The sequence below is a fragment of the Lentibacillus halodurans genome (assembly GCF_900112045.1).
Taxonomy (GTDB): domain Bacteria; phylum Bacillota; class Bacilli; order Bacillales; family Amphibacillaceae; genus Lentibacillus; species Lentibacillus halodurans.
In genome coordinates, this window is the sequence record NZ_FOJW01000004.1 from 57,672 (window position 1) to 173,014 (window position 115,343).

Annotated in this window: 115 protein-coding genes, 2 pseudogenes and 2 riboswitches (2 of these 119 cut by a window edge); of the genes and pseudogenes, 82 read left to right on the forward strand and 35 right to left on the reverse strand. The window is 43.7% G+C overall.

Annotation, left to right across the window (positions count from 1 at the left end; all coding sequences use genetic code 11):
- The 4 genes from BM195_RS05975 to BM195_RS05990 all read right to left on the reverse strand — a co-directional run.
- Positions 1-204 carry the start of a dicarboxylate/amino acid:cation symporter gene (locus BM195_RS05975; protein WP_090235130.1) on the reverse strand. 1,035 nt of this gene lie to the left of the window's left edge, so the window shows 204 of its 1,239 coding nt (coding positions 1-204); it begins with the start codon at positions 202-204; the stop codon falls past the left edge of the window.
- A 167-nt stretch (positions 205-371) separates the two neighbouring features.
- The gene (locus tag BM195_RS18490) at positions 372-1,211 is read right to left on the reverse strand and encodes a CAP domain-containing protein (RefSeq protein WP_244535681.1); all 840 of its coding nucleotides are present in this window, start codon (positions 1,209-1,211) and stop codon (positions 372-374) included.
- A gap of 87 nt (positions 1,212-1,298) precedes the next feature.
- Positions 1,299-1,478, reverse strand: a complete 180-nt coding sequence (locus BM195_RS05985; protein ID WP_090235133.1) for an H-type small acid-soluble spore protein — start codon at positions 1,476-1,478, stop codon at positions 1,299-1,301.
- Between the two features lie 170 nt (positions 1,479-1,648).
- Complete coding sequence (locus BM195_RS05990; protein ID WP_090235137.1) at positions 1,649-1,834, reverse strand: H-type small acid-soluble spore protein; 186 nt, start codon at positions 1,832-1,834, stop codon at positions 1,649-1,651.
- Positions 1,835-2,125: 291 nt separating this feature from the next.
- Between BM195_RS05990 and BM195_RS05995 the strand changes: the two genes are divergently transcribed.
- The 4 genes from BM195_RS05995 (at position 2,126) to BM195_RS06005 (ending at position 5,978) form a co-directional block, all read left to right on the forward strand.
- Positions 2,126-3,406, forward strand: coding sequence for an MFS transporter (locus tag BM195_RS05995; protein WP_090235141.1), 1,281 nt, complete (start codon positions 2,126-2,128; stop codon positions 3,404-3,406).
- Between the two features lie 20 nt (positions 3,407-3,426).
- Positions 3,427-3,672, forward strand: a complete 246-nt coding sequence (locus tag BM195_RS18960) for a class I SAM-dependent methyltransferase (RefSeq protein WP_342028016.1) — start codon at positions 3,427-3,429, stop codon at positions 3,670-3,672.
- An 18-nt stretch (positions 3,673-3,690) separates the two neighbouring features.
- Positions 3,691-4,041 (forward strand): class I SAM-dependent methyltransferase, encoded by a 351-nt coding sequence (locus tag BM195_RS18965; protein ID WP_342028017.1) that lies wholly within the window; start codon positions 3,691-3,693, stop codon positions 4,039-4,041.
- Positions 4,042-4,319: 278 nt separating this feature from the next.
- Positions 4,320-5,978 carry an FAD-binding dehydrogenase gene (locus BM195_RS06005; protein ID WP_090235144.1) on the forward strand — a complete coding sequence of 553 codons (1,659 nt, stop codon included), beginning with the start codon at positions 4,320-4,322 and terminating at the stop codon, positions 5,976-5,978.
- Between the two features lie 62 nt (positions 5,979-6,040).
- On the opposite strand, the gene BM195_RS06010 is transcribed toward BM195_RS06005, so the two are convergent.
- Positions 6,041-6,925 (reverse strand): LysR family transcriptional regulator, encoded by an 885-nt coding sequence (locus BM195_RS06010; protein ID WP_090235147.1) that lies wholly within the window; start codon positions 6,923-6,925, stop codon positions 6,041-6,043.
- A gap of 136 nt (positions 6,926-7,061) precedes the next feature.
- On the opposite strand from BM195_RS06010, the gene BM195_RS06015 reads away from it, so the two are divergent.
- Positions 7,062-8,078 carry a YeiH family protein gene (locus tag BM195_RS06015; protein ID WP_244535682.1) on the forward strand — a complete coding sequence of 339 codons (1,017 nt, stop codon included), beginning with the start codon at positions 7,062-7,064 and terminating at the stop codon, positions 8,076-8,078.
- A 115-nt stretch (positions 8,079-8,193) separates the two neighbouring features.
- Here the strand turns inward: BM195_RS06015 and BM195_RS06020 are convergent, their stop codons facing one another.
- The gene (locus BM195_RS06020) at positions 8,194-9,771 is read right to left on the reverse strand and encodes a cation:proton antiporter (RefSeq protein WP_090235153.1); all 1,578 of its coding nucleotides are present in this window, start codon (positions 9,769-9,771) and stop codon (positions 8,194-8,196) included.
- A 170-nt stretch (positions 9,772-9,941) separates the two neighbouring features.
- On the opposite strand from BM195_RS06020, the gene BM195_RS06025 reads away from it, so the two are divergent.
- The 4 genes from BM195_RS06025 to BM195_RS06035 all read left to right on the forward strand — a co-directional run bounded on the left by BM195_RS06025 (position 9,942) and on the right by BM195_RS06035 (position 12,576).
- Positions 9,942-10,790 carry a DUF1028 domain-containing protein gene (locus tag BM195_RS06025; RefSeq protein WP_090235155.1) on the forward strand — a complete coding sequence of 283 codons (849 nt, stop codon included), beginning with the start codon at positions 9,942-9,944 and terminating at the stop codon, positions 10,788-10,790.
- Positions 10,791-10,857: 67 nt separating this feature from the next.
- The gene (locus BM195_RS18255; RefSeq protein ID WP_170848165.1) at positions 10,858-10,998 is read left to right on the forward strand and encodes a hypothetical protein; all 141 of its coding nucleotides are present in this window, start codon (positions 10,858-10,860) and stop codon (positions 10,996-10,998) included.
- A gap of 225 nt (positions 10,999-11,223) precedes the next feature.
- Entirely contained in the window at positions 11,224-11,754 is a 531-nt protein-coding gene (locus BM195_RS06030; protein ID WP_090235157.1) for a D-glycero-alpha-D-manno-heptose-1,7-bisphosphate 7-phosphatase, read from the forward strand.
- Between the two features lie 72 nt (positions 11,755-11,826).
- The gene (locus tag BM195_RS06035) at positions 11,827-12,576 is read left to right on the forward strand and encodes a hypothetical protein (RefSeq protein WP_090235159.1); all 750 of its coding nucleotides are present in this window, start codon (positions 11,827-11,829) and stop codon (positions 12,574-12,576) included.
- A gap of 79 nt (positions 12,577-12,655) precedes the next feature.
- Here BM195_RS06035 and BM195_RS06040 read toward each other — a convergent pair whose 3' ends face one another.
- A complete protein-coding gene (locus BM195_RS06040) occupies positions 12,656-13,663 on the reverse strand; it encodes a DUF3231 family protein (protein WP_090235160.1) in 1,008 nt (335 codons plus the stop codon).
- Positions 13,664-13,797: 134 nt separating this feature from the next.
- Here BM195_RS06040 and BM195_RS06045 point away from each other — a divergent pair, with 134 nt between their 5' ends.
- The gene (locus BM195_RS06045; protein WP_170848166.1) at positions 13,798-14,001 is read left to right on the forward strand and encodes a CDGSH iron-sulfur domain-containing protein; all 204 of its coding nucleotides are present in this window, start codon (positions 13,798-13,800) and stop codon (positions 13,999-14,001) included.
- 285 nt (positions 14,002-14,286) lie between these two features.
- Positions 14,287-14,934 (forward strand): SDR family oxidoreductase, encoded by a 648-nt coding sequence (locus tag BM195_RS06050; RefSeq protein WP_090235162.1) that lies wholly within the window; start codon positions 14,287-14,289, stop codon positions 14,932-14,934.
- Positions 14,935-15,277: 343 nt separating this feature from the next.
- On the opposite strand, the gene BM195_RS06055 is transcribed toward BM195_RS06050, so the two are convergent.
- From BM195_RS06055 to BM195_RS06065, 3 genes are all read right to left on the reverse strand, one after another.
- Positions 15,278-16,318, reverse strand: coding sequence for a C45 family autoproteolytic acyltransferase/hydrolase (locus BM195_RS06055; protein ID WP_090235168.1), 1,041 nt, complete (start codon positions 16,316-16,318; stop codon positions 15,278-15,280).
- Positions 16,319-16,515: 197 nt separating this feature from the next.
- Positions 16,516-16,875, reverse strand: coding sequence for a Rieske (2Fe-2S) protein (locus tag BM195_RS06060; protein WP_090235171.1), 360 nt, complete (start codon positions 16,873-16,875; stop codon positions 16,516-16,518).
- A gap of 1 nt (position 16,876) precedes the next feature.
- On the reverse strand, positions 16,877-17,947 hold the full coding sequence (locus tag BM195_RS06065; protein WP_090235176.1) for an amidohydrolase family protein: 1,071 nt from the start codon (positions 17,945-17,947) through the stop codon (positions 16,877-16,879).
- A gap of 465 nt (positions 17,948-18,412) precedes the next feature.
- Here BM195_RS06065 and BM195_RS06070 point away from each other — a divergent pair, with 465 nt between their 5' ends.
- From BM195_RS06070 to BM195_RS06105, 8 genes are all read left to right on the forward strand, one after another.
- A complete protein-coding gene (locus BM195_RS06070) occupies positions 18,413-19,438 on the forward strand; it encodes a C45 family autoproteolytic acyltransferase/hydrolase (protein ID WP_090235180.1) in 1,026 nt (341 codons plus the stop codon).
- A 130-nt stretch (positions 19,439-19,568) separates the two neighbouring features.
- Positions 19,569-19,925 carry a DUF4181 domain-containing protein gene (locus tag BM195_RS19090; protein ID WP_425283894.1) on the forward strand — a complete coding sequence of 119 codons (357 nt, stop codon included), beginning with the start codon at positions 19,569-19,571 and terminating at the stop codon, positions 19,923-19,925.
- 67 nt (positions 19,926-19,992) lie between these two features.
- A complete protein-coding gene (gene coaW / locus BM195_RS06080; RefSeq protein ID WP_170848168.1) occupies positions 19,993-20,811 on the forward strand; it encodes a type II pantothenate kinase in 819 nt (272 codons plus the stop codon).
- Positions 20,812-20,997: 186 nt separating this feature from the next.
- Complete coding sequence (locus BM195_RS06085) at positions 20,998-21,351, forward strand: hypothetical protein (protein ID WP_090235188.1); 354 nt, start codon at positions 20,998-21,000, stop codon at positions 21,349-21,351.
- A gap of 432 nt (positions 21,352-21,783) precedes the next feature.
- Positions 21,784-23,154 carry a family 10 glycosylhydrolase gene (locus tag BM195_RS06090; protein WP_090235193.1) on the forward strand — a complete coding sequence of 457 codons (1,371 nt, stop codon included), beginning with the start codon at positions 21,784-21,786 and terminating at the stop codon, positions 23,152-23,154.
- A gap of 150 nt (positions 23,155-23,304) precedes the next feature.
- Positions 23,305-23,733 carry an ester cyclase gene (locus BM195_RS06095; RefSeq protein ID WP_090235196.1) on the forward strand — a complete coding sequence of 143 codons (429 nt, stop codon included), beginning with the start codon at positions 23,305-23,307 and terminating at the stop codon, positions 23,731-23,733.
- Between the two features lie 47 nt (positions 23,734-23,780).
- On the forward strand, positions 23,781-24,335 hold the full coding sequence (locus BM195_RS06100) for an HD domain-containing protein (protein WP_090235198.1): 555 nt from the start codon (positions 23,781-23,783) through the stop codon (positions 24,333-24,335).
- A gap of 330 nt (positions 24,336-24,665) precedes the next feature.
- Positions 24,666-25,598 carry an aldo/keto reductase gene (locus BM195_RS06105; protein WP_090235200.1) on the forward strand — a complete coding sequence of 311 codons (933 nt, stop codon included), beginning with the start codon at positions 24,666-24,668 and terminating at the stop codon, positions 25,596-25,598.
- A gap of 119 nt (positions 25,599-25,717) precedes the next feature.
- Here BM195_RS06105 and BM195_RS06110 read toward each other — a convergent pair whose 3' ends face one another.
- Entirely contained in the window at positions 25,718-27,139 is a 1,422-nt protein-coding gene (locus BM195_RS06110; RefSeq protein ID WP_090235203.1) for a M28 family peptidase, read from the reverse strand.
- A 540-nt stretch (positions 27,140-27,679) separates the two neighbouring features.
- Here BM195_RS06110 and BM195_RS06115 point away from each other — a divergent pair.
- The 12 genes from BM195_RS06115 to crcB (BM195_RS06160) all read left to right on the forward strand — a co-directional run bounded on the left by BM195_RS06115 (position 27,680) and on the right by crcB (BM195_RS06160) (position 34,638).
- On the forward strand, positions 27,680-28,180 hold the full coding sequence (locus BM195_RS06115; protein ID WP_244535683.1) for a GNAT family N-acetyltransferase: 501 nt from the start codon (positions 27,680-27,682) through the stop codon (positions 28,178-28,180).
- Positions 28,181-28,285: 105 nt separating this feature from the next.
- Positions 28,286-28,909, forward strand: coding sequence for a protease complex subunit PrcB family protein (locus tag BM195_RS06120; protein WP_090235206.1), 624 nt, complete (start codon positions 28,286-28,288; stop codon positions 28,907-28,909).
- A 39-nt stretch (positions 28,910-28,948) separates the two neighbouring features.
- Positions 28,949-29,443 (forward strand): GNAT family N-acetyltransferase, encoded by a 495-nt coding sequence (locus BM195_RS06125; RefSeq protein ID WP_090235208.1) that lies wholly within the window; start codon positions 28,949-28,951, stop codon positions 29,441-29,443.
- Between the two features lie 224 nt (positions 29,444-29,667).
- Positions 29,668-30,177, forward strand: coding sequence for a hypothetical protein (locus BM195_RS06130; RefSeq protein WP_090235210.1), 510 nt, complete (start codon positions 29,668-29,670; stop codon positions 30,175-30,177).
- A 126-nt stretch (positions 30,178-30,303) separates the two neighbouring features.
- Complete coding sequence (locus tag BM195_RS06135; RefSeq protein WP_244535684.1) at positions 30,304-30,747, forward strand: nucleoside/nucleotide kinase family protein; 444 nt, start codon at positions 30,304-30,306, stop codon at positions 30,745-30,747.
- Complete coding sequence (locus tag BM195_RS06140; protein WP_090235213.1) at positions 30,737-31,204, forward strand: helix-hairpin-helix domain-containing protein; 468 nt, start codon at positions 30,737-30,739, stop codon at positions 31,202-31,204. Before BM195_RS06135 ends, BM195_RS06140 begins: the two co-directional genes overlap by 11 nt.
- A 309-nt stretch (positions 31,205-31,513) precedes the next feature.
- A complete protein-coding gene (locus BM195_RS19095) occupies positions 31,514-31,591 on the forward strand; it encodes a putative holin-like toxin (protein WP_425283895.1) in 78 nt (25 codons plus the stop codon).
- Positions 31,592-31,923: 332 nt separating this feature from the next.
- On the forward strand, positions 31,924-32,037 hold the full coding sequence (locus BM195_RS19100) for an NUDIX hydrolase N-terminal domain-containing protein (RefSeq protein WP_425283893.1): 114 nt from the start codon (positions 31,924-31,926) through the stop codon (positions 32,035-32,037).
- Positions 32,038-32,269: 232 nt separating this feature from the next.
- A complete protein-coding gene (locus BM195_RS18805) occupies positions 32,270-32,392 on the forward strand; it encodes a hypothetical protein (RefSeq protein ID WP_280141242.1) in 123 nt (40 codons plus the stop codon).
- A 183-nt stretch (positions 32,393-32,575) separates the two neighbouring features.
- A complete protein-coding gene (locus BM195_RS06150) occupies positions 32,576-33,829 on the forward strand; it encodes a CynX/NimT family MFS transporter (RefSeq protein WP_090235218.1) in 1,254 nt (417 codons plus the stop codon).
- 78 nt (positions 33,830-33,907) lie between these two features.
- Positions 33,908-34,291, forward strand: a complete 384-nt coding sequence (gene crcB, locus BM195_RS06155) for a fluoride efflux transporter CrcB (protein ID WP_090235222.1) — start codon at positions 33,908-33,910, stop codon at positions 34,289-34,291.
- Complete coding sequence (gene crcB / locus BM195_RS06160; protein WP_090235226.1) at positions 34,288-34,638, forward strand: fluoride efflux transporter CrcB; 351 nt, start codon at positions 34,288-34,290, stop codon at positions 34,636-34,638. Before crcB (BM195_RS06155) ends, crcB (BM195_RS06160) begins: the two co-directional genes overlap by 4 nt.
- Before the next feature lie 274 nt (positions 34,639-34,912).
- On the opposite strand, the gene BM195_RS06165 is transcribed toward crcB (BM195_RS06160), so the two are convergent.
- The 6 genes from BM195_RS06165 to BM195_RS06185 all read right to left on the reverse strand — a co-directional run bounded on the left by BM195_RS06165 (position 34,913) and on the right by BM195_RS06185 (position 41,083).
- The gene (locus tag BM195_RS06165; protein WP_090235229.1) at positions 34,913-36,451 is read right to left on the reverse strand and encodes a solute symporter family protein; all 1,539 of its coding nucleotides are present in this window, start codon (positions 36,449-36,451) and stop codon (positions 34,913-34,915) included.
- Complete coding sequence (locus BM195_RS06170) at positions 36,448-36,804, reverse strand: DUF485 domain-containing protein (protein ID WP_090235232.1); 357 nt, start codon at positions 36,802-36,804, stop codon at positions 36,448-36,450. The genes BM195_RS06165 and BM195_RS06170 overlap by 4 nt, the downstream gene beginning before the upstream one ends.
- A gap of 218 nt (positions 36,805-37,022) precedes the next feature.
- Positions 37,023-37,163 carry a LytTR family DNA-binding domain-containing protein gene (locus tag BM195_RS18970; RefSeq protein ID WP_342028020.1) on the reverse strand — a complete coding sequence of 47 codons (141 nt, stop codon included), beginning with the start codon at positions 37,161-37,163 and terminating at the stop codon, positions 37,023-37,025.
- Positions 37,138-37,782: a LytR/AlgR family response regulator transcription factor gene (locus BM195_RS06175; protein ID WP_342028018.1), complete on the reverse strand. Its 645-nt coding sequence runs from the start codon at positions 37,780-37,782 to the stop codon at positions 37,138-37,140. The genes BM195_RS18970 and BM195_RS06175 overlap by 26 nt, the downstream gene beginning before the upstream one ends.
- 17 nt (positions 37,783-37,799) lie before the next feature.
- Positions 37,800-39,542: a LytS/YhcK type 5TM receptor domain-containing protein gene (locus BM195_RS06180; RefSeq protein WP_090235236.1), complete on the reverse strand. Its 1,743-nt coding sequence runs from the start codon at positions 39,540-39,542 to the stop codon at positions 37,800-37,802.
- Complete coding sequence (locus tag BM195_RS06185; RefSeq protein WP_090235241.1) at positions 39,539-41,083, reverse strand: solute symporter family protein; 1,545 nt, start codon at positions 41,081-41,083, stop codon at positions 39,539-39,541. Before BM195_RS06185 ends, BM195_RS06180 begins: the two co-directional genes overlap by 4 nt.
- 349 nt (positions 41,084-41,432) lie before the next feature.
- On the opposite strand from BM195_RS06185, the gene BM195_RS06190 reads away from it, so the two are divergent.
- Both BM195_RS06190 and BM195_RS06195 read left to right on the forward strand, forming a co-directional pair.
- Positions 41,433-42,569, forward strand: a complete 1,137-nt coding sequence (locus tag BM195_RS06190; RefSeq protein WP_090235244.1) for an MFS transporter — start codon at positions 41,433-41,435, stop codon at positions 42,567-42,569.
- A 67-nt stretch (positions 42,570-42,636) separates the two neighbouring features.
- Entirely contained in the window at positions 42,637-43,026 is a 390-nt protein-coding gene (locus BM195_RS06195; protein WP_090235258.1) for a reverse transcriptase-like protein, read from the forward strand.
- Between the two features lie 52 nt (positions 43,027-43,078).
- On the opposite strand, the gene BM195_RS06200 is transcribed toward BM195_RS06195, so the two are convergent.
- Entirely contained in the window at positions 43,079-43,705 is a 627-nt protein-coding gene (locus tag BM195_RS06200) for a metal-dependent hydrolase (protein ID WP_090235265.1), read from the reverse strand.
- 363 nt (positions 43,706-44,068) lie between these two features.
- On the opposite strand from BM195_RS06200, the gene BM195_RS06205 reads away from it, so the two are divergent.
- Positions 44,069-45,070 (forward strand): superoxide dismutase, encoded by a 1,002-nt coding sequence (locus BM195_RS06205; protein WP_090235267.1) that lies wholly within the window; start codon positions 44,069-44,071, stop codon positions 45,068-45,070.
- 53 nt (positions 45,071-45,123) lie between these two features.
- Here BM195_RS06205 and BM195_RS06210 read toward each other — a convergent pair whose 3' ends face one another.
- Complete coding sequence (locus BM195_RS06210) at positions 45,124-46,350, reverse strand: DUF819 family protein (protein ID WP_170848179.1); 1,227 nt, start codon at positions 46,348-46,350, stop codon at positions 45,124-45,126.
- A gap of 110 nt (positions 46,351-46,460) precedes the next feature.
- On the opposite strand from BM195_RS06210, the gene BM195_RS06215 reads away from it, so the two are divergent.
- Both BM195_RS06215 and BM195_RS06220 read left to right on the forward strand, forming a co-directional pair.
- Positions 46,461-46,943: a DinB family protein gene (locus BM195_RS06215; RefSeq protein WP_090235274.1), complete on the forward strand. Its 483-nt coding sequence runs from the start codon at positions 46,461-46,463 to the stop codon at positions 46,941-46,943.
- 136 nt (positions 46,944-47,079) lie between these two features.
- Positions 47,080-47,615, forward strand: a pseudogene (locus tag BM195_RS06220) (DJ-1/PfpI family protein).
- A gap of 364 nt (positions 47,616-47,979) precedes the next feature.
- Here the strand turns inward: BM195_RS06220 and BM195_RS06225 are convergent.
- Both BM195_RS06225 and BM195_RS06230 read right to left on the reverse strand, forming a co-directional pair.
- Positions 47,980-48,648, reverse strand: coding sequence for a hypothetical protein (locus BM195_RS06225; protein ID WP_090235276.1), 669 nt, complete (start codon positions 48,646-48,648; stop codon positions 47,980-47,982).
- Positions 48,649-48,829: 181 nt separating this feature from the next.
- Positions 48,830-49,747 (reverse strand): SDR family oxidoreductase, encoded by a 918-nt coding sequence (locus BM195_RS06230; protein WP_090235279.1) that lies wholly within the window; start codon positions 49,745-49,747, stop codon positions 48,830-48,832.
- Positions 49,748-49,903: 156 nt separating this feature from the next.
- On the opposite strand from BM195_RS06230, the gene BM195_RS18260 reads away from it, so the two are divergent.
- On the forward strand, positions 49,904-50,077 hold the full coding sequence (locus BM195_RS18260) for a hypothetical protein (protein WP_170848169.1): 174 nt from the start codon (positions 49,904-49,906) through the stop codon (positions 50,075-50,077).
- Between the two features lie 91 nt (positions 50,078-50,168).
- A complete protein-coding gene (locus BM195_RS06235) occupies positions 50,169-51,668 on the forward strand; it encodes a potassium/proton antiporter (protein ID WP_090235281.1) in 1,500 nt (499 codons plus the stop codon).
- Positions 51,669-51,822: 154 nt separating this feature from the next.
- On the opposite strand, the gene BM195_RS06240 is transcribed toward BM195_RS06235, so the two are convergent.
- The 4 genes from BM195_RS06240 to BM195_RS06255 all read right to left on the reverse strand — a co-directional run bounded on the left by BM195_RS06240 (position 51,823) and on the right by BM195_RS06255 (position 54,921).
- Complete coding sequence (locus tag BM195_RS06240) at positions 51,823-52,194, reverse strand: hypothetical protein (RefSeq protein ID WP_090235284.1); 372 nt, start codon at positions 52,192-52,194, stop codon at positions 51,823-51,825.
- A gap of 11 nt (positions 52,195-52,205) precedes the next feature.
- Positions 52,206-52,721 (reverse strand): acyl-CoA thioesterase, encoded by a 516-nt coding sequence (locus tag BM195_RS06245; RefSeq protein ID WP_090235287.1) that lies wholly within the window; start codon positions 52,719-52,721, stop codon positions 52,206-52,208.
- Between the two features lie 152 nt (positions 52,722-52,873).
- Entirely contained in the window at positions 52,874-53,767 is an 894-nt protein-coding gene (locus tag BM195_RS06250) for a LysR family transcriptional regulator (RefSeq protein ID WP_090235291.1), read from the reverse strand.
- Positions 53,768-54,459: 692 nt separating this feature from the next.
- Positions 54,460-54,921 (reverse strand): DinB family protein, encoded by a 462-nt coding sequence (locus BM195_RS06255; protein WP_090235295.1) that lies wholly within the window; start codon positions 54,919-54,921, stop codon positions 54,460-54,462.
- A 208-nt stretch (positions 54,922-55,129) separates the two neighbouring features.
- Between BM195_RS06255 and BM195_RS06260 the strand changes: the two genes are divergently transcribed.
- The 10 genes and pseudogenes from BM195_RS06260 (at position 55,130) to BM195_RS06315 (ending at position 64,286) form a co-directional block, all read left to right on the forward strand.
- The gene (locus BM195_RS06260; protein WP_090235299.1) at positions 55,130-56,083 is read left to right on the forward strand and encodes a nucleoside hydrolase; all 954 of its coding nucleotides are present in this window, start codon (positions 55,130-55,132) and stop codon (positions 56,081-56,083) included.
- A gap of 517 nt (positions 56,084-56,600) precedes the next feature.
- The gene (locus tag BM195_RS06265) at positions 56,601-57,491 is read left to right on the forward strand and encodes an alpha/beta fold hydrolase (protein ID WP_090235305.1); all 891 of its coding nucleotides are present in this window, start codon (positions 56,601-56,603) and stop codon (positions 57,489-57,491) included.
- Positions 57,492-57,889: 398 nt separating this feature from the next.
- Positions 57,890-58,033, forward strand: a pseudogene (locus BM195_RS06270) (helix-turn-helix transcriptional regulator); the annotation flags it as partial.
- A gap of 290 nt (positions 58,034-58,323) precedes the next feature.
- A complete protein-coding gene (locus BM195_RS06275; RefSeq protein WP_090235311.1) occupies positions 58,324-58,503 on the forward strand; it encodes a hypothetical protein in 180 nt (59 codons plus the stop codon).
- Between the two features lie 501 nt (positions 58,504-59,004).
- Positions 59,005-59,517, forward strand: coding sequence for a hypothetical protein (locus BM195_RS06285; protein ID WP_090235317.1), 513 nt, complete (start codon positions 59,005-59,007; stop codon positions 59,515-59,517).
- 433 nt (positions 59,518-59,950) lie between these two features.
- Positions 59,951-61,447 (forward strand): flotillin family protein, encoded by a 1,497-nt coding sequence (locus tag BM195_RS06290; RefSeq protein WP_090235320.1) that lies wholly within the window; start codon positions 59,951-59,953, stop codon positions 61,445-61,447.
- Between the two features lie 341 nt (positions 61,448-61,788).
- Positions 61,789-61,962 carry a hypothetical protein gene (locus tag BM195_RS18265; RefSeq protein WP_170848170.1) on the forward strand — a complete coding sequence of 58 codons (174 nt, stop codon included), beginning with the start codon at positions 61,789-61,791 and terminating at the stop codon, positions 61,960-61,962.
- Positions 61,963-63,142: 1,180 nt separating this feature from the next.
- The gene (locus BM195_RS06305) at positions 63,143-63,619 is read left to right on the forward strand and encodes a DUF2975 domain-containing protein (protein WP_090235327.1); all 477 of its coding nucleotides are present in this window, start codon (positions 63,143-63,145) and stop codon (positions 63,617-63,619) included.
- Positions 63,620-63,628: 9 nt separating this feature from the next.
- Positions 63,629-63,859, forward strand: coding sequence for a helix-turn-helix domain-containing protein (locus BM195_RS06310; protein WP_090235330.1), 231 nt, complete (start codon positions 63,629-63,631; stop codon positions 63,857-63,859).
- Positions 63,846-64,286, forward strand: a complete 441-nt coding sequence (locus BM195_RS06315) for a YhfM domain-containing protein (RefSeq protein WP_090235333.1) — start codon at positions 63,846-63,848, stop codon at positions 64,284-64,286. Before BM195_RS06310 ends, BM195_RS06315 begins: the two co-directional genes overlap by 14 nt.
- A 334-nt stretch (positions 64,287-64,620) precedes the next feature.
- Here the strand turns inward: BM195_RS06315 and BM195_RS06325 are convergent, their stop codons facing one another.
- Complete coding sequence (locus tag BM195_RS06325) at positions 64,621-65,265, reverse strand: pentapeptide repeat-containing protein (protein ID WP_090235335.1); 645 nt, start codon at positions 65,263-65,265, stop codon at positions 64,621-64,623.
- 358 nt (positions 65,266-65,623) lie between these two features.
- On the opposite strand from BM195_RS06325, the gene BM195_RS06330 reads away from it, so the two are divergent.
- The 6 genes from BM195_RS06330 to BM195_RS06355 all read left to right on the forward strand — a co-directional run bounded on the left by BM195_RS06330 (position 65,624) and on the right by BM195_RS06355 (position 68,940).
- Positions 65,624-65,884 carry a hypothetical protein gene (locus BM195_RS06330; protein WP_090235338.1) on the forward strand — a complete coding sequence of 87 codons (261 nt, stop codon included), beginning with the start codon at positions 65,624-65,626 and terminating at the stop codon, positions 65,882-65,884.
- 254 nt (positions 65,885-66,138) lie between these two features.
- Positions 66,139-66,525 (forward strand): hypothetical protein, encoded by a 387-nt coding sequence (locus tag BM195_RS06335; RefSeq protein ID WP_090235341.1) that lies wholly within the window; start codon positions 66,139-66,141, stop codon positions 66,523-66,525.
- A 35-nt stretch (positions 66,526-66,560) separates the two neighbouring features.
- Positions 66,561-66,791 carry a hypothetical protein gene (locus BM195_RS06340; RefSeq protein ID WP_139223978.1) on the forward strand — a complete coding sequence of 77 codons (231 nt, stop codon included), beginning with the start codon at positions 66,561-66,563 and terminating at the stop codon, positions 66,789-66,791.
- 49 nt (positions 66,792-66,840) lie between these two features.
- The gene (locus BM195_RS06345; protein WP_090235348.1) at positions 66,841-67,398 is read left to right on the forward strand and encodes a sugar O-acetyltransferase; all 558 of its coding nucleotides are present in this window, start codon (positions 66,841-66,843) and stop codon (positions 67,396-67,398) included.
- 200 nt (positions 67,399-67,598) lie between these two features.
- On the forward strand, positions 67,599-68,321 hold the full coding sequence (locus tag BM195_RS06350; protein ID WP_090235351.1) for a 3-ketoacyl-ACP reductase: 723 nt from the start codon (positions 67,599-67,601) through the stop codon (positions 68,319-68,321).
- Between the two features lie 82 nt (positions 68,322-68,403).
- The gene (locus tag BM195_RS06355; protein ID WP_090235354.1) at positions 68,404-68,940 is read left to right on the forward strand and encodes a DUF3267 domain-containing protein; all 537 of its coding nucleotides are present in this window, start codon (positions 68,404-68,406) and stop codon (positions 68,938-68,940) included.
- A gap of 397 nt (positions 68,941-69,337) precedes the next feature.
- Here the strand turns inward: BM195_RS06355 and sda are convergent, their stop codons facing one another.
- The 3 genes from sda to BM195_RS06370 form a co-directional block, all read right to left on the reverse strand.
- Positions 69,338-69,463: a sporulation histidine kinase inhibitor Sda gene (sda, locus tag BM195_RS06360; RefSeq protein ID WP_090235357.1), complete on the reverse strand. Its 126-nt coding sequence runs from the start codon at positions 69,461-69,463 to the stop codon at positions 69,338-69,340.
- A 186-nt stretch (positions 69,464-69,649) separates the two neighbouring features.
- Positions 69,650-70,447, reverse strand: a complete 798-nt coding sequence (locus BM195_RS06365; protein WP_090235359.1) for a DUF817 domain-containing protein — start codon at positions 70,445-70,447, stop codon at positions 69,650-69,652.
- 223 nt (positions 70,448-70,670) lie between these two features.
- Positions 70,671-71,552, reverse strand: coding sequence for a LysR family transcriptional regulator (locus BM195_RS06370; protein WP_090235362.1), 882 nt, complete (start codon positions 71,550-71,552; stop codon positions 70,671-70,673).
- Positions 71,553-71,667: 115 nt separating this feature from the next.
- On the opposite strand from BM195_RS06370, the gene hutG reads away from it, so the two are divergent.
- The 16 genes from hutG to BM195_RS06450 all read left to right on the forward strand — a co-directional run bounded on the left by hutG (position 71,668) and on the right by BM195_RS06450 (position 89,514).
- Entirely contained in the window at positions 71,668-72,624 is a 957-nt protein-coding gene (gene hutG / locus BM195_RS06375) for a formimidoylglutamase (protein ID WP_090235365.1), read from the forward strand.
- Between the two features lie 48 nt (positions 72,625-72,672).
- A complete protein-coding gene (hutU, locus tag BM195_RS06380; protein ID WP_090235373.1) occupies positions 72,673-74,349 on the forward strand; it encodes a urocanate hydratase in 1,677 nt (558 codons plus the stop codon).
- 221 nt (positions 74,350-74,570) lie between these two features.
- On the forward strand, positions 74,571-75,833 hold the full coding sequence (gene hutI / locus BM195_RS06385; RefSeq protein ID WP_090235377.1) for an imidazolonepropionase: 1,263 nt from the start codon (positions 74,571-74,573) through the stop codon (positions 75,831-75,833).
- A gap of 33 nt (positions 75,834-75,866) precedes the next feature.
- Complete coding sequence (locus tag BM195_RS06390; protein WP_090235380.1) at positions 75,867-77,201, forward strand: YjiH family protein; 1,335 nt, start codon at positions 75,867-75,869, stop codon at positions 77,199-77,201.
- Between the two features lie 98 nt (positions 77,202-77,299).
- Positions 77,300-78,817, forward strand: coding sequence for a histidine ammonia-lyase (gene hutH / locus BM195_RS06395; protein WP_090235382.1), 1,518 nt, complete (start codon positions 77,300-77,302; stop codon positions 78,815-78,817).
- 96 nt (positions 78,818-78,913) lie between these two features.
- A complete protein-coding gene (locus BM195_RS06400; RefSeq protein ID WP_090235384.1) occupies positions 78,914-80,230 on the forward strand; it encodes a Na+/H+ antiporter family protein in 1,317 nt (438 codons plus the stop codon).
- Positions 80,231-80,366: 136 nt separating this feature from the next.
- A complete protein-coding gene (locus BM195_RS06405; RefSeq protein WP_170848171.1) occupies positions 80,367-81,434 on the forward strand; it encodes an AbrB family transcriptional regulator in 1,068 nt (355 codons plus the stop codon).
- Positions 81,435-81,533: 99 nt separating this feature from the next.
- Positions 81,534-81,893 (forward strand): hypothetical protein, encoded by a 360-nt coding sequence (locus tag BM195_RS06410; RefSeq protein WP_090235390.1) that lies wholly within the window; start codon positions 81,534-81,536, stop codon positions 81,891-81,893.
- A gap of 106 nt (positions 81,894-81,999) precedes the next feature.
- Positions 82,000-82,491: a PaaI family thioesterase gene (locus tag BM195_RS06415; RefSeq protein WP_090235393.1), complete on the forward strand. Its 492-nt coding sequence runs from the start codon at positions 82,000-82,002 to the stop codon at positions 82,489-82,491.
- Positions 82,492-82,768: 277 nt separating this feature from the next.
- Positions 82,769-83,365, forward strand: coding sequence for a hypothetical protein (locus tag BM195_RS06420; protein ID WP_090235396.1), 597 nt, complete (start codon positions 82,769-82,771; stop codon positions 83,363-83,365).
- Positions 83,366-83,792: 427 nt separating this feature from the next.
- Entirely contained in the window at positions 83,793-84,641 is an 849-nt protein-coding gene (locus BM195_RS06425; protein ID WP_244535685.1) for an endonuclease/exonuclease/phosphatase family protein, read from the forward strand.
- 51 nt (positions 84,642-84,692) lie between these two features.
- Entirely contained in the window at positions 84,693-86,489 is a 1,797-nt protein-coding gene (locus tag BM195_RS06430; RefSeq protein ID WP_425283896.1) for a glycoside hydrolase family 3 protein, read from the forward strand.
- Between the two features lie 53 nt (positions 86,490-86,542).
- Positions 86,543-87,859, forward strand: coding sequence for an exo-beta-N-acetylmuramidase NamZ family protein (locus tag BM195_RS06435; protein ID WP_090235399.1), 1,317 nt, complete (start codon positions 86,543-86,545; stop codon positions 87,857-87,859).
- Positions 87,860-88,054: 195 nt separating this feature from the next.
- Entirely contained in the window at positions 88,055-88,627 is a 573-nt protein-coding gene (locus tag BM195_RS06440) for a TetR/AcrR family transcriptional regulator (protein WP_090235401.1), read from the forward strand.
- A 225-nt stretch (positions 88,628-88,852) separates the two neighbouring features.
- The gene (locus BM195_RS06445) at positions 88,853-89,200 is read left to right on the forward strand and encodes a DMT family transporter (protein ID WP_090235403.1); all 348 of its coding nucleotides are present in this window, start codon (positions 88,853-88,855) and stop codon (positions 89,198-89,200) included.
- Positions 89,200-89,514 carry a DMT family transporter gene (locus tag BM195_RS06450; RefSeq protein WP_090235406.1) on the forward strand — a complete coding sequence of 105 codons (315 nt, stop codon included), beginning with the start codon at positions 89,200-89,202 and terminating at the stop codon, positions 89,512-89,514. Before BM195_RS06445 ends, BM195_RS06450 begins: the two co-directional genes overlap by 1 nt.
- A gap of 158 nt (positions 89,515-89,672) precedes the next feature.
- On the opposite strand, the gene BM195_RS06455 is transcribed toward BM195_RS06450, so the two are convergent.
- Both BM195_RS06455 and BM195_RS06460 read right to left on the reverse strand, forming a co-directional pair.
- The gene (locus tag BM195_RS06455) at positions 89,673-90,734 is read right to left on the reverse strand and encodes an NAD(P)/FAD-dependent oxidoreductase (protein WP_090235408.1); all 1,062 of its coding nucleotides are present in this window, start codon (positions 90,732-90,734) and stop codon (positions 89,673-89,675) included.
- Positions 90,735-90,978: 244 nt separating this feature from the next.
- Complete coding sequence (locus BM195_RS06460; RefSeq protein WP_090235409.1) at positions 90,979-91,434, reverse strand: DinB family protein; 456 nt, start codon at positions 91,432-91,434, stop codon at positions 90,979-90,981.
- 117 nt (positions 91,435-91,551) lie between these two features.
- Here BM195_RS06460 and BM195_RS06465 point away from each other — a divergent pair, with 117 nt between their 5' ends.
- From BM195_RS06465 to wrbA, 4 genes are all read left to right on the forward strand, one after another.
- Positions 91,552-91,827: a hypothetical protein gene (locus tag BM195_RS06465; protein ID WP_090235411.1), complete on the forward strand. Its 276-nt coding sequence runs from the start codon at positions 91,552-91,554 to the stop codon at positions 91,825-91,827.
- Between the two features lie 184 nt (positions 91,828-92,011).
- Complete coding sequence (locus tag BM195_RS06470; protein WP_090235414.1) at positions 92,012-93,097, forward strand: carbohydrate kinase; 1,086 nt, start codon at positions 92,012-92,014, stop codon at positions 93,095-93,097.
- Positions 93,094-94,008, forward strand: coding sequence for a pseudouridine-5'-phosphate glycosidase (locus BM195_RS06475; RefSeq protein WP_090235417.1), 915 nt, complete (start codon positions 93,094-93,096; stop codon positions 94,006-94,008). Before BM195_RS06470 ends, BM195_RS06475 begins: the two co-directional genes overlap by 4 nt.
- Before the next feature lie 314 nt (positions 94,009-94,322).
- Complete coding sequence (wrbA, locus tag BM195_RS06480) at positions 94,323-94,985, forward strand: NAD(P)H:quinone oxidoreductase (RefSeq protein WP_090235420.1); 663 nt, start codon at positions 94,323-94,325, stop codon at positions 94,983-94,985.
- 190 nt (positions 94,986-95,175) lie between these two features.
- On the opposite strand, the gene BM195_RS06485 is transcribed toward wrbA, so the two are convergent.
- Positions 95,176-96,177 (reverse strand): LLM class flavin-dependent oxidoreductase, encoded by a 1,002-nt coding sequence (locus BM195_RS06485; protein WP_090235422.1) that lies wholly within the window; start codon positions 96,175-96,177, stop codon positions 95,176-95,178.
- Positions 96,178-96,597: 420 nt separating this feature from the next.
- On the opposite strand from BM195_RS06485, the gene gltB reads away from it, so the two are divergent.
- The 6 genes from gltB to BM195_RS06515 all read left to right on the forward strand — a co-directional run bounded on the left by gltB (position 96,598) and on the right by BM195_RS06515 (position 107,507).
- Complete coding sequence (gltB, locus tag BM195_RS06490) at positions 96,598-101,223, forward strand: glutamate synthase large subunit (RefSeq protein ID WP_090235425.1); 4,626 nt, start codon at positions 96,598-96,600, stop codon at positions 101,221-101,223.
- A 53-nt stretch (positions 101,224-101,276) separates the two neighbouring features.
- Positions 101,277-102,761, forward strand: coding sequence for a glutamate synthase subunit beta (locus tag BM195_RS06495; protein ID WP_090235428.1), 1,485 nt, complete (start codon positions 101,277-101,279; stop codon positions 102,759-102,761).
- 605 nt (positions 102,762-103,366) lie between these two features.
- Positions 103,367-104,434, forward strand: a complete 1,068-nt coding sequence (gene rlmN, locus BM195_RS06500) for a dual-specificity RNA methyltransferase RlmN (protein WP_090235431.1) — start codon at positions 103,367-103,369, stop codon at positions 104,432-104,434.
- A gap of 368 nt (positions 104,435-104,802) precedes the next feature.
- The gene (locus BM195_RS06505; RefSeq protein ID WP_090235434.1) at positions 104,803-105,975 is read left to right on the forward strand and encodes a ParM/StbA family protein; all 1,173 of its coding nucleotides are present in this window, start codon (positions 104,803-104,805) and stop codon (positions 105,973-105,975) included.
- Between the two features lie 9 nt (positions 105,976-105,984).
- The gene (locus BM195_RS06510) at positions 105,985-106,503 is read left to right on the forward strand and encodes a hypothetical protein (protein WP_090235438.1); all 519 of its coding nucleotides are present in this window, start codon (positions 105,985-105,987) and stop codon (positions 106,501-106,503) included.
- A gap of 350 nt (positions 106,504-106,853) precedes the next feature.
- Complete coding sequence (locus BM195_RS06515) at positions 106,854-107,507, forward strand: DUF421 domain-containing protein (RefSeq protein WP_090235441.1); 654 nt, start codon at positions 106,854-106,856, stop codon at positions 107,505-107,507.
- A 27-nt stretch (positions 107,508-107,534) separates the two neighbouring features.
- On the opposite strand, the gene BM195_RS06520 is transcribed toward BM195_RS06515, so the two are convergent.
- Together BM195_RS06520 and BM195_RS06525 are read right to left on the reverse strand one after the other, a co-directional pair.
- A complete protein-coding gene (locus BM195_RS06520) occupies positions 107,535-108,953 on the reverse strand; it encodes a Na+/H+ antiporter NhaC family protein (RefSeq protein ID WP_090235442.1) in 1,419 nt (472 codons plus the stop codon).
- 48 nt (positions 108,954-109,001) lie between these two features.
- Positions 109,002-110,639: a BCCT family transporter gene (locus BM195_RS06525; protein WP_090235729.1), complete on the reverse strand. Its 1,638-nt coding sequence runs from the start codon at positions 110,637-110,639 to the stop codon at positions 109,002-109,004.
- A 181-nt stretch (positions 110,640-110,820) separates the two neighbouring features.
- Between BM195_RS06525 and BM195_RS06530 the strand changes: the two genes are divergently transcribed.
- Positions 110,821-111,570 (forward strand): GNAT family N-acetyltransferase, encoded by a 750-nt coding sequence (locus tag BM195_RS06530; protein ID WP_090235443.1) that lies wholly within the window; start codon positions 110,821-110,823, stop codon positions 111,568-111,570.
- Positions 111,571-111,816: 246 nt separating this feature from the next.
- Here the strand turns inward: BM195_RS06530 and dapA are convergent, their stop codons facing one another.
- On the reverse strand, positions 111,817-112,734 hold the full coding sequence (gene dapA, locus BM195_RS06535; protein WP_090235444.1) for a 4-hydroxy-tetrahydrodipicolinate synthase: 918 nt from the start codon (positions 112,732-112,734) through the stop codon (positions 111,817-111,819).
- A gap of 112 nt (positions 112,735-112,846) precedes the next feature.
- A riboswitch (Lysine riboswitch) is annotated at positions 112,847-113,025 on the reverse strand.
- Between the two features lie 268 nt (positions 113,026-113,293).
- A riboswitch (cobalamin riboswitch) is annotated at positions 113,294-113,486 on the forward strand.
- Between the two features lie 128 nt (positions 113,487-113,614).
- Between dapA and BM195_RS06540 the strand changes: the two genes are divergently transcribed.
- On the forward strand, positions 113,615-115,343 hold the 5' portion of the coding sequence (locus BM195_RS06540) for a ribonucleoside-diphosphate reductase subunit alpha (protein WP_090235445.1). Its footprint extends 482 nt past the window's final position; the window shows 1,729 of its 2,211 coding nt (coding positions 1-1,729); it begins with the start codon at positions 113,615-113,617; its stop codon lies beyond the right edge, outside the window.

Below are 115,343 nucleotides of genomic sequence, written 5' to 3' on the forward strand. Positions count from 1 at the left end.
TGTCTGATTAACCCCAACGATTAGGGTGAATAAGATGAGCGGAACGATTAGGAATTGCAAAAGCCGAAGCAGAAGATCCCCAAACGGAGCCACTGCAGCTGTATCTTCGCCAAAAATCAGGCCGACAGTAATACCAAGAATAAGTGCGACTGTAATTTTTAAAATCAGAGATGCTTCAATATACGATCTCCAAATTGTCTTCATGAAAGATCCCCCATTACCATATTGTATATGATATCTATTCCGATATAATTAATCGGGTTTTATATGTAGACATTAGCTTTTTTATTGGGCTCTGTCAAAAGTACTGTTTTGTGTATACAGACATAGATAGCCATGCTGCAGTGAACATGGCTTTATCTTAGTATTCGTTATTTTTCAATGAACATCTGCGTCCAATAACGTCCATCTTCTGTATACCCGACACCGATATGGGTGAATGATTCATCGATAATATTTTTCCGATGCTCCTCACTTTCCATCCAGGCATCGACAACCTGTTGTGGAGAACGTTGTCCCCGGGCGATATTCTCCCCCGCTGACTGGAATGTAACATCGAATTCCTTCATCATATTAAATGGTGATCCATATGTTGGACTTGTATGCGAAAAGTAATTTTTATCATGCATATCCTCCGATTTGTTTCGGGCAACCCGGCTTAATGGTTTGCTTACTTTCAGGGATGATAACCCTTGTTCGCTTCTTTCTTCATTGGTTAAAGCAATCACTTTAGAGGCGTACTCACTCATGCCTTGCTGTGACTGATTCTGATCATTATCTTGATCGCCCGGCTGTTGAGGGGACTGATTTTGCTCCGTTTCATTCCCGTTTTCCGGCTGATCTTGCTCTGGTTGTAACGGGTCCTGTCTCTGCATGTTTCGTTCTTGCAGCTGCTGATCCTGATCTCTTCCGGGGTCACGGGCATTACCGCTGAGTGGCCCTTCATTACGTGTGTTTCCGTTAAATCCATCAAAGTTGTCATTTTGACTTATGAAGCCAGTTTGATTGTCTGTTCCTTCATCAAACCCGATTTGCTGGGTATCAGGTCCGGACTCATCACTGGATGAATCAGTTCGTATCGTTGAGATTGGAAGCTGATTCTCATCCACGTCAGTACGGGATTGATCATCTGCAGCATGCTCATTATTGCATGCTGCCAGCCCTATGATGAAAATAGCCATAAGCATCATAAAGCATCTGAATGGTTTCATATGAGCTCTCCTTTTACTTGTTTTAACTTAACTTACCACTTTCATGATGAAATATTGATGGAAATATACAGCAAAGCGCTCTCCCTTTTATTGATTTTCATTTAGTTTAGCTAGTTGTGCATCAAACTCGTTTTCAGGGTCATCAAGGGCAAAAATCCGAGCGGTATGCTGGTCGTTCACATGCTGGATATAAATTGGATGTCCGTTATAGGTAACATGCTTCATATCTGCTGATTGCGCAATTTCCAGCGCACGCTGTCTGTTCAATCAGGCCACCTCCCTTCCATGGAATGCTTTGATAAGCTGCTGTTATTTACCATTTGGTCATTTTTGGTTGATAAAGCTGAGGTTCGGTCTATAAAATTCGAATTTGGTTTATCAAGCCAAATTTTGGTTGATATCCTGATTCCGCTGATGTGTTTGAACTCAAAACTTGCTTAGGGACCTTCTTCAAACAAGCCATTTAATTCAACTTCCTGCTCGTGATTCATCTCATCAAGCGGAAAAATAGTTGCAGTCTCCTGTTCAGGATTTATTTCTTTTAAATATACGGGAAACCCGTGATATTTCACGTTTATCATGGCGATGGAATTTATGATTTCCTGTGCGCGGTCTTGATCCATCATAATCTCCTTTCTCAGGCCTCACGGTTATTTTTTGTTTGCTTAAAAGGGTATATTCGAGGATGAATTAACCATTTTAATGGGACCCTTACTCGTTATAAGACAGAGCAAATGCCAAGTTTTTCTAATAACGTCAGAAATTAAGAACGGTAGACCTGATAAATACAAAGACTTTCACTAGACATACTTGCTGAAAGCCTGGTTTTTTTATTGTTTCAGCTTTTCATTTGCAGTAAAATTTACGTTAGATTGTATTACAGCAGGAGTTTTGGCTTTAAGGGGGATGGATCGTTGACAGGCAGACAAAAGTTTTTTCAAACGTTTTACTATGGGTGGTTTATTGTATTTATCGGCGGTTTGGGTATTTTCTTTTCAGGACCAGGCCAGACGTATTCGAACTCAGCCTTTATTGATGAATATATCAATGACTTTGGCTGGTCGCGGACAGAGGTTTCCAGTTTATACTCGACTGCAACACTTATAGCCGGTCTGACCATGATGTTTGTGGGCCGTTTTATTGACCGGTTTGGACAGCGGTTTATGATGGTCGCAGTCGGTATCATATTTGCAATGGCTTGTTTTTTTAACAGTATGGTTACGAATATGTTCATGCTGGCGATCGGCTTCTTTTTAGTTCGTTTGCTTGGGCAGGGAACAATGTCATTGATTCCGAATACGCTTGTTGCCCAATGGTTTGTGAAGAAAAGAGGACGTGCATTCAGCTTCATGACCATGGGGAGTTTTATTAGTGCGATGCTGTTTCCGGTTGTGAATACCTGGCTTATCCAAACATGGGATTGGCAGATGGCATGGCGATTCTGGGGTGTTATGCTGCTCGTGGTATTTGTTCCATTTGCCTTGTTTGGTGTCCGCAATCGGCCGGAACAAATGGGACTCGAGCCAGACGGGCATAAAGTGCCACAGGATGCGGAAACAGAACCAGTGATGGGCACCACGTCCCTGCCTGAATCGGAAGAGGATTGGACGCTGAAAGAAGCGATGCGCACTTGGGCTTTTTGGGGCATTTTGATCAGTGTTGGCATACCGGCGATGATCAATACCGGGATTACCTTTCATATTATTTCCATTTTCGATACGAATGGTTTGTCACCTGGAGCAGCTGCAATGGTGTTAAGTTTAATGGCTTTTGCTGGAATGCCGATGTCGCTCATTTCCGGCTTTATTACGGAAAAAGTACCAACCAACTATTTGCTCGCCGGCGTCTTTGTGATTGAAATCATTTTTTTATTAATGCTTCTGATCACGAATAGTATGCTGATGGCAGTCATGTTTGGTATAGTATGGGGGATCGCCAATGGTTTGGAACGGATCGGCATGAATGTTATCTGGCCGGATTATTTTGGCAGGAAATATGTTGGCAGTATTAATGGGGTAGGCATGACGATGGTCGTGATCGGCTCATCGCTGGGTCCATTACCATTCGGCGCAGGGTTCGATATCTTTCATCAATACACACCGGTGTTGCTGACGTCACTCTTATTTCCAATCGCAGGTGTCATTTGTGCTGTATCAGCCCGCAGACCTCAAAAAGCCAAACTGAAAGAAACATAAAGAATAAGCGGTGAACTGAAGTGATAAAAGATACAGGGGAACATGTTATTCCCGAAAACATGAAAATAACCAATGAACTGCTGATTGAGCATGTGGCAAGATATCCTTTTGCCAGCGAATATGTTTATGGACTTGTGCTTGATTTTGCCAGTGGTACGGGGTATGGAACTCATATCCTTGCCAAGAAGGGGAAAGGTTGTGTTGATAAAGTTGTCGGGATTGATCTTGACTGGAAGGCGGTGAACTACGCCCGGGGTAATTATTAGCATCCAAACTCGACATTCATGGAGGGTGATGTAACGGATGCAGGTTTGCCGGAAAAACTCGGTCAGTTTGATTGCCTTGTCAGTTTTGAAACGATTGAGCACGTTGCGGAGGAGGAACGATTTCTGGCCAATGTTTATAATCTGCTGAAATCTGACGGAACACTTGTGTTATCAACGCCTTTTGGCAAAGGGCGCGGCAAGCCGTGCGGGTCCCCATTTCATGTTCATCAGCTGACGGCCGATGAGTTTCGGGATTTGTTTCCGGCATATGCAGCAAAAACATTTTACGTTCAGCGTGGTGGATTAATTAAGCCTGTCAATGGTCAGGATGAACATTATCCACTTGGAATAGCGGTCTGTCGAAAGTAGCATGGAAAAATCTGCTGCTGGCAACTTTTATGAGGTCACTTTGTTTGAATCAGGCGGTAGCTGATTCTATAACTGGTATCTTCAGGAATGAACCCCTGCTCTGGTGAACAGTTCTGGCAGGTTTTTTGTATTGGATATATCAATTTAGTCAAATACTGGTGTTGCGGCGGATTTGTCCGGGGACGAGACCTTTCTCCACTATGGGACAACCTACATTGACTTTTTGAAAAATTTTAAATAATGTTAGAGTTAACCCTATACATAGAAAGGGAGATAACATGACAAATCATGATGTAATCGTGGTTGGAGCCGGACTGGCTGGGTTGGTCGCAACGAAAGAGCTGGCGGATGCGGGTAAAAAAATACTGCTGCTTGATCAGGAACCTGAGGCCTCACTTGGCGGGCAGGCCTGGTGGTCATTCGGCGGTTTGTTTTTGGTCGATTCACCGGAACAGCGCCGGATGGGCGTGAAAGACTCGCAAGAATTGGCTTGGCAGGACTGGCTGGGGACAGCAGCGTTTGATCGGGAAAATGATGAAGATTACTGGGCACGAAAATGGGCAGAGGCGTATGTTGACTTTGCAGCTGGTGAAAAACGGGAGTGGCTCCGTCAGATGGGCGTAAAGTTTTTCCCGGTAGTCGGCTGGGCAGAGCGTGGGGGCTATGATGCAGCGGGACATGGCAACTCGGTGCCGCGCTTTCATATTACCTGGGGAACTGGCCCCGGACTTGTCAAACCATTTGAACAACGTGTGCGGAAGCATATGACAAACAAAACTGTCGACTATTTGCCGCGGCATCGTGTTGATGAACTATTGCTGGATAGAGGCGCAATTACCGGTGTACAGGGATCAGTCCTTGCACCAAGTTCAGTCGAACGAGGGGAGCCAAGTTCCAGAGAAGTCGTTGATACGTTTGAGTATCACGCACAAGCCGTTATGGTGACCAGCGGTGGCATTGGTGCCAATTTTGAGTTAATCCGGAGAAATTGGCCGAGCCGTCTGGGGTCGCCACCTGATCATATGATTTCCGGCGTTCCGGCACATGTTGATGGACAGATGCTTTCGATTACTGAACAAGCAGGCGGACGGATTGTCAACCGTGATCGGATGTGGCACTATACCGAGGGAATCAAAAATTGGCATCCGGTTTGGGCAAAACACGGCATACGGATTCTTCCCGGGCCGTCTTCACTGTGGTTCGATGCAGAAGGAAATCGGCTGCCAGCACCTAATTTTCCCGGTTTCGATACGCTTGGAACGCTTGAAGTAATCCAAAAGACGGGATACAGTTATTCATGGTTCATCCTGACACAGCGTATTATTGAGCGGGAATTTGCATTGTCGGGATCTGAACAAAACCCTGATTTAACTGAACAGGACGTCAAAAAGCTGTTAAGCAGAGTTCTGCCAGGTGCCCCCGATCAGGTTGAAGCGTTTAAGGCATACGGCGAGGATTTCGTGATTGCTGAGAACATTGAGAACTTGGTCGTCGGCATGAATAAGCTGACTGGTAAGAGGCTTTTGGATATTGACCATGTCAAACGCCAGGTACAGGCACGTGACCGGGAAATGGATAATAAATTCACGAAGGACCTGCAAATTACGGCCATTAGGGGGGCTCGTACATATCTTGGTGATAAGCTAATCCGGGTTGCAGCTCCGCATAAACTGCTCGACCGGAAAAATGGGCCGCTAATCGCAGTCAAATTGCATATTTTAAGCCGCAAAACTTTAGGTGGCCTGCAGACGGATTTGTCTGGCAGGGTGCTGAATGAACAAGGAGATTCGATCCCTGGTCTCTATGCTGCAGGTGAAGTGTCCGGTTTTGGCGGTGGCGGCTTGCATGGCTACCGAGCATTGGAAGGGACGTTTCTTGGTGGCTGCCTGTTTTCCGGTCGGCAAGCAGGACGTGCGCTTGCGGAGGAATTGGATTAAACATAGAGCTGTAAAAGTTGACTGACCACCCTGATGTAAAGGGTGGTTACTTTTGTACCATATCATATGCCCCATTCATTGACTATTTCCATAAATGTTTCCACATTCCTTTTCTTGGCCATAATAGGGGAACAGACATAAGAAAATCGCCGTTTAAATGAATGTCCTTTGATCGGAATCATCGCAAGGTCGTTATGTTTCATATTTCGTTCTACTACACTTTTTGATAAAAGGGACAGCCCCAGTCCGTGGATCACCGACTCTTTTACCCCCTGATTGCTGCTGATTGTAATCATCGACTTAACCTGAAGTCCGTTCGAGCGGATGACATGATCCAGATATTTTCGTGTACCAGAGCCTTCCTCCCGGGCAATCCATGTTTCGTGATGGAGATCGGTTATGTCTGCTTCATGCTTTCTGGCAAGCGGATGATCAGAAGGGGCCACAACAAACAGTTCATCCTCCATAAAAGGCTGAATCAGCAGCCCCGGATCATTGGACTGTCCTTCAATCAGACCAATATCGACGTTTAGCCGTCTTACCGACTGAACGATTTCTGCCGTATTGCCAATTTCCAGATCAAGGCCAAGATCGGGGAAATTTTCGCGTATCTTCATGAATAAAGAAGGCACAATATACTCACCAATTGTAAAACTGGCACCAACTTGGATCGCCCCTTTTACCGCATGATGATGTTCAAGGATGTCCTGCCGTGTCTGTTCATACATCGCAAGAATCTGTTTAGCACGGTCGTACAACATGTCCCCGGTTGGCGTGATTGTCAGCTTTTTCGGGTTTCGAACGAATAAAGCCGTCTGAAATTCTTCCTCAAGGTTTTTGACATGCAAGCTGACACTAGGCTGGGAGATTCGCAATTTCTTTGCCGCTTTCGTGAAGTTTTGTTTATCCGCAACCGTAACGAACGTCTTCAGTGCATCATAGTACATCCTTATCCCCGCCTAATGATTATAAATATTAATGACAATAATTATATATATGTATTTTACTAATCATAAAGTCACCGATAAAGTAAAAAGAGAGCATTTTTTATGGGAACAGTAAGTAAAAAGGATGTGTGCACCAATGAAACAGCTATTAACAAAATCCCCATCCATTTTATTTCTCAAGGGAATCATAATGACACTTGTCATTGCCCTGATCGCTCACTTTTTATCCCAATTTCCGTTTTTATCGATTATGGGTCAGCTTGTGATAGCCATATTGATTGGTATTGCCTGGCGGGCAGCAATCGGTGTTCGTGCAAATGTTATGCCAGGCGTGACGTTTTCGAGTAAAAAATTGCTGCGGCTTGGTATTATTCTGCTTGGGATGCGGCTGAATCTGGTGGAAATATACGAAGCCGGCTGGAGTGCGTTTACAATTGCTGCGCTTAATCTGACTTTTGCACTGGTCACTGTCTATCTGATTTCTAGCTGGATGGGCGTTGACAAAAAGCTGGGAATGCTTACAGCGAGCGGTACAGCTATATGCGGTGCGGCTGCCATTGTTGCGATTGCCCCGCAATTGAAGGCGAAAGACGACGAAACAGCTGTCGGGGTCGCAACAATTGCCGTACTTGGCACATTGTTCACCCTCGTCTATACATTTTTATTTTCGGTTTTTGACATGTCGCAGGATGGATTTGGTGTTTTTGCTGGTGGAACGCTGCATGAAATCGCTCATGTCGTCGCGGCAGCTGCAGCAGGAGGAGATGAAGCCGTTGACATCGCTGTTATTGTTAAGTTAACGCGTGTGGCACTGCTTGTTCCAGTTGCACTGATCATTGGTTATCTGTTCCAAAGAAGTGATAAGCATTCAGACCGGAGCAAATTTTCCTTGTCAACAATACCATGGTTTATTTTTGGATTCCTGGCTGTAAGTGGCATTCATTCACTGGGGATGATTCCGGAACAGGTGGCAGACCAGGTTGTCAATGCCGCTTACTTGCTGCTTGCGATGGCAATGGCAGGGCTGGGGTTGACAGTTGATATTGGCACTTTCCGGCGTCTTGGAATCAAATCATTTACGGCAGGTCTTATCGGATCGGTGCTGCTCGCAGTCTTTGGATTTGCAGTAGTATCAGTATTTGGGTTATTTTAATATCTGCAGGTATCCGACGAAGTATCAGGTGGCAATCAATTCACGACACTGAAAATGAATCTTCGCACAAAATCTTTGGCATTCGTTATAAGCTCAGGTGAATGCCAAGTTTTTTCTAATGGTCACTTTCCAATTCTGCCAGTTTATCCATAATTTGTTCGTTCACTTGCTCAGCAACCTCACTGGAAATGATATCTTCCTTGACAAGAATCTCAACCGCTTCATGCTGCGCGTACAGCGAATGCCGTTGGATGGTGTTTTGCTGTTTTTCCTTTAAACCTGGATTCTCCTGTAAAGTCTGTTCAATTTTTGCTTGGATGGTCTTAAGGTTTTGCTGATAATTCGCTGCAATTTCATTTGTTACAGTATCTGAAATTCGAAAATTATCCTTGATCCTTGTTATTTCCTGCATAGCATTTTCATACCGGTACGCTTGTGCCAGCAATACCTCATACGCTTCAAAGCCACTGTCTTGTTTATTGACACCAAGCCAGTCAAGCAACGGCTTGATCGTTAGCCCCTGACAGACAAGTGAGAATAATACTGCACTGAAAGCAAAAATCAGGACTTCCTCGCGCCCTTCAAAATCTCTCGGCAGACTGAGCACGAGTGCAATGGATAAAGATCCTTTCAGACCGCCCCAGTTCAGAATATGCTTCCAAGAAGCCGGCATATTTCCGGTAAATAACGTGCTGATATAAACAGCGGTACTTCTGGCCACAAGCACAATCAAAATGGCCATAAAAATAAGTCCCCATCTGTCAGACACATCTATCCGGGTAATCTCCAGCCCGACCATTAAAAAGACGAGCGAATTGGCAAGCAGTGTTGCGACATCCCAAAAATTGCTGATATTGAGTTTCGTTGTCGGACTCATGCCGGTTTTGGACCCGTAATTCCCTAGCGTCAGTGCTGAAACAACAACAGCAATGACACCGGATGCACCAATATTCTCGGCCAGTAAAAAAGTACCGTAAAACAGAATGATGCTAAAAATAATTTCAAGCGGATAATCATCAAAATACCTTGTTACCCGTGAAGCAATATACCCAGTGGCTCCCCCGATCATCAGCCCCAGTGCGACTACTTTAACAAATTCCCATAAACCCAGACCAGCCCCTTCTATCCCAAGTCCAGCATAAGTAAGCAATGAAAAAGCAGATATATTAAAAAGGACAACAGCGAGTCCATCATTAAACAGACTTTCTCCTTCAATCACAGTGGAAAGCCGTTTGTTGACGCCAAGAGCTTTAAAAATGGACAAAACACTAACAGGATCTGTAGCACTCATGACGGCTGCAAATACAAATGCAGCTGGAATGGATAATTGCAAAAGCCACAAGGAGGAAAAGCCAATCACGATGAATGACAGAAAGGTCCCCCCGAAAGCCAATAAAAGAATGGGCTTTTTGTTATCAAACAGTTGTGAGAATGGCAGTTTTAATGCAGCTTCCCCTAGCAGTGCAGGCAAAAACAGCGTAATCACAGCAAAATTAAAAACTTCTCCTTCTGTTATAAAATCTTTCAACGGCTCAAGGACTGGGACATTCACTAGACCAATGATGGCACCGACAATGACAAGCGCAATCGGATAGGGCCGATCAAATTTTTTGGCAATTGCTGTAATGCCGGCAGCAATCATGACCAATATAAGAATGAGTGAAAAAATATGATGTAAATCCAATTCCTCCATGAATAGGCTCCTTCATCGATTGTTGGCACATCCTTCATTTTTCCCAATTACAGCAAATGAATGCTCATTAGAAAAAATATATCCAATGCCCATTATCTATACTTTTAAAAAGGATGCAGGCGTTATTTGTCGAAGTTATTAGGAGGGAAAAATAAAAGGAGAGGACATAAATGACATTTTCGATCGCAGGTTTTGATCCGCAAACAAGAGAACTTGGTGTTGCCGTGCAATCAAAATTTATCGGAGTTGGTTCTGTGGTGCCATGGGCTAAGGCGGGAGTTGGAGCAATTGCTACACAAGCCTTTGCAAACCCTACATATGGACCTGACGGGCTGCATCTATTGGAACAAGGAAAAACGGCACAGGAAACAATTGACGCATTAATTTCAAAAGATGAGGGAAAGGCAGATCGCCAAGCAGGGATTGTTGATGTAAATGGCAATGCTGCCACTTTTACCGGCGACAGATGCTATGATTGGGCTGGCGGTCAGACAGGAAAGCATTATGCTGCTCAGGGGAACATATTGGTAAGTCAAGAAACAGTTGAGGCTATGGGGGATACGTTTGAACAATCCGACGGCTCCCTGGCAGAGCGATTACTTAAAGCCCTGGATGCTGGTCAGGCAGCAGGCGGAGATAGGCGAGGGAAACAAGCTGCTGCTATTTATGTCGTGAAAGAAAAAGGTGGCTATTTAGGGACAAATAACCGCTACGTCGATTTACGGGTTGACGATCACTCGAATCCAATCAAAGAATTGATTAGAATCTATTATCTTCATCAGCTTTATTTTGGGATAACCAAGCCGGAAAACATTTTGGATGTCAAAGGAACGGTACGGGAAGAAATTATAACGCATTTGTATAGACTCGGGTTCTTGGGCAAAAAAAATGTAGAGGACCAAACACTTTATGAGCAGCTTACATCATTCATTCACACAGAAAATTTCGAGAGACGTGAATTAGAGAAGGGGAAAATCGATCAAGCAGTACTTGATTTTATGAAAAGTAAAGAGCAGTAAAGATAAGGACGAATAAGGAAAGCCCTTGTTCCAAATGATAACGTTGATGGAAAGGGGTGCAGTTAAGATGCCGAATAAGAACAACCAATTCAAGGAAAATAAAAACCATGGTGAGCATCGAAACGGGCGCAAAAGCCAATATAAAAACAACAGTACGCATGGCGGCGGACGGCCGGATGAATATATAAGCCAAAAGGACGATTCGTGAACGGGTTATTTTCAGGAGTCGCTGACATGTCTACGTTCGCTATCGTGTGTACCATCGTTAAAGTATTGATCAAACCGCTGTAAATGAGGGAAATTCGCTGTCGTTGACGACCGGATTCCCACAAAAGCAGAAAACCATGAATAAGCGGTGTGATATAGCAGGTCACACTGCTTTTTACACTTTAAGGTTAAGGTGCATCTGTTTTACCAATGAAGGAGTGCTGGCATGAACAAAGGGATGTTTCTCGATCGTGATGGTGTCATCAACGAAGTACTCAGTCACCGGGTCAAATTCGTTAACAGGCCCAGTGATTTTCACCTGTTGAATGGTGTCGGGGAAGCGATTAAACTATTCAACAACATGGGCTTTAACGTTTTTGTGGTGACGAATCAGGGCGGGATCGGCCTCAGGTTTATGCGGGAAGAGGCTCTGGCAGACATACATAACAAAATGAAAGCTGATTTGGCGGCGTTCGGTGCAGTCATTGATGATATTGCTTATTGCCCGCACAAACCGCATGTTGATTGTCCTTGCCGCAAGCCGAAGCCGCAAATGATTCTGGATCTCGCCGAAAAACATAACGTTGATCTTGATCAAAGCTACATGGCTGGTGACCGGGAGCCGGATATAGCTGCAGGAAAAAAAGCAGGTACAAAAACAGTTCTTATCGGAGGCCGTGAGCAGGATAAGGTTGATGCGGATATGGATTTTCCCGATCTGTTCTCATTTGCGGATTGGTTAAAAAAACGGTCATAACTTTTCATGGTTTTATCCTTTCTGGTCATACTAAAACATGTCGTCAATTAAAGTACAGGAAGGATGAGAACTATGATGAAAGGTTTGCTGACTACATTAGCCTTATCACTGATGTTTACGTTGAGTCTCCCTTCAGCATCTGCCTTTTATAAAGGATTTGCAGAGGATTTGCAAAGTGAAAGACAAACAAAGGAGGCCAAAAAAGATACTTATCAACAAATTTTCCTGGAGCTTGAGGCAAAGGAATTAGGTATTGAAACAGAAGGTAAGGACAAGGAGCAATTACACAAAGAGGTAGCTGGGAGCAAAATTAAACAAGCAGCAAAAGAAAACGGAATTGAAACAGAAGGCAAAGATGTTAAAGAACTTGCTAAAGAAGTTCACCATGCTGAGGTGAAGGAAAAGGCGGAAGAACTGGACATTGAACAAAAAGGAAAAGATCCTCAGATGCTGGCGGAAGAAGTCTATGAAGCGATGCTAAAGCAAAAAGCGGAAGAACTCGGGATCGATTCAACGGGAAAAAATGCAGAAAAACTGAAACAGGCAGTTATGGAAAAGTCGATAAAAAATGAAGCAGATACACTAGGCATCACGACAGAGGCAAAGGACTTAAGAGAACTGCGAAAAGCCATTCATGAAAAGAAAATCTTCCAAACATCCGATGCTTTAGGGATGGATACCAAAGACAAGGATACTGATACACTTTTCGATGAAATCATGACACAACATGCCGAAGAAGCAAAGGAACAGAAGTTGTACCCGTTTGAAGATAAGCAGCTTAAATTCTTTAAGGGTCACCATATGAAGATGAAGAAAAAATAAAGCAGATCCCCGATTATTGCATCGGGGATTTTATTTTACATGCAATGGACTTGTAAGCCCACATTGAATGAAGTTTCATCTATTTATTCGCCAGTTCATCCCGGTCACTTGCACGGGGCGGTTCCTCCATCCAGCCATGATCAATGAGCAGGTTCGCACCATCTTCTGAATATTTCAGGATTTCATGGATAATCCGGTCATAATGCAGGGTTAAATCACGTCTGACACTCGTCGAAATACTTGTCCCGTAATACCCGATACTCAGGCCAATCAGCGATGTCACAATATACAGCATCAGCTTGTCTGAAAAAGGAGGCACGTTGGATTTGGTTGCAAATGAGCCGGACGTCATCGGAACAGGCAAATCATCTTCACTTAAAATGGATCCGAATATTTCATTATGTTTGTCAGCGATTTCCTTCCCTCTTACAAAAAATTTCCCAATCTTTTTGTTCTGGGTAACTTGACTGAAACCCACTAATGTTGCACTTCCTAACGCATTACGCTGGAAATTGGCAAACAGGTTGGTGATTTCCAATGACAGCAGCGGCCTCCTTTCACCAAACCAGCCCGTGAGAAAGGATTGTTTTTGGACAAAGTCAGCTTTCTCAGGATAAGGAATAAAAGGTGAGCGGACAAAAAGCCCTTTAGAAAGTAAAATTTGTTTTGCCATCGTGTTCAATTCTCCTGCTTCTGTCAGGCACCCGGAAAAGTAAGTGTCAATATCTGATCTTACAGCCAGCGACTTTGCAACACTATAAGCATTAAGGGATATTTCAGACATCTGATACATGAAATGCAGCAAGTATTGGTCGGAAAAGAGTCTTGGTGCTTCGATGTTTAATTCCTTATTTTCTGAAAAACCGACTGGTATCGGGTAATTTTCCTCGTTAAAGATATCTGTCAGTTTTTCGATATGTGTCTGGGACAAATGTAAAGCGCGCTCTAAAAGGGCACTTATATCCGGGTCTTCAACTATATTCAAAAAATATTTCAAGATACAGATAGATGCCGTGTCATTTTGATAGGATGTCCATATTTGCGACAGTTCAGCAGACGTCAATTTTATATTGGATTCATTTGTCATTAATCGATTCCTCCAGAAAAGTATCTTTGTTTTCTATTGTTTATCCCAAAGTATAAAATATTCGTTGTAAAAAGGGTTTGGCGGTTCCAATGTTGAATATACTATTAGAAATATCCGTGTCAGGGGGAATAATCATGAGTGAAAAAGCACAAATCAAGGTCAATGATAATGGGCCTTATCGTGTGAAAGGCAATGTGGAAATGGTGGACGCAGACGGGAATGTATTTGAAACAAGAAAAACGTTTTCGCTATGCCGCTGCGGCCAATCGTCCAATAAGCCATTTTGTGACGGAACCCACCGAAAAGTCGATTTTGAAAGCGAGCCGCGTGCTGAATGATTGCGTCTAACAGATACCCCAATGGTATGATGAAGAAAGAAACATTCCAATGCTTTCAAACAGCATAGTTGTCATTATAAAGCCAGTTTGGAATAATATTCGTATGTGATAAAGTGAAACTTCATCAAGTGGGGCGCCCTTTTCCCCACCGATGGATTAGGTTACGAATCTCGGGATGTTAGCGTCCGTTGTCCCCCAACTAAATATAATTGTTTGCTTCGTATTTTTGGTGGGCGTCTTACGGACGTTTACACCGGACAAAACCATATTAAAGGAGTGGACTGTATGAAAGTATTGGTCGTCGGCGCAAATGGTCAGATTGGACAACATGTTGTTAAACAATTGCAAAGCAGTGATGAACATACAGTAAGAGCAATGGTCCGGAAAGAAGAACAGGCGGAAGAACTGAAGAAAAAAGGCATTGATGCGGTCATCGCAAATCTGGAAGGTAATAAAAAGTCAATCGTTAAAGCAGCAAAAGGATGTGAAGCGGTAGTTTTCACGGCGGGATCAGGCGGCAAAACTGGTCCCGATAAGACGCTGCTGGTTGACCTTGATGGGGCCGTTAAAACAATCGAAGCGGCAGAGGAAGCAGGTGTAGACCGCTATGTGATGGTAAGTGCCCTGCAGGCCAACAATCGTGAAAATTGGAACGAAAAAATCAGGCATTATTATGTTGCGAAACATTATGCTGATAGAATGCTTCAGGCAAGCAACCTGAATTACACCATTGTACGCCCGGGCGGTCTTTTAAACGAGCCAGGTACAGGCAAGGTTAACATATCCGAAAATATGGAAGAACGGGGCGCTGTACCACGACAGGACGTAGCAAGCACAGTTGTAGCTGCTCTGCCAGAAGAAAACACGTATAAACGAGCTTTTGACCTGATTTCAGGCGATAAGACGATTGCCGAATCCCTGAAAAATCTGTAGTGCAAATATGACACCAAGAGCCTTGATGCTTTTGGTGTTTTTTCGTTTTTTATCGATCGCGGAGAATTGGAAAATGTGACGAGAGATGAGGCACATTGAAAAGAAAATGATCATTGTTTGTGAATCCCGTACTTGATGATAAGTCGCGAGAACTCAAACTCGCGCGCCGTTCATCATGTTGCGCGACAACACGCCAAACCCGCACGAGGGCAACCCTTAAACAGGTGGGCATCTCGTATTCCAAAGCTAGAAGCGGGCATAAAATCCCAAAAATTTTTTGTACCATGCCACCTTTTTGGGCTAAGTTTCGATTGTAGTTATAGAGTCCTTTCTTTTTTGGCAGTTATTCCATATTCGCCAGGCCAAGATGGGTATCGAGTTCACCATAAATCGGTTCTGCTGTGATTTTCTCACCCTTAAGCCAGCTGCTAAAATCAAATTCGACCGGTTCCTGGTCGCCGCCCAGGGCAAACCATGCTTTCAAGCTCTTTGGAAAATAGGCGGTCGTATGAATCGTGCCTGCCCAGCTTTTATACAACTTGGAAAATACGCCTTTATCCGTATCGTTCAGCAGGCGGAAAGCATCATGAGCATTGACTGAATGGGAGTTTTTTTCTTTGATTCGGTCCATCCGTCTATAGGAATCATCCAAATGATGACGGTTTTCATGCTGCAAGATTTCAAAATGATTCGTGCAGATATTTGATTTGCGCGTTTCAACTGAACGTGGTGATGCTTCAATCACATATGTATCTTCGTTCCGGTCTAACACAACATAACTAAACGATCCGCGATGGGGGATTTCTTTCAGTAGCATGATGGCATCGTGAACGGTTGCACACGTTTCCAGAATCATCCGGCCGATCATGTAGCAGACAAAGCCATCACCAGGTTTCCGCCGCTGCATGAAGTTATAGCCCATGACCAGTCCTTTTTCGTTCATGCCATCCATACGTCCGGTAATCCGCGATGCAGGCCCGATGATGGCATAGCCCTGATCGGTCGGCTGAAAAAAGCTGTATCGCCCGTCATAAGTCAGCGGGTGATAGTCATAATTGCGGACCATGAAATCCGATCCTGTCAAAATCGAGCAGCCGCTTGGTTTGGCATTTACCCGGTAGTGTCCGAAATCGCGCAGCACATCATTCATCGGCATATTGAGTGCGTCACGCAGACCCAGGAGCTCATCCCAAATGCCCGGGGCAAATCGTATAAAGGCGTTTTTGGCATCCTGTTCATCAATTTCGAAACGCGGCTTTCGAACACGCCAATTAGCCTGACGATTTCGGAGGACAGGTGAATCTTGAATGAACAGCCCCTGGGCACATCCAAAGTCATAGTGGCTGCCGCGGAATTGGGTTATATCGGTATGTACGGTTGTCATGATGATCATCCTTTTTTTAAACTACCTCTATTTTACGCAAGCTTCTATAAAAATCAAACCAGGCTAGCATTTTAATTTAATAACCAATCATTATAGCGGCAATAGTGGCGATATGCCCCGGGCAGAATCGGAAATCGCGATGATACCGGCGATTTGTTCAGTGTCGTTCACGTTATCACTTCTTATTCGCTCCATCGTTATTTATAAACAATGATACTTTCATCTTCTATACGCACATTGAAGCTCGGAATCTTTTTATCTGGGCTGGCAAGCATCCGTCCGTCGTTTTTGATATCAAATTCTCTGCCATGCCAGGGGCAGCGAATAATCTCACCGTGATGACAATAATCGTAATCCCCCGGCTTACTATGAGCAGTCGTCGCTCCGCACATCATCCCTTTATCGAGGGGAGCCCCCTGATGGATACATTGATTCAAAAACGCATAGAATTCCCCATCTGGTGTGCGGCACACCAATATCGTCTGTTTTCCAAAGGTGGTTTTCATCATGTGGCCTGGTTCTATATCGGATGTTTGACATACAATTTGCTCTTTCATACTATTTATCCTCCGCTTTCGGCAGTTTCGAATAAAAGTTCCTGGCGTTTTCAGCGAATATCTTATGCTTAAGCGTTTCATCCACACGTGGTAACGCTCTATGAGGTGAATCATAATCCCAGTGTGGATAATCGGTTGAGAAACAGAGCATTTCATCCGTACCCATCTGCTCAATCAATGAGTAGAATTCCTGTTTCGTTAGCTCCTCTGCAGGCTGTGTTGTGAAACGAACCTGATCTTTCATAATCTCGCTTGGCTTTCTTGTCAGCCATGGGACTTCATGACGCAAATCCCGATATTGCTGATCCATCTTCCACATCAGATGCGGGATAAAGGTATAGCCACCTTCAATCATCATGAGGCCTAGATTTGGGAACTTCTCGAACACACCATTGAACATCATGCTGGTAATTTGCTTCATGTGTGCTGTCGGAATCAATGTGTGCCACTCGATAAAATAGCGTGGCCATTTGCCGTAATAGACAGGTGGCTCGTTGTGGTGCATACCAATCATTAAATTGTGCTCTTCAGCGGCTTCAAATATAGGGTGATAGTACGGATCGCCCCACATAATGTCATCTATCGGCAGTAACACCTGAATCATTTTAGGATGAGAGCCGACGCGCTCAATCTCCTTAATCGCTTCGTCACGGTCCTGGGCGGCGATATGAACAGAGCCATATAACCGTTTATCCCGTTCCAGCCAATTTTCAATCTGCCAGTCATTATAAGCCGATGCCAGTGCTGTCGCCATTTCATACCAGCCATGCATTGAGGAAGGAGATGGGTCCAGCGCTCCTGTCAAAATACCAATATCATGACCGATATCGTCCAGCAGCTGTTCCCGCATAAATTCTAAGTCTGATCCTGCAGGCCGGCCATCCAAAAGTACTGCATCAGCCCGGTCAACTCCCGCAACGGTTGGCTGCGTATAAGGCATGTGTTTTTCCTGCATCCAGTGGCAGTTTTCAATGTAATGTCTGAAAGGTTCATCCAGTCTATCAACAATATCACTGTATTGAGCACGTTCATGAATGTCCGTGTCGACGATTGCCATTTTGTTATCACCCATATAAAGGCCTCCTTGTCATCATTTTTTGAACAATTAAAATAGTATCAGAATTGTTTCGTAGTCGCCAAACCCACTCACAGTGTATCATAAGCATTTAGATCATTCAGTGAAACGCAGTGAAGCTCAGAGACGTTCAGTGGCAGTTTTTCTACAATTTCATAAAATTTAAAATCATTTTAGTCCTAGTAGAATATCTTAAGTGACATCTAAACGGGTAAAGCAGAAACATAAAAAAGCTTCTTAAAGAGGCAGACATTTATCGGCTGATGGAATGTTTTTAAAGCGTATTACATCCGGTGATATATAGAGCAAAACGGTGAATGTTTAATGCTCGAGTGACCTGAAAATTCCAGAAATTTTTTATCGGACAAATGAACACATTAGACCGTTTCCCCGTATGAAATAAAGGAATTTCTAATCATTTTGTCGAAATAATCTAATGTCATATTTTATAGGAGAGTTGATATGTCTGATTTTAATGTGAATATATTCCAGCATCGAGGAAATTCGTATCAAATAGGGCTGAATCTGGGAAAGCAGCTGTTTGGCACCCGTATTCCCCAGAGATTTGAAAAGATTACTCATCCGGCAATTGATACAAGTAATATGGAAGAAATTTACCGGACATTTGCACCGCATTTGCTGGATGAGCTGGAAGGACTGGCTGATGGGCTGCAGGTTTCACGAGCAAAGGCTGCTGCGTTATTCAGCGGCTGCGATGTCCCTAAACATGAAGCGTTGGGCTGTTCAGCCATGCTGACGGATGATTATTATGTGCGAAATTATGATTTCACGCCCGAACTCTATGATGGTTATTTCAGCCTGATCCAGCCGCAAGCAGCTTTTGCAACAGCCGGTTACAATCTGCAGGTAGTAGGCAGGCATGATGGTGTGAATGAGCGGGGACTTGTGGTTGGGCTGCATTTTGTGAGCAATAGCGGCTATACGAGAGGTATTTCAGCATGGACAGCGATCCGGATGGTACTTGATACATGCTCAATTGTTTCAGAAGCAATTGATATGCTGAAGGAAATGCCGCATGCTGGATGTTATAATTTTTCCATGGGAGATAGAGCTGGTCAGACAGCCGTTGTCGAAGCGAGCCCTGAACATGTTGTTGTCCGTGAAGACCGATCTTTTTTAACCTGTACCAACCATTTTCAGGCCCAATCACTTCAGCATAAGAACAGACCGGTTATCGATAACTCCGTTGACCGGCATACTTATATACAAACGATGAATGAAAAAAAGCTGACACAGGAGGAAGTGTTTGACCATTTCCGCGATAAAGAATCACCGCTTTTTTATATGGATTATGATGCTTTATTCGGAACACTGCATACCTTTTCATATGGTTATAAGAATGGCAGGATTTTGACTTCCATTGCGCAAAGTGATCAGGTGCTTGATATTCATTTTGATGAGTGGGTGGCAGAAAGCGATTTATCAGAACAGCTGCTGCAGGGAATGATTGAGAGACCGATGAAATGAAATTTACTGTATCAGCTGGAGATCCGTTTTACATAAACTTAGATATTTTCAGCAGAGGTGACGTTTTGTGGATCATGTTGGGCTAGGAATGGATTTTTGGATAAAGTTATTAGGTTTGATAGCCTTTATGATGCTTACGATTTCTATTTTTAATTTCATGATGCGGAAGGTGCTGAACGTTAAGCGGAGGAAGGCCTTTTCAAATGTTCATGTGAATGGGTTGCACAAAAAAGGGGATATGTTCTTCAGGACCGTTTCGGTCATTGTAATCATTCCGATTCTTCTATTCATGCCACAATCCCCTATTATTCTTTTATGGGCACCTATTATCATAACAGCTATTGGTGAAGTTTTTCGTGCGTTTATAGAATGGAAGTACAAAAAGGGAACAAATGATTACTTATATACAATCTTTCAACTGATATTTTTGTTAACAGTTGTTTATGTTGTCATAGATTCTCAGGGGCTTGGATTGCTGACATTTTAAAAAGGCTGCTGATTGTAAATTTCGCTGATAAAAAATGCTGCAGTCATGCTTTAAGGAGGGGCAAGTCGTGAATCAAACAAAAATAGGCATTGATGCCGGGGGGACACTCCTCAAAATAGCTTATGTGGAAAATGACGCACTATATTACCGGTCATTCCGGTCACGAGATATTGACCGTGCGGCATCATGGCTAACAGATCATTTCGAGAACCCTGCCATATGTGTTACAGGCGGAAAAAGCCACGCGCTGGCAGAAAAGCTGAATGTACCGGCTAAAACGGTCCTAGAATTTGATGCGACCACACAAGGTATGACATATTTGGCAGATCAGCTAAACCATCCATTGGGCAATGATTTTCTATTTGTCAATGTTGGCACCGGTACATCGATTCACTATGTCCATGATGGTAAGCAAGAGCGGGTTGGCGGGTCCGGTGTTGGCGGTGGAACGCTGTTGGGGATTGGCTTTTTAGCAACTGATATGCAAGATTATGAAAAAATAATTCAGGCAGCAAGTGAAGGCAACCGGGAAAACGTAGATTTAAAAGTGAAGGATATCTTTGATGGATCGGTGCCGCCGATTTCCGGTGATCTGACTGCAAGCAATTTTGGAAAAACAGAAATCCTGGTGGAGCAGCCACCTTCCGATCCGGATATTTTGGCGTCCATTATTGGTCTCGTCGGTGAAGTGATTGTGACGATCAGCAGCCAATTGGCGGTGCAATATGACGCTGATACCATCGTTTATATCGGTTCATCCTTCCGTTCCAATCCGCTTTTGCAGCAGATTATCGAAAAATACACCCGTATGATTGGAAAAACGCCATTATTTTTGGAGAATGGTGAATACAGCGGTGCTGTTGGTGCACTGCTGGCCACCTATTGAAGTATGAATCATGCTTCATTTATCGCACTCTTCTCTGCGGATGTTAAGGGTACTGTAATCGCCGTGCTGGCTGTCATATCGGTACAGCAAATCTGGTATAATTATATGATACGGAAATAGGAAAAGACATGAAGTTTTTCCTATATTCTAAATAAAATCAAGCAAAATGGCAGGTGTGCATGTAGCATGACGTTGGAAGGAATCAGTAGTTTAGCTATTATCATGTTTGTTTTATGTATGATCATTGCTTTGGCCGTCAGTTACCTGTATGGCTGGAAAATGATTGAATGGACCGGCTGGTTTGGTTCACAAACGTTTATCGCGAGTGTTATTAATCTATTCCTCGGAGCGTGTTCGATGTTTGGCTGGTTTCTTTACGCTTTTGGAATTGATGAAGCGCTCTTTTTCGGCGGTTTGGCACTCGGAGGCGCGCTGCTTGTTGTCAGTGAATCTGTTCTAATCATTACGTTATATGTCAGGCGGGATAAACTGGTCGAGGCTTATCATGAACAAGCGGATAGTGTGTCTGAGCAGGAATGACTTATGATCAAAGAAAGGATGCGGTCAGTGAGTCCATTTCGAAAAGGGTTATGGCTATTGTTGATTAGCTTTGATGGTGCTGACAGGATGTACTGGCGTAAATAAATCCATAGAATAAATGAAAAAAAATCCATTTATGCTTTTAGGTATCATACTATAAATTCTTCACTAAACGATGTACATCTTCTCTGCAGTATTTCTATAAATCTATCTTTCTCCTCATTAAAATTAGCAGAAATTTTAGTATAATAAAATAAATTCGAATAGAGGAGAGGGATAGTTGTGAAGAGATGGCTTGCCTTACTAATGGCTGTTTTAATGGCTTTGTCTTTATTCCCGACGATAGGACAGGCTGAAGAGCAGGAAAAGCCGGAAGCGATTCGTGCCTTTTGAGTTGATGCTTTTCATGATGGGATTAAAACGCCTGATCAGGTGGACAACCTTGTTCAGGATGTACAAGAGGCCAACGCCAATGCGGTAATCGTGCAGGTGAGGCGCAGGGGAGATGCTTACTTTAACAAGGCGCTCGAACCACGAACGGAAGACCCTCGTCTGCAGCCTAATTTTGATGCGCTCGCAAATCTCATTGAACAAGCACACGGGAAGGGTATCGAAGTTCATGCATGGCTGACAACCTTGCCAATCTGGAATTCTTTATTTCCACCTGAGTCTGAACAGCATGTCTTCAACCAGCATGGTCCATCTGCTAGCGACAAGGATTATTGGCTGACAGAAAATGTGAATGGTGATAATCGTTCCGGAGCAGATTATATGCTGGACCCGGGTCATCCCGATGCGGCAGATTATACGGCGGATCAATATGTCCATGTCGTCCAGCAGTATAATGTTGATGGCATTCACTTGGATCTGGTTCGGTACACGGATCCTTCGTGGGGATATAATCCGACAAGTATTGACCGCTATTTGACGCAAACGGGAGCGGCGGAAGTACCTGAACCGGAAGACCCGCAGTGGAAAGACTGGCGGCGTGATCAGGTCACCAACCTGTTGCGGCAAGTCTATCTGCGTTCCATTGCAGAAGACCCGGACGTTAAAGTATCGGCAGCCACTATTGCTTGGGGGAAAGGACCGGAATCAATGGAAGAGTATAAGCAATCAGAACCATACAGTACAGTGCTGCAGGATTGGAACGGGTGGCTCGAGGAAGGCATTATCGACCTGGCGATACCCATGAATTATGATAGAGAACATGTACCGATTCAAAAAGCGTGGTATGATTTATGGATTGAATGGGAGAAAAATCATCAGTACGATCGACAAATCGCTGCAGGACCTGGCATTTACTTCAATACAATCGAAGGATCACTCGCACAAATTGGGCGGGCATTACAGCCATCTGCTGAAGGAAACAGTCTTGCCGGCACTGCGCTCTACAGCTATGCCTCTACCAATAACGGCGGAATTGCTAATGACACATTCTATCAGGCGTTATCACAGGATAGTGAATACGGCGACCCTGTCTTTTCTGAACCTGCCGAGGTACCGGATATGCCTTGGAAAACAACCCCTGAAAAAGGCTATCTGATGGGCTATCTTACCGATCAGGAAGGTCATCCAGTAGATAATGGCCAAGTACTGCTTCGCGGGTCTAAAGGGAACGTTTATCAAACTGAAACGGACGGCAATGGGTTCTTTGGGATAACAGATTTACCGGATGGTCACTATGTTGCCCAGGTTGACCATGGAACGGGTAGAGGAGCTGCCAAATCATTGGACATTCAGGCGGGAAAAGTGACGGAAACCGCATTGCAGGTCAAGGCGGTTTCGCAGAGCGGTAATTGATGACAAGTCGTATATTCAAGACAGAAAGCATTGCAACTCCCATATAAGGATATGATTTTTAAGCTCAACACATGTATAATCAGGAGAAGACGTATGATCATTTTCTCTTGATTTTTAAATGAACATGAATTGTTTTCAGGAGGTGTCAAAATGTCAGTTAATGATTCAAAGGAAATCTACCATCAGTGGGTAAAGGCATGGAATGAGGATGTCTCGTTACTTGATGAGATTGCGACAGCTGATTGTACGGTACACCAGGCAAGAACGGATGGGAAATATTCATACGAACAAATAGGTCCTGAAGCATTAAAGGGAATTATAACGGACGGCAAAGCTTTTTTTACTGATGTGAAAATGGACTTGGAAGTAGGCCCCATTACAGATGGCAATTATGTATCAGCACGCTGGAAGTTCACGGGGATTTACGATGGAAACATGCCGGGTGCTCAAGCGGAGTCGGGAAAAAAGATATCCTTTTATGGGATGGATCTATTTCTGATAGAAGACGGAAAGATCCAGGAATATTGGGTGAGTTCGGATGGTGTGGATTTGATGGGGCAATTGGGGATTTTTAAGTAAAGTTTAGGTGCAAATTGCCCATACACCAGAGGGAGATGTGTGGTTGGATGGAAGAGTATGCGAATATCATTTCATTTATTCAAGAAATCGAACGTTTAAAAGATACTGAACGGACGGCATGGACAAGCGAGAGGAGAAGGGAAAGCACCGCAGAGCATTCGTGGCGGCTGGCTATGTTCATGATGGCTTTGGAAGACTATTTTCAGGATATCAATTTTAACAGAGTCCTCAAAATGGCTTTGTTGCACGATCTTGGTGAAGCCTATACGGGAGATGTTTCCGCTAAGGTACAAGTGGATCATGACAATAAACTGCAGACAGAAAAAGAGGCATTTATCAAAATAACCGAATCGCTTTCAGAATCCGCCCAGTGTCGGTGGATGGCATTATGGGCGGAATACAATGAAGGCCAGACAAAAGAAGCCAGGATGGTCAAGGCACTCGATAAAATAGAAACCATCATCCAGCATAACCAAGGTGTCAATCCATCCGATTTTGACTATCATTTTAATCTGGCATACGGGAAGGAACATGCATCTTTTGATCCGGTCATAGAGTCAATCCGGGAATTGGTGGATCGGGATACTCGAATGAATTGTTAATAGCGATTGTTGGTCAATAAAGAATGGGCAGGCTCATTCGGTTTATTACAGGATATTCCCTTAATCGTCGTGATATAGCCTGCTCATAAACCCTTGCACTCCACCTTCCCTGGAATTTTGCAGAACTCCATTCGAGAAATGATGTCCACAAACATTCATGCTATCATTATATCAAAGAAATGGCTATTGGAGGAGAATTTTCATGAGTGGGAAATATACGGCCGTGTGAAATGCCAGAGCATTAAAATTTTTAGTAACGCTTGTCTTTGATAAGATGAAAAAAATGAGGTATATTAAGAATTTACATTTCCGAAAGGGGAGGAAGTGACAATGAATAATCCGGTTAAACTTGGTCAATCTGATTTATACGTCAATCCGATTGGTTTAGGTACGAATGCAGTTGGTGGTCATAATATTTATCCAAATCTCGATGAAGAACAAGGGAAAGATGTTGTCCGCCAGGCAATCAAAAGTGGCGTTAATTTTATCGATACGGCGTTTATTTATGGGCCGAAGCGTTCAGAAGAACTCGTTGGGGAAGTCGTCAAAGAAAGTGGAAAACGAGAAGAACTGATTATTGCTACAAAAGCAGCCCATAGGACCGTTAATGGTAAGACAACATTGGATAATTCGCCGACGTTTTTAAAGGAATCGGTTGACAGTGCTCTGAAACGTTTGCAGACTGATTATATTGATTTGTTTTACATCCATTTCCCTGACGAAAACACACCAAAAGCAGAAGCTGTCGGTGCATTAAAAGAATTAAAGGATCAGGGAAAGGTTCGAAGCATTGGTGTGTCGAACTTTTCAATTAAACAGCTTGAAGATGCCAATCAGGATGGCTATGTAGATGTACTTCAATCAGAATATAACCTTTTGAAGCGTCAGGCGGAAAGCGATTTACTTCCTTATACAGCGGAAAACAACATTTCATTTGTCCCATATTTCCCACTTGCCTCTGGTCTGCTGACCGGTAAATATAGTGAAGGTGCAACATTTAATGACTTACGTGCAGACAACCCGCTTTTTCAAGGGGAACTGTTTAAAGAAAACCTGCAAAAAATAAATAAATTACGGGCTGTGGCAGAGAGCAAAAATGAAGAAGTTGCGCATGTCGTGCTGGCCTGGTATTTGACACGTGATAGTATTGATTCCATTATTCCAGGTGCCAAAAATATAGACCAGGTAAAAAATAATCTAAAAACATTAGATATTGAATTGACACAGTCTGAAATTGATCGGATTAATCAAATTTTCAGATGATCCATATGCTTCATACAGGGGCATTTTGAGGTTGCCCCGGAAGTGTTCTTTCATATGCACAAATGCTATAAAATAAGGCTGTCAGGGATTCCTGACAGCCTTTCATAACACCACACCAATTATTCTGTTAGTACAGGTTCTTCATTCAGCAGATAATCGCTGGCGTCTGGAGCAGGTGTGTTTTTAGTGCTTTTCGGCTTGCCCCGCGGTACATCCTGCCGTACTGTGTCATAGACAGCAGCACCAATCAGCTCTCCGTTTGTCTGGATCCGCTCCGGGCTGATTTTGTCTATCGTATCAAAAGGGGTATGATACCATGGTTCCAATGAGGCAGTTTCAGGATCTCTTAGAATGAAATTAGCTGCATCGATCCCGGCTTCATAGAAAGATACATGATCCGAAGCCCCTCTCTCGTATAGAATAAGGCTATCATTTTCAAGTCTTTCACCGGCCGCTTCAGCCGCCTGCCATACCGTGTTCGGTGCGCCGTCCGTGACATTCACGTATAATGCTGAAGCCTGATCCCAGCCGGTTCCGACCATATCCATATTGAAAGCTGCCAGACTATTATCCACATCTTGTGCAGAAAGGCCGCTGACATATTCGCTGGATCCGACCAAACCAATTTCTTCTGCACCAAAGAAGACAAAACGAACTTCTTTATCCGTTGGGAATGGCTCCATAATTCTTGCCAGTTCTAGCGCGACACTTGTCCCTGATGCATTGTCACTTGCGCCGGGTGAATAAGGAACACTGTCATAGTGTGCGGTGACATAGACAATATCATCATCATTGACTGGTTTTCCTTTTGGCTCTTTAACAGCAACGATATTTTGGGATTGCTGGTCACTGATTTCTGTGATGCTGAGTGTTGTGCGGACTTCCTCATTGGCTATTTCTTCCATAAGTTTTTGTCCGTCCTCCATGGTGATGGCCACGACTGGAATGGATGATTCATTGTCTCCCAGACTTGGGGTAGGTGGAACCAGATCTTCTGCGTTATCATAAATAATCACGCCTGCCGCGCCAGCATTAATGGCATTTTCGGTTTTTTCCCAGAAGCTCATTTCACCGCGCTCAATGAGCGCAATATTTCCCTCTGTCTCATCAGGAAAGTCATCAGGCAGACCGACACCAGCATCAACAATTTTTCCTGTGACATTCTCTCCCTGTGTACTTGCAGATCCTGTTGCAATGCGGAGGGCAAGTTCCTCTTCATTGAGGGAAGTTGTTAGATCCCCTTCCAAACGGTCAGCGATACCAAATGTTTCCGTTTCCGTTTCGTAGCCATAAGCCTGCAATTCCTGTTGTATATATTCGGCTGCTACCAATTCCTCCTCTGTACCTGCTACCCGGGGACCAATGTCTTCACTCAGGTGGGAGATATGTTCCATGGCCAGATCGGAATTGAATCGTTCGGTGATTTTTTTGTCAAAGCCGGAACCGTTTCCGCCCTTATTCGGAAGAGCAGCAGCGGTTCCTGTTTGCATAATGGAAAACAATAGGACAAAGACGGCAATGGTCGCAATCAATTTTCGCAAAATCAATCTCTCCTTTGTAATCAATTGGGTTGGCGATTTGAGTCCATCTAGTCAGGAACCTCACATCAAATATCACTCCTTAAAGATTAATAGATTGTATGCGCTATCAAATAGTGTTACTATTCATTTTACTAGGAATGGGAATAGAGACAATAGGACAACAGTAATATTAATGGGTGACAGTGATGATAATACACAACTGATGAACTAAGACTTTTGGAAATAATGAACTTCAAACATTTAGGGCGAAAACAACTGAAGGAACTCACGGAAACTGCCTTCATGACCTACCCATATCTAGGAGATCAGCCGTTATCCAGCCTTTGGGATCATTTCTTTTAAACCACCAGTCAGTCATATGGCAGGGGCCGCTGTAGCATTAGGGTAAAATGGGATGAAAAAGAAAATGTACTGTACTCTAGCGACGGTCATTCAATTAAATATAACCCCATCTTTTGTTTTAGAAAATAAACACCCTGCTCGTATTGATGAAAACAAATTGGCAATCGATTTGAAGTGATTTGAAAAGGAGAAAATAAGATGATACGCAGTACAGAAAGATTACTGTTCCGTTCATATCAGGATGATGATTTTAGTTTTCTCATGTCCCTGCTGGCAGATCGGGAGGTGGTCAGATTTATTGGCGATGGACAGACGAAAAATCGAAGTGAAGCGGAAAAATTTTTGCATTGGATTTACAATACATATGAATATGGTTCCAACATGGGATTGAGACTGCTTATTGATAAGAAAGACCGTATTCCGATAGGGCATGCTGGTCTTGTCCCACAGACGATAGATGGGAAGGAGGAAATTGAAATAGGCTATTGGATAGCCCGCAAATATTGGGGGCAAGGTTATGCAGCTGAGGCGGCATTAGGACTTAGAAATTATGGCATCCAGCAACTTGACATACAGCGATTGATTGCATTGATACAATCCGGGAATACTGTGTCTGAACTTGTCGCAAAAAAGATTGGAATGCATTTTGACAGGAGGATTACATTATCTGGCAAGGCTGTTAATGTATATGCTACATAGCGTATACGTAAAATAAATGTAATTTTGTATTAAAATAACGTTAATTTTAAAGGATTCACAGGGGTCAGCTAGAATTAGTAGTATAGCTGAAAGGGGTATCCGATTATGAAGCGGAAAGTTTTGTTCGCTTTTATGCTAATCATGTTGCCGAGCCTTTTATTAACTGGCTGCGGGTCAGGAACAATGGAGGATAACACAATGACTGGAGAAGGACCAATTGTAAGGGAAAGAACGGATCTGTCATTTAAGACGATTGATATAGATGAAGGACCGGAAAGGGTCAGAAAGTGGATTGAAAAAAACAGGTCTGAGGAAGCGAAAAAGGTTTTTCATGTGAACGGGAAAACGTATGTGATCATCATGCTGGGTCAAAAGTCAACCGGCGGATACCATGTTGAGATAGAGAAAATACAGCTCGCCAAAGTTGTTTCACCGGAGTCTAAGGCGGGATCGGGAACAGTTGAAGTGACACATCATGTGACTGAACCGGAAGAAGGCAGTATTAACATACAGGCGCTTACCTATCCGATTGCTATTGCCGAACTGAGTGGCGTGCATGATTACGGGTTTCAGTTTTCGACACCACTTAAATCAGAAGAGCTAAAAGAAAATAACGATCAGTCAGTTGAAAATGATAGCGATTCATCAACGCAACAGGCCAGTGACGGTGCTGAGGTCGAGCTTGTTCGACCAGAGGAACTGACGCCTGAGGGAAACGTTAAAGAATAGGGTACAAGTGAAGACGCTTGTAAAGGGGAGGGCATGAAGATGATCATTAGACCAATTGAAATAAATGATGCGGAAGAATTTCTTGAGTTGAATAGGCGAATTGATGAGTCCGGATTCATGTTACATGAGCCTGGCGAAAGAAAAACAACTGTCGAGCAGCAAAAACAGGCGATTGAAAGGATTTCATTTGAGGAGCGGTCCGCCCTTTTTGTAGCTGAACTGGATAAAAGTCTTGCCGGTTTTATAGCAGTATTTGGGGGTAAAATGAAACGGGATCAGCACTCAGCGTATCTTGCACTAGGCGTTCATGACGCATTTCATGGGCGGGGGATAGCGACAAAACTAATCAAATACGTGTTTGAATGGGCTGAAGAAACTGGTATTTCTAGGCTGGAACTGACGGTGATCAAAGATAATGTAAAAGCGATTAACCTCTATGAAAAAATGGGGTTTCGGGTTGAAGGTGAAAAGGTTCACTCGTTGATGATAGACGGAAGCCCCGCTAATGAGTACTATATGTATAAATTGGTATAAATGCTGTGTTGAAAATGGATTCTGCAAGGGGGCTTTTTGGATGAAACAAAAATAACCATGATTGTTGCTGTTCATTGTTTTGGTACAAACAATCGAATGATTGTTTGGTTTTCCGTGGGAAGGAATTATTGTCTGGGTGCTTACAGTGAGATCCGTATTAGCTGCTACGTATTTGTTTCCTGAATAACGTTTTGAATACGGATGAAATATAAAGGAGGCGAAGAATGAAAAGAGAAATCCATATGTCCGAGAAGCTGTTTGTCTTAGGGTTAGCACTGATTTTGCTATTTATGTTAATGCATGATTGGGTTTCGCTCGGATCGTTAAATGATGTAGATGCCATCAGTTCAGAAAAGACAACAGGCGAATTAATTCAATCAATTTTGATCAACGCCGGTCAGTTCCTCATTTTAATGACAATTACACTGATTTATATTGGAAAAAGATACCCGATATGGGCCAGGCTATGGCTTGTCATTCATTTGGCCAGTATATTATATGGCGCAATAGCTTCCTGGTGGCTTCCTTATTTCTTTGGCGCTTCACAGGAAATGGCAGAAAGCTACCATATCATGTTTGGCAATACCCATGCTTTTCTGCCGGAGATGAATGGAATAACGCCAAATACAATTCATGTTATTTTCCATTTTACATTGCTTTTAACCTTGGTTCTTGCTATCTATATAGCAGCGACAAAAGGGAAGATAAAAAGTAAAGCTAAGTTAACGGCATAAGCGAAATGAGGCTTATACTTATGAAAGACCCTTTGATTGTATCAATTGCAGCTGTTTCCGGCGTAGGTAAAACATCAGTAACTAACTGTTTGCTTAATAGATTAGACGGTGCAAGGGCTTTATATTTTGATGACTATGAATTCAAGGGCGTTCTTAGATGATCTCGGCAAGTGGGCTGACAATGGGGCAGATTATAATGACTGGGACCTTACACCGTTCGTTAAGGATATCGAGTTACTGCTTGATGCTAAATCGCTTAATTATATACTGTTAGATTATCCATTTGCTTATTTACATCATGATGTTAGTGACTTAATTAATGTCGCCTTTTACATTGATACACCGTTAGACATTGCTATGGCAAGAAGGTTACTGAGAGATTTTAGGGAAACAGCAAATGAAAGAGTTCATGAGGAGTTAGAAGCTTATTTAGCTCAAGGCAGGTCGGCTTACTTGGTTATGGACGAAAAAGTAAAACCTAATTCTGACTTTATAATTGATGGTTTATTATCCTTGGATATTATCACTAAAAAAATCATTGAGAAAATAGGTGAAGAGGATGCCAAATAAAAATCCGAAGCTGCCATTGTCAGTGGATGAAAGAGCGAATTTACGAGAGGCTAAGATCAAATTAAGCGACATCCACGAGCTGGAAACACCGGAATTGGCCCACGTTTTAAAGACACCTAAGAAGCGCACACGCTATATCAAGGCTTTAGCAACTTTTCAGAAGATCCCATCTATCGGCCATAAATTTGCTGATACACTTGTTGAGAACCTTGGTTATTATAGTCTCAATGAATTAAAAGACAAAGATGGCGCTGTATTACTGAATCAGCTGGAAAGCGATCTAGGGTATTGGGTTGATCGGTGTGTTGAGGATCAAATCAGATGTGTCATTCATCATGCCAATCATCCCGGCTCCACGAAGCAATGGTTTGATTTTACGGACGAACGGAAAGATTTTCGCAGAATAAACGGCTATCCGGAATCAAGACCGGAAAAAGCTTGGCACAGTCAGAGATAAGGATTATGAATGATTGAAAAGATTGATATAACGTATCATGGATCAGCACGGGACTTTGATAGGTTAGAGATCGTTTGGTGATTTGGAGTTGACAATGAGAGGTGAAATAGAGGATGGCTTTTAGCTCTTGCTTACAAGCGATGCAAACAATCTGTTTGTATACAAGGATGGCATTGTATTGTTCAGCTGTATATCTATTATTCCCCATTGATCCCTAGAATTCTGTTATAATAAAGTCAAGTGTAATAAGGCTTTCATGGGTGGTGGCTCACTCCCTTTTCACCTTTTTTATGAGAGGGGGTGATGCCTATGACAGTTTTCGAATCATTAATCTTAATGATTACGTTCGCAACACTTGTGGCTGCGATGCTGTCGGAAAAGAAATAACCACCCTGTAAGAGCCTGGTAAGCATTCAGGGTGGTTATTTTCACCAATGTGAGCCGCCCCCTTGAAGGGCTATTGCACATTAGGCCGTTTGGTGTTGGAGCACCATTCGGTCTTTATTAACGTATTTCCTATCTATATGTATTATACCTCATTTCATTAAAATATAAAATAAAAACTTCTGGCCATCCTTAAAAGAGGATTTTTGGCCGATTGCCAGGGGTATATAATGATGGATGCTTTTTATGACAAAAACGTGACGACGTGGATAAAAAGGAAGGCTGTGTATTTTCGATTTATACAAAATGATGCGGAATGATTGGTGGTGAGACGATTGGAACCGAAATGGCTTGAATGGGCTAAACAGCTTCAATCAATCGCACAAACGGGATTGACGTATTCAAAAGATATCTATGACCTTGAGTGGTTTGAGTTAATCGGAACATAAGTGTTGACATAATGGAAAGCTATACAACTTTGAACATGATAAAATTAAGGGGTTGTTTGCCAATGAAACGAGCTATGCCACGTCTAAACAAGCAGCAGTGAGGAAAATCCTTCCTGTGTTTTATTTCCGGGAGAATTCTGTGATTATTCATAGTTCTCCATTCCTGGATATTTTTCAGACAATGACACATCCTACTTTTATAGACTTTTTATAAATGGCAGGGACCAGTGTTATGAACATAGCAGATATCATGACCGTATGTCCGGTTGGGGTTGCGACAATAGATCCGAATCTGCAGAAAGACCTGGTCGTGACGAACCGGAAATATGAGTCAAATCAGTGTATCCTCAGTTGACTTTACCGGAAGGACGATGTTTAAATGTACCAGGATGAACCTTTTTCCTTATGACTTCTATTAAGGGCAGGGGTTCCTTTTTTGTTGGAGTTGACCGTATATATGGAATAGTAAGATATCAGATGCGAATTCTTGTTACATAGTCAGGCAGGTATCTTGCAGGCGGAAGGAGCATCTTGATTGATGGGTATCTATCAGTTCGAAAACTTAAAAAGATATAATCAGTTCCTGTTGATTGCTGGAATCATTGTCATTGCCTTTAATCTGCGTGCGGCCATTACGTCTGTCGGTCCATTGGCCAATGTGATCGGGGATGACTTGGGGCTTGACAGTTGGAGCATTGGGATATTGACCAGTTTGCCGCTGGTGGCGTTTGCCGTGATGTCGCCGGTTGCACCGAAACTTGGCAGAAAGTATTCAAATGAAGTGGTGCTAATTGCCGGTATGGCTGTTCTTTTAACAGGGCTATTTGTACGTTTGATTCCCGCAGCAGTCTACCTCTTTGGCGGAACATTGCTGATTGGACTGGGGATCGCTGTTTCCAATGTTCTATTGCCAGGTGTCATTAAAGAAAGATTCCCGAATCGAATTCCACTGATGACAAGTGTCTATTCGATAGCTATGGGGCTTATGGCTTCATTGGCATCTGGTGTCAGTGTCCCTCTTGCCGATGCAGCTGGACTGGGCTGGAAAATATCTCTGGCTGTTTGGGCGTTGCCTGCGATAGCTGGGATTGTGATCTGGGTTTATTTTGTCAAACAGCGGCGATCCGCAAATGATGTAAGCGTTCATTATGTAACAGCCAGTGACGTACGGATGTGGAAATCGCGTCTTGCCTGGGAAGTGGCTGCATTTCTTGGATTGCAGGCATTCTTGTATTATGTGGTTATAGCGTGGCTGCCTGTGATTCTGCAGGATTATGGTACAAGTAGCCAAACAGCGGGCTGGATGCTGTCTTACGCACAATTTATCGGTTTGCCGGCCAGTTTACTGCCGGTCGTTGCCGGAAAACTTAAATCACAAAGTAGCCTGACGGTTGGTATCTGCTTGCTGGCCTTTACTGGTACAGCTGGGCTGCTGCTTGGACAATCCAGTTTTATGATGATCACAAGTGTTACATTACTTGGTATAGCCACCGGCGGACTTTTTCCATTGTCGCTCGCCTTTTTGGGTATGCGGGCAGGTGATGCACAGCAGGCTGCGGAATTATCTGGCATGGCTCAGGCACTCGGTTATTTTCTTGCTGCACTGGGGCCGATCTTTATTGGTTATCTGAATGACCTTACAACAGGCTGGGAAGTACCACTGATAACAGTGCTTGTTGTGACGGTACTGATGGCCATTGTCGGTTTCGGTGCAGGCCGGGCTCGAACAGTGGAGGATGAATTTGTTAACATGGCTGAGCGTGAAAACACTGATACCAAAATGGATATATGACCGTGTCCATATAAGTGAGAACACTTCCATATGGTATGATAAGGAAGGATCACGCAATGTAAAAGGAAGGTGAAGTTCATGCGTATGCTGCTGGTGATGGCGGGTGGCTTTTGTGGTGCGATAGCAAGGTTCACACTTGGAGAATGGATTTATACAAATGGATTTCCGCTGAATACCTTATTGATCAATTTAGCTGGATGTTTGCTTCTCGGATGGTTTCTTACGTTTGTCAGCAGGCGGGGGGATGTGCGGTCAGAGATTTCATTATTAATAGGAACTGGATTCATAGGATCGTTTACGACTTTTTCGACATTTTCAATGGAGACGATTCAACTATTTCAAGCAGGGCTGTTGTTTTATGGCATCTTTTATATTTTAGCCAGTACAATAGGGGGATTATTATTGGTATATACTGGTTATTTGTTGGCTGTTTCCCCTGGTAAGGCAGGTGGACCCGCATGATCTGGCTGATTGGACTGGGCGGTTCATTGGGGGCAGCTTCCAGATATTTGATTGCTGAATGGATGAAGCATAAGACTCGTGCCTTTCCTGCAGGTACTTGGATTGTGAATATAGCCGGGTCTTTTTTGTTAGGAATGCTTGCTGACTTTCATCTGGCAAATGATATGAATGATGCCCTATGGCTCTTGTTGGGAGCAGGATTTTGTGGTTCTTTTACAACCTTTTCAACTTTTGGACATGAAACAGTGACGTTATTGCAATCAGATCAGTATAAAACAGCTGGCCTTTATGTGGTGGCATCGATTGCTGTTGGGCTGGCTGCAGCCACAGTGGGATTTTGGATTTAAAAATGAATGTTTCATAATTATTTGCGATAAAGCAGATGTCGAATAGATAACATTTCATAACAACTTCATGTAAAATCGCCAGACCTCGGTTAATTCATACAATAATTCGCGTGGACATCACTTAATTTCGCGCGACACCAGTCTGAAATCACGACCCCTCCACCCAATTGCGTGACATGTCCCTCTAAACCGAGACAGTAATCTCTATTCGCACGACGTCCGATACAAGAAAGCGACCGCTATTACAGCAGTCGCTCTCATCATGAACAAATCTTCAGCTTCCTGTTCCTCGATACCCTGTATTGGCTTTAATTTTGACCTCGGCATACCGTTTCACATCTGTTTGCCCGGAGAATATCGTACCAAGATAACCCCCGAGAAAACCGAGCGGTACCGAAACCAAAGCTGGATTGGTAAGCGGAAAGATCGGTTCGCCGACAAACAACGCTTCTCCTTCCACCGGCGAGAATACACTCGGGCTCATGGATACAAGGATTAATGCTGTGAATAAGCCGGTTAATATTGCTGTGACAGCTCCTGTTGTGTTGAACCTTTTCCAGTACACTGTGTAAAGGATAACCGGCAAATTGGCACTGGCAGCAATACAAAAGGCCAGCGATACAAGGAATGCCACGTTCAAATATTGTGCAAACAATGACAAAACGATAGCGAGTACAGACACGGCGAAAGCTGCATAGCGTGCTGCCAGCATTTGCTGCCGGTCAGATGCTGTTCCTTTTTTGATGATCTGTCCATATAAATCATGGGCAAATGCTGATGCCCCCGAGAGGACAAGACCAGCTACAACCGCCAAAATGGTAGCGAATGCCACGGCAGCAATAAACGCAAATAGAAACTCTCCGCCCAATGCTTCTGCCAGCAATGGTGCGGCCATATTGCCGCCAGGGTTTGCCTCTACAATCGTTGCATCGCCAACAAAAATAGCTGCTCCAAAACCAAGAAATAACGTCAATACGTAGAAAACCCCAATGATCCATGTTGCTGTAACAACTGACTTTCTAGCTGTTTTGGCATCTTTAACGGTAAAAAAGCGCATCAAAATATGCGGCAGACCGGCCGTTCCAAGCACAAGAGCCAACATCAGGGAGATAGTCCCCAATGGTTCCGTATATTGCAACCCTGGGTTCAGATAGTCGGCTCCATGACTTGTAGCCGTTTTGACTTCGCTAAACATGGCCCCGATATTAAAGTTAAAATGCCATAAGACGAGGAATGAGATGATCAGCATACCCGCCATCAAAAGAACTGCCTTGACGATCTGTACCCAGCTTGTGGCGATCATGCCGCCGAACAGCACATAGATGGTCATCATAACACCGACAATCAGGACAGCCACCGTGTAAGGAATATCAAACAGCAGCTGGATAAGCGCTCCGGCACCAACGAGTTGTGCAATCATATAAAATATAGATATGGTGATGGTACTCAGTGCTGCTGCGCCTCTTACTTTTTTGGCATCGAACCTTGCATTAAGCATATCAGCAATGGTATATTTGCCGAGGTTTCTCAGCGGTTCTGCTACTAAAAATAAAACAACAAGATAAGCAATCAAGAAACCGATACTGTAAAAGAAACCATCAAACCCATAGAGTGCAATCGACCCGGCAATCCCAAGGAAAGAGGCAGCAGATAAATAGTCACCTGAAATGGCGAGCCCATTCTGGAATCCGGTCAGACCTCCGCCAGCTGTATAAAAATCACCGGTTGTCTGGGTCTGTTTTGAAGCCCAATAAGTAATGACTAGTGTCAAAGAGACAATAGCTAGAAAGAGCACGATAACCGTTGGACTCATGACGCCTTCCCTCCATCCTGAATCTGATCTTCAATGATCTGATTTGCCTGATCGTCAAAGGAAGCGGCTTTTTTTACATAAATTGTACATAGAACCCACGTCATCACAAATTGCGCAAATGCAAACAGCCATACCCATGAAATATCACCGATTGCTGGTGTATTCAAAAATGTTGTATAAGACGTTAAAATCGGAAGCAAAAAATAAAAGATCAGAAAGAAAATAGTATACGGCAAGATGAATTTTTTCTTGTTTTGCATAAAGTTTTTAAACTGCTCACTTTGCTCCACCTTTTCAAAGTCAACATTATGATTGACATGATGGCTCGTGTTATCTTCGCTTACATTACTCATAAAAAACCTCCCGTCGATTTCGAATTAAAGCAAAGGGTGGACGCAGTTGTCATATGGCCGGCCGCTCACTTCTTGTCAGATCGCATTCGAAAGAAATCACCTCCAGATGATTGAAAACGTTTACTATGAAGTATAAGTGATGTTTAGACCTGCTGCGGGAAAAATTGAATCAATTGTTGTCAGCGGTGTTTGAATTGTCAAAATATATTGGTGAGCGGTCAGCTTTTAAACGTTTCAAGCAAAATTTTCCGTGCTGAGCGGCTGACCGGTAATGTTGTGTGATCTTTATCTTTCAGGGTTACATTGTAGGCACCGTTAATCCACGGTGTAATTTCACGGACATAATTCAGGTTGACCAGGTAACTTCGGTGTGTCCGGAAAAAAGGAAAGCCCCTGCAGTTTTTCCTCCAATTCCTGTAACGTCATCCGGCTTTCGATCACTTCATCTTTTGTATGGATCTCCAGCAAACGGTTGGATGGGACGGCATAAAAAATGGAATCGGGTGATAAAACAACCATGCGATCACCATCGTCAATCAGCAGTTTTGAGGTCGCTGAATGATCCGCAGACTTAAGCTGCTTGTCTTTTTTCAGGGCAGTTTGTTCCAGTTGCTTTCTGATTCGCTTCATTGTCTTTTGAAAACGGGCATCGTTATAAGGTTTCAGCAAATAATCAACAGCTGCAATTTCAAATGCATCCACTGCGTATTCATCGTAAGCTGTCGTAAAAATGAAAAGCGGTGGCTGGATATAAGAGAGTTGAACGATACGTTTTACTGCCTCAACACCTGTCATTCCTGGCATTTGTACATCCAGAAAAATAACATCAGGTTCATGTTCCACATATAAATCAACTAATTGTTCACCTGTTTCAGCGTTGGGACAAATCATGACGTCAGATTCTTGTTTCAATAAGTAGATGAGTTCTTCACGTGCCAGCTGTTCATCTTCAGCAATCATGGCGTGAGTCGTCTTCATGATTATACCTTCCTTCTTCATTTATCATTATACGGAATCGTAAAATAAACTTCACTTCCACTGTCGGGCAAATTGCGTATATGCAATCGTGCTGATTCACCAAGCAAACTGATTAAACGCTGATTGACATTGTACAGCCCGGCACCTCCATTTTGCTGGTTCGGTGAAGTATTTCCGGCATCTTTTAAAATCGTTTCAGGGAATCCGGATCCATTGTCACGTACAGCTATCCGAATGTTTGTGCTGGTCTTTTCCATGCTGACGATAACTTCTCCGCTGTCTATCACATTTTTCAAGCCATGCCGCACGCTGTTTTCAACAAGCGGCTGAATCGTTGACGGCGGGATAAAAGTATCGGCAATCTCATCAGGTTCCGAAAAATGAATCGTTAATCGGCTGGAAAAGCGCGTTTGAATGATTTCAATGTAAGCCTTGACGTGCTGACATTCTTTTTCCAGCTGGATAAGTGATGTCGAAACCAGTCCGATATTAAAACGCATATAATGCGCCAGATGTACGGTAATATGGCGTGCTTTCTCTGGGTCTTTTCGGTATAATGCTGCAATTAAATGGAGTGTATTAAACAGAAAGTGCGGATTGATCTGTGCCTGAAGGTTTCTCAGTTCCGTATCACGAATATGCGTTTTTAATTTTTCCGCTGCGATGGTATTCAGCTGATTGGAAATCAATTGTCCTAATCCTTTGGCCAGCACGAGTTCCACTGGGCGCATGTGATGTGCTTTCCGGAAGTAAAATGTAATCAGTCCTGCTGATTCATGTGCATCCATAATCGGGATAATAATGGTTGCTTCGAACGGACAATTTTCGTGCCGGCACTGTATTTCCGAACGCGAGTAGGCCACCTGCATCTGCCGGGAGTCAATCGCGTGGTGGGACAAAGATGTATTGATCAGATCACCTTCTTTATGATGATCATCCCCCATCCCCCGATGAGCCAAAACTTCCCGTTCATTAGTTACGGAAACAGCAGCCAACTCTAAGCGTTCATAAAGTAAATCGGCAATTCCTGAAGCCATTTCCCGGGCGGAATCTTTTTTTATAAACGGGAGTGCTTCTTCCGCTATGGTCAGTGCTTGTTTGGTTGCGAGGGCTGCTTCATTTTCTTGCTCCTTTAGTGCAATTCCGATCATAGCGGTAAAAATAGCAATGGAAATGCTGTTTGATAAAACGAGCGGCAAGCCAATCGTGTTCACGGTTGCAATCATATCCTCTGAATTCGGTTCAGCAATCAGCAGCATATGCATTTGCAGAACCGGCGGGAAAACGCCAATGAACAAAGCTTTCATCGGTGAAATCACTCGCTCATTTGAAAAAAAGCGGGCAGTCCACCCTGCCAAGAGTCCTGTCAGTGGATTGACAAGACTGTTCGCTATAAAGCCTATGCCTCCCAGGAAAAAAAGATGTGCTCCGGCGATGATGCCCGCACCCAATCCGACGAAAGGTCCGCCCAGCAACCCTGCAATGACAATCGCAACAAGACTTAAGCTGACTACCATTTGATCCTCACCGACAGCAATCCAAACGAAATCGCGGGCAGTAACCGTTTCCCCATCAAGGACAATTCCGGTTATCGTACCGGCCATCCCGAACAGGCCGAACACACAGGCATGGACAAGTGTCATTTTTTTGCTGAATTCACGCTCAAGCAGTGACCTGAAACCGGGAATGCGTGTCAGCACAAAGGCAATGACAAGCAATAATCCCAACCGTTCGAACAAAATCATCGTTAAATACTTCATTGGTGATGTTCCCTCGTTTCAATCCCTGTCTGAGCCTTCAGATAGAATTGCCGGAATTCTGCAGTGTTTTGCACTGACGGCTCTGTTAACAGAGACCCCAGAAAAGTCCCCAAAAATCCGATTGGAATCGCAACAATGCCCGGATTCGATAATGGAATAAGCGGCTCGTGCGGAATCCATCCGCCATCAGGATTCATAATGTGCGGTCCCAGCACGAGCAGTGTCAGGGAAACGGCCAGTCCCGTTATCATTCCTGTGATGGCCCCTTTTTCATTAAAACGCTTCCAATAAATCGTGAACAACAGTACTGGCAGATTGCTCGAAGCGGCTACAATAAAGGTTAAGGAAACGAGGAAGGTCACATTAATATTTTTCAGTCCAAGCGCAAACAATGTAGAGATCAGTCCAACGACAAATGCCGTCCACTGTGCCGCACGTAATTGTGTTTTCTCAGTTGTTTGTCCTTTTTTAATAATGTGGAAATAGACATCGTGTGAAAAAGCTGTTGTGGCTGAAATGACCAGGCCAGCGACAACTGCAATAATCGTTGTAAACGCGATGGCCGCAATGAAAGCCATCAGGAAATCCCCGCCCAATTCTCCAGCAAGCAGCGGTGCAGCAAGATTCCCTGTCGGATCAGCTGCTGTTAATGGCCCATACCCGATTAGCGCAACGGCACCCAATCCGAGAACAAGGGCGATGATGTAAAAACTGCCAATAATCCAGCTGGCGGTCAGCAGTGATTTGCGGACTTCCTGCGTATTCCGGACTGTAAAGAAACGGATCAAAATATGCGGCAGTCCCGCTGTTCCAAGGATTAAGGCGAGATGTAATGACAGGCTTTCTAACGGGTCATTATATAGGTTGCCAGGCAGAAAAAATTGCTCCCCCAATGGCGTGCCCGATGTCACCTGGGCAATCAATGCCGTCATATTCCAGTCAAAACGCGAAAAAACAATTAATGCCAGCAAAAACGTCCCCGACATGAGCACGACTGTTTTCACAATTTGCACCCATGATGTGGCAAACATGCCCCCGAACACAACATAAATCGTCATTAAACTGCCGATAATCAGGACGGAAGTGGAATAGTTAATATCCAGCAGTAGCCGGAGCAGAAGACCTGCAGCCACCAGCTGCGGAATCATATACAGAATGGAAATAATGAGTGCGCCAATCGCCATCATCCAGCGTATCTGATTACCCGGAAAACGTGAGCAAACGACATCGCCGAGCGAATATTTGCCCAGCCGGTGAACCGGCTCAGCGATAAAAAATAAAACAATTAAATAGGAAACTAAAAAACCGATCGCATACAAAAACCCGTCATAGCCGCTGATGGCAATGGTCCCGATAATTCCTAGAAAAGATGCCGCACTGATATAATCCCCGGCAATCGCCATTCCATTTTGGATCCCGGTTAAACGGCCTGCCGCCACATAAAACTGATTGGTCGTTTTACTCTGCTTCGCCGCCCAATATGTAATGATTAACGTACATACAATGATACACAGAAAGAACAGAAAATAGGTAAGGTTCACTGTTCCACCTTCTTTTGCAATGATCTTTCACATAGGAGGGCAGATGCCTGCGTAATAAAATTCATAATTTAATAAATTATCTTATAATAATCGTAACTCAATCTCTCTTATTCGTAAAGCATGGTCTTCATCATGAGAGACATTGTTCAATAGTAAATTTGCAAAATGTCCATGCTGGAAAAACGTCAAACATCAGGAAAAAGCCGGATTCACAGGATTATAACGCTAAACTTATCATCCTCCTGTGACATGTTGCTGCTTGTTTTCCTGTTCTTAAAATCGGGAATGACTAAGGTAATCGGATGGAAAAGCAAACGACGGAAAACAGCAGCGGGAGGGCGCTTTTGTTATGGTGAATAAGCTAACAGTAGGGTTGATCCCGGCCCCTGAATTACCGGAAACAGTTGCTTCCAAATTAATGGAACGCCTACCGGAAGCCTTGTCTAAAAATATTGATGGTGATATTTCTTGGGAGGTCAGTGTTGTTCGTGATCCCCTTACAGGTGCTGCCGAAAATGTGGACAGGCTGATTAAGCGGGCAGAGGCCATTAAGCAGGCACATCAGTGGCATTATACGGTGTGTCTGACTGATCTGCCTGTCTTTTCCAATAAGGGTGTTGTGCTGGGGGATGTGAATGATGAAAAAGGTGTTGCACAAATATCTGTTCCCGCGTTTGGGCTCCCGCCTGTACAAAAGCGAGTCAAGAAAGCAATCATCCAAATGGTCGGTGAATTATACTTCAGGGTGAATGGCAAACTGATAGCCAACGGGGACAATATCGTCCACAATACCGGTTTGCTGGCGAGACGGTTTTTTTCACCGGTCCGTAAAATCACGGCTCCTGATGATGGAATTGAAAAATCCGATGTCCGATTCATCCTCAAACCCAGAACGTATGGAAGGTTTAGACTGCTCCTGGGAATGACCCATGCGAACAGACCGTGGTCGATTATCCCGGCCTTTAAACGTGTGATGGCCATCGCTTTCGCAACGGGTGCATACGGGCTTGTTTTTCGGACACTCTGGAGACTCAGTGCATCGTATGAATCAACACGTTTTGTGGTGTTAATGCTGGGGGCTATTCTTGGTATGGTGATTTGGATCATTTTCGCGCACAACCTGTGGGAAAAACCGAGCGGGAAAAGCCAACGGAAAATGAGATTATTGTATAATGCAGCTACATTTCTAACATTGGTTGTTGCTGTAAGTGTCTATTATGTGATGTTATTCGTATTGTTTTTGACGGCGGTCGCTTTCATTGTACCACCTGAATTATTTAGTGATGTTGTAGGCATGGAAGAGGATAAGGTCGGCTTCCATCATTTTATGCAGCTGACGTGGCTTGTCACGTCGGTTGCAACGGTCGCTGGTGCTATTGGCTCCGGTCTGGAAAACGATAAAACGGTCCGAAACATTATGTATGGATACCGGCAGCAGCAACGTTCTGAGGAAATGGACTACTACGGCGATGATGTGGAAGATTAATGGTGTGTTATAATATAAATTCCGCAGCAGCAAGGCTGTCGGCACATCATGAAAGGAGCACCACATATTGATTGAAGTCTACACAGATGGGGCATCCAGTGGTAATCCGGGTGCCAGCGGAGCAGGTGTTTACATTAAAGACCATGGGACAATATACGAATTTTCTTTTCCATTGGGCGTGATGTCTAATCATGAAGCAGAGTTTCACGCTGTTGTGAAAGCGCTAGAAATTTGCATCGAACATTTTCCTGATGACATTCTATCGTTCCGTTCAGATTCCAAATTAGTCGTCGATGCTGTCGAGAACGGTTTTACGAAAAATCAGGTCTACCAGCCGCTGCTTGCCGCCATCCAGAAGAAGGCAGACAGCTTTCCTTATTTCTTCATTAAATGGGTTCCTGAAAAACAGAATCCCCATGCCGATAGACTGGCGAGACGAGCTATTTCCGGGGTGTGACAGGAGGGAGAAGCTGTTTTACGAAATCCGCCGCTTTCCCCCTTACACCTCTTTAAATCTCTACCTGAGTGAAGGGCAGCAATAATCGAATCCCCCGTTTATTCCCGGGCAAAAGCCGCATATCCATCAATAGATGACTCCCGTAAGCCAATATAAGCGTCGAGTGTAAACCATAAACCACAATATCCTGGCTGATATAAAAGGCAATGACACTAAAAAACAAAAAACCGATCAATGAATGTGTATAACTCCTGTGCGGCACCAATGCAGCTGCCACCACATAAATCCCAGTCAGCCACACCCAAACTTCCGATATGAATATTCCGACTGTAATAATGGCAGCACCACTTATTGCCAGCATAAGTTTTTGTGAAAACTTCGGTGCAATCATGAAGAGGAAAATGCCTAAAGCTAATCCAATATACTTTTCTGTCCCGGCCAAAACAATCCAGGCATAGATCCCCGTTAAAATACCGGTTGACCGCACAAAACTTTGAATCATTTTATGTGAAAGTGAAATTTTATTGGCTAATTTTCCGGCTGTATCCAAATCCGGTGCTAATGCGGCAATCATACCGGCAGTCATCAGTACAGCTGTGTTGATGGCATCCTGTCCGGTTGACTGCGCAACTGCTATTCCGGTTCCTGCCCCGATGATTGCGTGAATTTTTCCATCCATAGTTATTCCCCTTTAATTCTTGATGACAGAACCATTATACAGGAGCAAAAAACATTTGTGCACAGTGTGGAGACAAAACGAACGGTAAAAATGATGCGTATTTTTCAGGAGGACCAACGATAGAAGGCATGACACTATCATTTTCCATTATGATGCTTGGCGTCTATCTATTTTTGTTTTTGTTCCTGTCATTTACCTTTTTCAAGAAGCGGGAAATCAGTATTTGATACCGATATGAGGAGATATGAAAGTGTTTTTAATAACGAGCAAACCTGACGCATAACAGCGTGTTACTAAAATGGGCTTTCCGGCATAGGCTGTAAATGGAGGTATTTCATCCATAAAAAGGAGGACGTTGCTGTTATGACGGCACAATCAAAGGAAACAGAATGGCTCCGTCGTTTGACGGATTGGACGGATCAATGCGAGCAGCTGGTGGCTTCACTAGAGACAAGATCAGATATATCAACGGATGCAAAAGTGGACCCGGAAGAGTGGCAGGACCGTTTTCGTGAGCTTGGACAAATGGCGAATGATTATCGTGAGCAATTACTCGGAGATGACGAGGTCGTAGATGCCACTGACAAGATTCAATCACTGAATACAAAGGCACACCAGCTCAAATCTGAATTCACTCAATTGATGGAGGGAAAGCCGGACATCAGTCTGGAGGAACCATCGAAGGACAGCACCAGCGAACAGGTGTCTGATGATGAACGGAAGTCCATCCAACATCAGACGGTACCGATCGGCAAACATACCTTGCCGCCGCTTCCGTATGCCTATAATGCTTTGGAGCCGTATATTAGTGAGGAGATCATGCGCCTTCATCATCAGGAACACCATCAAAGCTATGTTGACGGACTTAACAAGGCTGAAAAAGAAATGAAGAAAGCGAGAAAGACCGGTGATTATGAATTGATCAGTCACTGGGAAGGTGAGGCGGCATTTAACGGAGCTGGGCACTATCTGCACACGATTTTCTGGGATAATATGAGTCCAGACGGCGGCGGAAAACCAGATGGCGCTATCGCGAAAGAAATTAATCGGACATTCGGCAGCTTTGACAAGTTTAAGGAACACTTTACGAATGCAGCTGATAAAGTTCAGGCTGTCGGATGGGCCATGCTTGTATGGTCGCCACGATCACGGCGAACCGAGATTCTGCAAGTTGAAAAACATCAGAACCGGTCACAGCAGGATATCATTCCATTATTGGTCCTTGATGTTTGGGAGCACGCCTATTATCTGCAATATCACAATAATCGAAGTGATTATATCGATGCTTGGTGGAATGTCGTCTGCTGGGACAGTGTGAATAGACGTTTTGAAGAGGCAAAGAAAGTTATGTGGAAACCGTATTGATCGACATGAAAAAGGAGGGTCCTTATCAGGACGCTCCTCTTTTCATGATTAATCTATATGAAGGTTTGGAACCATATGCCCAGCCCTGTTCCTATATAGTTCCCGATAATGTAGCCGAGTGTACCAACGAGCAGGATTGGCACAATGAGTTTGTTCCAGCCTTTAGCAATCGCCATGGCTGCAGCTGTTGTCGGGCCGCCAAGGTTTGCGTTGCTTGCAAGCACTACTTCCTCAAGGTTAAATTTAAACAATTTCCCTAACACAAGAGAGAATAATAAATTCATGAGCACGATGATCAATGTAAAAACGAGCAGAAGCGGTGCCGTTGTGATAACCAATGCCAGCGATGCCGGTACACCGATCACAACAAAGAACAAATAAATCAAAAACGTTCCGATTTCCTGTGTTCCCCGGATATTTTCGAAGTAATTCGGGAATGCAATCACCGCCAAAACGGTCAGCGTCGTTAACATCAGATACTGGTCGCCAATAATCCCGCCAATAATCTGATAAAATATGTTCGTATTTTCACCGTCTGGAATAATGCCGGCAAATAAATCGGCCAGCTGAAAGGATACGGCAACAAGCACAAATGCAGTGGCAATACTTGTGGCAATATCTTTTAGGGAAATTTCTTTTCGTTGCCAAAATGAAGCTGCTTGCGTTTTTCCCTCATCCTCGGATGTCTTTGCTTCCACTTCTTCCATATGTGGTGTTTGATAGTTGTTCCGGAACAAGGAGATCGCCGGAATAGCCATTAAAACAAAAAAGAATAGTGCCATCATCGCATTATCGGCAACAACTGTCGCTGAAACGAGTTCCCCTGGAGCCTCGAATTTAGAAGCCATGGCAGCGAAATTCACGCTCCCGCCGGTATAAGATCCCGCCATCATCCCACCTAACTTGTCTAAGTGTGGAATGACATCTTTAAGCAGCATGAACGAAATAATGGTGCCTGCCACAGTACCAATTGCGCTTAACAGAAAGATGGTCAGCATCCGTCCACTTTCCTGCCAGATTTTTTTAATGTTGGCCTGAAACAAAAGCAGAGGAATCGCAAGTGGTACGACATAATCCCAAACTGCATCATAAACACCGGATTCAAGCGGAATGACGTTCAGGTTAGCTAGCACCATCGCCCCGATCAACGCTATGATTGCTCCAGATACCTTAGATGCCCATGCGTATTTTTGTTCAAGGTAAATACTGATGGCAGCCCAGCCTGTCAGGAATGCCCAGAGTGCCCATGTGTTATCCGGTGAAATAAAGGATGTATCCAATTTACTCACCCCATTTTTAATTTTTTGATAATACATATTAGTGTACACCATTTATGTTAATATAGAAATAGTTCGAGAATCAGTGTTAAAAATCTATATGGGGGATTGACATGAGTGTTTTAAAACGTCAATATGATTTGGTTAAAAGCACAAGAGAGTTACTGTTTGCGTTTTGTGAGAAGCTGGATCCGGAAGATTACGCAAAAGAGCTTGATGGGTTCGGCTGGGGGTCTATCCGAAACCTGCATATACATGTTGCCGAATGCTATCAATCCTGGCTAGCTAATTTTGGACTGAAAGCAAACGTCAGGGTGGGTGAGCCATGGATGGTCAAGAGTGTGCAGGACATGCGAAATATTTTCAGTGAAGTAGACAGCCTAGTATACCGTTTTCTTGATACATATGACGGCCAGTTGGATAAGAATGTAAAAGGGCCTGTGTCTTGGCAGGAAGAAGACGAGGAATTGTCAGTCTTATGGCTCTTCACTCATACCATCACTCATGAATTTCATCACAAAGGTCAAATGGTCTCTATGGCACGCCAGCTCGGATACGTACCGGATGATACGGATTTGATAGTTCCGGGGGTTTAGAAAGATAAGTTTACGATTGATACTAAACTCGCTTCTGTTGATGTAAGCATCTCGCTTGATTCCGCTAAACTAGTAATCAGGATTTGGGGAGGACATATGAAAAAAGATATACACGTTGTTGGAGCAGTGATTGTAGATAATTGCCGGGGATGCTGTGGAGGCGCTGGAGATTTATTACCCGTACTTCCGCTGTCTGGAGGAAGGATTTGACACAACAATTGCTGGGATCGGCGGAAAAGCTGCATACAGTTGTCCATGACTTTGTTGGCTGGGAAACGTACACGGAGAAAGAAGGGTACCTTATTGAAGCGACGGCGAGTTTTGATGAGGTTAATCCGGCTGATTATGATGCGCTGATTATTCCGGGTGGCCGAGCACCAGAGCATATTCGCCTGAATGAATATGTACCTGGGATTGTCGGTCACTTTTTCGAGGCAAATAAACCAATTGCAGCCATCTGCCATGCAGCTCAAATCCTTACGACGGTTAAGGAGCATCTACATGGCCGTGAACTGACCGCATATATTGCCTGCAAGCCGGAAGTGGAAGCGGCGGGATCAATCTACATAGAAGAATCTCTGTACACTAAATGGCAATTTGGTATCTGGTCATGCCTGGCCTGATCTGCCGGGACTAATGAAAGAATTTGTGAAACAAGTAAACCAACCGTAATAAAGGAAAAATTGCTGCTTCGTAAGGGATCTGGACAAATCGAAAAATATTCAGTTTCCTGGATGATTCTCCCGATGTGATAGGTACAATCAATGATCACTAGTATGACAAAAAGGGAAACTGATAGATGATGATATTTGCAAGTTAGTCATCACAATTCTTAACCATAAAAAAAATAGACGCCCTTTGAGTACTCTCTGGTATCTCGGGAGTCTATCTTTTTCAGTGCTGGCTCCCTTGAATGGGTCAGGCTTATTGTGCCGTCGGTGTACCAGCATTGGCGTTTTTATATCGTATGTTGTTTTTATTTTGATTTTACAATAAGTTGCAGCTGTGTACACCTTTTATCTTTAGGAGAGGTATTTTACTGCTCCAGCTCTACCTCAACATCAATCTCATCGCCAATATCTTCAAAATCGTCATTGCTTGCGGCACTATAGATCAGACGTACGGATTCCACGTCTTCAGCTTGGGAATCTTCCAATATATAGAATGATGTGCCTGATTTACTGACTTCGCCGATAAATTCGCCGTCGATATGTTCACTCAATAGCATATCTGGTTCCAATTGTTCCCCGGTATCTGTTGTCATCGTTGCCTGTGATGCGTAGAATGAGACGTTATCCTCGAATGTGTTGTCAACATTCATGTCAACCTGGATGTATTCCAATTCTTCTGTCTCCATCATCTCAGCAACATCACCTGTCAAATCGGCAGATGCACCGTTTACTTTGTCAATGGTCAGATTGATTGGCCCGGACTCAAATGTACCAACGTCATCAGTACGGCTGACAAGCGTTGTTTCACCAGCCTCTGAGGTGACCGTATCACCGACTTGTGCTTCGGTTTCTTCATTTTCCTCCTGGGTTATCGTGTCACCTTCATCGTCTGATGTATCTGATGCGTCTTCACCTTGCTGTTCGGTACGTTGCCCGTCAGATTTTGCAGTTTCCCCGCCATCGCTGCCGTTATTGCCGCAAGCTGCCAGCAGTAATAGGATCATGGCTGAAAACAAAACAAAAAATTTCTTCATAATGGATATCCCCTTTTAGTATATTGAGCCAACACAGACGTGTTCTAAATTCTGACTCAACCTAATTATATAAAAGAAGGTATTCAAATTAATGTATATCATTCGTGCTCATTCCGCTTACAGGCTTCATCGTTCAGTATCATACTAAAGCGGGGATTCCGATTCTGTCGCTATCCGTTGCTTAGTCGAACACCTGACCACCGTTAACATGCAGCGTCTGACCGGTGACAAAGCGGGAGTCATCGGAAGCCAGGTAGACAAATGTTGGTGCTACTTCAAATGGCTGTCCCTGTCGATCCATTGGGTTGCCGGCAAGAGTGACCTGATCGGCAGAAAAACTGGACGGAATCAGCGGTGTCCATATTCGACCAGGGGCAATGGCATTAACGCGAATCCCTTTATCCACGAGATTGTTGGCCAATGCGCGGGTAAATCCGATATTGGCACCCTTTGTGGCTGTGTAATCAATTAATTGTTTATTTCCGTCAAAAGTGACAACCGATGATGTATTGATGATCGAGCTGCCGGCTTGTAAGTGTTTTAATGCTGCCCGGGTTGTATAAAAGTGAGAGTAGATATTCACTTTAAACGTATCATCGAACTGCTCGTCAGTAATATCCTCCAGACTTAATTGCTGGAATTGAATACCGACATGGTTGCAAAGAATATGAAGCTGTCCAAACGTTTCAATGGTCCTGTTAACAATGTGGATGCATTGCTGTTTTTCTCTGAGGTCACCCGGCAGCGACAGACAGCGCTGTCCAAGTTCCTCAATTCGCATTTTTGTGCGATTCGCATCTTCATGTTCATCCAAGTAAGCAATTGCAACATCAGCCCCCTCCTTAGCAAAAGCGATGGCAGCCGCTGCCCCCATTCCGCTGTCACCGCCTGTAATGAGGGCCACTTTTCCTTCCAGTTTCCCGCTTCCTTCCTGATTCGGATTCTCCACAATCGGCCTGGGAACCATCAGGCTTTCAACACCGGGTTGGCGGTATTGGCGCTGTTCAGGAACCGTAATGGCAACATCTTCATATTGAGTTATTTTCCCGTAGTTGGGATATAAAGGGTATTTCTGTTTGTGACGTTTATTTTCAGACATTGTCCAGTAAAACCTCCTCAAAAAAGCTGTTCAAATTACGTTATGCCAAATGGGCGGCTGTCGTGCCCGCCTCATTAAAACGTAACGTGAACAGGCTCACGATATGCGGACGTGAATAGGATAGAATAAAGTAATCCCTGAAAGGAGGGCGTTGCCATGTATGATTACTACTACAATCCCGAAGTGAGGTATTTATTGATTTCCCGGTCGCAAGAAAAAGCGGAAATGCTGTATGACGATAACTCCAAAAAATGGTCCCTTCCCGTAATAGGTCCCAGACCGCCATGCTATTTTAATCCACGATATGAACCATATGATCCGGTTATCTGAGTTTTTGCTCAGATAATCGGAATTTTTGTTTTTTACCGGCAAAACATGGATAATATACATATCAACAGCTTTATTTGAGAGGATTTTCTTCATGGATGCTTCCGTTGAATCGTTCGTCTTTTTATTTGCACTCATGCTCCTCGTTGGTGTGTTTACAACCAAATTTTCCGCACGATTAGGGTTGCCTTCGCTTGTCTTATTCCTGTTTGTCGGGATGCTGCTTAATCAGGTTATTTACTTTGAAAATGTGGAGCTCACCCAATTTATCGGGATTATGGCTTTGATTATCATCCTGTTTGAAGGTGGTGTGCAAACCAGTTGGGATCATATTCGGCCAGTGATTGGTTCATCAGGCGTACTGGCGACTGCCGGTGTACTGCTGACGACTGTCATTACCGGGTTGGCAGCCATGTATATTCTCGATCTCCCGCTGCTTGAAGGTATGCTTTTTGGGGCAATTGTCGGGTCAACCGATGCTGCGGCGGTATTCTCGGTATTAGGGAACAAAAATATAAGGAAAAAAATGACAGCTACATTGGAGGCGGAATCCGGTACAAATGATCCAATGGCAGTGTTTTTAACGCTGGCACTGATTGAAATGATTCAAATCCCGGACAGTTCGATCTGGACAGCAGTTGGCGACTTTTTTATACAAATGGGATTCGGTTTGCTATTTGGCTTCCTGTTTGGAAAATTAAGCGTGCTGGTGATCAATCACATTAAACTAGATATATCCGGCATGTACCCGATTTTGGCCATGGGAAGTGCAGTTTTTACATATGGTGTTACGGACTATTTTGGCGGGAGTGGATTTTTGGCCGTATATGTGATGGCTGTCTTTATTGGCAATAGTGATTTGATGTATAAGTTCTCGATTGTCCGGTTCAATGAAGGTTTTGCCTGGATGATGCAGATCATTATGTTTATTTTCTTAGGATTGCTCGTATTCCCAAGCCATTTATTGAATGTCGGTTGGCAAGGTGTTCTATTGGCTGTTATTCTCATGTTTATTGCCAGACCTGTCGCAATTTTTCTGAGTATGATTTTCTTCAAATATAATCTCAAAGAACAGCTGTTTATTTCCTGGGCAGGATTAAAAGGGGCGGTCCCGATTGTTTTGGCGACGTATCCGATTGTGGCCGAGCTGGAAAATGCAACACTTATATTCAATGCGGTCTTTTTCGTTGTGCTCATTTCTGCTCTTATCCAAGGCAGTACATTGTCCCCCCTCGCGACGAAGCTGGGATTGACAGGGGGAGGCAATGAATTTGATGCAAGCGGATTTGAGATGATTAATTTAGGCAATACGGATTCTGAAATTATGAAGCTGCCCATCGGTAAAAATGCACCAGCTGTCAAGACAACGCTAACGGACATTACCCTGCCTGATGATACATTGGTTATAGGCATTGTCAGAGGAGAAGATTTAATTACACCAAGCGGCGATTCCATAATTGAAGCAGGTGATATGCTATACATCCTCAGCAGCAGGGATCAGCGGTATAAAGTTAAAGAAACGCTTTTGGGCAAGAAGCCAAAAAAGGAAAAAGCGAAGCATAAAAAGAGGTTGTTTGGAAGAAAAAGGGGATAGACCATTAAATGGCTACCCCCTTATCAGGCCAGTACGATTGCATTAAAAAGTTTGCACCAGGTACAAGACCTTCATCTTCTAGGACTTCTATTCCAAGGTTTGTGCAATTTCATGCACTAAATAGAGCTAAATCAGGAGATTCGGCTGTTATTGCTTACTTGACAACCATTGGACCTGCTAACATGTCTACGTTTTCGCCTAAAACTAATTTACAGATATGATCATAGCTTACACGTTTATAAGCTGCTAATAGCTCTTGTACAGCGTCAATGGGTTGTTTTTGTTTCAGGTTTTCGATTTCATTTTTATATATTGAAAGCACATAACCGTCTTGTAAACGTGGCTCAAACTCTCGCGGATCATCATTCATGATTAAACAGCCCAAATATTGAAAGCTGTATTGCAACTGCCGTGTAAGGTTAATAACATTTTTGAACTGCTGATATTGTACTGGTTCGTTTTCTTTCAGCCTTTCGATTGCTTGTTTAACACGTTGCAGCTCTTGAGCATTTGCTGAAATAAGCATAATACCTCTCCTTAATCCCATGGTTTATCGATTGATAACGAAGAAATCAATTTTTTGTTTTGCTGCCTCTTTAAATCTCTTATATTGACACGTTCACTGCTGGTTTCATAAAGGTATTTTTCTTCCTCAGTTTCTGGTATCACCTTTGGTACTTGAACAGGTTTCTTATCGGGGCCGATCGCAACAAAAGTAAAAAATGCTGTTGCTGCGAGTCTTCTATCACCTGTTTCCAGGTCTTCTGCAATGACTTTGCAAAAAACCTCCATTGAACTTTTTCCGGTATATGTTACAAATGATTCGATACATACCGAATCTGTTTGACGAATTGGTGTTATAAAGTGAACGGAATCTGTAGAAGCTGTCACACATTCTTTGATACGTGAGTGTCTTCTGGCAGACAGTGTCGCGCACGCATCCATTTTTTTCATTAACACACCGCCAAATAGGGAGTGATAATTGTTCAAGTCGTTAATTAGCACTTGATCGGTTTGTACGACTCGCGTATCTTTCATTAATTTTGACGCCATGTTTGTGTCACCTCGAAGCTTTGTCTTACCTTATCCGGCATATTAAATTATAATCCCGCACAAGTGCTAAAGTACAATGCTGATTCAGTATGCTTAGGATAACGAAAATACATGTAAACGAGTACAGACCTAATCCTGTCCTTTTCACAGAATTAGGTCTGTTTGTGCTGCATTAATTTATCTTTTGTAAATGAGATAAATTGCTGCTTGCTGATTAATGACAAGTAGGCATCCTTTTTCCAGACAAAGGCTAAATTCCAGGCAATGTCCGGGTTTATAACCGGAATGATCGCAACATCCTTCATAAAATGTTGACTGGTTGTTTCAGGCAGGAGTGTTATGCCTAAATTGGTTGCGACCATTTCCTCTAAAAAGTCAATTTGTGATGTTTCGGAGACAATTCTGGGTTCAAATCCATGGTTTTTACATGCTTGAATAATAATATTTCGTGATTCAAAATCCTGATTAAACATGATAAACGATTCTTCTTTTAAATCCTTTATCTCCACGTGTGATTTTTTTGCGAAAGGATGATCGCTGGAAACAACAAGATGTAAATGATCCTCAATAAATGTGTAGTAATCCAATGCTGGATGATCATTTAGAACGACAACACCGCAATCTAATTGGCCATCCCAAACCTTTTCTTCAATTATTTTTGATCCATTTTCTTCTAAATGAAATGTAACACCTGGGTATTGCTGATGAAATTCAGCAATCAATTGTGAAAAAAAGAAGGAGTTAACAACCGTTGGCAAACCAATTCGAATATGGCCTGTTTTCATAGTGCGTAATTGATCCATTTCCTGTTCCAGTTCCGTTATTTGCTGTTTGATTTCCAATGCGTGTTTATGCAGCACTTTTCCAGCGTCAGTAAGTGTTACTTTTTTCCTTGACCGGTGAAAGAGAGGAACACCCAAGTCTTCTTCCAATGTTTTGATAATACGGCTGAGGGCCGACTGTGTAATATAGAGATTCTCGGCTGCTTGTGTGAAATTTTCGATTCTACTTACTTCCAAAAAATAGTGAAGATGCTTAATATCCAAGCCGGTCATTCCCTTTCGTTTTTAATATTAATGAGTATCATAACATATTTCGATGATATGAATTTTCCCGAATGCGTTTTCTATCTTTTTAATCTGCAATTATAGGCTTTATTATCTGGTTATCTGTAATATCTGCCTGGATACTGCTGCCGGATTTATATGTGTTAATCAAGAATCAAGTTGCAGTTTGATTTAAGCAGGGAATAAGGTCAAAAAAGCATTTTTCAGGAAAGAAAGCGCAAGGGGAAGAAGGCGAGAAGGGATCATCTTTTTCCATATGTTAATGATCGGAAGGACAGCACATGATTAGGTGTGCTGCCCTGTTAGGATTAATGGTTTTCACTGAAACAAATGCATCCTTATACATGCTTTAATAAGCTTTTTCCTAAATCCTTTCCCCTGATTTCTGCCAACGATTCACACACAGTGAACGACCATATAGTTTTTGGTATTCATCGATCGCCACGTAAACTGACCTGGTATGTATTCAATAAACCCCCTCTGTCTTCCATTTTCCAGGATAATTTTTAGTTTTAAACCTTCCTTATTGGCTGAAACAGTGATTTATAGCCGTCAGAATTGGGTTTGCTGCGCAGACCGAAAAATCCATGCTGATCGACATTTGAGGGGGCTGCATCAAGTATTTCAAGCATACTGGTCCTCCGGTGAACATGACCTGTTTGTTGACATTATTATTGAACCCCTTGCTCCGGATTCCATATTCCATGTTGTTTTCGGATATGGACGATTTGCCCAATATGATACGTATTGTGAAGCGTAAGATGGGCAAGTTCTCCAGCCCAGTCATCAATTTTTTTGTCGTCACTTTCCTCAACTGATTGTCGCCATTCTGTCATGATGTCATCAATTAATACCATTGTTGATTGCCAGGTTTGTTCCTCAGGATTATGAAACGTGGCGTCTATGCTATTTGCTCCATCAGCGTTTTGAATCCCTTTGAAGCGGTTTAAATATCGTTTGTTATAGTATGCTAAATGATGAACGATTTCCTGGATGGAATGTGTTGATTTATCATTTTTCCAGGCTGCCTGTTCCGCAGTAACACCCTTAATGGCATTGTTTAGTGATACAAACCACGTATTCTGATCATGGCAAGCCCTTAACTGGCTCACAAACACTTCTTTTAAACTCATTGTTTTCCCACCCTTTTAAGATTTTTGATCTTTACGTTTACTTATTCAACAAAGAGATCGAAAACCCTTTTTTAAGAGGCGCTAGATCTGTATTTATTTCTACCGGTTACACATGAACGCGTAACCATCTTTTCCTCTTCAAAACTTTCATCGGACAAACATACAAGCAAACCTGTCTTTTTTTCATAAGGTAGGTTGAGGTGAAAAAATGAAAAAAATAATCTTATTTGCCGATACAGGTATAGATGATTCTATTGCGTTGACTTACGCGCTGAAGAATCCTGAGGTAGATCTGATTGGCGTGGTCAGTGGGTACGGTAACATCGATCGGGAAAAAGCGTATAGGAATGTCGAGTATTTGCTGGAACTAGCAGGCCGTACAGATATTCCTGTCATTGCTGGTGCTACACGTCCCTTAAGTGGTGAAGAACCTGAATTTTTTCCTGAAATTCATGGCATAGAAGGACTGGGCCCGATTGATCCTCCAATTCCAGAAGAACGCTATGCAAATCGTACGAATTTCAGTAAGCTGTTCAATTTGATCAAGGACAACCGTGATGAGGTAATCATCGTAAATGTCGGACGATGCACTTCTCTGGCCATAGCCCATTATTTAAGTCCTGAAGTGATGGAAGATGTAAAAGAAACCTATGTGATGGGTGGAGCTTTCATCGAACCTGGCAATGAGACCGAAGTAGCGGAAGCGAACTTTTTCGGTGATCCGATTGCCGCTAATTACGTTTGTCAAAATGTAGTTAACCTGACGATCGTACCTTTAAATGTGACAAGGGACGCCTTATTATCTCCAAGCATTGTCAATCTCATCGATACGCGTTCAGATTCACCTTTAGAAGAAATCATCAAACCGATCTTAGATTTCTATTATGAAGTCTATCAACAACTAGAGCCAGGTATTGCTGGAACACCGCAGCATGATTTGGCAGCTTTAATGGCAGCTCTTGATATCAGCGGGTTGTATGAGTACAAAAAACGAGAGGTTAAGGTTGAATATAAAGGTAACTTTGCATACGGTAAAAGTATTGCTGACTTCCGACCAGGGTCGAGTAATTGTTTTGGACCAAACTGTGCACGTATTGCTCTGAAAATAAATCATGATGTCTTTGTCTCGAACGTCCTTGAAATCTTAACAAATCATAAATAAACTGGCTTCTGTTAGTAAACTTGAATCATGATGAGCGTATGTCACATTTTTACAGGGGATCCCGAAGTGTCAGTCACATGTAACAAACATTGTGTGTCTAACCGCGATTCATCTCAAAATATTGCTGGGCACGGAAGACTAGACACTTAAAATCATCCCCTGTGAATATGGGCTATCATTCATGTCACAGATTGCCACAGATGAAACCTGACTCAATCCTTTGAAGAATATGGTTTTTAATTGTATTGTTCATTCCACTTTCCTTGCTAATCCCGATTATAGGCTCTTTGCAGAAGTGTTTTCCGACATTTCAAGCACTTACCGAGATCTTCCTTTTATTCAATGCCGGAACTCGGAACCCTTTTCTAACAGGTTTATTCAGAAAATATAACGCAGACCGCATCTTTAATGTTCCTTTCCGGAGCTAATTATAAGATACGCTATTCCATTTTATGGCCAATTATGGAACAATAGATATTAAACTAGATACATCTGTTTTTGAATTGGAGAAATGTTTATGAATAGGGAGATTGAAACCTGTACAATTGATGGTGAAATGATTGAATATTCGATTATACGGGGTAGCGGTGCTCAGGCAATCTTTGTGATGCATGGCGGGCATTCCAATTGTTATGAGGAGTTTGGCTATGAACCGTTAGTCCGGAACGGCTTTACAATTATCACCCCATCAAGAGCTGGATATAGCCGAACATCCAGCGAAATTGGCGAAAGCTTGTCAATGGCCTGTGATCATTATGCAAAAATACTGGATTACTTAAATATTGAGAAGGTCCACCTTCTTGCTGTTTCTGCCGGGGGATCAAGCGGGATCTGTTTTGCCGCGTGTTTCCCTGAGAGAGTTAAAACACTGATATTGCAAAGTGCGGTCACAAAACAATGGCTGACGCCCAAAGACAAAGAATACAAAGCTGCACATATTTTGTTCAGGCCCTCTATTGAAAAATTCATATGGAAACTCATTGCAACCTTGAATAACCGTTTTCCAAACTTTACTTTCAAGCATATGGTGCCTTCATTTACCAAACTTTCATATGAGGAAGTAAAAAGCCAAATGCATGAAGAAGATGTTGATGCGATTAAAAGAATGAATAACCGGCAGCGATCGGGGAGCGGTTTTATAATGGATTTACAGCAAACGGGTACACTTTCGTCTGAGGAATTGCAACGAATTAAATGTCCTACATTGCTGATGCACAGCCGTCACGATGGATCGGTTCCTTTGGAGCATGCCGAATATGCCCAGCAGCATATTCAGAATTCGGAACTTTGCGTGCTGGATACATGGGGTCACCTCATTTGGCTTGGTAAAGGCACAGATAAAGTCAGTGAGAGACTCTTAGAATTTCTGAATCATCATGAACAAGGACAGGTACTTGGCAATTGTTGATAGATTAACGGATCGCTCCAAATTACTGACATGTACAAAAATTGTATTAATCTGGTTTTTAATTGGACTATTCATGCTTTACGCCCCTCGCTATTGCGGGGGCCTTTTGGAACTTTGCCTTCACAGTTTAAGCGCTGCTCATTCTGAATCTTTCTGCTTCTATTTATTCGATACCGAAACGCTAGACCCTTTTTTAAACAGGAATTTGTAACCAAGAAGACTGGTTAGGGAGTGAAACATATTTTAGCTGTCAGATGCGTTTTCCGGCCAATTACGTTTTCTTATGCTGTCCAAATAGAGCACATAATGACAGGATGCCGCCTTAATCCCTGCTAATATAACCTTAGGGAGTGAGTGATATGATGTAGGTTGAATCATTACAGAGGGCTATCGACTATATGGAAAAACATTTGCTTGATGACATTTTACTTGAGGATATTACCGAACAGGTGAATGCTTCAGTGTTCCATTTTCAACGTCTGTTTGCGGTATTGACTGATATTTCCGTTGCAGAATATCTCAGGCGTCGGCGTTTGATCCTTGTTATAACGTATGAGTTAAATTAAATTGATCATGAAAGGCTTGGACGCTTTCCTTAAGTCAAAGAAGGCGTCCTTTTTTACTTCTACTTATCGGCATAATTGAATAACAGTAGCAGCATGAGAGAATTCAGCGAAATTGCCTGAAATTCGAAATGGAGTAGTGCAAAACAGATGAGCTTTTTTCATAAGAATTTTAATTTTTTAAAAGGGATTATCGGTATTTTGTCGAAAATGGATGATAAGTGATAGTGATGTTTGGTTGTTTAAAAAATTCATAAGGGATGAGTGACGTGCCCAGTAAAGTATTATTTTGGTCTGGTTTAGGCTTGTTTGGTGTTGGACAGTTTTTTTTGATCGGTTTGGTTGAGTTTAATAGGGTGGTGGGTGATAAGTTTATTGCTTACTTTATTGTCGTGTTGGGTTTAAGTTTTATTGGCGCTTCTAATTTGCTGAAACGAAATAGTAGCTGAAAACATGTAGAGCATAGCGGAGTATCTGCATAAGAGCGAGCGTATCGACAGAAAAACAAATATCAGCAGAAGCAGCACATGAATCTGCAGAAGCGCGGAAATATCTACATAAGAGTGGGAATATCTGCAGGACGGAGGAAATATCAGCACAAGAGGAAGCGTATCAACAGAAGAGCGAAAATATCAACACAAGAGGAAAACTATCGGCTGAAATACGCCTCTCGCTGAAGATATTACGACTGCGGGGGTGTCTTTATGAATTTGCACTATTAGGATTATGACGATCAATCAGGTAGCGGAGAATCATTTGGCTGCGAAGGATTTTATGTGGAAATGGATGGCAATGATACGACCATTTCAGCAAAGTAATGAAATGGTCAGTGAGACAGCTCATCTGCAAACGATGTTGAAAATAATAAGGTCGACTGGAAGGTTTGGGAAGGTTATACTAACAGCTCAAGCTCCGCAGAATGAGTTGGAAAAGAGGAGAGCGTAATAAGGATGAAAGACATCAAGGTTTATAATGTTATTTTTCCGATATGGATTTTACTATTTTTCCCGCCGATTCTTTTCGTGATGCTCATCGGTAATTTCCTCATTGATTCATTGGTTATCATCGTTTGTTTCTATCTGTTTAAATTGGTTAACACACAACAGAATTTGAAAACATTTTATAGGAAAAGTATTTTGAAAGTCTGGTTGTTTGGGTTTACGGCTGATATGATCGGTGCCATGTCCTTGTTTGGATTGTTGATGGGCAGTGATATGCTCGGATTGCCAAATGACTTAATAAACGCCATCAGTTATGATCCGTTCAGTCATCCGCTGGCCGTTATGATTATTGTGTTCTTTATAATGGTGTCAGCGTTTTTCATTTTTCTGTTCAATTATAAAGTTACGTTCAGAAAGCTCATCGGCGAGAAAGCGCTCAGAATAAAGGTCGCACTAGCTATTGCCATTATTACAATGCCATGGACTTTTTTATTGCCTACAAAGTGGTTTTATAATTTTTAAGACGTGGCGTGGAGATGTGCTGGTCTAATCCTTCTATTATTCGGATACAGGTTGATAATTGATAGTGATGTCGGTACCACTATCGAATTTGTATCTTTATTTTATGACGTCAGTCTTATAGAAGATGTTAAAGGAATGGCGAAAGGTACTTGGCTGCCTCTTTCTTAAATTTTGTGGTGATTACTAGCTAATACGTATCACGATATGCAAAAGCATGTTTTTCACTTTACTGCTAACCTTTTCACTCATTTTTCCCCCCTTTCACCTCATTGATTAAAGGCTGGCACTTATCGCCAAATGCAGATATTAAATTTAACGGTTTAAAAATGAATTATATGAATGTTGAAACTTTATGTAGTTTGTAATCGTATTGTAATATAGATTCATTGATATAGGTCGATGGATCGGAATCATTAACAAAGGAGCGGATTTTTTGTTTCAGGATGCCTTAATTTTACTTATTCTTGCTATTGTTGGGGTGGTCGCCATTATTGTGGGGTTGATCACGTTTATTATTTTCAGGCTCCGCTATAAGACAGCGAGCTCCAATGAAGCGCTTATTGTAACCGGACCGAAGCTTGGTGATCCGGAAAAAGAGCGGAATGTCTTCCAGGACGAAAATGGACGTTCAGTCAAAATCATACGCGGTGGCGGGTATCGTCTCCGTATGTTTCAGACCGCTACACCGATTGACTTAACTTCCTTCCAGCTGCAGGTCGATTCCGAAAAAGCGTATACCAAGGAAGGAATTCCGGTGCGAGTAGTCAGTACGGCTGTTATCAGTATCGGCAGTGAGCTGGAGATTATGGCTAATTTTGCTGAAAAATTTCTTGGTAAAAAACAAAGTGAACGTGAATCCGAATTAAGGGATGTATTAAACGGACATCTGCGTGCGATTATTGCGTCGCTTTCTATTGAAAAAATTTATAACGATTTTAAAGAAGTGAATACACAGGTGAAGAAGATCGCTGAGGCCGACTTAAAGGGCATGGGTTTTGAAATCACATCGTTTGCGTTAAATGATGTGGAAGATGTTGATGTCGAGAACGGCTATATTGATGCCTTGGGTCGTCCACACATTGCTGAAGTGCAAAAACTGGCGAATCAGGCAGAGTCTGACGCGAAAAAGGAAACACGTATTTATCAGGCTCAGAATGATCAGGAAGCACAGGAGGAAGAAAACCGTCGTTTAACAGCCATTGCCCAGTCCAAAAATGAAAAAGATATTAAGGAAGCTGAATTCCAGAAAGAAACGAATCGTGCTAAGGCGAATGCCGAGCAGGCGGGCGAACTGGAACGGCAGAAACTCGCCCAGCAAGTGAAGGATGAAGAATTAAAAGTTGAATATATCGAGAAACAACGTGCGGTTGAACTGGAAGAAGAGGAAAACAAGCGCCGCCGCTCACTCGCCGATACGGAAGCTTATCAAACGACGAAAGCGGCAGAAGCTGAAGCGGAAAAAGAACGGATTAAAGGTGAGTCAGAGGCAGACGTTATCCGCCAGCGCGGTATTGCCGAAGCCGAGTCCAAAGAACGGATGGCCAAAGCGATGGAGCAATACGGGGAGGCAGCAATTGTGGAAATGTTGATTAACGTATTGCCTGAGTACGCTGAAAAAGTGTCAGCACCGATTTCTCAGATTCAGGATATGAAAGTGATTGATATGGGCGGCAGTGATTCAAAAGGCGGGTCATCAAAAGTCGCCAACAATGTCACCTCAACGATGCTCGGTATTCAGGAGTCTTTGAAGGAAACAACCGGCATGGATTTGAAAGCAATGCTGGAAAGCTACGTATCCCACGGAAAGGCTGGTCACTTTAGTGCACAGAGGGAAAAATATTATGAAGAAGCCTCAGCCGCCAGAGGTTCGGATGACACAGAAACATCAGCAAGCGGGGAGGCCGCCCGGGAATCGACAGATGAGGAATAACGGTTAAGGCTGGTTGTGTTAAAAAAGGCGTAATTCTTTTAGCTTGGAATTACGCTTTTTTTGAGAAAGCCGCCCGTTTGTTGTCGGAAATGGGATATGGATTAGGAGAAATTTTTAATAAGGAATGAATGGATGTGCACGGGCAGGGGGCTGGCGATTTCTGGTTTGATTTGCAGTATGGTCGGCATGATCGTGCAAGTCTTTGCTGCATTGTGTATAATCGCTTTCTTTTTGTTAGTTAGTTCTGTCTAGTATCCTTGGTCTTTCATTAACACAACGGTGCGAAAGAAAATAATCAATCTTGTAGTATAGACTTATGTCATGGAGTGAGGAGGGACAGCATGGTTCAATCGGTGAAAGGACAATTGATTTTATCACTATTGGTTGCTGTCGGATTTGTGATTGCCTCTTTTTCATATACCGAATTCACAGTTGATGAGAGATTTTACTTTACGCGGTTGATCATGTATTTTGTAATGATTGTATCGGTCTTTAATGCAGGCATGTTAACATAGAAGTATATGGAATCCAGGAAAAAGTAATCATCGTTAGCTGAATTTTTAAGAAGTTGATACTGATATCATAAGAGAGGTAGTGTCAAGGTGAGTGATGGCAACAAGTATGGAGGGGAAATACAACGTACTAAAAAAATATAAAATGGAGCTGCTTTGCTTCGATTGCTATACTAATTTTAGGAACGATCACATTAGCTGGTTTTGTGATTGATGGTTCTTATTTCTTTTTGCTTCTTTATTTCTTTTCACTAATAGCCTTATTTGCTGGCATTCAATATTTGCCGATCGTCACATTACCTGCGGTTGTGATAACGCTCATTCTAAAAAAGAATATCAGAAGGTCTGTTGCAGCCATAGCTGTGATTATATTGATCAAATGGTTCAACTATTTAAACAGACATGGGCGGGGTCCAACTGAAGTTGAATATTTCTTATGGCGATTGCAAGAAGGTTCAATTTGGGCTTATCTATCACTTATCGGTTATTTATATCTTATCTATTGGTGGATCATATTTTTTAAAAAGCGAAAGAGTCAGCAAATGAATTTAGATAATTACGGAAGGTGATATGTTTGGATGCGTTGAAGGAATTTGGATCAAGTTTTTTGCTTATCGTCAGTTTGTTTTTATTCGCTGTAAGTGCATATTTACTTTTCTGGACCGTTATAATGCCGTTCCTTGCTATTATACCTTTTCTTGTCTCCTTGATTTCTGGTTTGCTATGTTTTTACTTCTCAAGAAAATTAGATGACAGAATAAAAGACTAATAATTGCTTTAATATGCTTTCTTAGAATATAATTTAACGAATCGGTGCTGCTTGGCTATTGAAGGGGCTAGTAGTATTTTGGATTGTAGCTTAGTATTGAGGTGATGTTATGTTTGTTATTTTTATTTTAATTATTCTAATCATATTCTTATTTGACTTTACAAAATTCATGGGACAAAATAATACGTTAATTAAACAAAATGACCAAATCATAAACCTTTTGGGGTAAATTGGAAAATCAATTGTGATTGATATCAATAAAATGGGTTCTTATCTGGAACAATGAATGGCACGGCTTGTTTCATAAAGGCACAGGTTTTTCACTTGATATATTGTAAATTAATAATTATTTATTGAAATGCGATAAAAAATGTATTAAGCTATAGCCAACGACAAAAAAGTGAGGTGCTGGTTATGAAACGGGGAACGACCACTTTTTTAAAGGTGGCTATTGTTGTTATTGGATTTCTAGTGCTTGCTTTGTGTCTATTTCTGCTGCCGCGGCTGGCAGGTTATACAGCAGAGACGTATCCGGAGTTCGCTTATTTGCGGTATCCTGTTCTTGCAGGTATGTATGTTACGTTAATACCATTTTTGTTCGCCTTATATCAGTCTTTGAAGTTGTTACATCACATTGAAAATAAGGATGCTTTTTCGGAATCAGCTGTTATCGCCTTAAAGCAAATAAAGCATTGTGCAGCAGTCATTGTTATCATATATGTTATGGGAATGATTTTTCTTGGAACACAAAGCGCATTGCATCCTGGCATAGCACTGATAGGATTAGCCATTATTTTTGCGGCTTTCATTATCTCGCTCTTTGCGGCTGTTCTCCAGGAGCTGCTGCGGAGTGCATTGGAAATAAAAACAGAACACGATCTGACCGTCTGAGGTGAAAACATGGCCATTGTGATTAATATTGATGTGATGCTTGCTAAGCTGAAAATGAGCTTAACAGAACTTTCCGAACTAGTCGGAATAACGATGGCTAACCTTTCCATCCTCAAAAATGGAAAGGCTAAAGCTATCAGACTGTCAACGTTAGATGCGATATGTGAAGCACTTGACTGTCAGCCCGGGGATCTTCTTGAATACAGAAATGAAGATGGGAGCATATATGATTGGGATTGAGGTTATAAGGAAGGCATTCTTATTTTTGCTATTATCATTTTGCACATTGACGCTGATTGGATGCCAAGCGCAACACAATGAAGAGATGACTTTATTGGATCATGTATCTTCCATTTCAATTTCGGAGTCAGAAGGTTATGGAGGCTTAAATGAGAATTTTTTCATTTCTTTTCGTGAAGCAGAAACGATTACGGCTTTGGAAAGCATTTTACAGCATGCAAAAGGTACAAATGCAGATATGACGAAAGAAAAGCCCGACTATGATATAATGATTCGCTATGAAAATGGTGAGACACACGGACTGCATTTAATGCTTGGAGACGAAGGGGAAGAAAGTGTGTTTATGTATGTAGGTCACGAAAAAGATGGCTATGTTGTTCCTCCCAAAGATACAAATGCCTTAAGAGGGATGATCGCAGTTCCCTAAAATCTGATGTGTATTGGAACGTTAAATGGAGTAAAAGACAATGCTGAAAACAGCCTTAACAGTTTTAACCATACCCCTCGTAATCATTCATCTTACATTCATTATTTTTGGTGATCAATTGGAGAGCACTGGCAACGAATTTAGGTTTAACCAGTTGGATTGGTTCGATCATCTTAGGCATACTGATTTATGTTATGTATCATATGTTTGTCAAAAGTGGTCAATACACTGCTTTTCATAAAAGACTATTTTATTCGACTTTGGTAACCATTTTCTTAGGAGTTTTGGCTTTGGTCATTAAGTTTATGACAAATTCAATGCCATGAAGATAGGTTCAGTCGTCCTTCACATTCACTCCAAATAACTGAATAAATCCTGCTGCCTGTTCAGATGCAATGAACGCACCGCGCAAGTCTTGTTCGTCCAGGTGTAGATGGGTGAACTGGCAGCGGCTGAGGTCGACATTCTTTAGTGATGTGCCGGTAAGCTGTATATCATGAATGTCTGAAGTGCCAAACTGTAAATTACGCTGGGATGCATCGATGAAGTTGGCGCCTTTTAATAAACAATTGTCAAAATGAACATCCCGAAGCTCTGTAAGATTACAGAGAACATAAGGTGCCTGACAGTCTGTCCATGTCACATCATCCATGACAGCCTGATCAAAGTCGGTACCGGCGAGTTTGCATCCTCTGAACTTAACGCGGTTAAAACGCGCATCATTCAACCGGACATGGGAGAGGTCACAGTTTTCGAATAAGACATCAAGCCATTGGGAAAATGGCAGATTGACTTCGCTGAAGATGACATCTTTGAAATGGATTTGATCAAACCTTACTCGTTCGGCATGTACCGTGCTAATTACACTATTAATTGTGACCTTTTCGTAAAAAGATTGATCCGCTAATTTATCTATTTTGATGGGTTCTAAATGTTCAGGCAGATTCGGCTTTTGAATGAGTCTATTTTTCTTTTTCATGGGTGAAGCCTCCTTTGTGGGAAATTATAGACGAACATTCATAGACAAACAATACATATGTTATCTTGAGTATAAAAATAAGCGATACTGCAGGAGGGAGATATGGTCATGAATGGAGTCATGGCAGGGGATATTTTGTTTTAGTTGTTTATGCTTTTATTTACACTAGCTGTCATTATTGAAGTGGTCTCATTTTTTGTTGGGCAGGATTGAAGAAAAGCTGGATAACCTGGTATCTGCTAAGGAAGAGCATATCTATTTTTAATATCAATAGATCCAACATCCTGCATGTAAAAGGTTAGTCCATAAATGAAACTTTATTGAGTACCAGATGTTAAAAATTATGGGGGTGCCAATCATGAAAAATTATATTATTTTTACCACAAGCTTTATATTGCTATTTTCTTTATTCCAAATTTTATCCGGACTGTTCCTTACATTTACATATACACCCGGTATTGAAGAGGCTTGGAATATGAGTGCTGGTTTGCCTGAAGAAGCTGTTATCATCAGTGGGGGCAGTTCCTTTTTACGGACACTAATTTTCGGTTTTCTCGCTGCCACGATTGCTTATTTTATCCCAAAAAAAATGACAAAAAACACTAATCGTATCAATTAGTTTTTCATGAACGGGTAAGACAATAAAATAAAGTGATTGGTCTACGCCATTTTTATGCGGGTAGTGGAGGTGCACGATAAGGCAAGCTATTGTATCCATCTAAACCTTAATGCTCTCATAAAAATTTTTTAAAGCTGCAAACGTTTAAGAAAAAGTGCTGATCCGTTTTATCGAATGCTTTTATTGCAGCAGGGGTTTGATAATTGAAGAAACTTCAGCCATTTGTCATCGTCTGATTAAATGGAGGCGGTCGTATGAAAGTCTTATACGCATTCCTTACGTTGCTTGTGGTGACGTTCATATTAGCTGGCTGCGGCGATGATGGCAGAAATCCCATCACAAATACATTCGGCAATCCAAATCCGGGCGATTTTTTGGATTATGAAGGTGCTGACATTTTCTACATTGGTGGGCTGGTGTATTCCAATGCCGAAGATGTCCAATGGGTACAGGAACTGGAATACACACTGGGTGAAAAGTTTGCTGAAATAACCAGACAAACTGATCGGGCAAATCACTTTAAAAATGGGACTGCTAATAAACTGCCCGTAGGAACGACAATATATGAAACCGATACGCCTGCATACATTGCCATAGTCGACGGGAAGGAGATCCCTTACCTCAAAATGATTGAAGGCTGAGTGTTAGTAAGTCATATGGGAAAGAAGGGGCAGCCATGATGATCTTTTTCCTGATTGTCGGGATGGTATATATTTTCATGGCGAATATGTTTATGGGTGGTTCTGAAAAGCAGCAGCAGCAAACCGTTTTCTATACAGCAAGATATGAGCCTCGCAGTGTCAAACTGAAACTGGTACTGGATTTCGGCCTGGCCGGTCTTATTTCGCTAGGTATCTCTGCTTTTATTTTGTTAGGTTTCCGGATAGGGTTTTTTTCGTTATCCTGAAAGGAGCACCACTTTGAACGCTAGCTTACCATAACAAGGAGCTCCAAACATGACTGAAAAAGAAAAAATGCTGAATGGTGAACTTTATAATCCGGCCGATCCGGAATTACAAAAAGAACGATTAAATGCCCGGCGGCTGACCAGAATTTACAACCAATCAACCAACATGGATGAGCCGAACAGGATGGGGCTGTTAATAGAACTGTTCGGATCTGCTGGGGGAAATATATCCATAGAACCGTCGTTTCGTTGTGATTACGGGTATAACATCCATGTCGGGGAAAATTTTTTTGCGAATTTTGATTGCGTGTTTTTGGATGTTTGTGAAATCTTGATTGGTAATCATTGCAAGATTGCACCGGGTGTTCATATCTATACAGCAACCCATCCGCTAAACCCAACTCAAAGAAACTCTGGCCTTGAATACGGCAGACCGGTAACGATTGGCCATAATGTCTGGATTGGTGGCAGGGCAGTCATCAACCCTGGTGTAACAATAGGGGATAATGTTGTTATTGCTTCCGGTGCAGTCGTCACGAAGGATATACCGGATAACGTTGTGGCCGGTGGGAATCCAGCTAAAATAATCAAGGAAATCAATGGATAGGCCTCACTTATTGCCTGATCAAACCGTGAAAAGAGGTTTTATGACAAAGCAGAAAAAGGTTTTACAAGGCAACAAAATATAGCTGTTCCAATCACCTAAACGAAGCAAATGGTCATTATCAAAAGCTAAAGTTGAACAACTGTTCTTCAAATCCTGCAATCAATAGCGGTCGTAAAATATAATGGAAAGGAAGGTTCGAAATGGGACAGGACATTCAAGGAAAAATCGCATATATTACAGGTGCCGGCAGCGGAATCGGGCGTGCAACTGCACTGGAACTGGCAAAGGAAGGCGTTCATGTCGGGTTGATTGCCCGAACGGAAAGCAAACTGAAGATTGTTGCTGGAGAAGCTGAGGCCAAAGGTGTGGCAGCTAAGTACGCTGTCTGTGATATTGCGGATATGGAAGAAACAAGTCAGGCGATAGACAAACTGCAGCAGGGCCTTGGTTCTGCAGACATAATCATAAACAACGCCGGTATCGGTCGGCATGGAAATTTTCTGGAAATTGATCCGAAAGACTGGAAACGTACGGTAGAGGTAAATGTATTTGGTACCTACCACGTCACAAGGGCAGTGTTGCCACAAATGATTGAGAAAAATCAAGGTGACATCATGAATATCTCCTCCAGTAATGGGCTCAAAGGAACGGCAGGGTCGACGTCCTACAGCGCTTCAAAATTTGCGTTACAGGGTATGATGGAAGCGCTCATGCAGGAAGTACGCAGACACAATATCCGGGTTTCCACGCTGAATCCGAGCATGGTAGCGACAGAGATGGTGTTTGGTGACAGTCCTGATAAAAATGATCAAGAGAAGTTCATGCAGCCGGAAGATCTGGCTGAATATATGATATCCCAGTTGAAACTGCACCAGCGCATTTTCATTAAACAATCATTGCAATGGGCCACGAACCCATTTTAGTTTGTTGAGATTGCGAAAGTTATGGAAACATGACGACAAAATTTCCGTATAAGAGGTCAGATGAAAATTAGGTGGTGAATACATGGAGCAAACGCGTGAGACGGTTGTGTCGATTTCCATGGTGAAATTAAATATTTGGGTATTGATCACAACCCTTGGTGTTTTTTTTGGTGTAATGGTATCACATTCTTTGTTTTTTGGCAGATTTGCATTAACGTTTACCCTCTTTGGTATGACGCTGTTTTTGTCTGCCCTGATCGTTTTCATTTGCATTCATGAAGCCATCCATTTAATAGGTTTTCGCTATATTGGTGGTGTTTCACGGCAGGAGCTGGTCTGGGGTGTAAATTGGAAAATGGGTGTTGCGTACGCTCACGCTAAAAAGCCGATTACTGTGAAGCAAATGAAAAAGGTACTAATGCTCCCACTGATACCGACAGGGCTCCTGCCACTTGTCATAGGGGTATCGATAAATTTCCCGGCTTTATCCATTCTGGGCGTCATCATGGCAGCAGGCTGTTTGGGTGATTTGGCACTGTATCGAAAGCTGGTAAAGTTTCCGGAGTATGCGCTTGTACAGGATCATCCGAGCAAACCACAGTTTATAGTTTATGAATAGAACAGCTGTTATGAGTAAAATCGTTTCTCTAGCTTAGTTTTACCAATCGATTAATCTCATCGTTTATGGCAGCTTGACTTCAAGCACCCAGGATGAAGGTCACAAAAGTAAAAGCGGCTAAGGGACAGGTAGCTATCCTCACCGGTTTAGGAAATTGAAAAAAGTAATGGTTATTCATATTAATAGATGTACCGATGAAGAAAGTGATATGAACAATAATTGGAAGCTGTGTTTACGATTATTTAGGTTAAAATGGGAGATTGGCGATTTGCAGCCATTTTGTAAACAGTTATCAAAAACAAACTAACGCCATGAACTAATTCAGGAAAGGGCTTTCAAAACTAGCTGTTTATCCGGAGGCAATAGACGAAGGGTTTCATGTCTTTTAACTTTTGGACTACTTTACAATGATCGAACGGTTTCTAAGTTCTTCGGCTAACAATAAGATAAATTCAATGTCCAGTTGTAATTTTTTTGCCTGATAATAGGTTTCAACGAGTAATTCGTCTGATAATTGTTTCATATGTATCGTCCATAATGCTCCTTTCATGATAAGGTTCTGAAAAACCAAACCTTTCGTATAATACTATAATGAGTCAAAAAAGCAAGCTAAAAACATAGTGTATCGTCATAAAACGAAAACGAGTATAAACATAAAAAAGTCGCAGTTCCCAGCGTTCGGGAAATGCGGCTATCTTTAACCGATCTATTATTTGGCTGATTTTTCAATAGTTTCCTGTTTTATGTTCTCATGAGTGCGATTTTCCTTTAGATGTTTTAGCAGCGCGACAATCATGAAACTGATCATCACAAGCAATAACCATGAGCTGATTTTTCCGACATGTACGATTTCCCATTGCTGCTGCTGGTTCGGGTATTGCCATGCGCCGAAAAAAGTTGCGATGTTTTCGGCAACCCAGATGAAAAAGCCAATTAGTACGAATGATAGAGACAGTGGCATGGCATGGGTCTTCTGATTGACTGTGAAATATACAAACGTTTTGTAGAAAACCACCAGTACGAGGCCTCCTAGTATCCAGCGAAAATCGTATATAAAATGGTGCGTGTAAAAATTAAAATAGATAACGGCACTTAATAATAAGACGAGCCAGGTTGACGGCCAGTTCACAAGCCGCAGCTCAAGCCGCCGCCACGCCTGACACATGTAACTGGCCACGCTGGCATACATAAAGCCGCTGTAAAGAGGTACTCCGAAAACTTTTGTCACTGCTTCTTCCGGATACGCCCATGATCCCATATGGACTTTGTAAAGCTCAAGCGCCAATCCAATCAGATGGAAGACGAAAATGACTTTAACCTCGTCCATCGTTTCAATTTTAAATACGACCAGCAGAATCTGTACAGCCAGGCAAATGATTAAAATGAAGTCATACCGTTTGATAATAGGTACTTCAATCATTTTTGAAATGGCAAGTGTCAGAAAAATCATCACAGGAAAAAGACAGGACATGGCCTGCTCATAACCAAAATGGACGAATTGCTTCATTGTAACACCCAATCTATTGTTCGAAACTGTATATCTGTTTCTTTAGTTTAATAGAATGCAGGAATTTGTAAATGGAAAAGTACTGGATTCCTCATGATTTTCAGTTTCCCCCAACAATGCTTCGTTCGCAACCTATCGAAAAAGTGGCATGTTTTTAAGCATTGTTTATAAGATCATGCCACTTTATTACGTTTGGTTCGATTTGTATATATGAAAGGTACCATCACGCAAAAAATTCCTTTACGAGTTCTATCAAACGCATGACATTCGGTGGCAAATAGCGATTTTTGTCATAAGCGAGATAGACGATACGAGAAATATTGGCACCCTCAATCCCCTTTATCGAACAATCTGTCTGTTTGGAATATCGGACATAGTTTTCCGGAACGACGGTAATGCCAAGCCCATCCTCGACAAGGCTGCAGCCCGTTTCGAACCGTTCGATTTCGAATTGGATGTTTGGTTTGACACCTGATTTGCTGAAGGCGTTCAGGATATCCTGTCTTGTCTGGAACCCCTCTTTACAGACGATAAAGTTTTCCCCTTCCAGATCATGAATATGGAGTACGTCTTTGTCGCCCAGGCTATGTTCAGGCGGAATAAGTGCGACGAGACTTTCCTCATAAATTGGGGTGGTTTCGATATCTTGCTGGTGAATATACTGGTTCGTGATGGCTAGATGGATGTCAAAGTTGTTCAAGGCGTTTTTAACATCACCGAGACTCAAGGTTTCCAACAGGCTGATGCGTACATCGTGGTATTCTTGTTTGAAGCGGGTCAGAATGTCAGGCACGAAAAACATTGACGATTCAATCAGGCCGACTGACAGCTCGAGTGGCCCTTGCTGCTTAAGCCTGTCCATTTCCAAGGAAACGTGCTCATAGTGATGGAGCAGTTTTTGGGCTTCCCGATAGAGGATCTGGCCTTCTTTTGTCATTCGAAATTGTCGTGCGGTGCGGTCGATCAACGTCAGTCCGACTTCCTGTTCCAGCTTTTTGATGGAGGCACTCAGCGATGGCTGGGAGATATGCAGCAGTTTGGCAGCCCTCGTATACGTTCGTTCATTGGCAAGCGTAATGAAGTATTTTAATTGACGGATATCCATGGCATATCGACCTCCTATAGATAAAAACTATCGAAATATAATAAATAAGTATTAGCAATTATAGCATAACTAAATTATAATATTAATAAATATTTTCAGAAAACAAACAGCATGAATGGGGTGGTCTATCATTTATATACAAGCAGACAACAGGCTTTGGAACGGCAGAATTGATGATACGGAAGATCCGGCAAGTTATCGTTTTCATCAGGATGTTCAAGTCATGAATTTAAATGAACTGGCATCTGATCAAGGCGCATTCGGGATTATCGGTTTTGCTAGTGATGAAGGTGTCAAACGAAACAAAGGGCGACAGGGTGCTGCGCAGGCACCTGATCTAATCCGCCAATGTTTGGCTAAACTGCCGTATAATCTGGATTGCCGGACTTTTGACGTTGGAAATGTATATTGCGAGGGTAGTGCACTGGAAGAGGCACAGGGGGAACTCGGCCGCCACGTGGCAGGTATTTTGCAAACAGGTATTGCCCCAATTATTCTCGGTGGCGGGCATGAAACATTGTATGGTCATTATCTCGGTGCAAGGGAATATGTCGGACCTGATATAACGGTCGGCATGATCAATATTGATGCGCACTTTGATATGCGGTCAGACTCGGAGCCATCTTCAGGCACGATGTTCAGGCAGATTTTGGAGCAGGATACGCATGCAGGCTATTTATGCCTGGGGATTCAGGAATTCGGCAACACAAAAGCATTATTTCAGACCGCTAAAGCGTATGGCTGTGAATATATATTAGACAAACATATTGATCACAATGATTTTCGGGATACCTTCGCAATGATCGATAATTTCTCGAAACGATATGATTATCTGATGATGACATTATGTACTGATTCGATTGCTGCATCAGCGGCACCGGGTGTGAGTGCGCCGTCACCGCTGGGGCTTGATCCGAAAACGGTTAGGATGCTGTTAACGTATGTTGCGCGAAAAGGAAATTTACTCAGTTTTGATATTTCGGAAGTGAATCCGCTGGTGGATGAAAATGAAAAGACGATCAGACTGGCTGCCTACCTGGTGGCAGAGACGATGCGGAATTTTCATAAGTAGACAGGATTTGTAAGCGCTTTAACTATTGTGTGAATGGGAGATGATGGTATGACAGCAAAAACACATATACCGGTTGAACAGTATCGCGGAACGAAATTGCATACGAAAGGATGGCTGCAGGAAGCGGCGCTCAGAATGCTGAACAACAACCTGAATCCGGATGTGGCAGAAAACCCAGATGAATTGGTTGTTTATGGCGGGATTGGCAAAGCTGCGCGGAACTGGGAGAGCTATGAGGCAATTGTCAGAGAGCTGAAGCAGCTGGAAAATGACGAGACGCTCCTCGTGCAGTCAGGCAAGCCAGTCGCGATATTCAAAACTCACAAGGACGCGCCCAAAGTACTGCTTGCCAACGCTAACATGGTACCGGCGTGGGCAAATTGGGATCATTTCAATGAACTCGATCAGAAGGGTTTGATGATGTACGGCCAGATGACCGCCGGCAGCTGGATTTATATCGGCAGCCAGGGTATTGTGCAGGGGACATATGAAACATTTGCCGAATGTGCACGCCAGCATTTTGACGGCAGTCTGAAAGGGACAATCACGCTTACGGCAGGTCTTGGTGGTATGGGGGGGGCACAGCCACTCTCGGTGACGCTTAATGAAGGGGTCTGCATTGCCATTGAAGTTGATCAGCACCGGATTAACCGCCGTCTGGATACAAAGTACCTTGATACACAGGCAGAGAATTTGGGACACGCACTTCAATTGGCACGGAAGGCACGTGATGCAGGCAAACCACTGTCGATCGGATTGCTCGGAAATGCTGCGGAAGTTTTGCCGGCTATGATGGCACAGGGGTTTACTCCAGATGTGTTGACCGATCAGACGTCAGCGCACGATCCAAAAAATGGCTATGTGCCGGTTGAGATGACGCTTAATGAAGCAATGGATCTGCGCGTTCATGATCCGGGGCTTTATACGAAGCTGTCACGCAAAAGCATTGCCCGGCATGTGGAGGCGATGCTTGAGATGCAGCAAAAAGGTGCAATTACGTTTGACTATGGTAACAATATTCGCCAGGTCGCCAAAGATGAAGGTGTGGCAAATGCATTTGATTTTCCGGGGTTTGTGCCGGCCTATATCCGGCCACAATTCTGCGAGGGGAAAGGACCGTTTCGCTGGGTGGCTCTGTCAGGTGATCCAGAAGACATTTATAAAACAGATGACGTGATTTTGCAGGAATTCAGCTACAATCAATCACTTTGCAACTGGATTCGCATGGCACGGGAGAAAATCAGCTTCCAGGGGTTGCCATCACGGATCTGCTGGCTCGGCTACGGGGAGCGTGCCCGCTTCGGCAAAATCATCAATGACATGGTGGCAAGTGGTGAATTGAAGGCACCGATTGTCATTGGGCGCGATCACTTGGATTCCGGATCGGTCGCTTCGCCAAATCGTGAGACAGAAGGTATGAAAGATGGCAGTGATGCAGTTGCTGACTGGCCGATATTGAATGCGCTGATCAACAGTGTCGGCGGTGCCAGCTGGGTCAGCATGCATCATGGCGGTGGTGTCGGAATGGGTTACTCGTTGCATGCGGGGATGGTGATTGTCGCGGACGGTACGAAAGATGCAGAAGAAAGACTCCAGCGGGTGCTGACAACTGATCCCGGCATGGGCATCGCGCGACACGTTGATGCGGGCTATGAACTGGCGGAACAAACCGCACATGAAAAAGGTGTCAACATTCCAATGTTGAACAACAAAGAAAAGCGATAAAAAGTCTTTGGTGTTCGGTAAACGCTAGTACAGCGTTGAAAACTGCTATAGATTGCGACTCGGAGCTATAGATTAGGACATAACCGCTGTAGATTGAGCAGGAATCGATATAGGTTATGTGAAATTCGTTATAGATTAGCGGAAAACGCTATAGATCAGCAACGGCTCGACAGCAGCATGGGAACGAGTCATTTGAGAAACAAAACATGAGGAGGTATAACATGGGACAATCTCTATTGATCAAAAACGCAGCACAAGTCGTTACGATGGCAGGGCATTCTGAACAGCCGGCGAAGCGAGATGAAATGCAGGAGCTAAGCATCATCGAAAATGGCAGTGTGCTCATGCAAGATGGCCAAATCAAGGCAGTCGGCAAGCTGGCAGAGCTCGAACAACAATATCAGGAAATAATCGCTGGAGCCGAAACAATTGATGCCACTGGGAAAACTGTTACGCCAGGGTTGATTGATCCGCATACCCATCTGGTGCATGCCGGAACCCGGGAAAATGAGTATGCGATGCGGCTTAAAGGTCAGTCATACATGGAGATCATGAATGCCGGGGGCGGGATTCATGCGACGACCAGGGCGACCCGTGAAGCGGATTTTGATCAGCTTTACGACGAATCGAAACAGCGCCTTGATACCTTTTTTCAGTATGGTGTGACGACAGTGGAATCGAAAAGCGGATATGGCTTGTCGCTGGGGCAGGAACTGAAGCAGCTTGAAGTCGCCGTCAAACTGAATCAGTATCACGCCATGGATATTGTGTCCACGTTTATGGGGGCACACGCTGTTCCAATCGATGAACGGGATAATCCGGAGCCATTTGTCAGACGGGTGATTGATGAGATGATCCCGGAGGTGGCACGGCGAAAACTTGCCAAATTCAATGATGTCTTCTGTGAGCGTGGCGTTTTTACACCGGATCAGTCACGGCGAATCCTGGAAGCCGGCAGGGAGTATGGCCTGGTCCCGAAAATCCATGCTGATGAAATAGAGCCATATGGCGGTGCAGAGCTGGCAGCAGAAGTCAGTGCTATTTCAGCCGATCATCTATTGAAAGCATCTGATGAAGGCATCCGCAAAATGGCCGAAAACGATGTGATGGGTGTTCTGCTTCCCGGAACGGCATTTTTCTTGATGGCAGAGTTTGCCGATGCACGAAAAATGATCGATGGTGGTGTCCCTGTCGCACTGTCGACCGATGCTAATCCGGGTTCGTCACCAACACTGTCTCTGCAGTTCATCATGAATCTGGGCTGCCTGAAAATGGGCATGACTCCGGAAGAGGTTCTCGCGGCAACCACGATCAATGCCGCCCATGCGATTGATTGTGCTGATCACATCGGCAGTCTGGAGGCAGGAAAACAAGCGGATATTGTCATATTTGATATCCCGAATTACCTGATGCTGTCGTATCAGTATGGGATGAATCATGTTGATACGGTTGTTAAAAGAGGGGAGCCGGTGGTCGGAAAATAATTAAAAATGAATTGATCCTCAGGGGGTTTATAAATGGCGGAACCTAAACAAGATGCTGCGCTGGAAGGTAATCGAAATCATACCAATGGAAAAAATGTGTTGAAGTTTTTCTTATATAGTTTTATTGGGGCTTTCACCTTTTTTATCCCGATTACAATAAAGGGGACTTCAACAATTCCATTGGACCATATGGTAACGTTTGTGGAAGAAAATTTCACGGTGGCCATCCCATATTATATTCTGTTGGTTATTATGTTTGGCGCTATCTACCCATTCGTCAATAAAACGTGGAAAAAAGATGCCATCACTATGGGGCTCTCAATATTTAAAGTAATTGGAATGATTGTCGCATTCATGCTCGTATTTAATTTTGGCCCGGCATGGCTGTTTGATCCGGATGTAGGGCCGTTCTTATTTAATAGCTTAGTAACATCTGTCGGTATTTTGGTTCCGATTGGCGCTGTATTTCTGGCGTTATTGGTCGGATATGGCTTTCTCGAATTTATTGGTGTTATGGTTCAGCCAATTATGCGGCCTGTTTGGAAAACACCCGGGCGTTCTGCGATTGATGCGGTGGCTTCGTTTGTTGGCAGTTATTCGATAGGGCTTCTTATCACGAACAAAGTTTTTAAAGAAGGAAAATATACAGTTAAAGAAGCGACGATTATCGCAACTGGATTCTCAACCGTTTCAGCAACGTTTATGATCGTTGTAGCAAATACACTTGAGATAATGGAAATATGGAACATTTATTTTTGGGTCACCCTGTTTGTAACGTTTCTTGTAACCGCTATAACCGTTCGAATTTGGCCGTTAAATAAAATTAGTAAAGATTATTACGATGGCAAAGGATCCCCGGAGAAAGATGTGAAAGGAAACCGGATCCGGACAGCCTGGGATAAAGGGATGGAATCTGCAGAAAATTCCCTTCCTCTATTGAAAAATGTATGGGTGAATTTAAAAGACGGGTTCATTATGGCCGCATCGATTTTACCATCAATTTTATCAGTAGGACTTCTGGGGCTGGTACTGGCAACTTATACACCTTTTTTCGATGTTATTGGCTATATATTTTATCCTTTCACTTGGCTTGTACAGTTACCTGAGCCGCTTCTTGCAGCAAAGGCAGCGGCAGTTGAGATCGCTGAAATGTTTTTGCCGGCACTCCTGGTAGTGGATGCATCAATGGTTACAAAGTTTATAACTGCTGTGCTTTCCGTGTCGGCCATTATTTTTTTCTCGGCGCTCGTACCGTGTATTTTGTCTACTGAAATTCCAGTCAGTATTCCGAAACTGATTGTTATTTGGATTGAACGGACGATTTTAACGATTCTAATCGCCACACCTATTGCGTTTTTATTGCTCTGACAAGAAGATAAGTCATCATAAGGAAAATAAAAGCATGAAAAAGAAAATATATATGATTATAAAACAGTTGTCGGCACTGATAGCGGGAGGAATCATAAGTGATCGAATTAACAGGCCATTCATTAACGATAGATCAATTAATGAAAATATGTGTTGACCAAGAGAGTGTTACGATCTCAGAAAAAAGTATGCGCGATGTTCAAAACAGCAGATTGGCTGTAGAAGATATCGTCTCCAATAGTAAAACCGTATATGGTATTAATACGGGTTTTGGAAAATTTAGTGATGTGATTATCCACGAAGAAGATGTAGAAGAATTGCAGCTTAATTTAATCCGTTCACATGCATGTGGTGTTGGTGAATCTTTTCCGGAACTCGTTTCAAGAACGATGATGGTCCTTCGACTGAATGCGCTTTTAAAGGGATTTTCAGGAGTCCGTCCAGAAGTCGTTGAAATTTTGAAAGAACTGATCAATAAACAGGTTCACCCTGTCATTCCGCAGCAAGGGTCATTGGGAGCGTCTGGCGATTTGGCACCTTTAGCACACTTGGCGCTTGTATTGATCGGAGAGGGCAAAGTTTATGGTGAAGATGACCAGCCAGCAGATTCAAAGTATGTTTTAAATGCGAAATCTATTCAACCTGTCACGTTAAAGGCCAAAGAAGGATTGGCATTGATCAATGGGACACAGGCAATGACGGCTATGGGAATTCTTAATTATATGGAAGCGGAGCAATTAGCATATGACAGTGAATGGATTGCAGCATTATCAATGGAAGGCCTTGGAGGTATAATTGATGCATTTCATCCCGATATGCACAAAGCCAGGGGATATAAACAGCAAGAACAAGTAGCGGCAAGAATGAGCAACTGGTTGAAAGGCAGCGAATTAGTTACACGGCAAGGTGATAAACGGGTTCAGGATGCTTATTCGATCCGTTGTATTCCACAAGTTCACGGGGCAACATGGCAAACACTGGATTATGTAAAAGAAAAATTGGAAATTGAGATGAATGCGGCCACAGATAATCCGCTAATTTTTGATGAAGGAGAGTCTGTTATATCTGGAGGAAATTTCCATGGTCAGCCAATAGCTTTGGCAATGGACTTTTTAAAAATTGCGGTAGCAGAACTGGCCAATATATCTGAACGCCGTATTGAACGGCTGGTAAATCCGCAGCTTAATGATCTGCCTCCATTCTTAAGTCCAAAGCCCGGCTTGCAATCAGGTGCCATGATTATGCAGTACGCTGCTGCATCACTCGTATCGGAAAACAAAACATTGGCACACCCGGCCAGTGTTGATTCTATTCCTTCCTCAGCTAATCAGGAAGATCACGTCAGTATGGGTACGATAGCTGCACGTCATTGTGGGGGGATTATTCAAAACACCCGTCGCGTACTTGCGATTGAATGTATCTGTGCGCTGCAGGCTGTTGATTATAAGGGGCCTGAAAAATCTTCTTCCAAATTACAATCTCAATGGAATAAAGTTCGTCATATAGTTCCAAGCATCACACATGACCGTGTTTTTTCGGAGGATATTGAAACGGTTCATAATGCTTTGAATCCGTTATCTGACAGCAGATTTGGAAAAATCGCTTGTTATATATAAATTATGTACTTACTGGATTAATTGTCATCATGCATGATTAAGGAGGAAGCAAGCGTGTGATGAAAGAATAAAAAATCTTAAAAGGGAGTTGAATGAATGTTACTCAATCCAGTTGTTTTGTCTGTCATTGTGTTAGTTGCCCTTAGTCTTGCACGTGTCAATGTTATTATTGCACTTCTGATCGCAACCATTGTGGGGGGTCTTACCGCTGGGCTGTCACTTGAGGAAACCATTACGACCTTAGTTGGCGGACTTGGTGGCCAGGGTGAAACGGCACTGAGCTATATTCTCCTGGGAATATTGGCCGTCATGATCGCCCGCTCCGGCATTACCGGCTTCTTAATTCAGCGTATTTTACCATTTATGCATGGACGTCGTGGCGTTGTGTTATTTTTACTTGCTGGTCTTGCGAGTTTATCGCAAAATGTTATACCGATTCATATCGCCTTTATTCCGATTCTAATTCCACCACTGCTCGCGATCTTCAATAAGATGAAGGTAGATCGCCGGGCGATTGCCACAGCTTTAACATTTGGATTGAAAGCACCTTATATACTGGTGCCGGTTGGATTTGGGTTGATTTTCCAGGGTATTATTGCTGATGAAATGCGTGCCAATGGTATGGAGATTGCGCTGTCACAAATACCATTGGCCATGGCAATACCAGTAGCTGGTATGGTTATAGGGCTGGCTATTGCTATTTTATTCACTTACCGGAAGCCACGCGAATATCAAGATATCCCAACAGAATTTACAAGTGATGTGGCAGCAACGACGGAAGAAGCAAATGATCAATGGCAGATGAAGCATTTTGTGACGCTACTCGGTCTGGCTGTCACACTAGTATTGCAAATCGTTTATGGTTCACTGGTTCTTGCAGCTCTAGGGGGGATATTGACCATATTTATCTTCCGGGCTGAAACATGGAAAAATGGTGAAATGGTCGTAGAGGACGGCGTGAAAATGATGGGTGCCATTGCATTTGTCATGCTTGTCGCTTCCGGTTACGCTTCCGTATTAACAGAGACCGGAGCTGTTAACGAACTTGTGGAATCAACAAGTTCTTGGCTGGGGGATAGCTATCTGGTGGCAGCAATCGTTATGATGTTCGTCGGGTTATTAGTTACGATTGGTATAGGTACATCTTTTGGCACGATCCCGGTGCTAGCGGCAATCTTTGTCCCTTTGTGTGCATCCATCGGTTTTAGTCCACTGGCCACAGCGGCTTTAATCGGAACTTCCGGAGCTATTGGAGATGCAGGATCACCGGCTTCAGACAGCACGCTTGGCCCGACATCGGGGTTAAATGCAGATGGGCAACACCATCATATTTGGGATACGTGTGTACCGACATTTATACATTATAATATTCCTTTGCTCATCTGTGGAGTGATTGCAGCACTCGTTTTATAAGTTTAGACATATTTAAATAGAATACCTTTAACAAATCCCATCATTTCCTCTATAATATGTCAAAGAACCATCATGTGTGGATGGTTCTTTGGTTTGCGAATGGTGTTTTGTACATATTTAGAGGAGATGAAAACTGTTGAAGAGATGGTTCGCATTTGCGGAAGCATTGCTGGTGGCACTGATCGGTGTTGCCATTTTTTCCCTAATTCATATACCACTGCCATGGTTGATTGGCTCACTCGTGACAGTGGCGGTGTGGCGTGTTATGACACAAAGGGAGATGTACTGGCCTTTTAGGTTGCGGAAAATTGCTATGGTGCTGCTTGGTTATTTAATTGGCACTTCATTTACAAAAGAAACATTGATTGAGATGGGCGATCATGTTCCATCAATGGTAGCTATAACAGCCTTGACTATCGGATTCAGTCTGGTGCTTGGTTTATTATTCTCAAAAGTTACCGGCCTTGATCTGTCCAGCTGTATGGTTGGGAGTGTACCGGGCGGGCTATCACAGATCATGGTATTGATGGATGAAATCAAAGGTTTGAACTCCACTGTGATCACGTTTTTGCAAAGTATGCGCGTAATGATTATCGTGATTGTCGTACCAATTGTGACGGTGTATATGTTTGGCGGTGATTCTGACGCGGCAGCACAGACGATGATGGGCACCGGTTCTGTCAGCTGGGCGGACATGCCTTGGTATACTTATCTTTTATATCCACTGCTCATGATCGCAGGTGCGTGGATTTTTTTTCGTCTACATGTACCGACTGCATTATTGCTTGGGCCGATGGTGCTGACGATTGTAATGACGTTTGCCGGATTCCCCACCCCTGAACTTCCGGCAGGGTTTATTGATCTGGCACAAATTTTAATCGGTGTGCATATCGGTCTGCAGATGCAGCCAAGGGATTTGCCCGATTGGAAAAAAGTAACAGCTTATACGTTTCTGGTCATCGTTGTCCTGGTGCTATTCGGGTTCTGTCTGGGATATGGCCTGGCTCTCCTGTATGACCTGCCTTACACGACTGCATTATTGAGCACAGCACCGGGCGGGATGGTTGAAATGGGACTGACAGCTGTAGCGGTTGGCGGTGATGTATCTGTTGTGACCAGCTATCAGCTTTTCCGTCTGCTGATTATTATGTTTTTTGTTCCGTTATTTTTTAAGTGGCTTGCCAAGCGACATGCAGGCAGTTGATATATAACTGTGCAGCCGTATAGCTGGCAAATACAAGTATAAAACAGTAATATAATAGGCAGACAGATCCAGCAGAAAGGAAGATTCATTCTGAAGTTTTTGCGCCCGTTTGAAATTATGCTTGTATTATGTATAACAGTCCTGCTTGTTTATGACTATTTTCCCGGCATACCGTTTGCTGAGGCTGTTCCATTAAATCTACTGATACTTGTTATGCTTGCCTTATTTATACTAGCTGTTTATCGTAACCGGAAACAGAATCCTGGCCAGAGGAATATATTCAGATCACAAGTGTTTTTCCTTGTTTATATTGTGGCGGTCATGGCGTTGCTGACTTTCCTGGACGGCGAATCCCGTGTTGGTATTGCATTTGATAAAGGTATTTTCTGGGCGGCATTTGCGGTGGCCATCATGGAAATATCCCTCCAATGGCGGCGCATGAGGCAGGCGCAAGAATAAACTGTTGAAAAAGTGGAGCGACCACCAACCAACTCTACAGCGTTTGAACTCGAGCGAGAGCAGCCTTAACTCTTGAGTGACTACAAAAAGGGAGGGAGAACACGTAATGACCGAACAAGTCAAATACGCGATACAAGATGATTATCCGAATGATTTTTCCCATTGCTATGGGTGCGGGCGGCTGAATGAACATGGCTATCATTTCCGGACCGGATGGGTTGGGGAAAAAACGATCACTATCTACACGCCAAAACCGGAACATACAGCAATTCCTGGCTTTGTATATGGCGGGCTGATCGCTTCACTGATCGACTGCCATGGTACAGGGTCGGCATCACTGGCGCTGCACCGGAAAAATGGCCATGAGCCTGGTAACAGCAAAGAGGCGCCTAGATTTGTGACAGCATCACTCAACGTGGATTTTATGAAACCGACACCACAGGACATTCCATTAAAAGCAATCGGAACTCCAGAGGAAGTCCATCCGAAAAAGTTCAGGATACATACAGAAGTTTATGCAGGTGATACTGTCTGTGCAATAGCCACGGTGACTGCAGCCGTTATGCCAAAAACCTTTATACAGCAAAAAGACTGTTAGCTTCATTTAAAAGGGGCTGGGACAAAAGTATGTTAACTAAAGATAAATCCGAATGATGATTCCATTAGTTCGCATTCGTTATCACTTATGAATAAGGATGTGACCGTTGAAATGGTAAAATGCGATACTTCCTGCCCTGTAATCGTTCTGTCTTTGGCATGGAAAGTTTTAGTTGTGTCCCACCCTGATTTTTCATTGAATAATTTTCCGGTTTTGATATGATAATAGAATAGTAAATCAAAAGAATGTTCAGCTTATCGTGTATGGAGGTAACCGAATGAAAAGCAATCATTTATTTAAGTTATTCGCGGTTTCTATGTTTGTGGTGTTCCTTTTGGCCGCTTGCGGTGGTAATGATGAGGCAGAAGGCAATACAGATGATCGTGCAGAAAGTGAAAATGATGACAGCAGTCAGGAAGATGGGTCGTCAACAGATGAACAGGAGGATGAATCCTCGGAAAGTGATTCATCAGAGGAGGATACATCAGGTGCAGTGTCACCGCAATCAGCATCCGAAACGGTCTCATTTGAGCAGGTTACCTGGATTGGAGGTGTCCCGGATCGCCGGCCTGATCCGGGAATCTGGTATTACACAGAGGATGATCATCCGGAAAAATATGCAAGCACTTTTGATTGGGAAAAAGAAGATGTGCTGCTCTGGCAGATCGGTGACGAAAAGTATCAAGGATATGACCCTGATACCAGAGAGCTGGAAATTATGGACGATGACGTGATCAAAATCGTCGTCGAACTTGAGGAAGATGACACGGATGATCGCGCTCCAAGGAATTATTTGAAAGTGCCTAAAGACAAATTGGAAGGAAAAAGTTTTATCATCGAAACGGTGGATGGTGAACAGTTATCTGTTGAATAGGAAAGTATTTTCCCGAATAATCTCAACCGCAAAAAGGAAGAGCCAATCCTCTTCCTTTTTCTGTTGCCTTTGATATTCTTTTTTGATTTATTCATTCTTCTTGTAAAGCTTGCCGTGTATTCGTCCGCTAACACAAAGGTTATCCTTTCTTATCGGATATTCCATAGATAGATTTAATAAGTGAAGACGAGTAAAAAGACGTAGTTAAAAGGTGCCATCTATTTTTGTAATTTTTTTAAATAGGTTCAATGGTTGCATAGACAAGCCATTCATGAGCCGTTAATCTAGTACTGAAAGCCCTTGCAAATAGATTTGAAAGGAGGCAAACATCATGCAGCAATAGATGATTTTGCTTTATTTTGAATCGGACGCACAGGAAATTAGGAAGTGATTAAGCAGGGAGGGCTGTAAAATCAAATATCGATTAATGGCTTCATTTCTCATTGTAATGGCGATGTTCATAGGATCATTGACTGATACCGCTGCTCAGGATAATTCTGAAAATGCTCGAAGCGTCACGGTTAAAGTCATGACGTACAACATTCATGCTGGTATCGGAAGTGATGGAAACTATGATATTGACAGAATTGCTGATGTAATAGAAGCGTCAGAGGCTGATGTGGTTGGGCTGCAGGAAGTTGATGTTAACTGGGGTGCCCGCAGTAACTTTGACGACGAACTTGAACTGCTTGCCGAAAAGCTGGGTATGCATGCTTTCATGGCACCTATTTACAATCAGGATCCAATCAATGAAGGTGATCCAAGGCGAAAATATGGTGTAGCCGTTCTGAGCAAGTATCCGATTATCGATGCAAGCAACCGTGAGATTACAAGACTATCAACACAGGATGATGATCCGGAACCCGGGTTGGCGCCGGGGTTTGCCGAGACAGTGATTAATGCTAAGGGAGCGATATTTTCGCTTTATGTGACGCATCTGGATTACCGCGGTGATCCTTATGTCCGGGAATTGCAAGTAGACGATATGCTTGACATAATCCCGGAGAAAGGCGATGCGATGTTAGTCGGTGATATGAATGCAACGCCTGATGCACCTGAACTTCAGCCGTTGTTTAATCGATTTCAGGATGCATGGGATGAAAGCGGAAAAGGTGATGGGCATACATTTTCAGCCGTCTCACCGAGTAAGCGCATCGACTATATCCTGACTTCACCAGGTATGGAATCATCGAATGCTGAAGTGATTGACACCCTGGCATCCGATCATTTGCCTGTGATAACAGATGTGACGTTAACACGTGGGGGTGGAAGATAAGCCGATTTCAGGCTGAATGCCGTGATTTTTGAAACATTACCTTTAAAAGGAGTGAATGCATTGCTGAAACGACATTTGTTCTCGTTCCTATCTTTTTTGCTCGTTTTTTCGCTGTGTTTCCCTGCTGCAGGCTTTGCCAAGGGCTGGGATGACCCGACCAAACCGGGCTGGGGCAATGGTGAAAAGGCTAAGCACGGCTGGATTGTAAGTAAAATGAAACATATGACACTGGAAGAAAAAATCGGCCAGTTATTTATTATCCACATGTATGGCCAGACACCGACCGATCCTGCTTATGAAGATACCAACCTGAACAATAATCGCGGGGCTAAAAACTTTAAGGAAGCAATTGAAAGATATCATATCGGTGGCGTGATTTATTTTAACTGGACGGATAACATCGGCAATCCGGCTGATGTGGAACAGGTTAATGCGCTGTCGAACGGTCTGCAGGACGTTGCGATGGATCAGCGGATGCCTATTCCGTTATTCATTTCGACTGACCAGGAAGGTGGTATTGTTCAACGGCTCACAAGTCCCGGAACGGTTTTCCCGGGAAACATGGCGCTTGGGGCAACCCGTTCACCGGAATTAGCTGCTGATTCTGCCGGAATTATAGGAAACGAATTAGGCAGCCTCGGGATTAATATGAATTTTGCCCCCGTGGCAGATGTTAACGTTAATCCGGAAAACCCGGTCATTGGTGTTCGCTCTTTTGGGGAAGATGCTGATCTTGTTTCTGACTTAACAGTTTCTCAGATTGAGGCTTATCAGGATGAGAAAATGATTCCGTCTGCCAAACACTTTCCTGGACATGGGGATACAGATGTTGATTCCCACTATGGTTTGCCGATCATCAACCATGATCTTGAGACACTGTACAATGTTGATTTGAAACCATTTCAGGCAGCGATTGATGCGGGAGTCGAAGCAATCATGACAGCACATATTGTCGTACCTGCACTTGATGACTCAGGTTTGCCGGCTACGTTATCAAAGCCGATTTTAACGGACCTTTTACGGGATGAAATGGGCTTTGAAGGACTGATTGTTACGGATAGCCTCGGCATGTCAGGTGCTAACGTTGTTGATCCTGAGCGTGTGCCGGTGGAAGCATTTAAAGCAGGGAACGATATTTTACTTAATCCGCCTGATGTTGAGCAGGCTTATAATGCGATGCTTGAAGCCGTTGAAACCGGTGAAATCAGTGAAGAGCGTGTTGATGAATCCGTTTATCGCATCCTGAAAGCCAAAATGGAAAAAGGTTTGTTTGGTGAACCCAACACCGATCCGGAGGCCGTTGATAACATCGGAACAGAAGAAAATCTTGCCAAAGCTGATGAAATTGCCGATCAAAGTATTACCCTGGTTAAGAACGAAGATGATCTGCTTCCATTGCAGGACGACCGGGACGTGCTGATTACCGGCCCGTCTGCAGCTAAGCCGGGATATCTTTCGGAGCAGTTACAGGCAAAAGGATTCAATGTCAGTGATTATGCAACGGATACGAGTCCAACGCCTGATCAAATAGACGGAGCAGCAGCGGAGGCAGAAAATGCGGATATCGTTGTTACTGCAACGTATACGGCCAACACAAATGATGCTCAGCAGCAATTGGTTGAAGCAATTCAGGACACAGGAAAGCCGGTAGTTGTAACGGCGATCCGCAACCCGTATGATTTGATGGCATTCCCTGAAGTAGAGGGGTATGTGACCACTTACGGCGACCGGGATGTTTCTGTTGAAGCACTTGCAAGGGTACTCAGCGGCGAAGTCAATCCAGAGGGAAGGCTGCCTGTCACCATTCCTGATCTATACGAATACGGCCATTATCTCGGCTATGAATGAGATGACTGTTAAAAACGAAAAATTCAGCAAAATAAGGACAGGAGGCGTTCACAATGAAAAAATGGATGGTCATGTTAGTTTCCGGCATCCTGATGTTGACCACATTGTCTGCGGTGATGGCGCATTCCCCGGGGAAAGGTCATGGTCCGCCTGATCATGTGCCGCCGGGTCATGATCAGGATTTGCGGCTTGGTGTTGACGTATTGTTGGAGGATGAACTTGATTTGATTGACGGCAAGAATGTCGGACTGATCACCAATCCAACTGGTGTTAACCAGGACCTGAACAGCATTGTCGATATGTTGCACAATCATGATGATGTCAATCTTGTCTCACTGTACGGTCCAGAGCACGGTGTCCGCGGCAGTGCGCAGGCAGGCGAATATGTTGAGTTTTATATGGACGAACAAACCGGCCTGCCTGTCTACAGTCTTTATGGTGAAACAAGAAAACCGACACCGGAAATGCTGGAAGATGTTGACACGCTGCTTTTTGATATTCAGGATGTTGGTACACGGTTCTATACGTATATTTACACAATGGCGTATGCGATGGAAGCGGCGACTGAAAACGATATAGAGTTTGTTGTCCTTGACCGGCCAAACCCGGTTGGCGGTGAAAAAGTGGAAGGGCCGGTGCTTAATCCCGACTATTCATCGTTCGTTGGCATGTACCCGATTCCGCTTCGCCACGGCATGACAGTTGGCGAATTGGCGAAACTATTTAACAATGAATTCGATATTGGTGCTGACTTGGAAGTTGTCGAAATGCAAGGCTGGGATCGTTCGATGACTTATGATGACACTGGTCTTGAATTTGTTATGCCGTCACCGAATATGCCAACACTTGATACAGCACTTGTATATCCTGGTGCAGCATTAATCGAAGGAACGAACGTATCAGAAGGACGCGGCACCACAAAACCGTTCGAATTGATCGGCGCACCGTTCATGAACAGCACGGAGCTTGCAGCTAATTTAAATGATCAGGGGCTTGAGGGTGTAGCCTTCAGAGCTGCCTCGTTTACACCACAGTTTTCCAAACATAGTGGAGAATTATCGCACGGTATCGAGATTCATGTCACGGATATGGAGTCTTATGAGCCGATCAGAACGGGCGTATCGATTGTAAAAACGATTCATGATATGTACCCCGAAGATTTTGCGTTCCGGGAAGAAAACAGCCAGGGTGTTTCCTTCTTTGATAATCTGATTGGCAATGGCTGGGTCCGTGAGAAGATTGAAGAAGGCGCCTCAGTTGAGGAAATCGTCAACACATGGCAGCCGGAACTCGATGAATTCAAGCAGACACGGGAAGACTACTTGCTGTATGATGGAGGCAAAAAACGTCCAGGAGCCCCCGGGCGCTAATTGGTACACAAAATTTCAGCACTTCCGCAGCAAATGCGGAAGTGCGTTTTAGTGGAGGAAATATACGTAGACTCCAGCGGGAGAAAAGGTCTGGGTGAAACCCCAAAACAACGGTCGTGACAGAATAGAAATTGACCGAGAGGATTATAACGTGTAAAATGAATGATAGTCAGTCAGTGAGTTGGAGGACTTAAAATGGATAATAAAAAAGAAGCTATCATTCAATCAGCAATCGAGGTATTTCGTAAAAAAGGGATTGAGAAGGCTACGGTTTCGGACATTGTCAAAGGAGCCGGAATCGCACAGGGAACCTTTTATTTATATTTTTCATCAAAGCTGTCGGTTATGCTTTCGATTGCGGAAGTGATGACCGAAAAGATACTGCATGAAATTCATGAAAATGTACATGAAGCGTTACCATTTCACCGGAAGCTGGAAGTGGTCGTTGATATTGTGTTTGACATGATTAAGGAGTATAGGGAAGTATTTGCGCTGATTTATGCAGGACTCGCTTCTACAGAGTATATGCAGGAATGGGATGCAATTTATGAGTCCTATTACGCATGGTTCAGTCATCAGCTTGAACAAGCAAAAGCAGATGGGGTGGTCAGGGATTCATTGCATCCCGAGCGAACAGCTGAGATCTTGATAGGGTTAATTGAAAACGCAGCCGAACAAATCTATATGTATAGTCATCAGGATGATCACAAAGCTGCGTTGAAGAAAAAGGAGGTATTGGAATTCGCGGGGCATGCACTGGGGATTTAAACCGGTGTGATGTCCTTTCTCCTGTATTAACAGGCAGTATAACCCGCTTCAGGTATTCGTGGTAAACCAGGAATAATCTGTAGGGATCAACTCTGCCCTTAATAGCCCGATTCGTCCAACGAGTACTTAGTGGGGAAGGAAAAGCTGACTGGATGAAGTTTCACTTGATGATTCTTTTACGTAAAATGACTGAATATCAGTCACCATTGGAAGGGGGCGATGCCGATGAATAAATCATGGATCTACCTTATACTTGTATGCCTGCTGGAATTTTGTTGGGTGTGGGGGTTTAATGTTGCTTCCAGCTGGTGGCATTGGGGATTGATTGGTCTTGTGATCTGGCTTGATTTGGAGTGTCTCCGCAAGGCTTGTGAAGCATTGCCGACCGGGACGGTTTATGCCATTTTTGCAGCAGCAGGTACGGCCGGGACAGTTTTGATGGACGCATTTTTATTTAATGGCAGCCTGAATTTAGCCAAAATGGCTTTTATCATGCTCCTGATTGCCGGAGTGATCGGGCTGAAACTTGCTGATCGGGCAGATGAAAAGCGGATGAAAGGGGGCTCACACTAATGGGATGGATGTTTATTTTATTGGCATCGATGTTTGAAATGATTGGCGTAATCGGGCTGAAGCTGATTAGTAAAAATAAGACCTTTAAAAATGGTGTTCTGTATGTTGGCGGGTTTTGTACATCTGTTGCTATGCTTTATCAGGCTTTTTCATACTTGCCAGTAAGTGTCGCTTATGCGGTATGGGTTGGCATCGGCACAGCTGGCGCGGTGGTGGTGAATATGGTGTTTTTTGGCGAGTCGAAAAGCCTGTCCCGGATTGTGAGTCTGGCAGCGATTATTGCCGGGGTTGTCGGGTTGAAGAGTCTTTCGTAAAAGACTCGTCTGCCTTCTCGGCTTTCAAGGGTTAGAGGCAGTCGTTGTGGTAGCCGAAGAGATATTAAAAACGTTCGTTATCTTTTAAAAATACCTGCTGTAGATCGGAACAATTTCACAACAGGTATTTGTTGATACACGTTTTGCCGGTATATGCATTAATGCCGGTTGTTGAGCCACAGTACACCGGATTTGGCCAGACGCGGGATATAGCCGACCATCGATTGTGACATCATTTCGCCGAAGCCTTCCGAGCTGCCGAGTGATCCAAGTGTGCCTTTCAACTTGATTTTGCCTGGTTTTTTCGGTTTTTCCCCATTAAGAACGGCGGCAAGGATATCCGCGATTTGCTCGCCTTGCTGCCGGGCAAGCTGGGCACTTGGGGAATGCTCCGATGATGCGCAGTCCCCGACAACATAAATGTGGGGCTCTTCAGGTACCTGATAAAATTCATTGATCACAATTTTTTCCTGATCGTCTTTTTCAAGCGGCAATTCTCGGGCAAGATAATTCGGGCGCACACCTGCTGTCCAGATGGTGACATCATTTACATAGCAAATGCCATTGTTGCAGACACCGTCTTTTTCGACATAATCGACATTGGCACCATGAATGACTTCAACATCATTTTTTATAAACCAGTCTTCCACATAGTTCTGGATTTTTCGCTCAAATGCCTTTAACACTGTCTGTCCGCGGTCAAGCAGCCGGATATTCAAGTCTGGTCTGCTTTCGCGGATTTCAGCGGCAACTTCAATCCCACTCAGGCCAGCACCGACAATCGTTGCTTTTCCATAGGCTTTCAGGTTACCGATGGCTGTTCCGGTATGACGTGCCCTGTTAAACGTCTGGATACTTTCGGTATATTCAGCTGCCCCTTCAACCCCGTGATAATTATCTTCACAGCCAAGCGCAATGATCAAATAATCATAATGGACCGGTTCACTTCTGCCCTGCAGAATAATCTGCTGGTTTGCTGTATCGATTTTGGTGATTTCGGCGTATACATAGCTTACTTTATCGTGCTCCGGAAAGTCCATGCGTACATCTTTATCAGCTGATGTACCGGCAGCTATCGTATAGAATTCCGTTTTAACCGAATGGTATGGATTACGATCGATTACCGTAATATACAGATCTTCGGGCAAATTTTGTTCAATCAGGTTTTGAATGATATTGACACCACCGTATCCGCCGCCAAGGATGACTAAATGCTTCATGTCAAAAAACTCCTTAAGTATGTATAAGTGCTCTTACTGTTAAGATTACCAAAAGTGTCAATGGAAAACTAGGAAAAGTTAGGAATTATTGATGATTTTATTGGGGAAGGGGGCGGAATATGGAACTTCAGCTGGAGAATGGGCACTTCACTGGAAGAACAGAAGCTTCTCCTAAGGCAGAAAAACGTCTCCAGACGAAAAAACCACGCTGTCCACACGTGGTTTTGAAGTATAGAAATGTTCTTTACTTGTTAAGCACTTTCTTCATCGCATTGATCCGGCCAGTGTGATTACCTTCATGGAAAGCTGCCAATGCCGCAAGTTCACCAAAAGTCTGCGCACCCAGGACAGCTTCCGGTAATTTTTCTGCAAATTTTTCTTCAGGGATTGCTTTGATCCGCTTCAGCTGGCTGTTCAATTGTCCCGCAAGCTCATCGGCACTTGGCACATCGTCAGGCCAGTCAGCTGGTTTGGTGCCATAACCGAACAGATCTTTATAGTATTCCGGAAGATGTTCAGTATTGTCCGGAAACCCGAATAAGAATTGCTCGTTTGCGGTCAGGACATGGCCGATGTGCCAGTGAATATTATTACTGAATCCCTCGGGCTGCATATCAAGCTGTGTCTCCTCCACATTTTTAATTTCATTCATGAATGCGTTGTGTGTAATGCTGAATTGAGAAATGATTAAATTACTCATGCTAACACTTCACTTTTTTGTTGTGGTGATTCTACTATATCAATTTTTACTCTATATCTAAACTATGAAACATCAGGATGGATCGAGTCTTAAACGTAAGCAAAGGTAGTGGTATTTTTGGGATACAAATATGCCAATCATAAAGCCTGGATAAAACCTGGCCGGTTGCCATTCATCAATGCTGCAATATTTATCGTTGTACTGATGATTGATGCGTGGTCGAATACTCAAATTCATCTAATTGCGGTACTGATCTCTTTCCTTTTTGCGCTCGTTCAGGGCATACAATATGTCATTATGGATCAAAAAAATTATATTCAGATTGCGGATGGATTCATGCTGATTGACCGAGGGTTCTCCTTCCCAGAAAAAACTGCTTATCCGTTTGATTGAACGCTGTATCGGGTACGATCCATTACTGATTTTTAAAATACGCCGTGGTCGCGAAGTACAGAACAGTACAGACTGACTGAGAGAGGAAGCGGTTGAAGAAATCAAGCACGTGCTTATCAAAATGCTTGACGAATTTAAAACAAAAGTTTAATATATAAACAAATGTTTAAAAGAGGTTACGATGATGAATGACAAAGAACGAAAGCTTTTTCAGCTGATTAAAAAAGATCCGTATGTATCGCAGCATGAATTGGCGGATGCGCTGGGGTTGTCCCGGCCATCCATCGCCAATCTGATTTCTGGTCTCATCAAAAAAGGTTATATTCGTGGGAAGGCGTATGTCCTGAACGAGCTTGACGAAATCGTTTGTATTGGCGGTGCAAATGTGGATCGGAAATTTTATGTCCAGGGTGATTTGCAGCAGGGAACATCCAACCCGGTCACTTCCACACAAACTGCCGGGGGTGTCGCCCGTAATATTGCTGAAAATCTTGGCAGGCTCGGCATGAATACCAGGCTGCTTACAGTCAGCGGGATGGATAAGGACTGGGATTACATTGCGGAGGCATCTGCTCCCTATATGAATTTGGAAGGTGTTACCCGGTTTGCAGAAGCGACAACAGGATCATACACAGCTGTATTGGATGAAGCCCGGGATTTAATTTATGGTTTGGCGGATATGGAAAGCTTTGATTTGATGACACCCGAATGGCTACAGAAACAGACACCGGCACTATTACAAGCAAAGTGCATCCTGGCTGATTTAAACTGTCCGAAAGCAACCCTGTCTTTTTTAGCTCAATTTTCCGTCGGTCATGGGATACCGCTTATCCTGGTAACCGTATCTGCACCAAAAATGGCGCGTCTTCCAGATAATCTGAATGGACTTACATGGCTGATCACTAATCATGATGAATCCGAAGCGTATTTTAACGGCCATTTTTCTGACAGAGATTTAGCAGATCAATGGCTGGAACTCGGGATTTCCAACGTGATCATCACCAATGGCAAATCGGGTGCCGTTATCAGCAATCAGACAGATGGAGTTTATCATATTCCGGCGGTGGAAACAGAAGAGATTGTTGATGTAACAGGTGCGGGGGACGCTTTTTCAGCAGCTGTAACCTATGCGTGGCTTAAAGGTGAAAAGCTTATTAATGTTGCCAACGCCGGGGTTGTCAATGCAGCTAAAACATTGCAATCGCCTTATACTGTGCGACCTGATTTATCAGCATTACAATTAGAGGGAGATTTGGAGGAACTTTCATGAAACAATATCTTGTATTATCAGAAGAAGTCCGTACAGCCCAAGAACAAGGGAAACCTGTCGTTGCATTGGAGTCCACGATTATTTCGCATGGTATGCCGTATCCGAAAAATGTTGAGACAGCACGTGAAGTGGAACAGGTTATCCGTGACCATGGAGCAGTACCAGCTACAATTGCTATTATGGACGGAAGCATAAAAATCGGTTTGAGTGATGCTGAATTGGAGGATTTTGGGCAAGGTACCGGCATTGCCAAAGTTTCCAGACGTGATTTGCCGTATATAGTGGCGACTGGTAAAAAGGGTGCTACAACTGTCGCAGCCACGATGATTTGTTCCGAGCTTGCCGGTATCCGAACATTTGTCACAGGCGGAATCGGCGGTGTGCACCGGGGAGCAGAGACTACGATGGATATTTCCGCAGACCTTGAGGAATTGGCCCGAACAAATGTGGCGGTGGTATGCGCCGGGGCAAAATCTATCCTCGATCTTGGTCTGACGATGGAATATCTGGAAACCAAAGGCGTTCCGGTCATCGGTTATGAAACGGACGTTTTACCGGCATTTTACACACGGATAAGCCCGTTCCCGGTGAACTTCAGGGCAGATGCTGCAGAAACGGTTGCCTCGACGCTGAAGATGAAATGGGATCTTGGTTTGTCCGGCGGTGCAGTGATCGCCAATCCGATTCCGAAAGCACAAGCCATGCCTGAAGCGGAAATATCAGCGGTGATCAATCAGGCGCTTGAGGAAGCACAAACAAACGGTATAGCAGGAAAAGATGTCACACCATTTTTACTTTCCAAAGTCAAAGAACTGACTGGCGGTAAAAGCCTTGATGCCAATATCGCACTAGTGAAGCATAATGCACATGTCGGTGCGGGAATAGCAGTGAAATTAGCAGAAATGGAATAGAGAAACGTTTAAAGCGACTAAAAAAACACATGGGAGACCTCCCCCCCCCCCCCATGTGTTTTTTACATAGCATCATTTTGTAAGCAATCGTTTATGATATGGATTTCTTGCTTATATGCACGGCAGCAAGACGCTATCAAAAGGCAATATTATTCACATCCACTTATTTGACAGGATATATAAATATGGTTATTATAGTTACATAAAGTAATTAGATAACTTTATATTAGTAAACATATTTTTTGCAAAGGAAGCGATTCATGACAACGTACAGAATTATATGGTAAAAATCGGGGAAGCTAGGTGATGATAACATGGGATTTTTTGAAAAATTACTTGGAAAACAATCAGCAAAGGAGACAAATAACATGGCAAACGTAAAACTGGCAGTTGTTTATTACAGTTCAACTGGAACAAACTATCAAATGGCACAATGGGCTGAAGCGGCGGCAAAAGAAGTTGGTGCCGAAACGAAACTGGTAAAAGTTCCGGAACTCGCACCGGAAGAAGCGATCGCATCTAACCCGGCATGGAAAGAACATTATGAAGCTGCCAAAGATGTACCGGAGGCAACTTCGGATGATATTGAATGGGCGGATGCAATCATTTTCAGTATGCCGACCCGTTTCGGAAACCTGCCTGCTCAGATGAAGCAATTCCTGGATATGCAGGGAGGCCTTTGGGGAGCTGGTAAAACCGTTAACAAAGTTGTCAGTGGTATGACATCAGCACAAAATGCGCACGGCGGTCAGGAAGCGACCCTGCTTGCCTTATATACATCCATGATGCACTGGGGTGCCATTATTGCATCACCAGGATACTCAGACCAAGCGATTTTTGCCGGTGGCGGCAATCCATATGGCACCAGCGTTTCCGTTGACTCGGACAGCAATATGGTAGAAGACGTGGAAGGTGCTGTCAAACATCAGGCAAGACGTACCGTGGATATTGCATCTCGTATTGCAGCAGAAAGCTAAGTAGATCTGCATGAGGATAAAAGCCGCAACCCTAGATAGGGAAGTGCGGCTTTTATGTATGGAGACCGTGTTAAAATCTGGCTGAAATCAGCACAAATATAAAATAAATTGGACAACGATGAAACCCCAGTAATTGGGAGATAAATCAAAAAAGCCTGCTTAAGGCTTTTTTTGATCAGATAAGGTCAATTTATTCCATCAATTCACTGACAATCTCATACGAACGTACGCGTGCCTGATGATCATAAATCTGGGAGGCAATGATCATTTCATCGGCTTCTGTTTCGGTAAGCAGTCGTTCAAGCCCCTGTTTGACGGTTTCTTGGCTGCCGACGATAGTGGAGAAAGAGTTGATCGATTGTTGGACAGCGGCTTTTTCCGTTTCCGTCCAGACAGCATCAATATCGTCAATTGGCGGCTGCAGTTTTGTCGGCTGGCCGCGACGGATGCTCAGGAATTGCTGCTGCTGCGATGTTGCCAGATATTTGGCCTGTTCATCCGTATCAGCGGCAATAATGTTGACCCCAATCATCGCATATGGCTCATCAAGCACTTCAGACGGCTGGAAATTGTCGCGGTACAAATTCAGTGCCGCAATTGTATTGTCTGGTGCAAAATGGCTGGCAAATGAGAAAGGCAACCCTTTCTGTGCGGAAAGCTGCGCACTGAACCCACTTGACCCAAGCAGCCAGATCGGGATATTCAGTCCTTCGCCGGGAACACTGCGCACAGCGGTTGTACCTGCGAAATAGTTTTCCAGCTCTTCAACTTGCATCGGAAAATCCTCGACGCGCTGGTTTAATGTCCGCCGCAGTGCATAGGCGGTTGCCTGGTCCGTACCAGGTGCACGGCCGAGCCCAAGATCAATACGCCCCGGATACAAGGTTTCCAATGTGCCGAATTGTTCAGCGATAACCAATGACGCATGGTTTGGCAGCATCACACCACCAGAACCAACTCGTATATCGTTAGTCGCACCGGCGATATGTCCGATCAGCACAGAGGTGGCCGAGCTTGCGATCCCCGGCATATTATGATGCTCTGCCAGCCAGTAGCGGTTAAACCCGAATTTTTCCACGTTTTGCGCTAAATCTACACTATGTTTAAATGAATGCTCTGGTGTGCTGTGTTCCAGTACGTGTGCCAAATCCAGAACAGATAGCGGGATATTGTTAAATGTTTTCGTTTGCATATGATTCACTCCTTAATAAAAATGATACGACGTTCATATCAGAAGTTCCAATATTTTGCCCAGAAATCATACCTGAAATTCGGCATATACATACCTAAAACAAGCCCTGATATAAAAAATTTTATATTTTTTTGCGAACATGAAACCCCATTGGCTCCAAATCCCGTGTGTTATCTGTATTAAACATGTATAAAAAGTTAAAAAAACCCCTTAATGACAGCGTTTACATTGCTTGTTTTTTAAGCAAAATGAATGAACACAACTTATCTGAATTTTGAGTTAACATATAAAATATGGTATGCTAGTGATACTCTTCGAAAAATTGCCTGCATTTAGCGTAAAATCTTGTGTTCACAAAATGGGCACCGCAGCGCTAAAATCCGATGTACCATTTGAACAACTATAAAAGGAGTTGGTGTGATGATCAGAAACGAATATCCTGAAGCACAGGGATTATATCGTCCTGACTTTGAGCATGAAGCATGCGGAATCGGGATGATTGCAAACATAAATGGCGAAAAAACGCACAACATCGTACAAAATGCGATTAACATTTTATGCAATCTTGAACACCGCGGCGGGCAATCAGCAGATACAAGCACTGGGGATGGGGCAGGGATTTTGACACAGATTCCGCACCGATTTTTCCAGAAACAGTGTGAGAAGGAAAACATTACACTACCGGAAGCGGGCGAATATGGAATCGGTATGGTATTTTTGCCGAGTGACCGTGAGACCCGAATGGAAATCAGGGAAGCAATCGAGCAGATCATTGCAGAAGAAGGACAGACATTTCTTGGATGGCGTCCGGTTCCGACAAATGATTCCTTTATCGGAAAAGTGGCGATGAAAAACAAACCGTTCATTCGTCAAGTTTTTATCCGAAAATCAGATGACTTGACCGATCATATGGCGTTCGAACGGAAACTGTTTGTCATCAGGAAACGTATCGAAAATGAGCTGGCAATCCGGGAAAAATATGCGGAATTGTACGTCTGCAGTCTCTCATCCAATACAATTGTCTATAAAGGGATGCTCATACCGGAACAGTTAGATGCCTTCTATATTGATCTTAATCATCCAAATTTTAAATCCGCACTAGCATTGGTTCACTCTCGATTTAGTACGAACACCTTCCCGAGCTGGAAAAGGTCTCATCCAAACCGATACACCATCCATAATGGCGAGTTTAATACATTGCAGGGGAACGTCAACTGGATGCGTGCACGTGAACAAATGTGCCAGTCAGATTATTTCAGCGATGAAGACCTGGAAAAGATTTTGCCTGTTAATGATGAGGATGGCAGTGATTCCTCCATTTTTGACAATACCTTTGAATTTCTGCATTTATCGGGCCGGTCGATGGCACATACCGCAATGATGATGGTTCCGGAACCATGGGCAAACGATGACGCAATGAAGCAGGAGAAGCGCGATTTTTATGAGTATCACAGTACATTGATGGAACCGTGGGATGGTCCTGCTGCGTTTGTATACACAGACGGCAGGCAAATCGGTGCAAGCCTTGACCGGAATGGACTGCGGCCAGCACGTTATTATGTGACCAAAGACGGCATGATTGTGCTTGGCTCTGAAGTCGGTGCACTTGATATTTTTGCTGACGAAATTTTATACAAAGAGCGGCTTCATCCAGGAAAAATGCTGCTCGTTGACATGGAAAAAGGAACGATTATCCCTGATGAACAGATCAAAATGCAGATCGCATCGGAAAAACCATATAAAGAGTGGCTTTCGAATATGAGGGATCTGGGTGATTTTCCGGAGCCAGCCGAGGAGGCGTCTCTTTATCGTGATGAACAGCTGTTGGAACAGCAGCTGGCATTCGGCTACACTCGGGAGGAACTGGAGAAAATCATCAAACCGCTCGTCTCGGATGGAAAGGATCCGATCGGGTCAATGGGATATGATTCACCACTGGCGGTACTATCCAGAAAGCCACAGCTCTTGTACAACTATTTTAAGCAGTTGTTTGCCCAGGTTACCAATCCGCCGATTGATGCCTATCGAGAAAAAATTATTACGATGGCACAGACGACCATTGGTGCTGAAGGAAATCTGGTAAAACCTGATGCAAAAAGCTGCAAACATATCCGTCTTGAGACACCTATTCTGACAAACAGTGAGCTGGAGAAGCTTCGTTTTCAGCAAGAGCCCCGGCTCCGTGCCAAAACGCTGTCCACATTGTTTGATGCAGCAGAAGGCAGTCTGGAGAAAGCACTGGAAAACTTATTTGCCGAAGCGGATCAGGCTGTTGATGATGGTATGACGACATTACTTATCTTGTCTGATCGCGGTGTCAGCACAGATAAAGCTGCAATACCCGCACTGCTAGCAGTATCTGGCATGCATCACCATCTGATCCGACGGGGCTTGAGGACTACAGTCAGTATACTGGTGGAATCAGGCGAACCACGGGAAGTTCACCATTTCACCGCATTGCTAGGTTACGGAGCAGAAGCGATTAATCCGTACTTGGCGTTTGATACCATTAGCGAACTCGCGGAAACAGGAGCAATCGAAACGACGTCGCCGGACCAGGCTGTTGAACAGTATATTGATTCAGTAACTGACGGTATCATTAAAATTTTATCGAAAATGGGTATTTCAACGATTCAAAGCTATCGTGGTGCGCAAATTTTTGAAGCAGTCGGCATTGCATCTGATGTTGTGGACACATATTTTACCGGAACCGCAACAAGACTTGGCGGAATTGGACTGCAGACGATTGAACAGGAAGTATTGCTCAGACACCAAAACGCTTTTACCGAAAATCGCGGCGGTAATCGCACGTTTGATGCTGGTGATGAGTTCCAGTATCGCGGTGATGGCGAGGATCACCAATACAATCCGCGTACCATCCACATGCTGCAGCATGCCAGCAGGATGGGCAGTTATGAATTGTACAAAGAGTATTCTAAATTGCTGACTGATGAACGTCATAATCTCCAGTCATTGAGAGGGCTAATGCAGTTTAAAAAACGTAAGGCTTTGCCGCTCGATGAAGTGGAATCGGCTGAGTCAATTATGGCACGGTTCAAAACGGGCGCGATGTCATATGGTGCCATTAGTCAGGAAGCACATGAGGCGCTGGCGATTGCCATGAATCGTATCGGCGGAAAAAGCAATTCTGGTGAGGGTGGCGAGTCACCTGAACGGTTTACACCGGATATCAATGGGGACTTACGCCGCAGTGCTATCAAACAGGTTGCTTCAGGGCGCTTTGGTGTGAGCAGTCACTACCTTGTTAATGCCGATGAAATTCAGATAAAGGTCGCGCAGGGTGCAAAGCCGGGTGAGGGAGGTCATCTGCCTGGTAAAAAAGTTTACCCGTGGATTGCCGAAGTGCGCGGCTCAACACCAGGTGTGGAATTGATTTCACCACCGCCGCATCATGATATTTATTCGATTGAAGATTTGGCAGAGCTGATTCACAATCTGAAAAATACGAACCCGGATGCGCGTATAAGTGTCAAGCTTGTATCAGCAGTCGGTGTCGGTACGATTGCAGCCGGTGTTGCCAAAGGGCGTGCTGATCATGTGCTGATCAGCGGCTATGACGGTGGTACTGGCGCGGCTCCGAGAACGAGCATCAAACATACCGGACTACCGTGGGAAATCGGTCTTTCCGAAACCCATCAGACACTTTTAATGAATGGTTTGCGTGACCGGATTGCTGTTGAAGCAGACGGAAAAATGATGACCGGTCATGATGTTGTTTATGCGACACTGCTCGGCGCGGAGGAATACGGCTTTTCTACAGCCCCCCTTGTCGTGCTCGGCTGTGTTATGATGCGCGTTTGCCACCTGAATACATGTCCTGTAGGTGTAGCAACACAAGATCCCGAACTGCGGAAAAAATTTATGGGCAACCCTGATCATGTCGTTAATTTCATGCAGTTCATCGCTGAGGAAACCCGTGAAATTATGGCCGAATTAGGTTTCCGGACGATAAACGAAATGGTGGGGCGGACGGATGCACTGGAACGAAAAACATCCATTGGCCATTGGAAGGCAAAAGATGTTGACCTATCAGCACTTCTGTATCAGCCGGATTTACCGGCAAAAGTTGGTCGTTACAACAGTGTCAAACAAGATCATGGCATCAAAAAATCACTCGATTATCAGGAACTTATTCCAAAATTCGCACCTGCCATCGAGCGTCGGGAAAAGGTATCGTTCACAACGGGGATCCGCAATATTCATCGTGTAACCGGAACACTGCTCGGCAGCGAGATCACCCGGCGCTATGGTGCGGCAGGGCTGCCGGAAGATACGATTAATCTGACGCTGAAAGGATCAGCCGGTCAAAGTTTCGGCGCCTATATTCCAAATGGCATGACACTGAGGCTTGTAGGTGATGCCAACGACTTTGTCGGCAAAGGATTGTCCGGCGGGAAAATCATTGTACATCCGGATCCTGTTGTGACGTTTCAACCCGAGAAAAATATTGCAGTCGGAAATGTTGCTTTTTACGGGGCATCAGCCGGAGAAGCCTACATTCAGGGAATTGCTGGTGAACGGTTTTGTGTACGTAACAGTGGTGCCAGTGTTGTCGTGGAAGGTGTCGGTGATCATGGTTGTGAGTATATGACCGGCGGCAATGTTGTCATTCTTGGTTCAACCGGCCGAAATTTTGCAGCCGGCATGTCCGGTGGTACGGCTTATATATTTGATGAAGATGCCACTTTCCATACTAAAGTGAACCAGGAACTCGTGAGCGTCGAACCGCTTACGGATAAAGCCGAAATGGCGCGCGTCCAACAAATGATTGAGAAACATTATGAATATACAGGCAGTTCGCATGCCAAACGGATTTTGACGTATTGGGAAAATTACGCAGATCAATTCCTGCGCGTTATGCCGAATACGTATCAGCAAATCCGCAATCGTATCGAATTTCTGCTGGACAGCGGATTATCAAAAAGCGATGCCGAATTGCAGGCATTTGAAGAAAATCATCATAAACCAGAAGAAGTCACACAAAAAAGAAAGATCCCGAACCAGAAAAGCCTGATTCAGGCATGACGGGGTGAGAGGGGGCCAGCCAATCTATAGCATGCATAACAAGGAGGAATTGAATGGGAAAACAAACCGGATTTATGGAATATGAACGACAAGCACAAAAAGAACGTAATACGGCTGAACGTATACAAGACTGGTCGGATTACACAGCACCGATGTCCGAGCAAGACATTCAAACCCAGGGGGCGCGCTGCATGGATTGCGGCGTCCCGACCTGTCATACTGGGATGGAGATTAATGGTGTAACGACCGGCTGCCCGGTTTATCATCTCATCCCGGAATGGAATCAACTTGTTTATGAAGGAAAATGGAAAGAAGCATTGGATCGCGAACATGAAATGAATAATTTTCCGGAATTCACGGGTATCGCTTGTCCAGCGCCGTGTGAAGGGGCATGTGTTCTTGGGATTAACGAACCGCCCGTGGCAATCCGGACAATCGAGCGCTCGATTATTGAAAAAGGATTCGAGGAAGGCTGGGTTGTCCCGAATCCACCGGAAAAACGCACCGGCAAAAAGGTGGCCGTTGTTGGATCTGGACCGGCCGGGCTTGCTGCAGCTGCCCAGTTGAACAAGGCAGGTCATTCTGTAACCATTTTTGAGCGTGATGACCGTGTTGGTGGTCTGCTGACATACGGCATACCGGAAATGAAACTGTCCTATGATGTAGTCGAGCGCCGTGTGGCTATTTTGGAGCAGGAAGGCATTACGTTCATCACGAACACTGAAGTTGGCAAGGATATTACAGCATCTGAACTGGAGGCGGAATTCGATGCAACGATTTTGTGCGGCGGTTCAACAGTCCATCGTGACATTCAAGTTGAGGGAAGCCAGCTGAAAGGCGTTCATCATGCGATGGATTTTCTGCATGCCAACACCAAAAGCCTGCTTGATTCAGATCTGGCTGATGGCAATTATATTTCAGCAGAAGACAAAAATGTCATCGTTATTGGCGGGGGAGATACTGGCACAGACTGTTTGGCAACAGCTGTCCGCCACAATTGCAAGAGTCTGACACAGTTTGATATTTACGATAAAAAACCGTCCGAACGCGATCTTGATTCAAACCCGTGGCCACAGTATCCGGTCATTCACCGCGTTGAATACGGCCATAAGGATGCGGCCGGCAAATTTGGCAAAGATCCGCGTGCCTACGCTGTCATGACGAAAAAATTCGTCGGCGATGAGAACGGGCATATTCAGGAAGTGCATACGGTTAACGTTAAACTGCGCTATGAAAAAGGCAAAAAAATCCGCGAAGAAATCCCGGGAACCGAAAAAATCTGGCCTGCCGATCTTGTACTGGTTGCCATTGGATTTACCGGGCCGGAGCAGGATTTACTTGATCAAATGGAAATTGAACGTACTGACAAATCTACTATTAATGCGGGATATGGTGATTATAAAACCAATGTGGATGGTGTCTTCGCAGCAGGTGACATGCGCCGCGGCCAAAGTCTGATTGTCTGGGCAATCAATGAAGGTCGGGAAGCTGCACGTGTATGTGACCGCTATCTGATGGGCGAAACAGTATTGCCGTAAACAAAGCCTGGAGGCTTCTCCAGGCTTTGTTTACGCGATTCGACGAGGAGTCTCACTCCTCGTTCAGTCCAAACTCGTGCGACAGCAGTCCGGACATGATTAGCCAAAACAAATACATCACATCTTCATCCTGCATTCACAAAATTTTTCTTGTAAAATAGTACGAGCTAAACCTGTGCCGGGAGAGATTGGCCCGTTCAGCACATCAGCAGGCAATCAAAAATGCCAGTCAGCAAAACAAATGGTGATAGGTTCTCGGTTTTTGAACAATTATAAATATCGGCTGGAATGACACGGTTGCATCACAGAAATCTAGCAATCTATATGAAGACAGTTTTGAAATTTTTACAGGGGAAAGTGAGCAGGAAAGAGATTATTCTGGTCTGTGAGCGGCATATCCCACCATAATGCGTGGTGACCTATCAGTATCCAAAAGCAGGACAGCAAAGACCTGATTCTACCCATGCGTACTTGACATTGAAATGCTGTAAACTGGTTTCCCTGAAATAATAAATACCATACAGCCATTCCATTTGCCACATTGCTCTCGATCCCATATTATAGTACAATAAATCATTGAACGTTTCGAAATGAGGGATACACATATGAGCAGAAAATCCATTTACGGATTAACATATGAACAACTGCAAAATTGGCTTACCAATCATGGTCAACGCCGTTTTCGCACTGATCAGGTGTGGGACTGGCTCTATAAAAAACGCATCAATCAATTTGCCGAGATGAAGAATGTGAACAAAGAAACGATCGCATTGCTTAAAGAAAATTTTGACCTGCATACAACGACCGAGGAAATCAAGCAGGAATCCGAGGATGGTACCATTAAGTATCTTTTCCGATTATCAGATGGCAACTTGATTGAAACGGTATTAATGCGTTTTAACTACGGCCTTTCCGTCTGTGTCACGACACAGGTCGGCTGCAATATTGGCTGTTCGTTCTGCGCCAGTGGACTTCTCCGGAAAAATCGCGACTTGAACAGCGGGGAGATCGTCGAGCAGATCATGAACGTCCAGAAAGATATGGATATGAAGGGCGACGATGAACGTGTCAGCCACATCGTTGTTATGGGAATCGGTGAGCCTTTCGATAATTTCAGCAACCTGATGGACTTTATCCATGTTGTCAACGATGATGCAGGATTGAACATCGGTGCCAGACACATCACCGTGTCAACGAGCGGGCTCGCTCATAAAATTTACGAATGGGCAGACACCGGAACACAGGTTAACTTGGCCATTTCCCTGCACGCACCGAACAACGACTTGAGAACATCCATTATGAAAATCAATCGCGCCTTCCCGATTGAAAAATTGATGAAGGCTGTTGATTATTACCTGGAACATGTCAATCGGCGGATTACCTATGAGTATATTATGCTGAAAGATGTCAACGATCACAAGGAAGACGCGGAAGAACTGATTGAACTTCTCTCTGATAAGCGTCATTTGTCATATGTAAATCTGATTCCGTATAACACGGTCAGTGAGCATGACCAGTACCAGCGCAGTGATTCATCGACCATTCAGGCGTTTTACCAGACATTAAAAGAAGGTGGCATTCAATGCGGGGTCCGCTGGGAAAATGGTGCAGACATCGATGCTGCATGCGGACAGCTTCGGAGTAAACAGGTTAAGAAAGAGACTGCTGGATAAGAAAATGCGTCCCTAAATAGGGGCGCTTTTTTCATGTGATTTTTTTATGTATTCATAGTCCCTTTTTTTATTTATTCTTGAACCTCTCTGAGGCGAATGTATATTCCAATATATGTAAGTACACAAATACGCATACAAGTGTACAATTTGTGTGCTGAAAGAATGCAAATTTGTTTGCAAGTAAACAAATGTGTATATATTTTGATATAACAGTGTGTGCAGTAATGTATGCAAGTATACAAAAAAGAACACGAAAAAAGTCGGATTGCGTATTTTTGTTGAAATGATTATTCTAATGGCAGGGGACATTCAATAGATAAGTATTTGAAAACCTCTATAGATCATTTTCTCGAGAGGAGAATCACGACATGAAACATTCAAGAATAGCAGCAGTAGATGTGGGAAATGATGCCCTCAAAGCAAATTTTGGGAAGATGGAAAATTCGTGTTACATCCCTAATGTCATTGCTAGGGATATGGAGGATAGGCCGGTCATAGGCATTGAAGATCTGGATGAAAAGGATCCGATTGATAATCTGCACATCCGGGTACACTCCCCTGCCCTGGAGGAGAACAATGCGGTTTATCGAGTTGGGACACTGGCGACGAAAACAAATAACTCGACTGAACTTGATCAGGGCAGCAGCAAATCCGAGGAAGACCAGACATTGGTGATGCTATTTGCCTCGATTGCCTTGGATGCTGTCAGCAGCAATTCCTTCAAAGCAGGCAAAAATGATGTTATTGATGCAAATTACACATTGGGAACTGGCCTGCCGTTAAGGGAAGTAAAGGAAGGGAAAGATGTCGGCTACCGTTCGCAGCTGCTTGGTTCGGTCCACCAGGTTGAATTCTTGGTTACACCGCAGTATCAGGGCAAAAAAGTTAATATCAAATTTGATGAAGTGAAGGTTTATCCTGAAGGCTTTGCTGCATACGTGAATCTCATCATGGATAATGAATTAAATGTGATTAGTCAGGAATTGATTGATAAACAGATTCTGATTCAGGATATCGGCGGCCTGTCGACCGATATTGCGGTTATCCGCAATCGGAATGTTGATGATGACAAGGCGCAGGGTTTTCCGCTTGGTGTTGCTGAATCCCTGGAGGAAATCCGTGATGAAATCCGGACAAGACACGGTGTGGAATTGGACAGCCGCAGGGATGTTGTCGATATCATCACCAGAAAGAATGATCGTCATCATATCATGGTTAAAGGCAGCCGGACGAATATTCATGATATCACGGACCGGATTTTGCTGGAACTGGCGAAAAAAGAATACCGGAACCTCCGTAACGTCTGGCAAAGAAATTCCCAGTCGGAAATCTGTTATTTTGTCGGCGGCGGTTCAGCTGTATTAAAAGATTATCTCAAAGCGCTTAATAACAAATTGGACGGTTTTAACATTGATTTCTTTGAGGATGAGCAGGAAAGTATCTGGATGATGGCCAATGCGTATTATAAGCTGATCATGGATTTTGTGAATAAAAATGCACAGTCCAATGCAAAGGAAAAAGCCGCAGCAGAAGAAAAGTAGGGTGATATCATGCAAGGGTCTAAAAAGCATATCGAACGCGGACAATCGATTACATTCCGTATCCCATCCGATACACCTGATTATCTGTTAAAACAGTTGCAGAAACTGAAGGAAACTGAACGGCGCAATTTTTCCAGTCAGATTGCACAATATGTTTTAAAGGGTGTCAATGAAACATTCACACGCGAACGCGAGACCATAACAGTCCCGCTTCCCCGGCAGCTTACCAAAGAGCAGAAAAACTGGCTGAAGCATGAACATTCGGAAGCGTTGATAGGCACAATTGTTTATCAACTGCTGCAGGATCCAATTCGGGCAACATCGATTTTGTCGACATTGAGCAGCAATCAGCCGATGGAAGCCGAACCATACCCAGAACAGGATTCAGCCGAAGCACCAGTGGAAGACGAGCCTGATCTGGATGCGGTTGACCTTAATCATTTAGGTGAGCTGCATGAAACAGATCAAAATGCGGAACAGCCCGAAGAAGACCCGCTGGCGGACTTTTTCTCCAAAATGAATAAATAAAGGCAGTTTCCTACTAATCGTTTATTGCTTTTCGTTGAAGCTATTGAGCAGTCCGAATACATGCAGATGCCTGCGGGAATGACGAGTTAGGCAAGATTCCAGAACGTTTTGCCCGGAAATGCTGGCTATTCACTCTCGAACATTAAAAGTGCATTCGGGCTGTAGGTTATCTGTTCTGGCTTTTTTAATGCGTAAGTTTTAGGAGTACAATACCGTAATGAAAAGGCAACAGAGTTCATAACAGGTTAAGACATTTGCAGAAATTTATCCACCCTGTATCCGGTGTATTCCAATCCCTGTATAAGATCCTGGATTTCAATCAAACTATCTGTAGAAAGGGGTTTGATACAGTGGCATTTGATTGGATATGGAAAGCGATTTTGATTGTAATTGCAGGGACTTTCCTTTTGCGGCTTGCCGGCAGAAAATCCATCTCTCAGATGACTCTGCCACAAACGGTGATCATGATTGGGATCGGTTCCTTGCTCATCCAGCCGGTATCCGGAAGTAATATTTGGGTCACACTGGCTGTTGGGGCAATCCTGATCACAACCTTATTTATTATGGAATATGCCCAGGTGAAAGGTAATATATTTGAAAAAATCATAACAGGTAAATCAAAAGTGTTAATTGAGAATGGAATCGTCAAAGAGCAGAACCTGAAGAAGCTACGGATGACCGTTGATCAGCTTGAGATGAATTTGCGGATGAACAATGTCAAGAAAATTGACGATGTGGAATGGGCAACACTGGAGCCAAACGGACAAGTCGGCTTCAGCCTCAAAAACGATGCCCAGCCCGTTACGAAAGAAGAATTCAATCAGTTGTCTTCAGATGTCCAGCAAATCTTAACCCAATTGTCCGCCAATGACCAAATCAACCAGCTCAGAACCCAATTGAACGAACTGAATAACCAGATTGCCCAAATGAAAACACAGCGGGATATGTTTAAAGAACTCGACGAAGAAGCACCCAAACACCCCTCGCCAAGACATTTACAGTAATGGCGGGGGGTTTTTAATTTATCTTTTTTAAACAAAAAAGAACCCAACAGCAAGGTAAATTAGTGCTGCTATCCCGGCTCCGACAGCGCAGATTTTTAACTTATAGCGAGCATAGTCGACCAGTGGCATTTCCAGTATCGATGCGGTGGTAATCGTTGTGTCCCCAAGGGGGGAGGTCATCGCCCCGAACGAACCACTGGCAAATACGGCACCAACCGTCAGTGGAATGGACGCACCTGTGGAGACGGCCAGCGCCATTCCAAGCGGCATGAATATCCCCCATGTTCCCCAAGATGAACCGAGAAAATAACTGACCACCGACCCAAGTACAAAAACAATCGCAGGTATCGTAAAACCTGGTAAAAATGAACCAAGAGTAGCGTTAATAAAGTTAGAAAAGCCCAGATCTTCAGTAACCAGTGACAATGCCCAGACAAGAATGAGCAGGATAATCGCCTGCATGAGCTGGTTGCCGCCGTCATAAAAATGGAAAATAGTCTCTTCCATCGATTGCCGGCGAATCATGTAAAATACAAAAGTCAGAATCAGGGTAATAAACACAGCAAGCAGCATGACAAACGTTGCATCAGCTTCCGAAAATGCCTGGAAAATGGTGTTCGCTCCTTTAGCCACGCCATCCTGCCATAACAGGAATAACGACAATCCCAGCAATAAAAAGAGTGGAATAATCAGGTTCCACGGCTGTGCTTTAACCGTTGACAGCTCTTTTTCAATGCCGGAACGATGATAGTCATGACGCTGATCATTTCCTTTATCCTTCGCTTTTGTTTGTGGCCTTTCGTTTTCAGAAGACGACCAGAATGTCCGGATAAGCCCAATGATCAGCATGACGATCGCAAAGAAATTAAACAGAATGCTGAGTAGGAAGATTTGATATGGATCCATGTCCAGATTATGTTTTTGGACACCACTTTCTACTAGCGATATCATAAATCCGACAAACGCGGTTGCAACAGGTAAAAGGACAATAACCGAACTGGTCGAGACATCCAGTGTGAATCCTACTTTGCGTTTGGATATGTGCATATCTTTCATGAGCGATTTTACGACTGGCCCAATCATCATCGTTCTGAACATCGGCATCATAAACGTGAACGGCAGTGTCAGCCAAATTAATCCGAGCAATCTGCGCTGGGATTCAATTTTGTCACCGACCCATTCGGAAAAGCCTTTAATACCACCTGAAATTCGCATCATGCCAATCAGACCGCCAAACAGATACAGGAAGCCAATGATTTTGATGTTGTTTGCATCGGATAACGTTGTGACAATATAATCGACTGTTTTTTGGGTTCCGCCAAGTACGTTAAACTCAATAAGCAATCCACCAACGAGAATTCCCAGTACAAGGCCGGGTAAAATTTTCTTCAGCCGGATCGACAATCCGATCACAACCACAAACGGAATTAAGGAAAGCCATGCCATCTTTCAGTCCTCCCTGCAGGTTAAACAGAAGCAAAGACCTCTGAATATTTAGTCGTCAACATTCCGATCCTCTAATGCCTCCAATGCTGAACGCTTTTTTTTCCGTTTCCGCATTCGTTTTAATATGTCGCGTCGATCGATGTGGATTGTCGGCGGTTCATAATCTTTGGAAGCTCGTATATCCTCGTTGGAAGCTTTTATGAATGACCAGGCCAATAACCCCATAATGAACAGGACAGGGAATCCGGCAACTATACTGGCTGTCTGCAATGTTTCCAGATCACCGATGAACATCAGGACCAGTGGCATCAGGCAAAGAGTGAATGCCCAGAATAATCTGTTCCAGCGAAGTGGTTCAGATTTAACTTCTTTTTGGACAACTGCCGAGAGTATATAAGACGATGAATCAAACGTTGTGGCAAGGAAAATAGTCGCGAGAACAGTGAACACTGTAACCATGATTCCGGACATCGGAAGCTGGTTTAGAATGGCGATGATCGCAGCAGGTGCACCATTTTCATTCATAAAGCCGACAACGTCAAAACTTCCGGTTAATTGAAGATGAATCCCGAAGTTGCCCATGATGCCGAAGAACAGGACACTGCCCAGTGTTCCGTAGAGCATTGTACCGAAAACCATTTCCTGAATGGTCCGCCCGCGCGAAATTCTGGCCACAAACAGCCCGACAAACGGTGCATAAACAAGCCACCATGCCCAATAAAACACAGTCCACGCTTCCGGAAATTCGGTTTCGGTAAAACCTTCAACGTTGGCAAACGGTTCCAGCCATGTTGCCATTTTGAAAAAATTGTCCAAAATGAGACCGAGGCTCGTAAAGGTAGTTTCACTAATAAATAACGTCGGACCGAACAAAAACATAAAAGCAAGCACAAAAATGGCAAGCCATAAATTGATGTCACTCAGTACTTTGATCCCACGGCGCAGACCGGAATAGGCACTGACAGCAAAAATACTGGTACAAATAATCATGATAACAGTTTTCATCAGCAGTGTTACCGGTAAGCCTGTTATGTCATGGACACCTTCTGCAATCATGGGGGTTCCTAAAGCAAGCGTTGTTCCGGCACCACCCATCAGTCCAAACATGAACAGCACATCAACAACCGTACCAAGCGGTGTATCAACTAACCGGCCCAGAACTGGTCTGACGGCTTCGCTTATTTTCAGGACGGGTTTTTTCCGGACGTAATAAAAATAAGCAATCGGTAAAGCAGGCAATGTATAGATAGACCAGGCAATCGGTCCCCAGTGGAAAATACCGTATGAGGCAGACCAATCAACCGCTTCCTGAGATTCGCCTTCTATTCCAAACGGCGGCCCCTGATAATAGTACGCCCACTCGATCATGCCCCAATAAAGGATGCTGGAACCGATTCCTGCGGCAAACAGCATGGCCGCCCATGATATTGTACCGAATTCTTTATCTGTATCTTGATCACCAAGTTTAATATGACCATTTTTACTGAAGGCAACATAAATCAGAAATGCAAAAGCTGCCAGCCCAAATATTAAATACATGACACCAAAGTTCCCGGTCATGAAGTCATTCGCCATATTGACGATTTCTGTTCCCGCTTCCGGGAAAACCGCCAATGGAATGGAAACCGCAAGCAGCAGAAATAACGCTCCTAAAAATGTCGGCCAATCAATCAAATTCTTGTTCATCATTTTTCACCCTCTCTACCGATAGCTTTTCAATATGTTTGCAGGATATTCACTGATAATGAAATGTTTGGATGATCACTGGTCATTTAAAGAGTTTACCAGTAAACTGGATTTATAGCAGTGCCAAAAAAGAACAATGGGTAGACGTGAATTTATCTAAACAGAGAGGGAGAGGGATTATATGGGTGCCTTTGACAGACTAGCCATTTACCGGAAAGTCAAAATCGTTGAAGGCGAAAACTTTGTAACCATTGAGGATACAAAAAATCTGGCAGAGGTTGAGATGATTGAACTTGTCCGTCATTTTATGGAGGATCTTGCTTTTGAAGAGGTTTCGAGTGTAAATGTTTTGGTGAACAGTCAATTTTCAGAGTCGGTTGATCGATTGCTGGAGAGGGAAGGTTTTCAATTGCATGATCATGTGGTGATGGTCCGAAAAGAGCTAGATGATTGGGCTGATACGGACGAGGCTCTTTTTTCTTTGCGTTCAATGAATGAATTACCGCTTGAGGAATTCACACGTGTATGGCAGGAGGCGGCAGCCGATTCACCGAATGCCGCACCAATTATGGACATGAACGAACAAATGCAAAATGTCAGGAGGGAATTGGGTCTGGCCTATCAGTCTACGTGCAGGCTGGCATATGATGGCCGTACACCAATTGGTGTTGTTATGCCACATATCGAACCAGATACGCGCGATGAAGGAAGACTGTTTTATATTGGCTTGATTCCTGAAGAACGCGGTAAGGGCAAAAGCAAGACGCTCCACAAACAGGCATTGCAGGTGCTGAAGGATGATTTCGGAGCTTCATATTATATTGGGTCGACGAGTGAGAAAAATACCCCGATGCTAAGAACATTTGAAGCGAACGGATGCATCGTGATTGAGCGGAACCGGGTTTATACACGCAAAATCGTACAGGCGTAAAGATCAGTTTTGATGAATTCGTGGAAGTTGAGCTGGATTCGGCTGATGTTCACAATTAAGTGAGATTAGCAAGCAACGTTAGTCGTCACGCCGATTGATATAATAAAAAACCCGCTGCATAAACGCGATAAACGTCCATAGAGCGGGTTAAAAACCTCAGCCTGCTTCGGTTATTTTCCCCCGCATGTAACGGACAGTAACCCACCAAAGAACGGCGGCAAACTGTCCATAAATGTCCGATTCTGTTCAACTAACATTCAGCGGAGAAAAACGTTCCGCTGAATGAAGTTTCACTTTATGCGGCGGCAGCATTTGCTGCAGCTGCTGTTTTTCGTCGCCGGACAGTGGAATCATTGGCAGACGAACGTCTCCAACATAAATCCCCATCATGTTCAGAGCGGCTTTTACCGGGGATGGACTTGGCTGTTCGAACATCGCCTTCATCACCGGCAGGATTTCCTGGTGGATGGCAGCCGCATGATTCACATCGCCGTTTTGGAAGCTTTGGATCATTTGCTGCATGTCGTTTCCGATAATATGGGAGGAGACGGATATAATCCCGTTACCTCCGATCGCCATGACAGGAAGCGTCAAATTATCATCGCCGCTGTAGAGCGTGAAATCGTTCGGTGTTTTGCTAATAATTTCTGTCATGGTATTAAGGTTGCCGCTTGCTTCTTTGACAGATACAATATTATCGATTTCAGCTAGTCGGGTAATGGTTTCCGGTGCAATGCCTACTGCACTCCGGCCCGGGATATTGTACAGCATCACAGGAAGGAATGTTGCTTGTGCAACTGCTTTATAGTGCTGGTACAGACCTTCCTGAGAAGGCTTGTTGTAGTATGGTGTCGTGAGCATGATCGCATCGACGCCAGTCTGTTCCGCCTGTGTTGTCAGCTCGATGGATGCCCGTGTATTATTTGAACCGGTTCCTGCGATGACGGAAACACGTCCATCAGCAACTTGTGCGACGAAGCGGAACAAGTCCAGCTTCTCAGTATTTGTCAACGTCGGGGATTCACCAGTTGTTCCTGCGATCACTAGTCCATCCGATCCATTTGCGATTAAATAATTGACCAATGTACGTGTTGCGTGGAAATCGATATGACCATTTTGATCAAATGGGGTCACCATGGCTGTTAATACTTGACCGAAATTCATCGCTTTTCACACCCTTTTGTAAAGTTTAAAAAGGGCTATCCCCATTTTTACCATAAAAAAACAACAACGAGGGGTCGCTGTTGCAGCAGAAACGTCACTTAACCGTCTCTCAGCGCAAGATAGCCCTCCATATAGTCTCCTATATGACAGTCCTGTATTTATTCAATACCAGAACCAACATTGAGAATATGAGGTTCTCTCCGTTTCGGCGAATCCCCCTTTCCACAATCATCACTGGACCTCATCATCCTCTGATTGCTTACTGATGGTCTTCGCACCTCTATCCCACTTCAACGTATTGAAGCAAGAAAATATACGATTAAATTTAATCTACCATAAAGCTGCTTGGATTTCAAGGTTATGAAAGGAAAAAAGCTGCTGATGCAAGGAGGGGCTGAGCAGCTTAGAAGAAGGAGGGAGGTTGAATTGCAGATGATTTTTCTATGTTCCTGAACAACAGATCGGGTAACTTTTCCTTAAATCTATTGCATTGTCTATTATTCTATGATACGCTTTGAATACAATATATACTAATAAAAATCGCATAAATACACTAGATATAGTGTTCGCGAGTTAAGGTGACATGTTTTGTCTTAAAAGGGAATCCGGTTCAAATCCGGAACTGTCCCCGCAACTGTGAGTGAGACGAATGGGCTGTCCACTGTATCGCAGGCTCTGCGGCAGCGGTACGGGAAGGGGTCCTAGTAGGTGGAAGCACAAGTCAGGAGACCTGCCTCAGCTTGGACGTTTCGATTCCTCGGGGAAAGTGATGGTGAAACGATAGGACATGATACATATTTTCTGTCGTTTTGCACCCGTTCATCTCTAGGGATGAGCGATTTTTTTATATGGAAATCATAGATTCATAGGAGGCAAAACCATGACGACAACAGTGACGGACGATCTGACACAATTGATTGATCGGGCAACGGAAGGCTTGAAAGTGGATAAGGAAGCATTTTTGGAAAAGGTACATAAACCAGGGTCAGACATCAATAAAGATCACCTCATTAAACGCGCCCTTGAAAATATCGATGAGGCTAATCCCGACTGGGCATTTGCCGCCGCCCGGCTGTACCTGCAGACACTATACGAACAGGCAGCAGCCAACAGGGGGTATGGTTCCACACGTCAATATGGTGATTTTTACGAACTGATTCAAATACTGACTGAAAAAGGCATTTACACTGACCGCTTGCTGCAAACATACACAAAAGAAGAGATGGATTATTTTGCCGAAATGATCCAGCCGGAGCGCGATTTACTATTCAATTACCTCGGCCTGTACACGCTGGCAACACGCTATCTTGCAACGGATCATGATAAACACACATATGAACTGCCGCAGGAACGCTGGATGGTCATTGCCATGCATCTGATGCAGGACGAGGACCGTTCATACCGCTCCCGCTATGTTGCTGAAGCGTATTGGGCGCTCAGCAATCTATATATGACGGTTGCTACACCGACGCTCACGAATGCCGGCAAAACACACGGCCAGCTGTCGAGCTGCTTTATTGATACGGTGGATGACAACCTGCAGTCTATTTACGACAGCAACACCGATATTGCCAAGCTTTCCAAAAATGGCGGCGGAATTGGCGTTTACATGGGGAAAGTCCGCGGACGCGGCAGTTCGATCAAAGGGTTTAAAGGCATGTCCAGTGGTGTTGTGCCATGGATCAAGCAGTTGAACAACACGGCTGTAAGCGTCGATCAACTAGGCACCAGGAAAGGCGCGATCGCCATCTATCTCGATGTCTGGCACAGCGATATTGAGTCATTCCTCGACTTGAAGCTGAACAATGGTGATGAACGTTTGCGCGCGCATGATATATTCACGGGTGTCTCGTTGCCGGATTATTTCATGGAGCAGGTGGAAAAGCGTGGCAACTGGTATTTGTTTGATCCGCATGAAGTACGTCAGGTGATGGGGTATTCGCTCGAGGATTTCTATGATGAAGAAAAAGGTGCCGGTTCGTGGCGTGAGCGCTATTTGGAATGTGTACAGTCCAATCAGCTCACCAAACGTGTCGTCCCGGCGATCGACATTATGAAACGGATCATGAAATCACAGCTCGAGTCCGGGACACCATTCATGTTTTACCGTGATGAGGTAAACCGGCAAAACAGCAATCCGCATAATGGTATGATTTACTGTTCCAATCTGTGCACGGAAATTACGCAAAACCAGTCCCCTACTGAATTTTTGGAGGAAGTGACTGAGGCGGATGGAACCATCGTTAAAAAATACAAACCAGGTGATTATGTTGTTTGTAATCTGAGCTCGATTAACCTGGGCAGGGCTGTCCCGGATCAGGTGCTGGAGCGGTTGATCAATATTCAAGTCCGCATGCTCGATAACGTGATTGACATCAATACGCTGCCGCTCAAACAAACGCAGATGACCAATCAAAAATATCGTGCCATCGGGCTGGGCACGTTTGGCTGGCATCATCTGCTGGCAAAACAAAATATCCGCTGGGAGTCTAACGAGGCTGTCGAATACGCTGATCAATTGTATGAAAAAATCGCCTATCTGACGATCAAAACAAGCATGGAACTGAGCAAGGAAAAGGGCAGCTACCCAGCATTTGAGGGCAGCACAT

Excerpts from the sequence above, each read along its gene's own strand:
- BM195_RS06495 (WP_090235428.1), top strand. The coding sequence starts at position 101,277 with ATGGGAAAACAAACCGGATTTATGGAATATGAACGACAAGCACAAAAA.
- BM195_RS06120 (WP_090235206.1), top strand. The coding sequence starts at position 28,286 with ATGAAGCGGAAAGTTTTGTTCGCTTTTATGCTAATCATGTTGCCGAGC.
- BM195_RS06215 (WP_090235274.1), top strand. The coding sequence starts at position 46,461 with ATGAGTGTTTTAAAACGTCAATATGATTTGGTTAAAAGCACAAGAGAG.
- BM195_RS06015 (WP_244535682.1), top strand. The coding sequence starts at position 7,062 with ATGAAACAGCTATTAACAAAATCCCCATCCATTTTATTTCTCAAGGGA.
- BM195_RS06505 (WP_090235434.1), top strand. The coding sequence starts at position 104,803 with ATGAAACATTCAAGAATAGCAGCAGTAGATGTGGGAAATGATGCCCTC.
- BM195_RS06420 (WP_090235396.1), top strand. The coding sequence starts at position 82,769 with ATGAAAAGCAATCATTTATTTAAGTTATTCGCGGTTTCTATGTTTGTG.
- BM195_RS06365 (WP_090235359.1), bottom strand. The coding sequence starts at position 70,447 with ATGAAGCAATTCGTCCATTTTGGTTATGAGCAGGCCATGTCCTGTCTT.
- BM195_RS06440 (WP_090235401.1), top strand. The coding sequence starts at position 88,055 with ATGGATAATAAAAAAGAAGCTATCATTCAATCAGCAATCGAGGTATTT.
- BM195_RS06525 (WP_090235729.1), bottom strand. The coding sequence starts at position 110,639 with ATGAACAAGAATTTGATTGATTGGCCGACATTTTTAGGAGCGTTATTT.
- rlmN (WP_090235431.1), top strand. The coding sequence starts at position 103,367 with ATGAGCAGAAAATCCATTTACGGATTAACATATGAACAACTGCAAAAT.
- BM195_RS06065 (WP_090235176.1), bottom strand. The coding sequence starts at position 17,947 with ATGGGTGATAACAAAATGGCAATCGTCGACACGGACATTCATGAACGT.
- BM195_RS06485 (WP_090235422.1), bottom strand. The coding sequence starts at position 96,177 with ATGCAAACGAAAACATTTAACAATATCCCGCTATCTGTTCTGGATTTG.
- BM195_RS06180 (WP_090235236.1), bottom strand. The coding sequence starts at position 39,542 with ATGAAGTATTTAACGATGATTTTGTTCGAACGGTTGGGATTATTGCTT.
- BM195_RS19090 (WP_425283894.1), top strand. The coding sequence starts at position 19,569 with ATGCTTACGATTTCTATTTTTAATTTCATGATGCGGAAGGTGCTGAAC.
- BM195_RS06085 (WP_090235188.1), top strand. The coding sequence starts at position 20,998 with ATGACGTTGGAAGGAATCAGTAGTTTAGCTATTATCATGTTTGTTTTA.
- BM195_RS06470 (WP_090235414.1), top strand. The coding sequence starts at position 92,012 with ATGAATGACAAAGAACGAAAGCTTTTTCAGCTGATTAAAAAAGATCCG.
- BM195_RS06310 (WP_090235330.1), top strand. The coding sequence starts at position 63,629 with ATGGCCATTGTGATTAATATTGATGTGATGCTTGCTAAGCTGAAAATG.
- BM195_RS06330 (WP_090235338.1), top strand. The coding sequence starts at position 65,624 with ATGAAAAATTATATTATTTTTACCACAAGCTTTATATTGCTATTTTCT.
- BM195_RS06020 (WP_090235153.1), bottom strand. The coding sequence starts at position 9,771 with ATGGAGGAATTGGATTTACATCATATTTTTTCACTCATTCTTATATTG.
- BM195_RS06050 (WP_090235162.1), top strand. The coding sequence starts at position 14,287 with ATGAAAGTATTGGTCGTCGGCGCAAATGGTCAGATTGGACAACATGTT.
- BM195_RS06045 (WP_170848166.1), top strand. The coding sequence starts at position 13,798 with ATGAGTGAAAAAGCACAAATCAAGGTCAATGATAATGGGCCTTATCGT.
- BM195_RS06315 (WP_090235333.1), top strand. The coding sequence starts at position 63,846 with ATGATTGGGATTGAGGTTATAAGGAAGGCATTCTTATTTTTGCTATTA.
- BM195_RS06255 (WP_090235295.1), bottom strand. The coding sequence starts at position 54,921 with ATGAGTTTAAAAGAAGTGTTTGTGAGCCAGTTAAGGGCTTGCCATGAT.
- BM195_RS06415 (WP_090235393.1), top strand. The coding sequence starts at position 82,000 with ATGACCGAACAAGTCAAATACGCGATACAAGATGATTATCCGAATGAT.
- BM195_RS05990 (WP_090235137.1), bottom strand. The coding sequence starts at position 1,834 with ATGGATCAAGACCGCGCACAGGAAATCATAAATTCCATCGCCATGATA.
- BM195_RS06325 (WP_090235335.1), bottom strand. The coding sequence starts at position 65,265 with ATGAAAAAGAAAAATAGACTCATTCAAAAGCCGAATCTGCCTGAACAT.
- BM195_RS06460 (WP_090235409.1), bottom strand. The coding sequence starts at position 91,434 with ATGAGTAATTTAATCATTTCTCAATTCAGCATTACACACAACGCATTC.
- BM195_RS06035 (WP_090235159.1), top strand. The coding sequence starts at position 11,827 with ATGATGAAAGGTTTGCTGACTACATTAGCCTTATCACTGATGTTTACG.
- BM195_RS18490 (WP_244535681.1), bottom strand. The coding sequence starts at position 1,211 with ATGAAACCATTCAGATGCTTTATGATGCTTATGGCTATTTTCATCATA.
- BM195_RS06055 (WP_090235168.1), bottom strand. The coding sequence starts at position 16,318 with ATGACAACCGTACATACCGATATAACCCAATTCCGCGGCAGCCACTAT.
- BM195_RS06390 (WP_090235380.1), top strand. The coding sequence starts at position 75,867 with ATGGCGGAACCTAAACAAGATGCTGCGCTGGAAGGTAATCGAAATCAT.
- BM195_RS06345 (WP_090235348.1), top strand. The coding sequence starts at position 66,841 with ATGACTGAAAAAGAAAAAATGCTGAATGGTGAACTTTATAATCCGGCC.
- BM195_RS06265 (WP_090235305.1), top strand. The coding sequence starts at position 56,601 with ATGAATAGGGAGATTGAAACCTGTACAATTGATGGTGAAATGATTGAA.
- BM195_RS06205 (WP_090235267.1), top strand. The coding sequence starts at position 44,069 with ATGACGGCACAATCAAAGGAAACAGAATGGCTCCGTCGTTTGACGGAT.
- BM195_RS06245 (WP_090235287.1), bottom strand. The coding sequence starts at position 52,721 with ATGGCGTCAAAATTAATGAAAGATACGCGAGTCGTACAAACCGATCAA.
- BM195_RS06125 (WP_090235208.1), top strand. The coding sequence starts at position 28,949 with ATGATCATTAGACCAATTGAAATAAATGATGCGGAAGAATTTCTTGAG.
- BM195_RS06070 (WP_090235180.1), top strand. The coding sequence starts at position 18,413 with ATGTCTGATTTTAATGTGAATATATTCCAGCATCGAGGAAATTCGTAT.
- crcB (WP_090235222.1), top strand. The coding sequence starts at position 33,908 with ATGCGTATGCTGCTGGTGATGGCGGGTGGCTTTTGTGGTGCGATAGCA.
- BM195_RS19095 (WP_425283895.1), top strand. The coding sequence starts at position 31,514 with ATGACAGTTTTCGAATCATTAATCTTAATGATTACGTTCGCAACACTT.
- BM195_RS06370 (WP_090235362.1), bottom strand. The coding sequence starts at position 71,552 with ATGGATATCCGTCAATTAAAATACTTCATTACGCTTGCCAATGAACGA.
- BM195_RS18265 (WP_170848170.1), top strand. The coding sequence starts at position 61,789 with ATGGTTCAATCGGTGAAAGGACAATTGATTTTATCACTATTGGTTGCT.
- BM195_RS06510 (WP_090235438.1), top strand. The coding sequence starts at position 105,985 with ATGCAAGGGTCTAAAAAGCATATCGAACGCGGACAATCGATTACATTC.
- BM195_RS06030 (WP_090235157.1), top strand. The coding sequence starts at position 11,224 with ATGAACAAAGGGATGTTTCTCGATCGTGATGGTGTCATCAACGAAGTA.
- BM195_RS06170 (WP_090235232.1), bottom strand. The coding sequence starts at position 36,804 with ATGAGTAATGTAAGCGAAGATAACACGAGCCATCATGTCAATCATAAT.
- sda (WP_090235357.1), bottom strand. The coding sequence starts at position 69,463 with ATGAAACAATTATCAGACGAATTACTCGTTGAAACCTATTATCAGGCA.
- wrbA (WP_090235420.1), top strand. The coding sequence starts at position 94,323 with ATGGGATTTTTTGAAAAATTACTTGGAAAACAATCAGCAAAGGAGACA.
- BM195_RS06140 (WP_090235213.1), top strand. The coding sequence starts at position 30,737 with ATGCCAAATAAAAATCCGAAGCTGCCATTGTCAGTGGATGAAAGAGCG.
- BM195_RS06305 (WP_090235327.1), top strand. The coding sequence starts at position 63,143 with ATGAAACGGGGAACGACCACTTTTTTAAAGGTGGCTATTGTTGTTATT.
- BM195_RS18255 (WP_170848165.1), top strand. The coding sequence starts at position 10,858 with ATGCCGAATAAGAACAACCAATTCAAGGAAAATAAAAACCATGGTGAG.
- hutG (WP_090235365.1), top strand. The coding sequence starts at position 71,668 with ATGGGGTGGTCTATCATTTATATACAAGCAGACAACAGGCTTTGGAAC.
- BM195_RS06450 (WP_090235406.1), top strand. The coding sequence starts at position 89,200 with ATGGGATGGATGTTTATTTTATTGGCATCGATGTTTGAAATGATTGGC.
- BM195_RS18965 (WP_342028017.1), top strand. The coding sequence starts at position 3,691 with ATGGAGGGTGATGTAACGGATGCAGGTTTGCCGGAAAAACTCGGTCAG.
- BM195_RS06445 (WP_090235403.1), top strand. The coding sequence starts at position 88,853 with ATGAATAAATCATGGATCTACCTTATACTTGTATGCCTGCTGGAATTT.
- hutU (WP_090235373.1), top strand. The coding sequence starts at position 72,673 with ATGACAGCAAAAACACATATACCGGTTGAACAGTATCGCGGAACGAAA.
- BM195_RS06530 (WP_090235443.1), top strand. The coding sequence starts at position 110,821 with ATGGGTGCCTTTGACAGACTAGCCATTTACCGGAAAGTCAAAATCGTT.
- BM195_RS06230 (WP_090235279.1), bottom strand. The coding sequence starts at position 49,747 with ATGTCTGAAAATAAACGTCACAAACAGAAATACCCTTTATATCCCAAC.
- BM195_RS06235 (WP_090235281.1), top strand. The coding sequence starts at position 50,169 with ATGGATGCTTCCGTTGAATCGTTCGTCTTTTTATTTGCACTCATGCTC.
- BM195_RS06435 (WP_090235399.1), top strand. The coding sequence starts at position 86,543 with ATGAAAAAATGGATGGTCATGTTAGTTTCCGGCATCCTGATGTTGACC.
- BM195_RS06040 (WP_090235160.1), bottom strand. The coding sequence starts at position 13,663 with ATGACAAATGAATCCAATATAAAATTGACGTCTGCTGAACTGTCGCAA.
- dapA (WP_090235444.1), bottom strand. The coding sequence starts at position 112,734 with ATGAATTTCGGTCAAGTATTAACAGCCATGGTGACCCCATTTGATCAA.
- BM195_RS06425 (WP_244535685.1), top strand. The coding sequence starts at position 83,793 with ATGGCTTCATTTCTCATTGTAATGGCGATGTTCATAGGATCATTGACT.
- BM195_RS06100 (WP_090235198.1), top strand. The coding sequence starts at position 23,781 with ATGGAAGAGTATGCGAATATCATTTCATTTATTCAAGAAATCGAACGT.
- BM195_RS06355 (WP_090235354.1), top strand. The coding sequence starts at position 68,404 with ATGGAGCAAACGCGTGAGACGGTTGTGTCGATTTCCATGGTGAAATTA.
- BM195_RS06060 (WP_090235171.1), bottom strand. The coding sequence starts at position 16,875 with ATGAAAGAGCAAATTGTATGTCAAACATCCGATATAGAACCAGGCCAC.
- BM195_RS06010 (WP_090235147.1), bottom strand. The coding sequence starts at position 6,925 with ATGTACTATGATGCACTGAAGACGTTCGTTACGGTTGCGGATAAACAA.
- BM195_RS06340 (WP_139223978.1), top strand. The coding sequence starts at position 66,561 with ATGATGATCTTTTTCCTGATTGTCGGGATGGTATATATTTTCATGGCG.
- crcB (WP_090235226.1), top strand. The coding sequence starts at position 34,288 with ATGATCTGGCTGATTGGACTGGGCGGTTCATTGGGGGCAGCTTCCAGA.
- BM195_RS06475 (WP_090235417.1), top strand. The coding sequence starts at position 93,094 with ATGAAACAATATCTTGTATTATCAGAAGAAGTCCGTACAGCCCAAGAA.
- gltB (WP_090235425.1), top strand. The coding sequence starts at position 96,598 with ATGATCAGAAACGAATATCCTGAAGCACAGGGATTATATCGTCCTGAC.
- BM195_RS06455 (WP_090235408.1), bottom strand. The coding sequence starts at position 90,734 with ATGAAGCATTTAGTCATCCTTGGCGGCGGATACGGTGGTGTCAATATC.
- BM195_RS06350 (WP_090235351.1), top strand. The coding sequence starts at position 67,599 with ATGGGACAGGACATTCAAGGAAAAATCGCATATATTACAGGTGCCGGC.
- BM195_RS18260 (WP_170848169.1), top strand. The coding sequence starts at position 49,904 with ATGTATGATTACTACTACAATCCCGAAGTGAGGTATTTATTGATTTCC.
- BM195_RS06105 (WP_090235200.1), top strand. The coding sequence starts at position 24,666 with ATGAATAATCCGGTTAAACTTGGTCAATCTGATTTATACGTCAATCCG.
- BM195_RS06200 (WP_090235265.1), bottom strand. The coding sequence starts at position 43,705 with ATGGATGGAAAAATTCACGCAATCATCGGGGCAGGAACCGGAATAGCA.
- BM195_RS06130 (WP_090235210.1), top strand. The coding sequence starts at position 29,668 with ATGAAAAGAGAAATCCATATGTCCGAGAAGCTGTTTGTCTTAGGGTTA.
- BM195_RS06005 (WP_090235144.1), top strand. The coding sequence starts at position 4,320 with ATGACAAATCATGATGTAATCGTGGTTGGAGCCGGACTGGCTGGGTTG.
- BM195_RS06115 (WP_244535683.1), top strand. The coding sequence starts at position 27,680 with ATGATACGCAGTACAGAAAGATTACTGTTCCGTTCATATCAGGATGAT.
- BM195_RS06260 (WP_090235299.1), top strand. The coding sequence starts at position 55,130 with ATGAAAAAAATAATCTTATTTGCCGATACAGGTATAGATGATTCTATT.
- BM195_RS06165 (WP_090235229.1), bottom strand. The coding sequence starts at position 36,451 with ATGAGTCCAACGGTTATCGTGCTCTTTCTAGCTATTGTCTCTTTGACA.
- BM195_RS18805 (WP_280141242.1), top strand. The coding sequence starts at position 32,270 with ATGAACATAGCAGATATCATGACCGTATGTCCGGTTGGGGTTGCGACA.
- BM195_RS06240 (WP_090235284.1), bottom strand. The coding sequence starts at position 52,194 with ATGCTTATTTCAGCAAATGCTCAAGAGCTGCAACGTGTTAAACAAGCA.
- BM195_RS06335 (WP_090235341.1), top strand. The coding sequence starts at position 66,139 with ATGAAAGTCTTATACGCATTCCTTACGTTGCTTGTGGTGACGTTCATA.
- BM195_RS06225 (WP_090235276.1), bottom strand. The coding sequence starts at position 48,648 with ATGAAGAAATTTTTTGTTTTGTTTTCAGCCATGATCCTATTACTGCTG.
- BM195_RS06520 (WP_090235442.1), bottom strand. The coding sequence starts at position 108,953 with ATGGCATGGCTTTCCTTAATTCCGTTTGTGGTTGTGATCGGATTGTCG.
- hutI (WP_090235377.1), top strand. The coding sequence starts at position 74,571 with ATGGGACAATCTCTATTGATCAAAAACGCAGCACAAGTCGTTACGATG.
- BM195_RS06175 (WP_342028018.1), bottom strand. The coding sequence starts at position 37,782 with ATGAAGACGACTCACGCCATGATTGCTGAAGATGAACAGCTGGCACGT.
- BM195_RS06150 (WP_090235218.1), top strand. The coding sequence starts at position 32,576 with ATGGGTATCTATCAGTTCGAAAACTTAAAAAGATATAATCAGTTCCTG.
- BM195_RS06025 (WP_090235155.1), top strand. The coding sequence starts at position 9,942 with ATGACATTTTCGATCGCAGGTTTTGATCCGCAAACAAGAGAACTTGGT.
- BM195_RS06285 (WP_090235317.1), top strand. The coding sequence starts at position 59,005 with ATGAAAGACATCAAGGTTTATAATGTTATTTTTCCGATATGGATTTTA.
- BM195_RS06190 (WP_090235244.1), top strand. The coding sequence starts at position 41,433 with ATGGTGAATAAGCTAACAGTAGGGTTGATCCCGGCCCCTGAATTACCG.
- BM195_RS06095 (WP_090235196.1), top strand. The coding sequence starts at position 23,305 with ATGTCAGTTAATGATTCAAAGGAAATCTACCATCAGTGGGTAAAGGCA.
- BM195_RS06400 (WP_090235384.1), top strand. The coding sequence starts at position 78,914 with ATGTTACTCAATCCAGTTGTTTTGTCTGTCATTGTGTTAGTTGCCCTT.